This window comes from Brotaphodocola sp., assembly GCF_050873065.1.
Classification (GTDB): domain Bacteria; phylum Bacillota; class Clostridia; order Lachnospirales; family Lachnospiraceae; genus Brotaphodocola.
Map to the genome: position 1 here is coordinate 1 of NZ_JBNMIC010000004.1, position 114,807 is coordinate 114,807.

Consider the following 114,807-nt stretch of genomic DNA (forward strand, 5'->3'; position numbering starts at 1 on the left):
AACGAGTACTGCGGTAAAAGAATATATCAATAATCAAAAAAATAAATGATTTAAAATATTTTAAGATCATTACGCATTCACCCACGTCTGATCCGGTTGGTCAGGCGTGGTACTCTGCGATTTTGATAGAAATTTGTATGAGAGTAAGAATAGTTTGTAGAGTTAAGGCGACGGAGGGCGGGAAAGTGCAGGCAAACCCGTGTGAAGCGTCGGTGTTTAGGTTGCGTATTTTGCAACCTTATGCACCGCTACGCTGAACCCGGAGCGAGAGCGTGTTTGCATGACTTTACCCGCCGGAGGAGCCGGAGTCATTTGAGAAAAATAGAATAGATTTAAATTTATTGAAAATTGGAAAAGGCAGAACAAGAGAATCTGGAGGAGTCATTTAAGAGAATGAGGAGGGATGAGAAATGTCTTACGTAAAAATCGGAGTTGCAGGTCCGGTTGGATCTGGCAAGACAGCATTGATTGAGATACTGACGAGAAAAATGGCGCAGGAATACAGCATCGGTGTCATCACCAATGATATTTATACGAAAGAAGATGCGGAATTTCTCTGCAAGAACAGTATCATGCCAAAAGAGCGCATCATCGGTGTGGAGACCGGTGGCTGTCCACACACCGCAATCCGCGAGGATGCTTCCATGAATCTTGAGGCGGTTGATGAGATGATGAGCCGTTTCCCTGATATTCAGATCATTTTTATCGAGAGCGGCGGAGATAACCTCTCCGCGACATTCAGCCCGGAACTTGCGGATGCAACGATCTTTGTCATTGATGTCGCAGAGGGAGACAAGATTCCGAGAAAAGGAGGTCCGGGAATCACGCGATCCGATCTGCTTGTGATCAATAAGATTGATCTCGCACCGATGGTCGGTGCAAGCCTTGAGGTCATGGAGAGAGATTCGAAAAAGATGAGAGGAGAGAGACCTTTCTTATTTACAAATATCCGCGGAGATCAAGGTGTGGATGAGGTTGTGCGCTGGATCAAGCGAAGTGTACTCTTAGAAGACGCAAAGTAAGAAAAACAGGAAAGCATAAGAAGTAAGCAGAAGAATAGAGCCATAAAAGGAAACGTGCAAACCAGAGAAAGCAAGGAGGCGGCGAAATCTGATGAAAGAAAATCCATTTGGGCGAACTTCCACCCTGCATCTGATGGCATCTGTCTCAGAGCGAGGCGATCAGCCTGATCATGCAGAGACGTATCTGAAAGAAATGCGTTTTACCGCCCCGTACAAAGTGCTCTCGCCATTTAAGCGGGAGGATGGAAGCATTGAGGTGATGATTCTCGCTGTGTCCGCCGGAATCATGGAGGGGGATACTCAGCAGATCGAGCTTGAGACAGAACCGGGCGCAGTGATGGAGTGTACTTCCCAGTCATTTGAGAAAATCCACAAGATGAATGGAGGATACGCAAAACGCGAAACGCAGATCCGGGTTGCGGACGACTCAACGCTGATCTATCGCCCGCTTCCGGTAATTCCGTTTGCACAGTCGGATTTTCGGAGCAGGACAGAAATTGATCTTGAAAGCGCGCAGAGCAGGATGATTTATCAGGAAATTCTCTCTTGCGGGCGAAGTGCAAGTGGAGAGCGCTTTGCCTACCGCAGATACGATGCGAGAATTCTGGTCAGACGGAAAGGAAAACTGGTTTACCGCGAAAACTGCCGGTTTGATCCGAACCGCTATGAGATGGAGGCGGTCGGAATGTTTGAGGGACATTCCCATCTCGCCAACCTGCTTCTGTTTGGCATGAATGAAGCAGTGGATGAGGAGATCAGAACCTGTATCCGGGAAAAAATTGAGAACGACCTGGAGATCTGCGGAGGACTCAGCGTGACTGCGTATGGGGATACGGTGATCCGAATTTTCGGAGACCGCGCCCAGAAACTGCAGGAAGTCTGTGAAAAGATCTGTAAGACAATTCATACAAATTTTATGTGACTTTGTTTGCTGGAGATTTCGGAGAAAACCGTGTGGGAGAATTTCTGATCGAAAATACAAAAAAGAAGATATAGACAGGAAAAAGAGAGAGGTGCCTCTGTGCGCGGAGGTTTTCTCTCTTTTTCTTTTTATATATTTTAGGACAAGCCAGAGACAGATCTGATGACGGGGAACGGTGTATCCGGTGATTTCTTGTAATTATTCAAGCGTCGGCTGCTGTATTTGTATGGGATTGTTGGTTTTTACAATGCGCGGTGTTGAAACAAAAGCAGAATCATGTAAAAATTAAATAGATTGTTTTTAAAATAACAGTTGACTTTTGGAAAAAATGTGATATTCTAAAGATACAAGATGTTGAAACAACAATTAACAACTGTTAAAACAAAAGTGCGGGAGGTTTACAATGATCTATACGGTGACTTTGAATCCGGCTTTGGACAAAACCGTTGAGATTCCTTCTCTGACGGTGGACAGCGTCAATCGAATTACCACGATGCGGACAGATCCGGGCGGAAAGGGAATCAACGTTTCGAAAGTGATCGATAAGCTGGGCGGAAAGAGTATTGCAATCGGAATCCTCGGGGGAGATACCGGTCGCAGCATTCAGACAGCACTCAAGCGCATGGGACTTGACACAGACTTCTGTTTCGTCGAGGGCGAGACGAGAACCAATATGAAGGTGATCGATCCGGTAAATCACACAAATACCGATATCAATGAGCCGGGAGTTACGGTTTCCAAAGAGATTCTGGATGCTCTGCTCGATGATCTTCTGGAAAAGATTTCAGCGGGAGACATTGTTGTGATCTCCGGAAGCATGCCGAAGGGATCTCCGGAAGATACCTACTATGTGTGGACAAAAGCGTGCCGGGAGAAAGGTGCAAAAGTCATTCTCGATGCAGACGGAGCCCTGTTTGCAACAGGAGTTAAGGCTTCTCCGTATCTGGTAAAGCCAAATAACCATGAGCTCTCAAGATTTGCCGGACGTACACTCGAGACGGTGGAGGAGCTTGAGGCGGAAGCGAAGAAGCTGATGCAGGAATACGGAATTGAGAAAGTTGTCGTTTCGATGGGAGGCGACGGAGCTCTGTATGTGACGAAAGAGAAGACGATCTATGCAGAGGGACTTAAAGTTCCGGTCGGAAGTACGGTCGGAGCAGGGGACAGCGTTGTTGCAGCACTTGCATTTGCCGAGGAGAAGGGAAGCAGTCTTGAAGACACGGTTCGTCTCTCGACGGCGACCGGAGGAGCAAATGTGATGTGCAGCGGAACGCAGGCAGCAGAGTATGAAGTGATCGAATCTCTGATTCCGAAGGTAACGTTCCGTACTTTGATCTGAAAATTTCAAGATTAAAAGTTTTGAAGAAATAATAGAGAAACGAAAAAAGAAATCAACACAAACAGAATTGCAGGATTGCAAATCGGGGAAAAGTTCATTAAGATAGAAAGGAGTTTTATTATGAAAGCAAGAGGCGTAAGACTTCACGCAGCAAATGATCTGAGACTGGAGGAATTTGAACTTCCGGAGATCACAGATGACGAGATTCTCGTTAAGGTAGTTTCTGATAGTATCTGTATGTCCACTTACAAGTGCGCAATTCTCGGAACCGGACACAAGCGTGTTCATCCGGACGTTGCAGAGCATCCGGCAATCATGGGACATGAGTTTGCAGGTGATATCGTAAAGGTCGGCAAGAATCATCAGGATACCTTCAAGCCAGGCATGAAATTTACTCTTCAGCCGGCATTAAACTACAAGGGAACGATGTGGAGCCCGGGCTACTCTTACGAGTTCTTCGGCGGAGACACAACTTACTGTGTCATCCCGGCTGAGGTTATGGAGCTTGGCTGTCTGCTCGAGTACAAGGGCCGTGCATATTACGAGGCATCCCTCGCAGAGCCGATGTCCTGCAGCATCGGAGCTTTCCACGCTGCTTACCACACTCAGATGGGTGTCTATGAGCATTTCATGGGAATCAAGGAAGGCGGAAAGCTGGCAATTATGGCAGGTGCAGGCCCGATGGGACTTGGCGCTCTGACCTATGCACTTCACTGCGACCGCCGTCCGTCGATGGTTGTTGTGACCGATCTGAACCAGGAGCGTCTTGACCGTGCAGCAGAGCTGTTCCCGCCGGCAGAAGTTGCAAAGGAGGAAGGAATTGAGCTTCACTTTGTAAATACCGGAAATTACGAGGATCCGGTTGCAGAACTGTTAAAGATTTCCGGTGGTACCGGTTATGATGATGTTCTGTGCTATGCACCGGTTGCATCCGTAGTGACCCAGTCCAGCGCCATTCTCGGACGTGACGGCTGCTTAAACTTCTTTGCAGGCCCGACCGACAAGAACTTCAGCTCCACAATGAACTTCTACGATGTTCATTACAATTCCACTCATGTTATGGGAACAACCGGTGGAAATACCGCAGATATGGTAGAGTCCCTGAAGCTGACCGCAGAGGGACGCATCGATCCGGCTGTTATGGTAACCCATATCGGAGGTCTGGATGCAGCAGCAGATACCACTCTGAATCTTCCTAAGATCCCGGGCGGAAAGAAGCTGATCTACACCCATTTGGAGCTGCCGCTGACTGCACTGACAGATCTGCGCGCAAAGGGAGAGAAAGAGAACGATTCCCGCTTCATCGAGCTTGCAGACATTGTAGATGCACATAAGGGTCTGTGGTGCCCGGAGGCAGAGGAGTATCTGCTGTCTCACTTCACCCAGAATTAATTCGTGTCAGAATCCTGTCTGTGATTCTGACACAGACAGGAGAAATTATATATGGATTCAATGGAAATGCGCAGAGATGCGATTGTTCAACTGATCAATGAAAACGGCACAGTCAGTTTTTCCCAGATAAAAAAAGCATTTCCGCATGTATCCGAGATGACGCTGCGCACGGATCTGAAATTCCTCGATGAGGAACAGAAAATCCTCCGTGTACACGGGGGCGCAAGATCCGTGCAGGTGCTCATCGGAACAGATGATGATCTGAACCGGAAAGCAGTGCGGAATATTCCAGAAAAACAGAAAATAGCAGAGAAGGCGCTTGGCCTGATTCATCCGGACACGACGATTTTTCTCGATTCCGGAAGTACGGCAACGATGTTTGCGGGAAAGTTTCCGGATCAGTCCAGCCTGATTTACACGACAGGTCTCAGCTGTGCGACGGAACTGGCAAAACTTTCCAGTCCGACGGTGATGATTCCAGGGGGGAAACTCAACCGTTACAGCCAGAGTGTGTGTGGAATTTCTGCGATTCGGGAGCTTGAGAGGGTCAATTTTTATCAGGCATTTCTGGGAGTGACGGGCTATCATCCCCAGTCAGGTTTTACCTGTGGCATCAGTGATGAGGCAATCTTGAAGCAGACGGCGATCCGTCAGGCGGATCAGGTCATTGTGATGATGGATTCCTCAAAAATTGATGTGAAAAGCAGTTTCTCTATTTGCGGACTGAAGGAAATCGACATCGTTGTATCGGATGGAAAACTGCCGGATGAATTTCTAGCAGAATGCAGAAAGAACGGCGTTACAGTATTATAGGACAGTTGATCCATTCCCCATTGAGAAAAAATGGAGGAGGGGTTTTCGTGAAAAATAATGTACAGAAATTCGGTAAGTTTCTGTCGGGTATGGTGATGCCGAATATCGGCGCACTGATTGCATTCGGATTTCTTGCAGCTCTGTTTATTGATACGGGCTGGATGCCGAATGAGGGGTTTAACAGCATGGTTGGTCCGATGCTGACCTATCTGATTCCGGTGCTGATTGCATCGACCGGAGGAAGAATGATCGGCGGTGATCGCGGACGTGTTGCGGGGGCAATCGCCGTGATCGGAGCAATCATGAGCAACACAAGTATTACAATGCTGATGGCAGCGATGGTTATGGGACCGTTGGCTGGCTTCTGCGTGAAAAAGTTTGATGAGGCAATGGATGGCCATATGCCGGCAGGATTTGAGATGCTGATCAACAACTTCTCAGTTGGAATCATCGGTATGATCCTTGCAATGCTTGGCTACACAATTATCGGACCGGTGATGAGCGGAATTCTCATGGTTCTTTCTGCCGGTGTCAATGTTCTGGTTCAGAACAGTCTGCTTCCTCTGGTGGCAATCTTTATCGAACCTGCAAAGGTTTTATTCCTGAATAATGCGATCAATCACGGTATCTTTACACCGATTGCAACGGCACAGGCAGCTGAGACCGGGAAATCCATCATGTATATGCTGGAGCCGAATCCGGGTCCGGGTCTTGGAGTTCTTCTCGCTTACCTCTTCTTCTGCAAGGATAAGACGACAAAGGATTCTGTTCCGGGTGCAGTAATCATTCATCTGCTCGGTGGAATTCATGAGATTTACTTCCCGTATATTCTGATGAACCCACTTGTATTAATTGCACCTATTTTAGGCAGTGTGGCAGGAATTTTCTGGTTCAATATGACTGGTTGCGGTCTTGTGGGACCGGCTTCTCCGGGCTCAATCATCGCCTATCTGATGATGACGCCGGGAAGTGATCTGATCAAGGTGATTATCGGAGTCCTGATTTCTACCGGAATTTCGTTTGCAGCTGCAGCGCCGATTGTAAAGCTTGCAGGTGGAAAGAGTCTTGAGGCAGCACAGAGTGAGATGGCATCGATGAAGGCAGAGGCCAAAGGGGAGACGGCAGCTGCAAATTCTGGAATGTCTGACAAGATTGAGAATACAGAGAAAGTCAGAAAAATTATCTTTGCGTGTGATGCCGGAATGGGATCTTCCGCAATGGGAGCGACCAAGTTCCGCAACCGCATCAAGGCAGAGCGCCCGGACATTTCCGTGTCCAACACTTCCGTGGATAATATTCCGGCGGACTGTGATATCGCGGTTGTGCAGACAACACTCGCAGAGCGTGCAAGAAAGTCTGCGCCTCAGGCAAAACTCATCACCATCGGAAATTTCCTTGCAGATCCGGCGCTTGATGAGCTCTATGCACAGCTTACAAAAAAGGCTGAGCCTGTAAAAAATGCAACAGAAAATGAAAATGAGACTGCAAGTGAGACTATAAGTGCATCTGCTCCAGCAGGCAAGACAGCTGAGGATAAGGGCAAGGCTGTGGAGCGTCCGTCAATCATCATTGCAGACGGAATCAAGCTGGGACAGAAACCGGTGACGAAGGAAGAGGCGATCCAGGCGGCAGGAGAACTGCTTGAGAAGCTCGGCTATGTAGATGGAACCTATGTGGAAGCCATGCAGGAGAGAGAACGTCTCGTGTCGACTTACATCGGCATGGGTGTCGCAATCCCTCACGGAACCACACAGGCGAAGGGAACCGTAAAGAAAACGGGTATCGTATTCCTGCAGTATCCGGAGGGCGTTGACTTCGGAGCTGAGAAGGCACAGCTTGTGTTCGGAATTGCCGGAATCGGCGATGAGCATCTGGAGATTCTGAGTAATCTCTGCACCTTGCTTGAGGATCCGGAGCGTCTCGAACAGCTCAAAACGACGAAAGATGTCGACTGGGTTCTCAAACAGCTTGCATAGATCTGTTTGGAAAAATAAAATGAAAATTTGATTGGAAATGAAAAAAATTTTCAGGAGAATTCTGAGGGGATTGAGAAAAAAATATAAATAACAGTGAGAGGGAGACGTGTCCTGAATTTCAGGATAACGTCTCCTTTTTGCATTGTTGAGAAAAAGTCTCACATTGATGAAAATGATTCTCAATATCGATCTTGAAACGGAGAGAGTGCTTTGCTATGATGAAATCTGTGAAAATTGTGTGAACAATTCTCGAATATGTGTGCCGTAATGATAAAAATTTTGGCTTCTTTTTGATACAAAATGACAAGATACAGGTCGGATTCATTCGAGAAAAATCGGGAAAACTGTTCGTTCAAAATATAAAAAGGACTCAGGAGGTTTATTGTGAAGAAAAAGGGTTTTACAGGCATGGCAGCAGCGCTGATGTTTTCTCTGTCAGTGACAAATATCTCTTCTCTGGCAGCAGTGGCAGATAATACAGGAAGATGGGAGAAATCTGCGCAGACCGGCGAGTGGAGCTATCGGCTGGGACAGGGACTTGTACAGAATGAGTGGCTTTTATGCCAGGGCAAATGGTACCGCTTTGATGCGAATGGTAAGATGCTGACTGGCTGGTATCAGGATCAGGAGACGAAAATTTGGTACTATCTTGGCACTGATGGAGCAATGGTAACAGGTTGGGCGGCTGTGAATGGACGTTGGTATTACATGAATGCGAATGGTCAGATGCTGGCAAACCAGACAACCCCGGATGGCTATCAGGTAAACGCAGACGGTGCATGGGTGAATGAGGCAGGAATCCCATACTCTGCACCGATGCAGACCGGAACGACTTCTGGCGGTTCTAGCAGTGGTTCTAAAAGTTCAGGTGGTTCAGGAAGCAGCAGCTCAGGCGGTAGCTCCAGCAGTTCAGGCGGAAGCTCCAATTCCGGAACAACCGGTGACAATACGTCAAATGGCGCAGATAATACCGATGACAATAATAACGGCGGCGACAACGCCGGCGATAACAACAATAATGGCAATGGTTCCAATAATGGATCAAATAATGGTTCTTCCAGCGATAAGGGGGACAAGAAGGATGATGGAACGGTAACTCCGGGTGAACCGGATCAGCCAAGCAATCCGGAACAGCCGGAGGAAACCGCACTTGTTGTGGAGAGCCAGACGAAGCTGATTGATCTTGGATGGAGTCAGTATGTGACCGTTGCATTTGCGAAGGGATATTCTCTGGACAACTGCAAGATTCTTGTGGACGGCGTTGATGTGACGAGTGCATTCAGCAAGGTAGATGATGAGGGAACTTTCGTAAAGTGGGAACTGACGGATCTGTATCCAGGTTCGCTGTCTGTTGTCGCTGAGGATGGCACAACTCAGGTAGTCCGCCTGAGTGATAATCTGGCACCGACGGCACCTCATGTGGAGAATAAAAACACGGCGCCGGCAAGTTTTCTTGCGCACGGTTCTGTATACGTGTGGGACTATCATTTGACTAACTACGATGAGGATGGAAATGTGCGTGTACATCCGACAAAGACCACTTTCTCTCTGGGTCAGAAGTCAAACGCAATTCCGTTCTATTCCCCGGATGCAGAGCTGACGGAAGATGAAAGCAATTTCTATGGTGTAGGCGGACAGGCAGTCATCATGTTCAACTATACCACAGAGGCAGACAAGCAGTGGTTTGATGCGATCAGCGATGTTGATCTTGTCGCAGACAACGGCAACAACAGCACGTTGAATGACAACTTAAATTATGAAAAGAAACTGGCAGATCACAATGGAAATGAGGTTGGTCAGATCGTTGTTCCGCTTGGTCAGTCAAACTTCTATTCCAACGGTCGTTACTATCTGAGAATTCGTTCCGGCGGGAAGAGCACTCTGTTTCCGATCCATGTAGTGAACGGAACGGCTCCGTCGATGAAGCTTGCTGAGGCAGGTTCCATCAAGAGTGGTCAGAACGTACACTTCAAGATGGAGAACATGACTTACGGAGTGACGATGCCGATTTACCGCGTGGAGCTCACGGCTCCGGACGGCACGACGAGAGAGCTCGAGAAGATTACCGACTGGTATCTGATCGGCGACAGCTTTGTTCTCTATAACGATGTGACGGCAGAGAATGGAAGAGACAATATTCCGGATAACGGTCTGTACACGCTGACGATCTATGCAGATGGTTTCAAGAATGTGAGCACAACTTTCCAGGTTGGTAGTATGGAAAGCAGCAGTGCAGATGACGATCTGTATGGAATCGATATGATGTCGAGTGCGACAACCGGTGGTGGCGGAAGCAGCAGCGGCGATGCATCTGACGGCGGAAGCGACACGATGTCCGCAGATCTTCTGTTTGATGCAGACCTGCTTGCAAATGCTTTGCTTCTCGATGAGCTTGGCGTGGACAATGAGTATGCGTCTGCGATTGCGGACCGCTGGCTTAGTGATATGTCTGGATACGATGCCGTTCTTGACAGCAATGGAGAATTTTATAGCTTTATCGATTATCGAAATGCAGTCGAGGAGGCAAAGGTTGCAGGCAGATATCTGACTTTTGCGGATTATGTCAAGAGTGGCAATGCCGTGACAACACCGAATCGCCCGTACGCGGTCAAAGAAGTCATGGAGGATAACCTGCTCGGTGAGATTCAGACGAATGGTTCCTATCTTGGCAAGGAGGCTCCGGTTCTGACTCTGGTGAATGAGAACGGCGAGACTCTGAACGAGGTAAAGGAGAACAGCGAAGTACGTTTTGCATGTGCAGATGAGACTTACATGGAGCTGCTGATGGAGAACGCTAAGATCTTTGTCAATGGCGTGAGCTACCAGGCACTCTCCTCTGAGAAGTATCGCGTGGAGGGCAATCAGCTGATTTTTGATGCATCCGTATTCAACCTTGGAAAGAATACCTTCACTGTAAAGATGGATGGGTACAAGGACAACATCGCAAATGTCAATGTTGCAAAGACGGTTGCAGATGCAACTCTGAGCATTGCAGACGATCTCAAGACCGGAAATGAGGTTGAGGTTACAACCGCAGATGAGAGTGGTGATTTCTTCCGCTACATCAACAAGGTAGAGCTGACAAGACCGGATGGAACTGTGAAAACTGTTCTGCCGGATGGTCAGGAGAGCGTTTACGAGAAAGTTGGATATGAGGTTTCCGGAAATGTCCTGACACTCGGAAAAGATCTGTTTACTGAGGCGGGGGCTTATAGCCTGAAAATCTATGCGGAGTACTACGAGGCGCAGGAGATTTCCTTCAACGTGAAAGAGGATGACAGTGAGATTGGCGGAGAAGACCTCGAGCCGGCAAAGCTTCAGAAGGCAGAGAAAGATTTCTTTGGTGACTATTCCCTGACGTTCGGAATGGGAAATGACGACTGGATGAATGCAATCACGGAGATCAGCGTAAATGGCAAGATTTATGAGAAGGGATTTGTATACAATAATACGAGCTACTCTCTGTCTATAACCGATGGCAGAATTTCTCTTGGCGGTGCAGAATTTACGGAGGATATCAATGAGATAGTGATCTGTGCTGAGGGTTACAAGAACCTGATCCTGAAAGTTCAGAAAGACGGCACGATTGTCGATGAGGACAGCGAAATTGACGAGCTTGCACCGGCAGTTGTAAAGAGCGCAGAGAAAGACTTCTTTGGCGATTACGAGCTGATCTTTGGAATGGGAAATGACGACTGGATGAATGCAATCACGGAAGTTACCGTAAATGGTGAGACCTATGATCTCGGTTATGTATGGAACAATAAGAGCTATTCTCTGGCAGTAACCGATGGAAAAATCAAGCTCGGAAATCAGGGATTCACTGAGGATGTCAATGAGATAGTGATCTGTGCTGAGGGTTACGAGGATCTGACTGTAAGTGTCAATAAGGACGGAAGCCTTGCAGATTCCGATGACAATGGCGATAACGGAGAGATCGGGGACGAGGACGGAAAGCTCGAGCCGGCAGAAGTAAAGAGCGTAGAAAAGAGTTTCTTTGGTGGTGATTACACGTTGAGTTTTGGAATGGGCAATGATGATTGGATGAATGCAATCACCGAGGTTACCGTAAATGGAGATGCCTATGAGCAGGGAATGGTATGGGGAGATAAGCATTACTCCCTGGCACTGACTGATGGAAATGTGAAACTCGGTGGTGAGAGCTTTAACGAGGATGTCAACGAAGTAGTAATCTGTGCTGAGGGTTATAAGGATCTGACACTCTGGATCACGAAGGACGGAAAGCTGACCGAGGAGCCGGCAGATGCAGAGGAGATCAGCACCACGGAAACAACTGTTGCAGATGCAGAGGAGATCACTTCTGAGGACGAGATCATCGCAGATACTTCTAAGAATGAGAATCAGAATGAAAAGACTGAGGATCAGGAGAAGGAAGACAGCACAGATGTAACTGAGGATGCAGATGTGGCAGATGATGAGATTGAAGATACAGACGATGAAATCTTTGATGATGAAACCGTTTCAGATGATCGGGATGATCAGAGCAATCAGGCAGATGACGTAGAGGATACAGATCCAGATCAGGCAAAGGATTCGGAAGAGAGCAACGACGAGGAGAACAATGCAGACAAAGCAGATGCCGTAGAAGTTACCGAAGAGGATACGAAATATGGGAAGGAAGCTGAGACGGAGATTGCCCGGGAATCCAAGGAGACTGAGGAAGTATAAAATTTCAAACGCTAGAAACTTTTAAGTCGGGGTAGTTCACCTTCGGAAATTTCAGAACAGTCGGAAACCAAGGTGCAGAAAAAGAAAAATAGTAATTAGGTTTAAAAGATCGCCAGTTCCGGTAAATGCCGGTGCTGGCGATTTTCTGTTGGTTTTAGCGCTTCTTTGAGAAAAAAGGATAGACAGAATCACTTTAGCATGCTAATATGGTAACGTGAGCGAAAAGAACGGCACCGGATTTCAGATTGTCTGGCATTTCGAGAAAGAGAAAAACGGAGAAAAGCCAAATGATGTGCGATCCGCAGAATGTAGAAATACATTCGGAAAGAGGAGGAAAATTATGAAAAAGAGAATGGTAAGCCTGATGATGGCAGGAGTGATGGCAGCATCTTTAGCTGGATGTGGCGGCTCAAAGGCAGATGCTACGACAGCAGCAGAGACCAAAGCTGAGGAGACGACGGCGGAGAGCAAGGCAGAGGAGACTTCCGCAGAGTCAAAAGCAGAGAGCAGTGAGGCAGCAGGCGATCACGAAGGCAAATTTATCGTAGGATTTGATCAGGATTTTCCGCCGATGGGCTTTGTCGGAGATGACGGACAGTACACCGGATTTGATCTGGATCTTGCAAAAGAAGTGGCATCCCGCCTGAATCTGGAATTTGTTCCGCAGCCGATCGCCTGGGATTCCAAGGATATGGAGCTGAATTCCGGAACGATTGACTGTATCTGGAATGGATTTACGATGAACGGAAGAGAGGACGCTTACACCTGGAGTGAGCCGTATATGAACAACTCTCAGGTTGTTGTTGTGAATGCAGATTCCGGCATTGAGAAGCTGTCCGATCTGGCAGGCAAGATCGTTGAGGTTCAGGCAGATTCCTCCGCAGAGGCAGCACTGAAAGACAACACCGAGCTTTCTTCCACATTCGGAACCCTTCAGACTACCCCGGATTACAATACTGCATTTATGGATCTTGAGATGGGCGCAGTCGATGCGATCGCAATGGATGTCATCGTTGCTGGATACCAGATTGAGCAGAGAGACGACGGAAGCAAGTTCAAGATTCTTGACGAGGATCTGGCATCTGAGGAGTACGGAATCGGCTTTAAGAAGGGCAATGAGGAGCTGAGAGATAAAGTTCAGAGTACTCTTGAGGAGATGGCAAAGGACGGAAAGATGGAGGAGATCTCCAACCAGTGGTTTGGTCGTGACGTTACGACGATCGCAAAATAAAAAAGTGAAAGAGTTTTAAAAGGAAAAGGAGCAGAGAGATAGATATGCAATGGAATACGATGTTTTCGCAGTTAGCCGGAGGAATGCTGGTCAGTACACAGATATTTGTGGTGACACTGGTCTTCTCTCTGCCCCTGGGACTTCTGATTTCGTTTGGCAGAATGTCGAAAAACCGCGTGATTCAGGGAATTGTCAAAGCGTATATTTCCGTGATGCGCGGAACCCCGCTGATGCTTCAGCTGATGGTAGTTTACTTTGGACCGTACTACCTGTTCGGAATTAAGATTGGAAATGGATACCGTCTGTGGGCGGCATTCATCGGATTTATCATCAACTATGCCGCATATTTCGCAGAGATTTATCGAAGCGGAATCCAGTCGATGCCGGCAGGACAGTATGAGGCGGCAAAGATTCTTGGATACAGCAAGAGTCAGACCTTCTTCAAGATCATTCTTCCTCAGGTGATGAAACGGATTCTGCCGTCGATCACGAATGAGGTCATCACTCTGGTCAAGGATACGTCTCTGGCGTTCTCGATCAGTGTACTTGAGATGTTTGCGATCGCAAAGGCGCTTGCATCTTCACAGACAAGCCTGATGCCGTTTGTGGCAGCCGGTGTATTTTACTATGTATTCAACCTGATTGTGGCAGTCGCAATGGAGTATATCGAAAAGCGGCTCTCGTATTATCAGTAGGCGGAGGATATCGGATATTATGAATTTACTGGAAATGAAAAATGTAAAAAAATCCTTTGGCGATCTCGATGTCATCAAAGACATCTCGCTTTCTGTCGGAGAGGGTGAGATTGTCTCTGTGATCGGACCGTCGGGTTCCGGAAAATCCACCCTGCTGAGATGTGCAACCATGCTTGAGACGATGGACTGCGGAGAACTGATCTATCTCGGACAGAAAGCAGCGTGGAATGATGCGAATGGAAATGTGGTATATGCGCCGAAGAAGGAACTGAGAAAAATTCAGGAAAACTACGGTCTGGTATTCCAGAACTTCAATCTTTTCCCGCATTTCTCTGTGCTGAAAAATGTCATGGATGCGCCGATCAGTGTGCAGAAGCGCGACAAGGAGGAAGTCAGAAAGACAGCGATGGAGCTCCTCAAAAAAATGGGGCTTGCGGACAAGGCAGACGCCTATCCGTGCCAGCTTTCGGGCGGACAGTGTCAGCGTGTGGCGATTGCCCGTGCACTTGCGCTGAACCCGAAGATTCTCTTCTTTGATGAGCCGACTTCCGCCCTTGATCCGGAGCTGACCGGAGAGGTGCTCAAAGTTATCAAGTCTCTGGCAGATCTCCACATCGCGATGGTTATTGTCACCCATGAGATGGCATTTGCGAGAGATATTTCTGACCGCGTGATTTTCATGGCGGGAGGTGTGATTGTCGAGGAGGGAAAACCGGAGCAGGTGTTTGCCTCTGACAATGAGAGAACGAGAAGCTTCCTCGGACGATATGGAGAGATGCTCAAGTAGATTTCAAATTATTGAAAAAAATCCTAAAAAAACAAGATGCCGCTGTGCAGGTGGCATCTTGTTTTTGCGTTAAAGTTCTATTATAATAAAGCGTGTATTTCTGGAAAATAAAAAACGATGAGCAGAAGATGAGCAGAATCTGAAAGGGCAGAAGTACGAAAAAGAATATTTGACAAAATATTTGAGGAGGATAAGACAGTGGCAATCAGAATTGGTATTTTTGGATATGGCAACCTTGGAAAAGGCGTTGAGTGCGCAATCAAGCACAACCCGGATCTGGAGTTAAAGGCAGTATTTACGAGACGTAACCCGGAGGGTGTGAAAATCCTCACCGAGGGTGCTAAGGTATGTGCAGCAGAGGATGCTCCGAAGTGGAAGGATGAGATCGATGTCATGATTCTCTGCGGCGGAAGTGCAACCGATCTTCCGGTTCAGACCCCGAAGCTGGCTGAGTACTTCAACGTAGTGGACAGCTTTGATACCCATGCAAGAATTCCGGAGCACTTTGCAGCTGTTGATGAGGCAGCAAAGAAGAGCGGACATGTCGGAATGATTTCCGTAGGCTGGGATCCGGGTATGTTCTCCTTAAATCGTCTGTATGCAAACTGCATCCTTCCGGGTGGACATGACTACACGTTCTGGGGTAAGGGTGTAAGCCAGGGTCACTCTGACGCAATCCGCCGCATTGATGGCGTAAAGGATGCAAGACAGTACACGATCCCGGTTGAGAGCGCACTTGAGGCAGTCCGCAGCGGCAAGAATCCGGAGCTGACAACCAGAGAAAAGCACACCCGTGAGTGCTTCGTTGTCGCAGAAGAGGGCGCAGACTTAAAGAAGATCGAGGAAGAGATCGTAACGATGCCGAACTATTTTGCCGATTACGATACTACCGTTCACTTCATCAGCGAGGAAGAGCTTCAGCGCGACCATGCAGGTATCCCGCACGGCGGTTTTGTAATCCGTACCGGAAGCACTGGCTGGAACGATGAGAACAATCATGTGATCGAGTACAGCTTAAAGCTGGATTCCAATCCGGAGTTCACCTCCTCTGTTCTGGCAGCATATGCCCGCGCAGCATATCGCATGAGCAAAGAAGGTCAGACCGGCTGCAAGACGGTATTTGATGTAGCACCGGCATATCTGAGCGCACAGGATGGCGCAGAGCTGAGAAAGCACATGCTGTAAGGCTTGGCGTTTAAGTCTAAGAATGAAGCGAAAGCTGAGAAACAAATAAGAAGCGAATAAAATGCGAAGACGTGTCTGGGACCGGGGAGTGGTTTCAGGCACGTTTTTATAAGCAAGAAAGAGACAGGGGCGGGAGAAAGAAACATGCTTTATACATATCCTCATTATTACAAAAAATTCCACTGCACGGCATCAGAGTGCGAAGATACCTGCTGTGCCGGATGGGAGATTATGATTGACAAAAAATCTCTGGAGAAATACAAAAAAGCAGAAAAAGCGGAGGGAGCGTTCGGAAACAGGCTCCACAATTCCATCAACTGGAAAGAAGGTTCTTTCAGCCAGTATCATCACCGCTGTGCACTTCTGAATGATGAGAATCTCTGTGATCTCTACACGGAGATGGGACCGGATTCTCTCTGTAAGACATGCCGGACATATCCGCGCCACATCGAGGAGTTTGACGGAGTGAGAGAGTATTCTCTCTGCATGTCCTGCATGGAGGCGGCAAAAATTGTGCTCGGAACGAAGGAGACTGTTCGGTTTCTCTCAAAAGAGGATGAGAGGGAGGAGAATGAGGATGCGTATGAGGACTTTGATTTCTTTCTTTACACAAAGCTGACGGATGCGAGAGAAAGACTTCTGGAAATTCTTCAAGACCGGACGTTGCGCGCTCCTGTGCGGATGAAGCTCGGTCTGGCGCTTGCACATGATCTTCAGCGCCGAATCCGCGACGGAAAACTTTATGAGGTGGATGCAGTTTTAGAGCGCTTTGGAAAGAGCGACCGTGCTGGGATTCTTCAGAAAAGTTTCGAGAAAAAGAGAACTTCGAAAAAGACAGGATTTGAAAAGACAGATGGCGCTTCTCGCTATGAACTGATGCTTGCACTCTACGAGGAACTTGAGAATCTTGAACCGCTGCATCACCACTGGCCGGAGCATCGAACAAAGATGAAAGAGACACTCTATGAGAACGGAAAATCCGCGTATGAGAGACAGAGAAAAGAGTTTCTTGCATCAGCGGCAGGAGAGCGCATGGAACTGTTTCTGGAACAGCTGATGGTCTATTTTGTCTTCACTTATTTCTGCGGGGCGGTCTACAACGAGAATGCCTACGGAAAGTATAAGTTCTCACTTGCATGTACGATGCTTCTTGAGGATATGGCGCAGGCAGTCTGGGCGCAGAGAGAGAAGTACAGAGCGGATCGTTCTTCGGATGCGGCAGAGCCGGAGAAAGCAGAGACTGCCGACAGCGTAGAGAACTGGTTAATTGATCTCGTGCACCGTTTTTGCCGGGAGGTGGAACACTCCGAGGAAAACTTAAATGCACTCGAAGATGTGATGACGAAAAACGCGGAGTTTGGAATTATGTCATGGATGGAAGCGCTTGAGGAGGAGTAAATTTGGCAGGGTGCTCCGACGGCGAGTAAAGTCAGACAAACACGCTCTCGCTCCGGGTTCGGGCGTAGCGGTGCATAAGGCTGTAAAGGACACAGCCTAAACACCGACGCCTCACACGGGTTTGTCTGTACTTTCTCGCCTTTCGTCGCAAGCACCCAAGACAGACTCGACAAACATTGTTGATGCATACCTTGGTGTGTTTTTTTATCTTACATCGCAAGCACTAAAAAGTCCTTTATGCGCGGGAAATTTCTGAATAAAGTATTTCGTGTGATACTGTAACGGAAAATCCGCAAAAACGCTTGCAAATTCAATATTTTCCTGTAAAATAAATATGATACAGAAGAAGGGGGACGGAGAATCCCCCTTTTTTCAGGACAGAAACCAGCGTGCAGAAAAAAGTTCCGTTTGCGGAGAGTGGTTTTGACGTTGCTGTACATGGGTAGACATTTTCTGAACTGAAAATGCCGTATGATACAGTTTGACGAACCGGAAAACGGGTAAACAAAGAAACAGTTCACAGAATTAGAAATTTCAAAAAAGAAAGGTGTTAGAAGATGATAAGTGCAAATGGTGTAACCCTTCGAGTTGGAAAGAAGGCATTGTTTGAGGACGTAAACATTAAATTTACCGAGGGCAACTGCTACGGAATGATCGGAGCAAACGGTGCAGGAAAATCCACATTCCTGAAGATTCTTTCCGGACAGCTTGAGCCGACGAGCGGAGATGTGGTGATCACTCCGGGACAGCGTCTCTCCTTCCTTCAGCAGGACCACTTCAAGTACGATGAGTTTCCGGTGCTTGATACCGTAATCATGGGAAACAAGCGACTCTATGAGGTTATGAAAGAGAAGGATGCCATTTACATGAAGCCGGATTTCACGGATGAGGACGGCATCAAGGCAGCAGAGCTTGAGGGTGAGTTCGCAGAGATGAATGGTTGGGAGGCAGAGTCCGATGCGGCAAACCTCCTGAATGGTCTTGGCGTTGACACGGAGTTCCACTACACGCTGATGAAGGATCTGACCGGTGCGCTCAAGGTCAAGGTTCTGCTTGCGCAGGCACTGTTCGGAAACCCGGACATTCTGCTCCTTGATGAGCCGACGAACCATCTGGATCTCGATGCAATCTCCTGGCTTGAGGAGTTCCTGATCAACTTTGAGAACACGGTTATCGTCGTATCCCATGACCGTTACTTCCTGAACAAGGTCTGCACAAATATTGCAGATATCGACTACGGTAAGATTCAGCTCTACGCAGGTAACTATGATTTCTGGTATGAGTCCAGCCAGTTGATGGTTCGCCAGATGAAAGAGGCAAACCGTAAGAAGGAAGAGAAGATCAAAGAGCTGCAGGAGTTCATTCAGCGATTCTCCGCAAACGCTTCCAAGTCCAAGCAGGCAACTTCAAGAAAGCGTGCTCTTGAGAAGATCCAGCTCGATGAGATCCGTCCGTCCAGCCGTAAGTATCCGTACATTGATTTCCGTCCGGCAAGAGAGATCGGAAATGAGGTTCTGACTGTGACCGATCTGTGCAAGACGATCGACGGCGAGAAGATTCTCGACCATGTTTCCTTTACCCTGAACCGTGAGGACAAGGTTGCTCTCGTTGGACCGAACGAGCGCGCAAAGACTGTTCTGTTCCAGATCCTCGCAGGCGAGATGGAGCCGGATGAGGGTTCCTATAAGTGGGGTCTGACGACAACCCAGTCCTATTTCCCGAAGGACAACACCGCAGAGTTTGACAGCGATGACACGATTGTGGACTGGCTGACCCAGTACTCTCCGGAGAAGGATGTGACCTATGTGCGCGGATTCCTTGGACGTATGCTGTTTGCAGGTGAGGACGGCGTGAAGAAAGTACGTGTACTCTCCGGTGGTGAGAAAGTGCGCTGCATGCTTTCCAAGCTGATGATTTCCGGAGCAAACGTGCTGATGCTCGACGAGCCGACTGACCATCTCGACATGGAGTCGATCACTGCTCTGAATACCGGTCTTGTGAAGTTCCCGGGCGTGCTGATCTTCTCCTCCCGTGACCACCAGATCGTACAGACGACCGCAAACCGTATCATGGAGATCGTAAACGGTCAGCTGATCGATAAGATCACCTCTTACGACGAGTATCTTGAGAGCGATGAGATGGCAAGAAAGCGTACCGTATTTGCAGTGACAGAGAAGGATGACTAAGACAGAAAATGAGTCTGATAACGATTGAACATTTAACAAAATCCTATACGGAGCGCCTGCTTTTTGATGACACTTCTTTCAGTATCGGAGATGGCGAGAAAGTCGGACTGATCGGAATCAATGGAACCGGAAAATCCACGCTCTTAAAGATCGTTGCAGGTCTTGAGGAGCCGGATGACGGAAGCGTGATCCGCAGAAGAAATCTCTACATCCGCTATCTTCCGCAGATTCCGCAGTTTACGCCGGGAGATTCCGTTCTCGACAGCATTGTGAGAGACAACCGCAACGAGCCCCATTTCACCTCGAGGGAGGAGATTGAGGCGAGTGCGAAGACAATCCTCACAAAACTTGGAATCTATGATTTTGATGCGAAGGTGGAGACGCTTTCCGGAGGCCAGAGAAAGAGAGTCGCGCTGACAAGTGTTCTGCTCTCGACCGCGGATCTTCTGATTCTCGATGAGCCGACGAACCATCTCGACAGTGAGATGGCAGACTGGCTGGAGGATTATTTAAAGAAATTCCACGGAGCCCTGCTGATGATCACGCATGACCGGTATTTTCTCGACAGCGTGACGAACCGGATTGTGGAGTTGGACAAGGGAAAACTTTACAGCTATCAGAGCAATTATGAGGGATTTCTGAAGCTGAAGGCGGAACGTCTCGACATGGCTGCGGCCTCTGAGCGCAAGCGCCAGAGCATTCTCCGGACGGAGCTTGCATGGATGCAGCGCGGAGCGCGTGCGCGCTCGACAAAGCAGAAGGCACATATCCAGAGATATGAGGCACTGCGCGATCAGGAAGCGCCGGAGCTTACGGACGGACAGGTTGAGATGGAGTCGATTTCGAGCCGCCTTGGACGGACGACTGTGGAGATCGAGCATTTATCGAAGGCATATGGTGACAAGGTGCTGATGCGCGATTTCACCTACGTCTTTCTGAAAAATGACCGCATCGGAATCATCGGACCGAATGGAAGCGGAAAGTCCACATTGATGAAGATGATTGCGGGCTGGGTAAAACCGGATTCCGGAACGATTGAGATTGGACAGACCGTAAAACTCGGCTATTTCTCTCAGGAGAATGAGGATATGGATGTGAGTCTCAAGGTTATCGACTATATCCGAAATGTCGCCGAGTATGTGCAGACGAAGGACGGAAGTATCAGTGCATCCCAGATGCTTGAGCGTTTCCTCTTCCCGTCGAGTGTCCAGTACACGACGATTTCCCGTCTCTCCGGCGGTGAGCGCAGACGTCTTTATCTGCTTCGGATTCTGATGAGTGCTCCGAATGTCCTGCTTCTCGACGAGCCGACGAATGACCTTGATATCCGCACGCTGATGATTCTCGAGGACTATCTCGACAGTTTTCAGGGAATCGTGATTACGGTATCCCATGACCGGTATTTCCTTGACCGCGTTGTGCGCCGCATTTTTGCGTTTGAGGGCGATGGAAATGTTGTTCAGTACGAGGGCGGATTCACGGATTATCAGGCAGCCTGTCAGCGAAAACTCGCGCAGAGCGAGGGCAGCGGGGTGAGTGGTATTTCCGGAAACCGTGCAGGCAGTCAGAATACTTCGGGGAACCAGAACGCGGATTGCGCCGGGGCGGAGAATGGTGGTGCGGCTGCAAAATCCTCTCAGGACGGGCGTGCGCATCAGAAAAAGCTGAAATTCTCCTACAAGGAACAGAAAGAGTGGGAGACGATTGAGGAGGACATCGCGGGGCTTGAGGAGGCGATCGAGGCGCTTGACGCGCAGATTGCGGGTGCGGCAACGGATTACGGAAAACTCAATCAGCTGATGACCGAAAAGGCACAGAAAGAAGCTGAACTTGAGGAAAAGATGGACCGCTGGGTTTACTTAAATGATCTGGCGGAGCAGATTGAGGCGCAGAAGACCCGATAAAAAATAAAGCATCATTAAGAAAATAAAATATTATCAGGAAAAACTTTCCAGACGACCTGAAAAAACTTTCCGAATTTCGTTCTTGACTTTAACGAATTAAAGTAGTATACTTTTTTCAAACGTCAGGAGCAAAGGGGCTCTGCCAGATGGCAGGGTCCCTTTTTGCCTATTTATAGGTCAAAAGCCGTTTTGAAATATTCCATGAAAAGTGAAAGTCAATACGAGAAAACAAACAATCAATGGAATGATGGATCATTGATGAAGGAGGGTTATGAACATGTCTTATGTAGACGAGATCTATGCGAAAGTGGTGGAGCAGAATCCGGGAGAGAAAGAGTTTCATCAGGCAGTAAAAGAGGTTCTGGATTCCCTGAGACTGGTAGTTGATGCAAATGAGGAGAAATACCGCAAGGCAGCTCTGTTAGAGCGTCTGGTTGAGCCGGAGCGTATTATCTCTTTCCGTGTGCCGTGGGTAGATGATAAGGGACAGGTTCAGGTGAACAAGGGATACCGTGTTCAGTTTAACAGCGCAATCGGACCGTACAAGGGTGGTCTGCGTCTGCACCCGTCTGTAAACCAGGGCATCTTAAAATTCCTGGGATTTGAGCAGACTTTCAAGAACTCTCTGACCGGACTGCCGATCGGTGGCGGTAAGGGTGGTTCCAACTTTGATCCGAAGGGCAAATCTGACAGAGAGGTTATGGCATTCTGCCAGAGCTTCATGACCGAACTTTACAAGTACATCGGCGCAGATCAGGATGTTCCGGCTGGCGATATCGGTGTAGGCGGAAGAGAGATCGGATACCTGTATGGCCAGTACAAGAGACTGACTGGTCTGTATGAGGGTGTTCTGACCGGTAAGGGCTTAACCTACGGCGGTTCCCTTGCAAGAACCCAGGCAACCGGCTATGGTCTGGTTTATATTCTGAATGAGATGCTGAAGGCAAACAACAAAGAGCTGGCTGGCAAGACTGTTGTTATTTCCGGTTCCGGAAACGTAGCAATCTACGCAACCGAGAAGGCACAGCAGCTGGGCGCAAAGGTTGTTGCACTGAGCGATTCCAACGGCTATGTATACGATAAGGATGGCATCAAGCTTGATATCGTTAAGGAGATCAAGGAAGTTCGCCGCGGACGTATCAAAGAGTACGCTGAGGCTGTTCCGACCGCAGTTTACACCGAGGGCAAGGGCATCTGGACAATTCCGTGCGACATCGCTCTTCCGTGTGCAACCCAGAACGAGCTGAATCTGGACGATGCAAAGGCACTGAAGGCAAACGGATGCTTCGCAGTTGCAGAGGGCGCAAACATGCCGTCCACCAGAGAGGCAACCGATTTCTTCTTAGAGAACGGTATGCTGTTTATGCCGGGCAAGGCTGCAAACGCAGGTGGTGTAGCTACTTCCGCTCTGGAGATGACCCAGAACAGCGAGAGACTGTCCTGGACCTTCGAGGAAGTCGATGCAAAGCTGCATGACATCATGGTAAATATCTTCGCAAAGGCTGATGATGCTGCAAAGCGTTACGGTGTTCCGGGCAACTACGTTGCAGGTGCAAACATCGCCGGCTTCGAGAAGGTTGCAGATGCTATGCTGGCACAGGGTATTGTATAAGGCAGGCTCCTGACTTTCGAAAACAGAATTGCGAAAACTCACAAAATCCATAAATCCATAAATTTATAAATCTCGAGAGAGATAAAGCGAAGAGTGCTCTCTAAGACAGATTCGATCTGTCTTGGAGGGCATTTTTGCTGTTTTCTTGCTGCTCTGTGGAGTGAGAAAATTCTGCCAGATTTTTTTGCATGATTTTGCAACGCCGGAAAACTCTTCTCAGAGTGATGGGAAGAATTTTCCGATATATTCTGGAATTGAAAAAGAAAGATGGATAGAGTATAATGCATAGGAACCGGGGAGGTTGGGCTTAAAAAAATGCTTAAAAACGCTTCAACAAAAAGGTTCAAGAACTAGAAAGCAGGACGGACGTGACTGGAAAGATGAAAACGAGTATGGTAGTACGGGCAGAATCGTTTTTTGTTCAGGCAGTTGCGGAAGAATTGCTGAAATAAGGAGAGAGAATGCATAAATTTTTGAGAAGTGTGGGATTCAGCACTTACCGAAAGAAGAGAGAGATAGAGAAGCTTCTTGATAAACTGGCAGAGGGAACCACGCGACAGTGTCTGGAGCTTGATGAGGATGAAAATCTCTGTGAGATTCGTGCGGAGGTTGCTCCGGGCATGGGAATCGTCATGGTCGGAGAGGTTGCTCCGGATGGAACTTTTAAGAGGGAATTTTACTATCCTTATCTGACTGCTTCTGACCCGTCTTCCACAGTAGACTGTTCGATTCAGCGTCACACGGAGAAGGAGACTTATGCGGGACTTCTCGATGAATTCCGCGTGGGAATTTCCCTGATTTTTTATCTGGATAACTGTTTTGAATATCGCTGTCGCCACTTAGGGCGTCTCTCGACAAGGACGGAGGAAGTCAGCCTGACCGGTCTTGCCATAGAGGGAAAAGTTCTTCTTCCACTTCACAAGACGAGAAAACAGATTGAGATGGCGAAAGTTGCGACGAAAGACCGGAATCATCTGCTTGAGGCGGCAAAGAACGGCGATGAGAATGCGATGGAGACACTGACGATCGAGGATATGGATATGTACTCTCAGATTTCCAAGAGAGTGATGAAAGAGGACCTCTACTCGATTGTGGATTCCAGTTTTATGCCGAGCGGAATCGAGTGCGACCAGTATTCGGTGATCGGGGAAATCCGCAAGATTGAGGAGAAGAAAAATCGAGTCACGGAAGAGATCGTTTATGACCTGACGCTCGAGTGCAGTGACATGATTTTCCATGTCGGAATCGCAAAGAAAGATCTGATCGGCGAGCCGAAGATCGGTCGAAGATTCAAGGGACAGATCTGGATGCAGGGAGTCGCAAAGTTTGCGGGAAGCCGGAAAAACAGCGGAGTATAAAATAGCGGAGTATAAAACAGTTCGGCGATCTGTACACACTTGCCTTACGTTACTTCAATCCAAAACGCAGAGTACCACGCCCGGCCAGTCGGACTGGACGTGGTACTTTATGTGTAATAGTGGAAGACTGGAAGAGAGGCGGAGCCGGAATACGTTTGGAAAAGGATGAGTACGGGAAACAGAGATAACGGAAACAGGAAATAATGGGAAGGACACAAAGGAATATGGAAACAGAAACTAAGGGAGAACAACAGAAGAAAGGGCAGCAAAAAGTAGCTGCGGAACAGATGAAAGTGCTTGCTGCGGAAGAAAAGAAGGAGAGCATCTGGATGCGGCTCGACCTCTGGATGCACTGCCTGATGGCACTTGTCGGCGGTTTTCTGGGGGCATATGCGATCTTTAACCGGTTTGATATCTTTGGATCGGCAGTGACAGGAAATCTGATTCATCTGGTGATGGATCTCGAGGACGCAAAGATGTTCAGTGTTCTGATTCGTCTCGGAAGCGTTGCGGTTTTTGCGCTGGCAGTGGCGATTGCGACATTGATCCCGGCAAAAACGAGCTGGAATGTCAGAAAAATTTGTCTGTACATTGAAATTCCGGTTTGCATTCTGCTGGCATTTTTTCCGGCAGATATGAATGGGATGCTCTCACTTTATCCGGTATTTTTTATCACAGCATTTCAGTGGACTTCATTTACCGGAGCCTGCGGATATGTCTGTTCCACGATCTTCTCCACAAATAATCTGAAGCAGACCGTATCTTCGTTCTGTCTTTACTGGAACAGTGGAGATCCGAAATATAAGGAGAAGGGAACGATTTTTGGTCTGACGCTTCTCGCTTTCCACACGGGAATTGCGATTTCCTACGCGGCTTCAAAGTGGATGGGAATGGGACTGAAATCCTCCATTCTCTGTGTAATTCCGCTTGCGATTGTCTATGTGCTTGTGGAAAAGCAGTCCTGAGTGCTGCTCTGCGCTGTGATTCTGATAAATAAATTCAGATAAATACAGTTTGGGATTGTTGAACGGAAACTGTTTTAAGAAAAGTTTATTCGGGACAGAAACGAAAAAATGTTAGATGAAAAACTTATTTGTGACGATTCAATTATTGATTTAATTATTTTGGGAAACGGAGAAGAATTACAATGACAGAACTTGAGACAAAAAACTATATGACGGAGAAGCTGAGAAGTGTGGTGAACATTCCAAGTCCGTCCGGATATACGAGAGAGATTATGGGTTGGCTGAAGGCGGAAGTCGAAAATCTTGGATTTCACGCAGAATACACAAGCAGAGGGGCGTTGATTGTGGATGTCCATGAGGGAGATCCGAAGGACGGTGGAAATCGTCTTCTCGCCGCACACTGTGACACCCTCGGAGCGATGGTAAGAACGATCGTGGATGACGGAACTTTAAAACTCGTTCCGGTCGGCGGATATATGATGGAGAGCATTGAGGGCGAGTACTGCACAGTTCACACGCGCGATGGACGTTCCTACACGGGCACGATCCTGACGACAGAGCCATCAGTCCATGTGTTTCCGGAGTGTCGCGAACAGAAGAGAACGGATGACTGCATGAGAGTCCGTCTTGACGAGGATGTACATACAAAAGAGGAAGTGCGGGAACTCGGAATCGAGAATGGAGATTATATCTCGTTTGATCCGCGTTTTGTCGCCTGTGAGAGCGGATATATCAAGTCCCGTCACCTCGACGACAAGGCGAGTACGGCTGTTCTTCTGACCCTGCTCAAAGAGATCCATGATGGAAAAGTAAATCCGGTTGGAAAGATCCGGATGCTGTTCACAAATTATGAGGAAGTCGGTTTTGGCGCAAGTTATATTCCGGAAGATGTGACCGAGATGCTTGCAGTGGATATGGGAGCGGTCGGAGATGATCTTGAGGGCGATGAGAAGAAGGTCTGCATCGTCGCAAAGGACAGTGCAGGTCCTTATGACTATGACCTGACGACAAAACTGATTGAGATGGCAAAAGAGCTCGGACTTGACTACGCAGTCGACTGCTACCGCAGATACAGCTCCGACGCTTCTGCTGCAATCCGCGGCGGCCACAATGTGCGCCATGCGCTGATTGGTCAGGGCGTTCAGGCATCTCACCACATGGAGCGCACTCATATTCACGGTATGATGCAGACACTCAAACTTGTGGAAGCGTATGTGCAGAGAAATACGCAGGAATCATAGTTGAGTTTTTTGCGAATAAAATGGCGGACAGTACAGGATGCCATTTATAGTCCGGGCGGGAAATCTGATAGAATTCCCGCTTGACGGAACCTGTCTGTTTGCTCTATAATAAAGGGGCTGTTCTCGTAGTTCAACGGATAGAACAGCCGCCTCCTAAGCGGCAGATATGGGTTCGATTCCCGTCGGGAACGTTAGACAGATACAACTGAAAAAAGAAAAAATCAAGAGTTAAGAAAAAGATCTAGGAAGATCCGGCAGTCATTTACATGGCTGTCGGATCTTTGGTTTTATATAAGACATATCATATGATACTCTGCGCGGGAAATCAAGGAATCAAGGAATCAGGAAATCTGAGAATCGGCGGAGCGTGAGGCGGCATTCACAGCCTGTTGAATTTTGAGGATCAGAATCAGCAGGACGCTTCCCATGATCGCGATGATTATAAAGAGCAGAACCATCGAAAGTGTTAAAGGAGCGAGGTGAAGTGTACCTGGAATCACAAACAGTGCGGTGATCACACCGATTGCTGACAGTATGCAGACCGCTCCGCGCAGAGGGGTAAACGGGATACAGCTTTTAAGCACAGCGGCCAGGGAAAAGAAAATCAACAGCAGATACTGTACGGTGTGGAGTTTTTCATCTGAGAAAAAGGTGAAAAACTGCGAGAACAGAATCGTGCTTGTGATGATAAAGGCAAACGGTGCGGCATGGCGGAAGGCTGTGGGAAGAAAATGGCCGGATACCGGACTTGTGTCCGATTCAAAGATCGTTGCAAACGAAGGGAAGGCTTCGATAAATGCATCGACTAGAGTAATCTGAATCGGAATAAATGGGAACGGAATATTGACGGCGAGGCAAAAAACGGACAAGAGCAGGGAATAAATTGTCTTGATGAAAAAGACACCGGCTGTTCGTGTCACATTGTGGATGACTCTGCGTCCTTCTTTTACCACCTGGGGGAGATGGGTAAAGTCTGATTCCATGAGGACAATCTGGGCGAGCTGGCGGCTTGCATCACTTCCCTGAGCGACTGCGATTGAGCAGTCTGCCTGATGAAGGGCGAGCAGGTCATTGACCCCGTCACCGGTCATTGCGACCTTGTGTCCGTCTTCCTGCATTGTGGCGACAAGGCGCTGCTTCTGGCGCGGAGTGACGCGGGCAAAGACAGCGTAATCGTTGCATAATTTGTGGTAATCCGCAGTATTTTCATCGATTGTGGAGAGGTCGATGGCATCCTTCCATCGCTTCAGACCGGCGCGGCGGGCAGTCTGGGAGACTGTCTTGACATGATCGCCGGAAATGATTTTTACATCGACCCCCTGTTTGGCAAAATAGTCAAGAGTCTCTTTTGTGTTTGGGCGAATTGTGTCTGTGAGTGTGAAGAGGTAGAGTGGGGTCAGATGATTAAATGCCGGGAGGGCAGAGTTATCCGACCAGATTTCGGGGCAGAATGCAGCAGCAAGTACTCGTTTTCCTGCTTCAAGGGCGAGTTTCTCAGCGGGAAGAGTTTCTTGCAGCAGGCGCTCAGGTGCGCCGACGAAGACGGTTCCCACGCCCTCAAAAGAGACAGCTCCCCATTTTCTGATGGACGAAAATGGAATTTTCCCCGCAATTTTTCCAGAAAGACTTGGATGGAATTTTGCTTTTAATGCGAGTGCGGTTGCGTTGTTGTCATCGGTTGCGCCGAGATAGGCGTTGATCAGTTTTTCAGAGCGTTCGGATGAAATCTGGTCTGAGGAGAGTGGAAAGATCTCGGAGACGGAGAGATTTCCGCTGGTGATTGTTCCGGTCTTGTCGAGGCAGAGGACATCGACGTGTGCGAGGGTTTCCAGGGCAAAGAGGTTCTGGACGAGGATATGTTTTTTTGCAAGTCGGGATACACCGGTTGCAAGTGAGACAGAGATCAGAAGAACAAGTCCTTTTGGAAGCATTCCGAGGAGACCGGCAGATGAAGAGACGACGGCTGTCTCGATAGAGGCGTGCTGAAGAAAATACGATTCTGCGAGCAGGGCAACACCGATCGGAACGAGAAAACGGCTAGTGAAATGGGTGACTTTCTGCATCGAGCCGAGAAGCTCAGAGCAGGTTTGTTTTTCCTGTTTGACTTCGGCTGCGAGAGAAGAAGAATAGTTTTCTTCGCCTACATGGATGACTTTTGCGAGACATTTTCCGCTGATGACAAAACTTCCGGAGAGAAGTTTGCTTCCTGCCGGATGGATCACGGCATCGCTCTCGCCAGTCAGAAGGCTTTCATTGACTTCGATATTTCTGGACAGGACAATGGCATCGTTGCAGATCTGGCGGCCGCTCTCAAGTATCATCACGTCATCCCGGACAATCTGGTCAGAGGAGATTTCTATCGCCTTTCCGTCGCGGAGAACAGTGGCACGTGGCTGATTGAGAATCGTCAGTTCATCGACCAGTTTTTTTGCTTTCAGCTCCTGGATAATGCCGATGCAGATATTCAGACAGATGATTGCGATGAATGCCATATTGCTGTATGCGTGGACATAGAAGAGCAGACCGGCAATCAAAAAATTGAGCAGGTTAAAGAGTGTGCAGACATTATCTTTGATGATCTGGAGTGTTGTTTTTGTGACAGAGGGCAGAGGGGCTCCGCCCTCTCCGTTTGCGATTTTCTGGGCAACTTCTTCGCTGGTGAGACCCTGTAATTCAGATAATTTGACGGATTCTGCTGATGATGGTGTTCGTGATGTCTCAGTTTCTTTTTGAATACTCATAATCGTTTTGCTTCTCCTTCCGGATTGACCTTGTTTTGCAATTTTTGCAATCTCTCTTTCCTTTTGAATTTCTTTTTATAGTTTTATTTTACCGAAAGAGATTTAACGGAAGGAAAACCATTCTTAAACAAAAGTTAAACCGGATAAAACTCAGACAACGTGGAGACGGTAGCCGATTCCCCACACGGTCTGAAGGAGTTTTGGATCGGAGGGAATCTCCTCAATTTTTTCCCGGAGCCGGTTGATGTGAACAGCGACAGTGATGTTGTCCCCAAGGGATTCGAGCCCCCAGATCAGTTCGTATAAATCCTCTCTGCTGTACACCTGATTTGGGTGGCGCATGAGGAAGAGAAGAAGTTCATATTCTTTGTTTTTGAGATTCAGTTCACTGCCATTTTTTGAGATCAGATGACGGGCAGGATCTGCTGTGAGGGGACCGACGTGAAGAAGCTCGGGAGTATTTGGAGCAGGTTTGAGCCGGTCATACTGTGCGAGGTTTGCGCGAACCCGCGCGACAAGAACACTTGGGGAAAATGGTTTCTCGATATAGTCATCTGCGCCGAAACCGAGACCGCGGATCTTATCGACGTCCTCCGTTCTCGCAGTGACCATCAGAATCGGAATGTCCTTGACAGCGCGGATGGATTTGCAGAGCTGAAACCCATCCATTCCGGGAAGCATGATGTCGAGCAGAATCAGGTCAAATTTCTGGTGGAGCGCAAGGTCAAGACCGGTAGTTCCGTCGCCGGTAATCGTGACGCTGTAACCGCCCAGTTCGAGGTAGTCGCGCTCGATGGATGCGATATCTGTGTCATCCTCAATGATCAGGAGATGTTTTTGATCAGGCATATTTTAGAAATCCTCCGTGTTTTATGATTGGATAATGGGAAAAGTCAGAGTGATGCAGAGGCCTCCATCACTGCTGTTTTGGGCAGAGACATCTCCGCCCATCTGTTCCATTGATTTTTTTACGATCGATAGCCCGAGACCACTTCCGGCAGTGGATCGGGAAGAACTTCCGCGATAAAACGGTTCAAACAGGTTTGAGAGCTGTTGATTCGGAACACCGGGGCCATTGTCTGTGATGGAGATCATCAGCAGTTTTTCGCCCTGATTTTTATTTTCGGTCTGCTTCTGCTCAGTTAAAGTAACGGTGCTCGAGATCATAGTACTCGAAATTACAGTACTTGAAACCACAGCGCGGTCTGCACCATATTTCAGACTGTTGTCAAACACATTTTGAAAAATCCGTTGAAGCAGATCAGTGTCAGCAAGGACAGTGCAGACGACAGGGGGTGGATCGTCCGAAAAAGTGACAGAGAGCGCCTCTGGTTTGCAGGTTGAAATCAGCTCTCGGATCATCTCCGGAAATTGTAATTTTTCGAGATGGACAGGATATTCGTCCGCCCCGAGTTTTGTCAGCTCAAACAGGCGGTGGATCAGCGCTTCGAGTTCTCCCTCGCGTGCATAGATCGTCTCAAGATATTTCTGGCGAGTGGATTCGTCCGTGGCAATTCCATCGAGGAGAGCTTCCGTGTAAGCACGGATGGTTGTCAGCGGGCTTTTCAGATCATGGGACATTCCGGCGATCAGTTCCTGCTTTTTCTGCTCCTGTTTCTGCTGACGGGCGAGAGAATCGCGCAGTCGGGATGACATCTCATTGACGGCGTCGCAGACGGAACGAAATTCATCCTCGTTTGGATAAAAAATTGGAGTCTCAAGATCCCCATTCTGAATTCGTTTTACGCCCTCGAGCAGGGTATCGAGAGGAAGCTGAATATGAGAAAAGAGAGAGCGAGTCAGGTACAGATTGATAAATCCCACAGTGGCAAGAAGTGTGCAGACGACGATGCCCAAATACAGAACAGCGAAGAATTTAAGACCGGAAAACATGTCCTCAATCTGTTCGCCCATTTCGTGAAGATCACGCAGCGTGAGACCGATGCGGGGAAGATAAATTTTTTGAAGAAGCACAAGAGCACTTCCGAAACCGAGAATCAGAAGAATTCCGGCGATGCACACCGGAACGATCAGCATAATCATATTGGAGCGTTTCAAGCGGTCCTGAATCGTCATATAAAATTCCTCCCTGCTTTATTTATTAAGTGGTTGATTTATTTGGTGTTTCATTGTTTCAGTCATTTATTTTATGTTTCATTTTTGTTCTTGCTGGCTATTATTGTATCATATTTGAACCGGGCGAAATTAAACAGTTTTTAAAAAGTAGAACAAGATTTGCATAGACAAAATGAAGGCTGGGATTTATTTTTAATATGACGATTGAGCATGATAAATGGATAAAAAGATTGATAAGGGAGTTTATAAGAAGATTGACAGGGAAAATTTATAGGAAGAGTGAGAGAAGGAGGGATATGGAATGGACCGAAATGTAGAATATATTCTGGAAGTGGCGAGGTGCGGTGGAATCACGCGGGCAGCAGAGAATCTTTTTATCACACCGTCCGCGTTGAGCAAATATGTGCTGGCGCTTGAGGAACAGCTTCAGGTGAAATTATTTCACCGTGTTGGAAAGACATTTGTGCCGACGGAGGCAGGAGAGTGTTACATAAAGAAGGGGTTAGAGATTGAGCGTCTTTATCATGAGTTAGATGAGCAGATGGCAAATATGTCATGCATCAGTCGTGGAGTTTTGCGCCTCGGCGTGCAGGCAAATCTTGCTGAGCGGGTATTGAGATTCGTGCTTCCGAAACTTCAAAAACAGCTTCCGGGAATCCGGATCAGTATGCATGAGACGAGTGCGGATGAGGTGATTTCAATGCTCAAAAAACAGACGCTCGATGTCGGAATTGCGATTGTGGAGCAGAGAGAGCACAGTCTGAATTACCGGAAAATTGACTCTTGTGAGATGGTGATGGCAGTCGGGGTGGATCATCCGATTCGCGAACACGCACAGAAAAAAGAGGGATTTCGCTATCCGTGGATTGATTTAAAATGGTGCAGTACAGAGCCGAATGTGATGATGATGCCGGGATCGTCGTATCGGATGTTTGCGGATAATCTCTATGCATCCTATGGACTGACTCCGAATGTGGTCTACCAGTTTGAGGCGACCAGAACAGGGCTTGTCTGCGTCGCATATAACGGTGCGGTCATGATTACTGCCGATCATATGATTTTCAACAGTTACCAGGAGGAGCGCGTAGTTCCGCTCTCAATCGGGGAGGCTCCGGCGTATCGGGATCTCTGTGTGATTTCCTCAAAATGGACGCAGATGGCAGATGAGACGGAGTGTCTGTACGGGATTATGGAAAACCTTCTTTCAACACGTTAATAAATTTCGACATGTTAATAAATTTGAGAAATGAATGAGAATTGCCATGACGGTTTCGGCGAAATTTTTATCGATGAGATCATGTCGTTTAAGTTGACATCTGTAAAGAATATGGAAATGTACTTCCAGTATTTCACGCGTTAAAATAGTCGGTAGTCCAAGTATCGTTATAAGAATAACGAGAGTATGGATTTGAACATGACAACATATAACAAAAGAGATACGGAGGAAAAATCATGTCACCTTTACAGATTACGCTGATCATTCTGCTCTGCACGATCATCGCGTTTGTTTCTGGAAAAATTCCGTTTTCGATCATCTCGGTCGGAATTATTCTGGCACTGATCTTTACGGGCGTTATGACGCCGGCAGAGGCAATGAGCGGATTTATCAACACGAACGTGGTGATGTTTGTTGCAATGTTTGTGATTGGAGCGGGACTCACAAAGACGAGCCTGCTTGATCGTGCGCAGAGTGTGGTTGTTCGTTATAAAGACAATCTTCCAGTGCTGATTTTCTTTTCTTCACTGGTAGCAGGTTTCCTTGGATGCGTGACCAGCGCAACTGCAACTGCGGCAATCATGATTCCGCTTCTTGTCGGAATCTCCGCAGAGATCGGTGTGAGCCGCAGCAAGTTACTCTACCCGACGATGGCAGTTTCTAATATCGCGACGGCGATGACTTTTCTCGGTCAGGGCGCAAGCAATATGACCTGGAGCGAGATCATGGTCAAGGCGGGAGCAAAGCACCCATTCCAGATTTGGGATTTCACGATTGCCCGTATTCCGGTTCTGATCATAGCAATTTTATATATGGTATTTATCGGATATAAAATGATGCCGGATATTGACAACAGCAAGTTCCACGATACCGTCAGCAGTTCAGAGACCGGTTGTCGCCTGACACCGGCGAAAGAGAAAATTGCGTTTGTGATTATTGGACTCACAATCGCTGGCATGCTGTTTGAAAATGTGATCGGAATTGATATGTATCTGACAGCCTCCGTTGGAGCTGTGCTTCTGGTTCTCACCGGTGTGCTCTCTGAGCAGGAAGCGCTCTTATCGATTCATCAGCCGACCGTATTTCTGTTTGCCGGAGTTCTCGCACTTTCCGATGCGATTCGCTTAACCGGCGCGGGAGATGTCGTTGCGGACTGGATGATTCGTCTCCTCGGAAATACGACAAATCCGTATATCATCATGACGGTCTTTTATGTGATTCCGTTTTTGCTGACTCAGGTAATGTCGAATCTGGCAACGTACACGATTTTCATTCCGCTTGTCGCTTCGGCGTGTGTGAAGATTGGTCTTGATCCGCGGGCAGCCGTGATGGGTGTGCTGATGGCAAGCTGTGTATCGATTATGACTCCGATGGCAGCACCGTGCCAGATCATGATTATGGAACCGGGCGGATACAAACTTAAAGATTACCTGAAATGCGGAACACCGCTCGCAATTATTCTTGCGATTGTGAGCATCTTTATGCTTCCGATGATGTTTCCATTCTAATTATTTTATTGGGTGGTATAATCGATTTAGACAAAAAAGCCGGATAATCAGATCGAAAGATGAAAACGGAAATTTCCTGTCAGGGGAGTTTCCGTTTTTTCTTTTATCCGTTAATTTTGGTAAGAAAATATTGTTGGATTTTGCGGGGGAATATGAGAAAGATTCTCACCCCCGCTTCTTGTCTTTCAAAGGAGTGCGTGATAAAATTAACGACAGTTAGCATAGCCTTACTCATGCGCGGAATGGTACATAAAACTCGCATAAAAATCCCATGGAGATTTCGCAGAGAACCGCAAAAATCCGCATGTGAGTCGTGTATAGGGCTTTGAAAACTGCGTAAAATCTGTTAGTGATAGACAGAAATTTCCCCGCAAGAGGAGCATGGTGCGCTGATGACAGAAGAAAATTGGCGGTCTGCCGTGAGAAAGGATGAGAACATGAACTATTTGGAAATTGAGAAAGTAATCGGAAGAGAAATCATTGATTCCAGAGGAAATCCAACCGTTGAGGCAGAAGTTTATCTGGTGGATGGAACCGTTGGAAGAGGAACCGCTCCGAGCGGTGCGTCAACCGGTGAGTTTGAGGCACTTGAGCTTCGCGATGGCGATAAGAGCCGTTTCGGCGGAAAGGGTGTTTCCAAAGCAGTCAACAACATCAATACGGTAATCAACGAGGCACTTCAGGGTGTCAGCGCATTTGATACTTATGCAGTAGACAAGGCAATGCTGGATGCAGATGGAACGAAGGATAAGTCAAATCTGGGTGCAAATGCGATTCTGGCAGTTTCCATCGCAGCAGCACGCGCAGCAGCAAATGCTCTGGATATCCCACTGTATCGTTTCCTTGGCGGTGTGAACGGAAACCGTCTTCCGCTGCCGATGATGAACATCTTAAACGGTGGTGCACATGCAGCAAATACCGTTGATGTTCAGGAGTTCATGATTATGCCGGCAGGCGCTCCTACATTCAAAGAGGGGCTGCGCTGGTGTACCGAGGTCTTCCATGCTCTTGCAAGCCTGTTAAAGAAGCGTGGTCTGGCTACATCTGTCGGCGATGAGGGTGGTTTTGCTCCGGATCTTGGAAGCGATGAGGAGGCCATTCAGGTAATTCTTGAGGCTGTCAAGGCAGCAGGTTATGAGCCGGGAAAAGATTTTGTTCTGGCAATGGATGCGGCTTCGAGTGAGTGGAAGGGAAGCAAGAAGGGTGAGTACATTCTGCCGAAATGTGGAAAGAAGTTTACTTCTGAGGAGCTTGTAGCACATTGGAAAGGTCTTGTTGAGAAGTACCCGATCTACTCGATCGAGGATGGCCTGGACGAGGAAGACTGGGAAGGCTGGCAGATGATGACGAAGGAGCTTGGTGACAAGGTTCAGCTCGTCGGCGATGATCTGTTCGTAACCAACACCGAGCGTCTTGCAAAAGGAATCAGCCTTGGTTGTGGAAATTCGATCCTGATCAAGTTAAACCAGATCGGAACCGTCTCTGAGACTCTTGAGGCAATCAAGATGGCACACAAGGCAGGTTACACCGCAATCGCTTCTCATCGTTCCGGCGAGACTGAGGATACCACGATTGCAGATCTTGCAGTTGCACTGAATACCTGCCAGATTAAGACCGGTGCACCGAGCAGAAGTGAGCGTGTTGCGAAGTACAACCAGCTTCTCCGCATCGAGGAAGAGCTTGGCACAGCAGCCCAGTTCCCGGGTGTTGGTGCATTCAATATCAAGAGATAAAAAAAGCAAATTAGCGGGAAAATATGAAAAAGGCGTTGCAAGATGGAGCGGAGAGATTTGAATTGATCCGTCTTGCAGCGCCTTTTTGAAATCACTTTTTATTCCCGGATTATTTTTTATTTCCAGTTTTATTTCTGGTTTTATCTCTTGTTTTATCCCCAGACTTCCTCAGCGATCTCTTTGACGAGAGCGAGTTTTGCCCACTGATCCGCGTCAGTCAGCTTGTTTCCGATTTCGCAGGAAGCAAATCCACACTGCGGACTTAAATACAGATGGTCGAGAGGAACGTACTTTGCTGCTTCATGGATTCTGGCAATAACGGCCTGTTTATCCTCCAGTTTCGGGGACTTGGTTGTGATCAGACCGAGAACCACTTTTTTGCCGTCAGCAATATATTTTAACGGTTCAAAATTACCGGAGCGCTCATCATCGAACTCGAGATAAAAAGCATCCACATTCTCGTTTGCGAAGAGGAATGGAGCGACCGGAGCATATCCGCCGGAACTTGCCCAGGTGGAATGGTAATTTCCGCGGCATACATGGGTTGTGATTGTCAAGTCATCCGGTTTGCCCTCAAGTGCTAAATTGTTGATGCGCAGATATTTTTCAGCCTCAGCCTCAAAGGAGGTGTCATCGCCCTGACGTGCGATCCAGTAGAGTTTGTCACAGAACATTCCCCAGGTACAGTCATCAAGCTGAATGTTGCGGCAACCTGCCTTGTAGAGGTCCTGGATAACAGTGCGGTAAGCTGCGGCGATATCCTGAATCAGCTGTTCCTGATCCGGGTAGATCGAATCGGTGATTTTGCCGTTATCCTCTCTGTAAAGCTCTGCAAGGAGCTGTGCCGGAGCCGGAAAAGTCTGTTTTGCAACGGTATTTTCATCCTCAAACTGTTTTACAAATTTAAAGTGTTCTACGAACGGATGGTTTTCACCGGAAATCTTTCCTGTTACACGGACGGAACCGTGGGTGGTCTCCTCACCGTGGAAGAAGTAACCGTGGTCAAGTTCTACCTCCTGAAGTCCCTGAAATCCCCACATAAAATCAAGATGCCAGTAGCTTCTTCGGAACTCACCGTCAGTGATTACCGAATATCCGGCTTTTTTCTGTTTCTCTACAAGTTTGGTGATCTCCTCATCCTCTACCTGTTTTAATTCCTCAGCAGAAATCTTTCCTGCCTTATAGTCCGCGCGGGCTTTTTTGAGATTTTCCGGGCGAAGAAAGCTTCCTACATAGTCATATCGAAACGGTGAGTGTAAATCAGCCATTGTCTTATCCTCCTGTTTATACGGTTATAACTCGATTCGCCAGAATACTTTTTAATAAATGATTGATTGCTGTGTCTCTTTTGCAATCTGCGAGTCGGTTTTGTTTGCTGTTCGCTTAACGTGACTTTATTGTATCGGATGAGGACAAAACTGTAAAATACGAAAGAAATTGCGTTTGATATAGAGTGCGTCTATATCAGAAGTGCAGGATCATTAGGAATACGGGATCGTCAGAAATGCAGGGGCATCAAAAATACAGGATCGCCTGCATTGTTCATAAAATTGCTTTGCCACCGTTTCCAGTATTTTTTGCACAGATTACATGGGAATGTAACGTTTAAGAGCTTCGATGTAAAGCATGCCGAAGCGGCCCGGCTGCATTTTTTTGTGGGTGATGTAGCCGATCTGCATGTAATCATCGACATCGAGCGGGATTGCCACGATGTTTTTTCCGTTGAGTTCCTCGCTGATCACACCACTGCAGATCGTGTATCCGTTCAGTCCGATCAGGAGATTGAAGAGGGTTGCGCGGTCGCGGACAACGACGTCTTTCTTTGACTCCCGCGTGCTTAAAATCTCCTCGGAAAAATAAAAAGAATTGTGTTCGCCCTGCTCGTAAGAAAGGCGTGGATAGGGAGCAAGGTCTTCTAGGGTAACCCGTTCTTTTTTTGAGAGCGGACTGAATGAGCTGACAAAAACGTGAGGGTGGGCGACGAAGAGCGGATGGAATTTCAAATCATGCTCTTTGAGTGTCTTCAAAAGAATCGTCTCATTGAATTTATTCAGATAAAGGATTCCAACCTCACTGCGCAGGCGGGCGACGTCCTCGATGATCTCATAAGTCTGGGTCTCGCGGATTCGGAAATCATACTCTTCTCCGCCGTACTGATGAAGCAGTTCAACGAAGGCCTCAACGGCGAACGAATAGTGCTGGGTGGAGACGCAAAACTGGTGCTTGACAGGTGCAGTTCCGAAGTATCGCTCCTCAATCAGACTTGTCTGTTCAATGACCTGTCGGGCGTATCCGAGAAATTCTTCTCCCTCAGCGGAGACGAGAATTCCCTTATTTGTTCTCTGGAAAATGGTGATGCCGAGTTCATTTTCAAGTTCGTGAATCGCGGAAGTCAGACTCGGCTGGGTGATGAAAAGTTGTTTTGCAGCTTCGCTGATCGTGCCGGCAGCAGCAGCGGTGACGGCATATTTTAACTGAAGAAGTGTCATGAAAAATCTCCCTGTATCTAATTTTTTTATATTTTGCATTCTGTACTCATATGGTATGGCGGAATAAATTATGAAACGTCCATAATAAAAAACTTGATAAAACCTAGTATAATGCAAAATCAGAAAATGAGAAAGTTGAAAAACAGGAAAGTCAGAGAAACAGGAAAGTCGGAAAACCCCAAAATAGAAGGTATGGGAAAACCAGAAAGTACGCCAGAAGATACACCAGAAGATACACCGGAAGATAAGCTAGAATATAAGTCCGAATATAAGTCAGACCATATCAGGAAAATGATTCCTTGAATATCGGAGCATTTTTGGCTATACTGGAGAAGATCGATAAACAGGAAGAAACTGTAAACGAAAGCACAAGAATGCAAAAGTAAAAGAAAGCGAAAGCAAAAGAAAGTAAGAGGAATGACGGACATGGCAGAGACAACAGAGAAATTATTTTATGAAGACAGTCATATGAGTACATTTACCGCTCATGTGGTTTCCTGTGAGTGGGATGAGAAAAAGGAGAGCTATGCGCTTGTTTTGGACCGCACGGCATTCTTTCCGGAAGGTGGCGGACAGTATGCGGATTCCGGAGTGATAAATGGCATGGATGTTGTGGATGTAAAAGAGAAAAACGATGTGGTTTTCCATTACATGAAACAGCCGATCGAGGCAGGCACGGAAGTGAAAGGTGAGATCGATTTTGAGGAGCGTTTTTCCAAGATGCAGCAGCACACGGGAGAGCATATCGTTTCCGGTCTGGTTCACCGCCATTTCGGATATGACAATGTCGGTTTTCATCTCGGAAAAGAACTGGTGACGATGGATTTCAACGGCGTGCTTGACACCGACAATCTGCGCATGGTGGAGCTTGAGGCAAATCAGGCAGTTGCGGAAAATATCGGAATTGTGGTGACTTATCCGACAAAGGAAGAGCTTGCAAAGATGGATTACCGGAGCAAAAAAGAGATTTCGGGTCAGGTGCGCATCGTGACGGTTCCGGGATATGATGTGTGTGCCTGCTGCGCTCCGCATGTATCGAAGACGGGAGAGATCGGTCTGATCAAACTGGTGGATGCGGTAAAATACAAGGGAGGCACAAGAGTCACGATGGTGTGTGGATTCCGCGCGCTTCAGGATTATCAGAAGAAAGAAGACAGCGTGAGGGAGATTTCCAGACTGCTCTCCGCAAAGCCGGATGAGGTTGCAGATGCCGTGCGCCGCCTTCAGGCAGAGTCCCAGAGCTGGAAAGACAAAGTTATGCGGATGCAGAATCGTTACATGGAGCAGAAGCTCGCAGAGATCCCGGAGGGAACGGAAAACTGTATCCTGTTTGAGGAGGAGATGGACAAGAATGCCGCGAGAAAATTTGTCGATGCCGGAATGCGCAAGTGCAGCGGAATCTGCGGACTTTTCCTTGGAACAGAGAAGACGGGATACCAGTATACACTGGGAAGCCAGAGCAGAGATCTCAAAGCACTGTTGAAAGAATTTCACGGTGAATTTCCGGGAAAAGGCGGAGGTAAATCGGAGATGGTTCAGGGAACTGTCCAGGCGGGTGATCAGCTTTCTGAGGAAGCCATCCGGTTATATCTGTGCAAAAAGTAAAATCTGTGATAGAATCTTGATATTATGAGAGAATATATTGTTTTTGATCTGGAATGGAACCAGAGCACGCGCGGAAAGGAAGATGCGGCAGATCAGCTTCCTTTTGAGATTTTTGAGATCGGCGCAGTGAAATTAAATGATAAGTTTGAGATGACGGATCAGTTCTGCCGACTGATTCGTCCGCAGGTTTACACAAAGATGCACTGGATGATCCAGGAAGTGACTCATGTGGAGATGGAAGAGCTACAGGAAAACGGAATGGATTTTGTGGATGCGGCGCGCGAGTTTTTTGCATGGTGCGGACCGGAGGCAGTATTTTGCACATGGGGATCCATGGATTTGACAGAGCTTCAGCGAAATATGGATTTCTATCAGATGGAAAATCCGTTTCCGAAACCGTTGCTCTTTTTTGACGTCCAGAAATTGTACGGACTCGCGTCTGGTGACGGAAAGAGAATTTCACTCGATGCGGCGGTGGAGGAGTCTGAGATCACAAAGGAACGGCCGTTTCACCGTGCAATGGATGATGCGTGGTACACAGCTCAGGTGATGAGAAAGCTTGACTGGGAAAAATGGAATTCGTTCTGTTCTGTGGATTATCACCGGCTTCCGGAAGACCGGGACGAGGAGATCCGCATGACATTTCCGGGATATTTCAAATATGTCTCCCGGGTGTTTTCCTCGAAGGAAGATGCGATGAAGGACAAGACGGTGACAGCGATGAACTGTTATGCCTGCGGGCGTGCACTGCGAAAGAAGATTCGTTGGTTTACTGCAAACCAGAAGACTTACTTTGCACTTGCGCTTTGTCCGGAACACGGATATTTGAAGGGAAAGATCCGGATGAAAAAGGCGGACAAGAAATCTGAGGAGGAGCAGGTCTTTGTGATTAAGACACTGAAACTGACAGATGAGACAGGGGCAGAGCTGATCGGCCAGCGCCGCGATGAGATGAGAAAAAAACGGGCGAAACGCAACCGTGCGAAAAAACAGAAAGAAAAAGAACTGGGACTGCAAACTTCAAAGAGTTCTGCGGCAGCCGGAAATTCCGGCAATGCGGCGGCAGGAGCAGGGATTCATGGTGGAAATCACAATAACAGGAAGCGCAGAGCTTCATCAAAAAAAAGAAAATTTGGATGATAATAGGATGGAATACCCCCATATAGGACAAGAAAATATAAAAGTCCTGTATGGGGGTATTTTTTAAGTCGATGCTAGCGGAGACCTGGCGTGTGATTCTGGTCAGCTATGCTGACATTCTCCAATCAGAGTCACTGCGCATCCGCGCGGAGCATATAACTCAGGAGGGGAGACAATCCCCTTCTGAGTTATATTTTGGACGAAGGTGTGCTGGATGAGGAAGCACTCTTGTGGACAGAGAGAGGCATCATCAGATGGTGGATGATGATATCGTAAGCTTTCTGTCCGTCTCCGGCTTTCAGCGCCTCAAAATAAGCGAGATGCTCGTCGACGGTGCCCTTGATACGGCCCTCGGCGGACAGGGCATCCTGGGAAGTCAACTGAATCAGATAGAGCAGACGCTGGAAAATCTGATTGAATTCATCATTGTGCATATAGTTGACCAGAAGAAGGTGGAACTGATGATCGTAATAAATGAATGTCTTTAAGCTGTTATCTGTCTTGAGAGCCTCATCCATTTCATTCAGGGTTCGTTCCAGATCTGCCAAAAGACGTTTTCCGGCCTCCGTGTGGATCTGGGAGGCAATGACGGTGGTACAGAATCCCTCAATCGCACAGCGGATCTCGATACTGTCTTTCATGTCTTTTTCATTTAACTGCCGGATCATAAATCCCTTGCTTGGAATAATGGAAATATAGCCGTCCTGGCTCAGACATTGAAGCGCTTCTCTCATGGGGGTTCTGGAAATGCCGATTTCGGCAGACAGTTTTGTCTCGGAATAGAGCTGACCGGGCTCTAATTCCCCGTTCAGAATACTGTTTTTGATGGAGTCATAGGCCTGCATCTGCAGGAAACTTTTTGTTTTCATAATGAACAGTTAATCCTTATATATTTTATTCGTCATGTTTGATACTTCTATAAAAATTTTCATACAAGTCTGATTAATTCTGATTAGGTTTGATTAATACTGATTAATTTTGATTTGATTTTATCTCTGTTTTTGACGTTATAATGCTATCTTAAAACAGATGATATAAGGATGTCAAGGGAATTCCCGATTCGGCGTTAATTTTGTGTAAAGAAAAGGTTGCTGTACACGGGCATGTAGAAAGGCAGAGTGTGAATTTTTTCTGAAAACCCCATGTACATGGAAAAAAACAGGCTATTTTAAAAGGTTGTTGTCAAATGTGCACAAAAACATTGTGAAAATTTTGTCTAAAATGCAGCCCGAGACCATCTTGACAGTATACCGATATACCGGTATACTGGTATACAGAACGAACGAGATGAGAAAAAACATCATAAAGCCATCGCGAAGCGTTCTTAACAGATCACAAGAAAAGACATCTTGTAAAGACAGAAAAAACAAGTTATAAATAGTTATGTAGAACAAAATAATCCCAATTAAAGGAGGATAAAAAAATGTGTGTTTACGAAATGGGAAAGCTGAGACTGATTGACTTATCCAAGATCCTGGATCCTGCTACTGAGAGCAGAAGATGCCATCTGTTCCGTTTTAATACGGGTGGTGCTATTCCGGATTTCCACACCAACATGGATCTGATGAGCCATTTAGGAACTCACTGTGAGTGCCCGTATCATCACGATGACAACTGGCCGTCTGTAGCAGATCTTCCGCTGACCACTTTCCTTGGCCGCGCAGTTTATGTAGACTTCAAGGAGACGGTTGCTAAGCGTGGTCACATCACCGCTGCAGATCTGGACCGCGAGGCTAAGAAGGTAAAGGAAGGCGACATCGTAATCATCGATTCTTCCTACAAGCTGTATCCGTTCACCCCGGACACCAACACCGACAAGGATCAGAGACTTCTGGTTGGTGAGGAGAGCGCAAACTGGTTCAAGGAGCACAAAGTAAAGGCTGTTGGATTCGGTGATGGCGTTTCCATCGAGAACTGCAACGAGGATGTAAAGCCGTTCCACGACATTCTGATGGCAGAGAACATCGTATTCCTTGAGGTTTTAAGAAACCTTGAGCAGCTGAAGTCTGATGTGTTCTTCATGAGCTATTCTCCGCTTCCGATCAAGGGTCTGGATTCCAGCCCGGTTCGCGCTTATGCAATCGAGGGACTGGCAGAGTTCTCTGAATAATAAAAGTAAGAAAAGTCATTAAGTTCAGATCAGATCAGATCGAAAGTTAAAATCAAACCCAAACTTACAACAAAAAACAGATCTGCCGCAGAACGGAGTAAAATCCGGGACGCGGCGGGTCACAATTAGACAGGAGACGACGATATGCGAATTGCCGTAATCGGTGCAGGGGCAATGGGCTCTATTTATGGCGGCCATCTTTCCCAGCATAATGAGGTTGTACTTGTTGACACGAATGAGGCGGTAGTGAAAAAAATTACCGACGAAGGACTGTGCATTGATGAGAACGATACCACAAATGTGTATCATCCATCAGCAGTTACAAACACCAAGGAGGAAAAACCGGCAGATCTGGTGATCCTTTTTGTGAAGGCACTGTTTTCGAGAGCTGCTCTTGAGGGTAACCGCGCTCTGATTGGACCACAGACCCGCCTGATGACTCTTCAGAACGGTGCAGGCCATGAGGATCTTCTGAGAGAATTTGTGGCAGAAGACCACATTGTCATCGGAACTACGGAAGATAACGGAGCTGTTCTCGGACTTGGACATGTGCGCCACGGCGGTGCGGGCGTGACAAACGTCGGCATGCTGGTTGAGGATAAGGACGGTTTCCTTCCAAAACTGAAAGAGGCATTTGATGCCTGCGGATTCCAGGTAAAGATCCACGACAACATCCAGCAGTTGATCTGGGACAAGCTCTTCACCAATGTTTCCCTGAGTGCATTGACCGGAATTTTACAGGTAGATATGGGATACATTGCAGAGAATGAGTATGCATGGAATCTTTGCTGTCAGCTGATCCATGAGACAGCAATCACTGCAAAGGCGGCAGGTTTGAATTTTGATGAGGATAAGATGCGTGAGAAAGTCCGCCTTACCTCTGTCAACAGTCCAAACGGATGCACCTCCATCCGCGCAGATCTTCGCGACGGAAGAAAGACAGAAGTTGACACGATCAGCGGTGCGGTTGTGCGCGCAGCAGAGAAGTACGGTGTTGAGGTTCCGGGTCATTCCTTCATCGTCCGTACGGTTCATGCGATGGAAGGCAGAAATAAATAAAAAATAGTATCTGAGACACAAGCAATAAAAGACTAGATATAACAGACTAGAAATAACAGACATCATACATTGACATGAGGCAAAGGGGTAGAGGAAATGATTTTTTCATCGATTAAAAATGGAGATACGTTTGAGAGTTATCCGAAGGCAATCCAGACAGCATTGGATTATTTAAAGAGCCATGATTTTGCTGCAATGGAGCCGGGCGTTTATGAGATCCAGGGCCGTGACATCTATGCACAGGTCTTTGATGCAGTAACCGTTGAGGCGGACAGCAAACATGCAGAGTCCCACGAGAAGTATCTGGATGTTCAGTATCTGGTTTCCGGAAAAGAGCGTCTGGGATTCACAAAGAACACCGGAAATTACAAGGTAAAAGAGCACATCAAAGAGCGTGACCTGATTTTCTATGAGTCTGTGGAAGATGAGGGATATATCGAGTCTCGTCCGGGTTGTTTCTGCGTATTTTTCCCGTCTGACATTCATCGTCCAGAGGTGATTTCCGGGGAGTCCATGAAGCTGCGCAAGGTTGTTGTGAAAGTAAGCGTTTCACTTCTCTAATCATGTGTCTGTGGGAAATCTGGCGTACTTGCGGTGCTTTTGCAGTGCGTCGGATTTTCCAGGAACACATAAGGAAAAACTGGAGGGTTTGTAGAGATGTTTAAGAAAGTATGGATGGCTGTTGGGCTTGCGTGCATGATGGGAATGCTGACTGCATGCAGTGGAAGTTCTGAGCAGAAAACCACAGAGATTCGTGTGGCATTCAACCAGAATGAGAATCATCCCCAGTATCGTGCCATGAAAGAATTCGGTGAAAAATTTGAAGAGGCGACAAACGGACGTTATCACATGACGATCTACCCAAACGGCGTGCTCGGAGAGCAGGGAGCGATGGCAGAGTTCATCCGGACCGGTGCTCTTCAGATGGCAATTGTTCCGTGTAGTGTTCCGGAGGGATACGATGCGGACTTCGCAATCGTAGGTGCGCCGTACATGTACAACAACATCGACCATCTTGAGAAGGCAACTTTGAACGGTGTGTTTGATGATCTGTTTGCATCAACAGAAAAATACAAATTCCGCGTGCTGACCGTGTACACGGCTGGTGAGCGAAATGTTTACGCAAAGAAGCCGATCAATTCCGCAGATGATCTGAAAGGTATGATTATCCGTGTAAATGACAGCCCGACTTATGTCGAGATGGCGAAGCTGATGGGCGGAAACGGAAGCGTTATGGCTCAGTCTGAGGTATACACCGCACTCCAGCAGGGTGTTATCGATGCGGCTGAGAACAGTGAGCTGGTTTACCGTGATTTCAAACATTATGAAGTTGCCCCTTACTATGCATACACCCGTCACATTGTACATCCGGACGTTGTCCTTGCAAGTACCGCTTTTCTGGATTCCATGAGCGAGGAAGACCGTGCGATCTTCGATAAGCTGATCAAGGAGTCCACCGAGGAAGAGTTCTCCACCTTCAAGGCAGACATTGAGGTTGCAAAGAAGGATGCTGAGGCGGCAGGCACTCAGTTCTGCTATCCGGATACCGAGGAGCTTCGCGAGAGATGTATGCCTCTGCTGAACCGCATTGCAAATCAGTCTGAGGTCACCAAGAAGATCTATGACGACGTGGTTGCACTGAGAGAGGAGGCAGAATAATGAAAGCATTGAAAAACGGACTGGATCGTTTTCTTGCGGCAGTCTGCATCATCGATTTCATCGTGATGGTTCTGCTGACAGTTTATCAGGTAGTTGTGCGCTATGTATTTAAGAGCCCGAGCAGTGTCAGTGAGGTTCTGACCCGTTACTGCTTTGTATGGCTGATCCTGCTTTCTGCGACGTATGTGTTTGGACAGCGTGATCATATCTGCATCAGTTTTTTGAAGGACAAGCTTGAAGGCAGTGCAAGAAGAACAATGGACGTAATCATTGAGCTTGTTGTCATTCTCTTCTCTGTTCTGGTTCTCGTGTACGGTGGTATCGTGATCACAACGATGAACATGCTTCAGTATGATTCCATTCTGAAGATCCCGACCGGAACGATTTACAGCATCATCCCGATCAGTGGTGTGCTGATCATCTTTTACAGTCTGTGCAATATTGCAGAGTCTTTAAATAAGAAAGAGGGAGGAAAGTAAGCTATGTCTATTGCAGTTCAGGTTGCTCTTGTAATGGTAGTACTGCTGGTAGTTATGCTGGCAGCAGGTGTACCGATTGGAGTAGGAATCGGTCTTTCTTCCGCAATCTCTATGATTTGCATGTTACCGTCTAACGTAGCATTTGCGACTTCCGCCCAGAGAATTTTTGCGGGATCGAACTCCTTCTCTCTGATTGCAATCCCGTTCTTCATTCTTGCCGGAAACATCATGAACAACGGTGGTATTGCACTTCGTCTTGTAAACTGCGCAAAGGTAATCGGCGGTCGCATGCCGGGATCTCTTGCTCAGTCAAATGTTATCGCAAACATGCTCTTCGGCGCAATCAGTGGTTCCGGTGCAGCAGCTGCTGCCGCAATCGGAAGCACGATGGGACCGCTCGAGGAGAAAGAGGGATATGACAAGAACTATTCCGCAGCAGTCAACGTAGCGTCTGCTCCGGTTGGTATGCTGATTCCTCCGAGCAACACAATGATCGTTTACTCCACAGTAGCAGGAAGCGTTTCGATTTCCGCTCTGTTCATGGCTGGATATGTTCCGGGTCTGATCTGGGGACTTGGAGTAATCATTCTGGCAACCATTACCGCAAAGAAACTTGGCTATCGCGGCGAAGATAAGATCTCTGTCAGCATTGTCCTCAAGACTCTGTGGCAGGCAATCCCGAGCCTTCTGATGATTGTCATCGTAATCGGCGGTATCCTCTGTGGTGTGTTCACCGCAACTGAGGGTTCAGCAGTTGCAGTTGTATATGCAACCGTTCTGTCCCTGATCTATGGTTCGATCAAGCTGAAAGATATCCCCCGCATTGTTCTGGATTCTGCAAAGATCACCGGAACTATCACTTTCATGATCGGCCTTTCCTCCATCATGTCCTGGGCAATGGCATTCACCGGAATCCCGGATATGGTCGCTCAGGCAGTCCTGAGTGTGACGAGCAACAAGATCCTGATTTTCCTGCTGATCAACATCATTCTGCTGTTCGTGGGAACCTTCATGGATCCGACCCCGGCAATCCTGATTTTCACCCCGATCTTCCTGCCGATCTGCACCAGCCTTGGCATGAATGCAGTTCAGTTTGGTATCGTACTTTGCTACAACCTTTCCGTAGGAACGATCACCCCGCCGGTAGGAACAATCCTGTTTACCGGATGTAAGGTTGGCGGCGTTACGATTGAGAGCGTAATCAGTCACCTGCTGCCGTACTTTGCGATGATCATCATCGGACTGCTTCTGGTAACCTACATCCCGTTCCTGTCTCTCGGACTTCCGTCCCTGTTAGGACTGATGTAAAAGTAAAAATATCGATCAGAATACGAAGATAAGAAATAGAAAAACGCTGATGCGTGTGTCATGAATCTGGTGCACATATCGGCGTTTTTTATTGTTGCATAGGAAATTGGGAATGCGCCAAGGCACATTCTTTTTTACATTGAAATTGCGTCCTATGCAACAATAAATGCTCCGCAAGGGTGAGTCTGGCGACGCCTCCTTTTTCGGGAAGAAAATGATCGAAAAGTGAGACAAAATAGCGAAAATATGGAAATTGACCTGAATATAGTTTGAAAAGTACGAATAAAAATGCAAATTACAAGAAAAGGACTTAACAAAGAAATTTATTCATGTTAAAATATCATCATGACCATCATGACATGGAAGGGAGCATGGAGATGAATGAACATGAATACGCTCCCAGACGGACATGGATGACGAGTGCATTGATTGCCGTCAATATTCTCTGTTTTTTGTATCTGGAAATTGCAGGTTCGAGCGAGGATGTGCGTTTTATGCTGGAGCATGGCGCCATGTATACACCGCTTGTCATAGAGAACCATGAGTATTACCGCCTTGTCACGGCGATGTTCATGCATTTTGGCATTGAACATCTCGTAAATAACATGCTGGTGCTGTTCGTTCTCGGCGACAACCTGGAACGGGCACTGGGAAAAATGAAGTACCTGATTTTTTACCTGCTCTGTGGAATCGGATCAAATTTTGCATCCATGATGATTCACATGCACGATGCACAGCAGTATGTCGGAGCCGGGGCATCGGGAGCGATTTTCGGTGTGATCGGCGGTCTTTTATATGTCGTGGCGAGAAATCGCGGACGTCTGGAAAATCTGAGTTCCAGACAGCTTGTTGTGACCGTTCTGTTTTCTCTATATTTTGGATACACCAGCACGGGAGTGGACAATGCTGCCCATGTTTCCGGCCTTATCATTGGGATTCTGCTGGGACTTCTTTTTTATCGAAAACGGAGAATTGGGAAAGAAAAAAACATATATGAATTGTGAAGGAGAGATCAGTCATTATGAAGGATGAAAATTGTATTTTTTGTAAAATTGCGAATGGAGAGATTCCGTCATCGACGGTTTATGAGGATGAGGATTTTCGCGTGATCCTTGATCTGGGACCTGCATCAAAGGGACATTCCCTGATTCTTCCGAAGAATCATTACAAAGATCTGTGTGAGGCAGATCCGGCTGTTGCAGCAAAGATTCTTCCGCTTGCCGGAAAGATCGGAAGCGCGATGAAGGCGGGATTAGGTGCAAGTGGATTCAATGTGGTTCAGAACAATGGAATAAGTGCCGGCCAGACGGTATTCCATCTCCATGTACATGTGATTCCGCGCTATGAGGGCGGACCGGAGATGGTTACATGGAATCCGGGAAAGGCAGATCAGAACGAGCTGGCACAGACAGCAGAGATCCTGAAGAAATCCCTCTAAAATCGATGAATGGTTGAAGAGGAAATCCTGAACGACTTGGGATTTTATTGCTGTTCATGCGCTGCGCAAACAGCAACGGGATTTTTACAGATCAGATTCCGCCACACAGAAGAGAACGGGAGGGATTATCGTGTATTCAGATGAACAACGTTTCCGGTCCATTTACGACAAAAATAAAAAACTGCTCAAATGGATTGCCAAGAAACACAGGATTCCGGAATACGAAATTGACGACATTGTGCAGGAAACATTCTTTGCATATTATGGTCACTACCCGCTCACCTGGGAGGATAAAAAAATCCGCTATTATCTGGCAAAGATCCTTATAAACAAATGCCGGGATTATTTCAGGCATCTTGCCAGACATCCGGTTGAATATATGGATCTGACAGAGCTGAGAAATGTAAGTTCCGGAAGCGGTGTAGGGCGGGATCCTTTGAGTGTTGTGATAGAGCGTCAGGCATGTAAAGATACGGCAGCAGGATTAATCAAGATGAAAAAAGAGTGGTCTTCTGTCATTGTGATGTATACGTTACAGGGAAAAAGTATACGGGAAGTCAGTGAGATCTTAGATATTTCAGAGGCAGCGTGTAGAATGCGATTGATGCGCGGGCGCGACCTGCTCTATGAGATGGTGGAAAGAGAGCGGCCTTTATCGGCAACTCCAAAAAGTCCGAAGCTGGCGAGGAAGAAATCAAAAAATTCTTCCAGCACAAAGTATGCAAACCAGCCTCGGTACATCCCTATTTCCCAATTGTCTGATTCATGAAAAATCAAACTGTGAGATGATTTATTTCTGAGTGTTCTTTTCGGCGTAGGATTCAATCAGTCCAATGATGGTGCTGACTGCGTCGGAATGAGCACTTTTACTCATCGCGTCGATGAATTTCTGACGATCTCTGTAAGTGCGGTCAATCGCATCGAAGAGTGTGTCGTCTGTCACGGTTTCTTCTTCCAGAACAGTTGAGAAGCCCTGCTTTTCAAATGAGCGCGCATTCAGGATCTGATCTCCACGGCTTGCGGCTGCGGAGAGCGGGATCAGGACGTTCGGCTTTCTGAGCGCGAGAATCTCGCAGATGGAGTTGGCCCCGGCACGGGAAACCATCAGGTCAGCGGCTGCGAAGAGATGACGCAGAGGGGCATCCACATACTCGTACTGAACATATCCGCTCTGACCGATCAGGGACTCATCGAGGTGTCCCTTGCCGCAGATATGTATAATCTGGAAGTGCGGGAGCAGACGCGGAAGAAGGCTTCTGACAGCGTTGTTCACAGCGACAGCGCCGAGGCTTCCACCGATGACGAGAATGACCGGCTTGTCGGCAGAGAGACCTGCATACTGAAGACCGGTGAGACGGTCTCCTTCGAGAAGTTCTCTGCGGATCGGGGAACCGGTCAGGACAGCTTTTTCTTTCGGGAGATACTGAAGCGTCTCCGGGAAGTTACAGCATACCTTCGCAGCAGATGGGATGCAGATTTTGTTGGCAAGACCAGGGGTCATATCGGACTCGTGGATAATGGTCGGAATCTTAAAGTGCTTTGCAGCGAGAACGACAGGAACCGCCACGAATCCACCCTTGGAGAAGACAACGTCCGGTTTATATTTTTTCATAAGACCGCGGGCTTCCATGTAGCCTTTGATGACACGGAACGGATCAGAGAAATTTTTCAGGTCAAAATAACGGCGGAGCTTTCCGGAAGAAATTCCATCATAAGGAATTCCGGCTCCCTCGACGAGTTTGCGCTCAATGCCGTTGTAGGTACCGATATAATGAATTTCATACCCGCGCTCTTTGAGGGACGGGAGAAGTGCTAAATTGGGGGTGACATGCCCGGCGGTTCCGCCACCGGTCAGAATGATTTTCTTCATAAAATTGCCTCCAGATGATTTTTGAGGATTGATTTTGCGATTCATTCATGTTCCATGAGTGTGTGTTAATCAGCAAATCCTTATAGTATTATACTAATCATAGGGATTAAAAAGTCAACCCTGAAAAAAGTTGTTATTATTTTGCGTGATCGGCGTATTAATAGTTAGATGACCTTTCGATGGTACATTGTCTCGTCGATCACTTTGCATCACATGGTATCTTTTGGATTTAAGGATTTTTGCAAGGCATAAGGAGTGAAAAAGTGAGCAGGAATGGGCACCGTCAGACAAGAGTGGATTTGAATTCTTTGAAGAATCTCAAAGAGTGGAGCGATCGAAAACTTTGGCAGGAGATCGAAGAAGGAGAAAAAGCCTGTGAATTAATCTCTGAGAGAGAGGTTAAGGAGTCTGAGCGGTCTTCTGTATCAGAAAAATTATCTTCCCATGAACAAGAGCCATTTAGAACGGAAACAGAGACAAAAATGGGTAAAAAATCAGTCAAGACAGGCATGGATGAAGATGAGGACGATGAAGATGATTTTCAGGCTCTGATGAGACGAATTCGGAGCGCAGAAATTCAGCCGATTTCAGAGAAAGAGTTTGATCGAAGACGAGAGACAGTGAGGAAGATAACGGAAGATTCATCGGGAATTCCGAGATATGGTCTTGCAAAAAAAATGAGTGTATTGAGAGACGAGCGTTTCTGTCCAAAAAAGATGTGTCTTTTTACAAAAAGGCGCAGAGGACCCCGAATTCAATCTAAATCAGGAATAGAAATAAAATCAAGAAATTCATTCTTAGAACGTGATGAGATATTGGATTTGGCGGAAGAGGTTATGAGAATCCAAGAGTGGACAGAAGAGTTTCAAAGAACATTTACACAGACAAGAACAGCAGACAATCCGGTCAGCACCAATATGCATCCGGCAGTCACAGCCGGATCGCAGAAACACGAAGCGAGTCCGGCTGTTGTTATATCAGGGGAGGTGAAAGAAAAAACACCATCATTCCATCCCAGAAAACACCCTTTCCGCAAAAAACGCATGAAGATCCTGCTCGTCGCTGTGGCAGCAGGAATCGCAGTACTTGGCGGAACAATGGTGGCATCCGGAAAGCGAGAGTATAATTATGGGATTTATCCGATTGTGGGGAAACAAAATCTTGTAATGAAAAATAACGCGGTTCTGGATACGGCAGACGATCTGGAAACAGCTTACCAGAGAATTGAGGATGAGCTGGGAATGCCAGTGATAGAGTTGGGGTATCTTCCACATGAAATGAAATTCCAAAAGCTTACAATAGAAAGAAATCAAGCGATAATGAAATTTACATATAAAGGAAAACTTATTTATTTTAAACAAGAAAAATTGGAAACGTCAGAACATGAGGTAACACAATCTTTTGTTTCGGATCGAAAAGAATATAAAAAAATTTATAATAGTTGGTTAAAAAAAGAAATTTCTATCGAGAAAAATTTGTTACAAGATGGATTGGTGGAATATAGTTTTTGTATAACGGAAAAAGAAAATACCTATTATCTATCGGGAATAATGCAAGAAAGTGATTTTTTAGAAATAGCGGACGGTGCATTTTGGAGATAAAAAAACTTTTTAGGAGAAAATATGAAAAATAATAAAAAGCGATTTTTTATGTTAGTTTTAACCGTAATATTAGCTATATCGACGCAATTTACTTCCTTGGCATATGCGGGAGAAACTCAAGGCATTGATAAGATTGAAGTCTTAACAAGTACAAGAGGTAGACTGATTTCTTCTGTAAATGTAAGAATATCGGATGAGGGAAAAGGCGTAATAGGTGCATATGCAGAATTGCTTTGTCATGAACCAATGGAGGAATTAAGAATTTGGGTTTATTTAGAGCATCAGACTTCTGCAGGAAGTTGGTCAACGGTTTCCTATAAAAAATTTGAATGGTTAGCGGAAGATTATCCAAATGAAGATTTAAGTATGGCGATAGTTTCCTACAATATTCCAAATATGAAACGTGGTGAAAAATATAGATTAAAGTGTTTATTTGGAGCGGATCATGCTGACTTAGGAAGTGAAAACTGGAGAGCATCAACTTCTGCGCTGTACCTTGAATAATCCATAAAAAGAAATGACAATTTATAATTAAAGCAAATCCCCCGCTGGATCGCATTTGTAATCAAGTGGGGGATTTGTATGTGTGTTCGTATCTATACTAGTTCATACGAACAAAAAATTCTGTTTAGCTTGGTTATACCGAAAAAAAGCAGACTTGAATAATATATAATTATAATATACCGCAGTTTACTGCTGAGCTGCTTTATACTGCTTTAATGCCTGAGCAAGCTGGTCTGGGCAGGATGTCGGGCGCGGACCGCAATGAATGCCCTCGATGCGGCTGATTGCCTCATCAATGTCCATTCCTTCGATCAGACGAGCAACACCCTGTGTATTTCCGGAGCAACCGCCGACGTACTGAACATTAACTACTTTATTATCTTTTACATCAAAATGAATTTCTCTGGAACAAACGCCTCTAGTCTTGTAAACCATCATGTATTTTCCTCCGTGTGTTGATATGAATTTCTTCAAATATTTTCTTAATTGTTTTTCAAAAATATTCGGTTTGCTTTCTTGAAAATTACGCATATTTGAAAGATAATGATAATTTTTCGCAGTGAACTGCTCAAATTTCATTATGTCATCCTTAAAAAAGATTGTCAAGGGAAGAATTCATAGATATAATGAGATGCGTGTAATTTGGTGTTTGCTTTATTTTATAGTTGAAACTACCATAAAGCGCGACAGAAGGCTGAGCGGATTCAGTGCGAACCCGTGTGAAACGCCGGTGTTTAGGCTGCGTATTTTGCAGCCTTATGCACCGCTGCGTTGAGCGCCGGAGTGCAAACGTGTTCGCATGAATTTGATTCAGCCGTTGGAGCGCTAAGGATAAAAACAGAGAAGAAAAGGAAGAAAAGAACTATGCTTGGAATCATTGGTGCAATGGCAGAGGAAGTTGAGCAGTTAAAGCAGGATATGGCATATCCGGAGGTAACAAAGATTGCCGGAATGGAATTTTACAAGGGAAGAATCGGCGGAAAAATGACCGTTGTCGTGAGATCCGGAATCGGCAAAGTAAATGCAGGTGTCTGTGTTCAGATTCTTGTAGATCGCTTTGGCGTTGATGGAATTGTAAATACAGGAATCGCAGGTTCTCTGCACGCAGAAATCAACATCGGCGATATGGTATTATCCACAGATGCCATTCAACACGATGTCGATGCCACAACATTCGGCTATCCGCTGGGAAAGATTCCGCAGATGGACGTACAGGCATTTCCGGCAGATGAAAAACTGCGTGCTCTTGCAAAAGAGTGCAGCAGGAAAGTCAATCCGGAACTTGGCGTATTTGAGGGACGCGTTCTGACTGGCGACCAGTTCATTTCCAGCAAAGAAAAGAAGAAATGGCTGATTGATACATTTGACGGATACTGCACCGAGATGGAAGGCGCTGCGATCGCGCAGGCAGCCTATTTGAACCACGTTCCATTTTTGATTGTGCGCGCAATTTCTGACAAGGCAGATGACAGCGCATCTATGGATTATCCGGAATTTGAGAGACTGGCAGTGCTTCACAGTGTTCGTCTGACCCGCGCTCTGATTCAGGCCTGCTAATACATTGAGACATTGAGAATGCATTTTCAGGCATTTTCCAAGTATGAGAATCTATGAGAATCAGTTTTTAGCGAACTTTGACGAACGATTCTAGGCTCCCTGAACTTTCCAAAACGGACAGGAAACAGTATAATGATCCTGTTCGAACAATTCAGGAAAGAAAGGGGAGCTGTTTTTATGATGCAGTTATTGGAAACAGGAAAGGCATTGTATGTCTTGGCGGGCATTTGTCTGATGGGAATTCTGACCAGAGGACTGACCCGGCGCCTCTACAAAGGATTACTGAAAGAAAGCACCAACCTCACGGTGACGAAGAACCGAACATTGAAAGAACTGAAGACGAGAGCAGAGAATGCATACAGGGTCAATCAGGGAATGAGAGATACCGGAGCCTGGCTGGAGCATCAGCTGAATGAGATGAAAATCATGGGATTCACGCTGAATGGCTGGAGCGGACTTGCCATGCAGTGGACGTGGCTTTGCCTGCTCGCTGGAGGGACTGGTGCATTTCTCGCATACTGGTACCGGCTGGATACTTCCTGCATGGTACTTTACGGGGCAGGCGGAATTCTGATGGCAATGCTGACTCTGGTGTTTGACGGGGTGACAGCCGGAGTGAGGAGAGAACAGCTGATGATGGCACTTCAGGATTATCTGGAAAATGTGATGTATCCGAGAATGGCGCGCAATCAGCCGATCGACAGTGAAAACCTGGCATCCGCAGTCCGCCCATCCGCAGCCTCCAGAGGAATGCGCAGTCTGGGACGTTTATCTCTGCGCTCTGAAATGAGCCGTGAGAACGCCGAATCCGAAAATTCTGAAAATCTGGAAAATCCGGGCGAGAATGAGGGCGAGAGAGCATACAGCGGATTTTCCGGGACGGTGATGCAGGGCGGTGCCAGAAACAGTGGAAACAACGGAAGTAACCGGAGTGGAAATGTTTTTGGAAACGGAAAACGGCAGAGACGTGCAAACCAAAACACATCCACATCTGTATCAGGTGGGAGTGGAGATTCCTCTGTCTCGACCGCACAGAGTGCAGTGTCTTCGATCTCCGGAATTCGGAATGCTTCTGCTCAGGCGGATTTACATACACGTCAGGGGGCTCAGGGAAAAACAGGAGACAGTACTGCCGGAGTTTCGGACACCGAATACCTGAAACGAAGTCTGGAACAGATGGCGGCAAGTCGGGAGAAACATCGGGAAGGAACAGAAAACTGGCTGAAAGATCTGAGTCCGGAGGAGGTAGAGCTGATCGGGGATATTTTGAAGCAGTACTTGATTTAGTAAGTCTAGCTGACCAAACAGAATCAAATGAGGAAAGTATGAGGGAAGTATGAAAAAATGAGAATGGGACTGTCGATTTTGTGAAAAAAATTTCGCGAACCGATAGTCCCATTTTTATTGCTTCATAGGAAATTGCGTTCTATGAAACAGAAATATGCTTCGTGGCATTATTCCTCAATGACATGAATTTCCAGAGAATCAAAGTCGATGGATTCAATAAAACTGTCCTGCGTGAAACGTGTCTTTGCGTGAAGCTTGAAGTCGCTGATGTTGGAATCCAGCCAGATCGGACAGCTTAAATCAAATTGGCGGCAGATGTCTTCCACTGCCTGAAATACCATGGTAGTGCGGGATTGATTGTAATCCCCATTGGCGATGACGGTATCTTTTATCATATGATTATCTTTCCAGATTTTCCCCCACATACGAAACATAAAAATCCTCCTTATTGTGAGCCGTGGTTTTTCTCAGGCAATATTATAGCGGAAGCAGACAGACTTGACAAGGTTTGTATTTTTTGTGAGATTTATCTGGCTTTGCTTCAACTATGCTTCAATTATGATTCAGATATGATTCAGGTATGGTTCCGGTATGATTCAGGATCCAGGATTGCGCACGCAACGCGTGAACGGCAACGTTTAATCGGCTCCGCCCCTTGTGGGATATCGGATTTCGTAGTAAACTAAAAAGAACAGAGAATGATCGAAAAAAGGGAAAATGGTTACCGTTTGCATAAGGTGTGAGTGGTGACAGAGAAATAAAGATTACGGCGAGGAGGAATGGCAGAATGGCACAGACCGGGAAGGAATGCGTGGAATTTCTGGAAAAAGCCAGAAATGCGGTGGAAGAATTGTCCGTCGTGGAAGACAGGGAAAAACAGCTGATTCAGGATGAGGGAAAAAAGAAAAAAATTCTGGAGATGGAGCGAAAACAAGTCGCAGAGCTGGTCACCCAGACGATCAAGAAACGCCGGGACGAGATTGATTCCAGTTACGACGCAGAGATCGGAAAAGCGCAGGAACAGCTGAAAAAAGCCAGATCGAGACGGGAGAAGGCAAAAAACCAGGGTGTGAAAGAGCGAATTGCCGAGGAGACCTTTGAACTGCACGCACATAACAAAGAATTGCGGCTGAGAATGAAGACGATTTTCCGGCAGAATCATGTGCCGGGATTTTGCAGGAGCCGCCTGTACTACTCTCTGTTTTTCCCGCGGTGGATAAAAGAATTTCTGCTTTTGATTCTCTTTGCGCTTGTCCTGTTTGTGGCTCTTCCCTGTGGAATCTATCTCCTGATCCCGAACCACAGGACGATCTATCTCGCAGGAATCTATGCGCTTGATATTCTGATTTTCGGCGGAATCTATGTCGGGTTGAGCAACCAGACAAAGATTCGGTACATGGCACCGCTCAAGGAGGGACGGCAGATTCTCGATGAGATTCATGCGAATGACAGAAAGATCCGACTGATTACCTCCACGATCCGGAAAGACCGGAATGAGTCGTTCTATGATCTGGAAAAATATGACGATGAGATTGCGAGAATTCAGCAGGAACTCAGCGATGTCGCTCTGAAAAAGAAGGATGCGCTGAATACGTTTGAGAATGTCACAAAGACGATTCTTCAGGATGAGATTGAGCACAACCATGAGGCGGATCTGACACGTCTTCAGGATGAATATGAGGAGGTTCGCAGACAGCTCAAGGCGACGTCGACAGAGGTGAAGGAGAGACGTCTGGATCTGACCGATCATTACAGCACCTACCTCGGAAGAGACTTTCTGGATCCGTTTAAGATTCAGGATCTGAAAGGTCTGATTGAGAATGGGGAGGCTTCCAACATCAGCGAGGCGATCGAGGTTTACCGGACGAGAGCGGGCCAGAAGAATGAGCTGGCGGCAACAAAATAGAGGGCAGAAACATTGCAGCGGCCACAGATTACGAGACGAGGTGATCTGTGATCGCTGTTTTTTATATGATAGGAAATTGCGTCCTATCATACAAAAAATGCTCCGCAAGGATGCGCACTTAGGCGAGCTGCGGGCTTCATACATAATTTCCCAATTTTGCGTCTATACTAACAAAAAGCAGCGCAGGCAAAACATGATGGGAACAGAGAGAAATTCACAGAATTCACAGAGAACCTTAGAAATGAGAACAGAAAATCAGATAGAAAAGAAAACGGAAAAAATGCAGGCAGAAAAAAGAACAGCAAAGCACTCCGGCATCTATTATTTTGACTCGAAACAGCGGGGAGATGTCCGCTATTGTGCGGGACTCATGTGTGCGATGATCGGGGAGCTTCTCGGCACGAGAGAGCGGAACGGGGTTGTGTTTTTGTGCATCGGCACGGACCGCTCGACCGGGGACAGTCTCGGCCCTCTGATCGGCTACAAACTGTCGTCGGGAAATGTGCGCAGACTTCAGGTGATCGGGACGCTTGAGCGGCCTGTCCATGCGATGAATCTCGAACAGTATGTCCGCATGATTCACCGGTGTTATCCGCGGAGTGTGATCGTTGCCGTGGATGCCTCTGTCGGGAGCATGGAGCATATCGGCTGTGTGACGCTTGGGCGCGGGGCACTCCGCCCGGGACTTGGTGTCTCAAAAGAGCTGCAGGCCGTGGGAGATATTTTTCTGACCGGGATTGTGGGTGGATATGGGAACCGGGATCCGCTGATGCTCCAGAGTGTCCGGCTCGCGCTTGTCATGCAGATGGCGGATTACATCTGCGAGTCGGCATTTCTTGTCGAACAGTTTCTCGAAAACCGGACCTGGATTTGACAAAATCTTTGACCCTCCCGTGCTATACTCGGCTGTGATCAGGCATCTGGACAGGCTGGCAGGTTCAAAGCGGTTCTGTCCGGATGGCGGAGGGTGTTCGCTTACAGGCATGGCGCCGGAAGGTATTTGGGAACACACTCAGGACAAAGAAATGGCAGGATGGTGAGATTATGGGAGAGTGTTATAATCCGTATCCGAAGCTGCCGAAAAATATCAGGCAGATCGGAGAGCGGGATCCGGTTTTAAAATTGTATGTGGAGGATTACGTAAATACATATTTGAAGCGTCTCTATCCGGCCGGTGGACAGGATCTGCGGGTCGGACTTTTGCTGGGCGAAAACAGGGAGGATGACGGTGTTCCGTACCTGTTTGTGGACGGCGCGCTGGAGATGGAGGGCGCCTGTGTCGGTGGGGAAAAGGTAGAATTTTCGGAGGAACTCTGGAAGAAGGCATACCGGGATATGGAGCAGATGTTCCCAAGACGCATTGTTCTCGGATGGTTTCTCTGCGGTGCCCCGGGGGCAATGCTCAGCCCTCTCAATTACTGGAAACAGCACGGAACGTATTTTTCCGGAAAGAACCAGCTGATGTATGTCAACAGTGGGCTTGAGGGGGAGGAGGCGGTGTACACGGCCTCTGAGGATGGATTTTATAAATTGCGCGGATATAGCATCTACTATGAAAAAAATCAGATGATGCAGGATTATATGGTTTCCAGAAAAGATGCACGGCGGATTGAGAGCCAGACGCGGGACGGGGTGATCCGTGACTTCAGGAAAAAGATGGAGGAGGCCCAGGTGAAAGCGGGAAAACGCAGGAGTCTGACGGGGACACTCGGGACAGCCTGCGGGGTGCTCTCCCTGATCGTGCTTGCAGGCGGTGTCGCGATGGTGAATAATTATCACAAAATGCAGCGCATGGAGGCTGTGATCGCGTCTGTGATTCCGGAGGGAAGTTCGGGGGATCTGACGAGAATCCTGAAAGGTGAAATTGGAAGCGGAAAGACAGCAGGAAATTTGTCCGAGAGAATAGCTGGAGGAACGACGAGCGGAATAACCGGAGAGGCGGACAGGGAGGCAGGCGGTGAAGTGGAGATTGAGCGTGTACCGGGCGAGGTTTATCCGACGCCTGCCCAGATACAGCTCGGGGATGCAAAGGAGAATCAGGAGGGTACGGATCCATCAGAAAGCCCGGACACGTCAGGACATCCGGATCAGCAGACAGAGCAGATCAATAGTAAGATGGCAGCGGTGACAAGTGAAAGTACAGGTACAGACTCACAGACGGAGGCGGGTTCGATTCCCGTTTCCATTCCATCAGATGCGGTCTCCTATGTCGTGCAGACCGGGGAGACACTCTATGGAATCTGCATGGAGAAATACCACAGTCTCGCAAATATGGAGACAATCTGTGCCTGGAATCAGCTGGGGGACGGCAGCCACCTGTCCGCCGGGCAAAAGATTTATCTTCCTCCGCAAATCAATCCGTAAAACATTTTGACCCGTATCTCAAAATGAGATATACTAGAGCATGTTTGAAACACGAGAGAAGTTACTGTTCACGCGTTGCGCAAGCAGTAACCGAGAGAATCCTGTTTGCAAATGCATTTTTACAAAATATTTGGAAAATATTTGGGAGATAAAGAATCATGAGTGATATGAGCTCCATGAGCAGAGAGAGCAGGAAACAGAAACTGCGACAGAGAGTGATCTCAGCGGATGCCCCGATCCCGCCGCAGTTGCGTTCGGAACTGAATGCGGAAGAATCGGAAGAAGCGGTCGCACTGGCACAGAAGAAAGCGCGAAGACGCAAGCTGATCCTTCTTGCAGCTCTGCTGGCAGTGATCGGTGGAGCGGCGGGTGGTCTCTACTATTACCAGAGAAATTATCAGTATGTCGGTTATGAGACGGACTGGCAGACAGATCTGAATGAGGGAAGTCTGGTTGGATACGAGAGTTTTGGGAACAATGTACTCAAGTACACGAAGGACGGAGCGTCCTATATCGACAACCACGGAAAGACGGTCTGGACAGAGAGCTACGAGATGAAGAATCCGATTGTCGCGAGACAGGGAGAGTATGTGGCGATTGCGGACCGGCAGGGAAATAAGATCTGTATTTTCGGTTCGACGGGAAAAGTCGGGGAGGCATCGACGGTGCTTCCGATCAGCAAGGTTACGATTTCGGGAACCGGAATTGTCGCTGCGGTAGTCGAAGATTCCACGGCGAGTTATGTCATGTTTTATGACCGTGACGGAAGCTCGCTTCAGGTCGGAATCAAGACGATCATTTCGGGCGATGGATATGTGCTCGGGGCGGCGCTCTCAAATGACGGCACCCAGCTGATGTGTTCCGTCGTGTACATCCGAAACGGGGAACTGAAAAACCGGGTTGTGTTTTATGATTTTTCCGAGGTCGGAAAAAATGTTCCGGATCGAATTGTCGGAGGATTTGACGATCCGTTTGACGGAACGATTGTCCCGCGTGTGTTCTACATGAATAATTCGTATTCCTGTGCCATTTCGGGAAAAGGGCTGACGTTCTTCTCCACAGAAAACATTGCATCCCCGTCACTTGTGGCTCAGGTTGCAGTGGAATCGGAGATTCAGAGTGTCTGCTACAACAAAGACTATGTGGCGATGGTGCTCAAAAATCCTTCCGGAGAATACACGAACAGTCTTCAGGTCTACAAAAAAGACGGAACTCACGCGTTTACGAAAGATTTTACCTATGAGTATACCCACCTTGATATTGACGATGATTTGATTATTCTGTATAATGAGAATTCATGTGAGATCTTTAATATGGCGGGGGTCCAGAAGCTGTATGCCACATTTGATTTTACAGTTTCAAAGGTAAGAAAGGGTAGATTTCCGAACACTCTTGTAGTGTCGGGACCGCAGCAGATGCGGGAGATCAAGTTAAGGTAACAAAAATACAACCACCCCAAAGGAGGAGATTACCAATGAGTACGATTGATACGTTGTCAGTGAATGCGATCCGTGTGTTATCAGCAGATGCGATCCAGAAAGCCAATTCCGGACACCCGGGACTTCCGCTTGGATGCGCTCCGGCTGCCTATGAGCTGTGGATGAACCACATGAACCACAATCCGGCAGACCCGAAGTGGGCAAACCGCGACCGCTTTATTCTTTCCGGCGGACATGGATCCATGCTGCTGTATTCGCTGCTTCACCTGTTTGGATACGGAAATCTTTCAAAGGAAGATCTGATGAATTTCCGTCAGCTCGGCTCTAAGACCGCCGGTCATCCGGAGTACGGCCACACCGTAGGTGTTGAGGCAACAACAGGCCCGTTGGGCGCAGGCATGGGAATGGCAGTCGGTATGGCGATTGCAGAGGCACATCTTGCAGAGGTATTCAACAAGGAGAATTACCCGGTAGTGGATCATTACACCTTTGTTCTCGGCGGAGACGGATGCATGATGGAGGGAATTTCTTCCGAGGCATTTTCTTTGGCAGGAACCTTAGGACTCGGAAAACTGATCGTACTCTATGACTCCAACCGGATTTCTATCGAGGGAAGCACGGATATTGCATTCACCGAGGATGTACAGGGTCGTATGGAAGCATTTGGATTCCAGACTCTGACTGTGGAAGACGGAAATGATCTGTCTGCAATCGGTGCCGCAATCGAGGAAGCAAAGGCAGATTTAAGCAGACCGTCCTTCATCACGATCAAGACTCAGATCGGATACGGATGCCCGGCAAAGCAGGGCAAGGCAAGCGCACACGGCGAGCCTCTGGGAGTAGAAAATGTGGCAGCTCTGAGAGAGTTCTTAAAATGGCCGTGCGAAGAGCCGTTTGAGGTACCGCAGGAAGTTTACGAGAACTTCAGCAAGGCAGCAGAGGCAAAGGCAGATGTTGAGGCAGCATGGAAAGTCATGTTCGCTGCATACTGCGAGGAGTATCCGGAGATGGAAGAACTCTGGAACAAGTATTTTGACGGAAAGGAAGCTGTCAAGAAGGCGCTCTGGGAGGATGAGAGCTTCTGGGCACAGACCGAGAAGCCGGAGGCAACCAGAAGCCTTTCCGGAAAGGTGATCAACCGCCTGAAAGATCTGATGCCGAACCTGATGGGCGGATCTGCCGATCTGGCACCGTCCAACAAGACTTATATGAACGGCGAGGGAGATTTCTCAAAGGAGAACCGTGCAGGACGCAACATGCATTTCGGTGTCCGTGAGCTTGCAATGACTGCAATCGGAAACGGCATGATGCTTCACGGCGGTCTCCAGTCCTATGTGGCAACCTTCTTCGTATTCAGCGATTACACGAAGCCGATGGCACGTCTGTCCGCTCTGATGAAGACTCCGCTGACCTTTGTGTTCACACATGACAGCATCGGTGTGGGAGAGGATGGTCCGACTCATGAGCCGATCGAGCAGCTTGCGATGTTCCGCGCAATGCCGAACTTCCACGTATTCCGTCCGTGCGATGCAGTTGAGACCGCAGCAGCATGGTACAGTGCAGTGACTTCCGAGAAAACTCCGACCGCACTTGTGCTGACGAGACAGAACCTGACTCCGATGGCAGGAAGCAGCCGTGAGGCACTGAAGGGTGCATACGTGATCGATGACTGTGAGGGAACTCCGGAGCTGATCCTGATTGCTTCCGGTTCTGAGGTTGAGCTGGCTGTGAAGGCAAAAGAAGTTCTGAGCGCAGAGGGCAAGAAAGTCCGCGTCGTATCGATGCCGTGTATGGATCTGTTCGAGGAGCAGAGCGAGGAGTACAAGGAGTCTGTTCTTCCGAAGGCAGTCCGCAAGCGTGTGGCTGTGGAGGCACTCAGCGACTTCGGATGGGGACGCTACGTAGGTCTTGACGGTGCATGTGTGACGATGACCGGATTCGGAGCAAGCGGCCCGGCAAAACAGCTGTTTGAGCACTTCGGCTTCACGGTTGATCACGTTGTGGAGACCGCACACAAGCTCGGCTGATTGCGTCTGACCGGCTACTGATTATTGACACCCTTGACAATTCGATATTTTATGGGAAACCGTCTGGGCAGAAGCGTTCTGTCTCGGGCGGTTTTTCTGAATTCGGGTATGCGATTTTATACTTGCAATCAGAGTGGCTTTCTTTTATAATCAAGCCGAGAAGACTTGTGATGTTTGACACATGGAAATGGTTTACGGAGAACAGAGCCGTTTTGCTGCGAAAAGACGAACAGGAATACGGTTTTGAAATCTGGAAAATGGAGAAGGAGAGGGAGTAAGGACATGGAGAAGAAAAAGTGTATTGGAGTCGATATTGGCGGAACGTCTGTGAAGCTGGGACTGTTTGAGACAGATGGAACTCTGATTTTCAAGTGGGAGGTTCCGACCCGCAAGGAAGAGGGCGGACGCTATATTCTTGAAGATGTGGCAGAATCGATTCGTCATGTCCTGATTGAAAAAGAAATCCATACAGATGAGATCGTTGGTGCCGGGATGGGAGTACCGGGACCGGTTATGCCGGATGGATATGTGGAGGTCTGCGTCAATCTCGGCTGGCACGACTTAAACCCGCAGAAAGTGCTCAGTGACCTTCTCGGCGGAATTCCGGTAAAGAGCGGAAACGATGCAAATGTGGCAGCGCTCGGCGAGATGTGGCAGGGCGGCGGTATGGGTTATACCGATATCGTCATGGTTACGCTCGGAACCGGCGTGGGCGGCGGAGTCATCATCGATGAGAAAATCATTGCAGGCAAACACGGTCTTGCCGGTGAGATCGGTCATATCCACGTTCGCGACGAGGAGACGGAACACTGTAACTGCGGAGGAGTTGGCTGTCTGGAGCAGGTTGCAAGCGCGACGGGAATTGCAAGAGAGGCGCGCAGAAAAATGGCAGCAACCGATACGCCGTCTGCACTGCGCAAGTTTGGCAACGATGTGACTGCGAAAGATGTTTTAGATGAGGCAAAGAACGGCGATGCGCTGGCTCTTGAGATTGTTGAGACGGTTGGACGCTATCTCGGACTTGTGCTCGCACAGCTGGCGATGACGGTGGATCCGCAGATGTTTGTCATCGGCGGAGGTGTGTCCAAGGCAGGTCAGTTCCTGATCGATGTCATTGATAAATATTATCGTCACTTCACACCGATTTCTGAAAATAAGGCAGTTCTTGGCCTTGCAAAACTGGGAAATGATGCCGGAATCTACGGAGCAGCTCGTCTGGTTCTGGATTAAAAAAGCAAAAGATGAGAAAATGAGAGTCCGGCTTGCCGGGCTCTTGTCTTTCAACAAGATTTAAAATTTAAGACGTTGGAAGTCCGGGGTTCAAAACCGTTCTGTGATAGAGATGTCTCAGAAATTATGGTTCAGAAAATGAGGAGACCCCGGCGGATTCTCATCCGACCGGGGCAATTATGAAAAATCTATGTGCAATTTGATGGTTAAATCAAGTTACATCCAATGTTTTCTATGTATTTAGTATATGGAACAATTATGAATAAAATATGAACACAATGTAAACGAATTGTGAAAACACGACAATTTTCAAAGGCGAAAACAAGAAAAATTGTGAAAAATGCAAAACAAGGAGGAGATTATGCTGGACGAAAAGAAGCGGAAGACAATTGTAATTGGACACAAGAATCCGGACACGGACTCAATCTGTTCTGCCATTTGCTATGCAAGGATGAAACAGAAGCTGACCGGTATGGAGTATGAGCCGTGCCGTGCCGGTCATGTGAATGCGGAGACGCAGTTTGTGCTGGACTATTTCGGTGTGGAACCTCCGCGTCTTGTGGAAAATGTAAAGACTCAGGTGAAGGATATTGAGATTCGCAGAACCCAGGGCGTAGACCGGAACATTTCCCTGAAGAAGGCGTGGAATCTGATGCAGGATGAGAATGTTGTCACCCTGCCGGCAATCAGCGAGGGCAGTGTCCTAGAAGGTCTGATCACAGTCGGAGATATCGCGAAATCCTACATGAGCATTTATGACAGCGATGTTCTTTCCAAGGCAAAGACACAGTACAAAAATATTCTCGAGACCCTTGATGGAACGATGGTAGTCGGAGATGAGAATGATTACTTTGATCAGGGAAAGGTTTTAATTGCCGCTGCAAACCCGGATCTGATGGAGAATTACATCAAGCCTCATGACCTTGTCATCCTCGGAAACCGCTACGAGTCCCAGCTGTGTGCGATTGAGATGGAGGCAGCCTGTATCATCGTGTGTGAGGGTGCAGCGGTATCCATGACGATCCGCAAACTCGCTCAGGAACGCGGTTGCGCCGTGATTACGACGTCTTACGATACTTACACGGCGACCCGTCTCGTCAACCAGAGTATGCCGATCAGCTATTTCATGAAGACGGAGAACCTGATCACGTTTGAGGATACCGATTACATCGATGAGATCAAGGAAGTGATGACGAGCAAGCGTCACCGCGATTTCCCGATTCTTGACAAGAACGGAAAATACAAGGGCATGATCTCCCGCAGAAATCTTCTCGGCGCGAGAGGAAAGCGCATCATTCTCGTCGATCACAACGAGCGCGCCCAGGCGGTGGACGGCATCGAGAATGCAGATATTCTTGAGATTATCGATCACCACAAACTCGGAACCGTGGAGACAATCTCACCGGTATTTTTCCGCAACCAGCCGCTTGGATGTACGGCGACGATCATTTACCAGATGTACAATGAGAACAACTTAGAGATCGACCGCGAGACCGCAGGTCTTCTGTGCAGTGCGATCATTTCCGATACACTTCTGTTCCGCTCCCCGACCTGTACGGAGACTGACCGCGTGGCAGGACTTGCGCTTGCGTGTGCGGCAGGAATTGACATTGACAAGTATGCGGCAGATATGTTTGCGGCAGGAAGCAACCTCAAGGGAAAGAGTGAGCAGGAGATTTTCTATCAGGATTTCAAGCGTTTCTCCGCAGGAAAGGTATCCTTCGGTGTCGGCCAGATCAGCTCGCTGAATGCGGATGAGCTTGAGCAGCTCAAAGCGCGTCTTGCCCCGTACATGGTGAAGGTACAGGAGGAACATGGACTTGATATGCTCTTCTTCATGCTGACAAACATTTTGACGCAGTCGACGGAGCTTCTGTGTCAGGGTTCAGGAGCAGAGACGATGATTTTGAAGGCTTTCCATATGGAGCAGCAGCCGGAGCACCTGAATGCAAAAGAATGTGCAGTGACGCTTCCGGGTGTGGTTTCGAGAAAGAAACAGCTGATTCCGGCCATTATGATTGCGTGTGAGGCGTAAACGGTTATACGATTTGCGAGCGTCGGCTTGAATAACAGAGCTAACAGGTATAAAGTATAAAGAAAGATAAAAAGAAAGATAAAGAGAAAGAGAGAAAGATATGGGAAGACAATACTGGCGGGGAGGGAATATGCTTTATCCGGTTCCGGCTGTGATGGTCAGCTGCATGAGACCGGGAGAGCGCCCGAATATTATTACGGTGGCGTGGGCAGGAACCGTGTGTTCCGACCCGGCAATGCTTTCCATCTCTGTGAGAAAGGAGCGCTACTCTCATCGGATTCTTGAGGAGACCGGAGAGTTTGCCGTGAATCTGGTCAACAGGGAGCTGACTTTTGCAGCGGATTACTGTGGGGTGCGCTCCGGACGAGATGTGGACAAGTTTCAGGAGATGAAACTGACGCCGCAGCCGTCAAAATATATCTCGGCTCCCGGAATTGCCGAGAGTCCTCTGATTCTCGAGTGCAGAGTGAAACAGCAGATTCCGCTCGGAACCCACGATATGTTTCTGGCAGAAGTGCTTGGCGTTTCGGTGGACGAGCGCTACATGGATGAGAAAGGAACCTTTCATCTGAATGATTCGAAGCTGACTGCGTATTCTCACGGAACATATTTTGAGCTCGGAGAGGCACTTGGAACCTTTGGATTTTCTGTGCGGAAAAACAAAAACAGCGGCGAGAAAAAAAACAGCAAAGCGAATAAAGAAAAAGCGAAATCGTCTGATAAAGGCAGCAAGGACAGCAAAAGCGGCAGAGACAGCAGAGAACATAGAGACAGCAGAAAGAATTCCGAGAATTCTGTGAAGACTGCGAAAAAGCGTGCAGACAGGAGGAAGCATAAGTGAAAACAAATATTACCTTGATTGGAATGCCGGCGTCGGGAAAGAGTACCGTTGGGGTTCTTCTCGCAAAACGACTCGGTTATTCCTTTGTGGATGCGGATATTGTCATTCAGGAGAAGACAGGAAAACTTCTGAAGGAAATTATTGCGGAACAGGGAACGGACGGATTCCTGAAAGTGGAGGAAGAGGTAAACAGCGAATTGAATGTTGAGCGCTCTGTCATTGCTCCGGGAGGCAGTGTGATTTACGGACCGAAGGCGATGGAACATTTAAAAGAGATCAGTGTGGTTGTTTACCTGAAACTGTCCTATGAGGATGTGAAGATGCGTCTTGGAGATCTGAAAGACCGCGGAGTGGCACTCAAGGATGGGATGACGCTCAAAGATCTCTATGATGAGAGAATTCCGCTTTACGAGAAGTATGCGGATATCACGATTGATGAGACCGGAAAGACCGCAGGTGTGATCGTCGACGAGCTCAGAACCATGATGGAACATTCCGGTAAGTAAGAGAAATTTGCGGGCATCAGCTTGAATGTTGAACTTATCGAACAAGTTATGGGGCGCATTGTGTCTTATCTTTCCCCCACTCTAGGAAATAAACACAGGGTGTGGTATGATAGAGGGGAAATGGCGTAACCCAGAGGAAGGACAGGTTTCTTTGGGGCATTAGGAGGAAGAACAATGCCGGAGTATTTGGATGATGCACAGAAACAGGAGACGAGAGAACTGTGGGAGGGCATCTTTTCGGAGGATTCTCGTTCTTTTGTGGATTATTATTACAGCGAGAAAATGAAGGATAACCGGGTGCTTGCGATCCGGGAGGACGGGGTGATTCAGGCGATGCTTCACCAGAATCCCTATCTGCTTGCGGTCGGAAAATGGCGGTGGAGAGTCGATTATCTTGTGGGTGTGGCGACCAGACCCCAAAAACGTCATCAGGGTTATATGAGACGTCTTCTGACTGCGATGATGGCGGAGATGAGGACGGAGAAGATGCCGTTTTGCTTTCTGATGCCGGCGAGTGAGGCAATTTATCTGCCGTTTGGATTTACCTTTATTTTCCGTCAGCCGAAATGGAAGCTTCGCAGCCCTGACTCTTTTTCGGGGGGACTTGCGCGAAAGCAGGTTCTGAAGAGGGGGGAAGACGGCAGGGATTACAACAGCCCCGGAAGGAGCGGTTATCTGGGTGAGTTAGCGAGATGGATGAACCAGTGGCTGGCTGCCCGCTACCAGGTCTATGCCGTGCGCGACGAGTCATACCTCAAACGTCTTCTGCTTGAACTTGAATCGGAGCAGGGAACCTTTGATGTTCTGATGGATCGGCACGGAATTGCAGGGATGCAGGCGTTCTGGGGTATTGAGGAAGTGGAGCAGAGACTGCTTTATGCCGGAGAACAGTATGCGGAGGAGGAAAAAGACTCTGGGGAACCGGCAATCATGGCGAGGATCATCACCCCGGAAGTTTTTGTGAAAGCGATTCATCTGAGAGGGGAAGTGCGGGAGGATGAGCGGGTGATCCGCCTCTATCTGGAAGATCCGCTGATTCCGGAAAATCATGGACTTTGGATCTGGCACTTAAACCATGAGATGTCGTGGATGGAGCGCGCCGATGTGTGCATAACCGAAGGAATCGATGATTGTGGAAAACCCGGGGAAAAACAGAGTGTGGAAAAGTGTGCGTGGGATCTGCGTGTGGAAATTGCAGAATTTACTGCGTGGCTTTTTGGGTATTCGGTTCCGGCTGCTGTCGGCGAGTGGGACCGGGTGGTTGAGCCGTTAAAAGGTGTTTTTCTTGATGAAGTGGTTTAGTGCTGACGTTTCGTGTCTCGTGCTTGGTGTTTCGTACTTTGTGCTCCGCATTCAGGGGGCGTGCAGCGGGAGACAGAAAGGAGTTTGCTATGGGAGAAAAGAGAGAAGATCTGGCAGAGAAGATTGCGTGCCTGAAGGACTGGATTGACAAGAGCGATAACATTGTGTTTTTTGGCGGTGCCGGTGTCTCGACGGAGAGCGGAATTCCGGATTTCAGAAGTGTCGACGGACTGTACAACCAGCAGTATGATTATCCGCCGGAGACGATCATCAGCCACAGTTTTTATCAGAGAAATCCAAAAGAATTTTTCCGTTTTTACAAGAATAAGATGCTCTTTCCGAATGCAAAGCCGAATGCGGCGCATCTCGCACTTGCGAAGCTGGAGAAGGAGGGCAAGCTGAAGGCAGTCATCACCCAGAATATTGACGGACTCCATCAGGCAGCTGGAAGCAGAGAAGTGCTTGAACTTCACGGCTCCGTTCACCGGAATTTCTGTACAAGATGCGGAAAATTCTATACGCTTGAGCAGATTCTTGCGATGGACGGAGTGCCGCGCTGTGAGTGCGGAGGAATCATCAAGCCGGATGTTGTGCTCTACGAAGAGGGACTCGACCAGCAGACACTTGAAAAAGCAGTTTTCTATATTTCCCAGGCGGATATTCTGATTGTCGGCGGAACTTCTCTGACGGTTTATCCGGCAGCGGGTCTGATCGATTATTACCGTGGGGACAAGCTGGTTCTGATCAACCGGGATGTGACGCCGATGGACAGCCGGGCGGATCTTGTGCTTGGTGGAAAGATCGGAGAGATTTTCTCAGAACTTGAGAAGTAGGGGGTGGCAGCGCCATTTCCTCTGGGGCTGGGCAGTTGACAAACAGAAAAATAACAGGTAAAGAGTAAGTTGACAAATATAAAAGGGGGCTGACGCGATGCAGACATATCAGGCAGACGAGAAGCGTTACGACAATATGGAGTACAAGAGATGTGGAAAGAGTGGAATTCTTCTTCCGCGCCTTTCACTGGGACTGTGGCAGAATTTCGGACTTGAAAAGACGCTTGATGAGCAGAAAGAGATTATCTTCCACGCCTTTGATCTTGGAATCACACATTTCGATCTGGCGAACAATTACGGTCATCCGGCGAGAGGCCTTGCAGAGGAGAACTTCGGAAAGATTCTCCATGGAGATATGGAAGCTTACCGCGAGCAGATGCTGATCTCCACGAAGGCAGGATATGATTTCTGGCCGGGCCCGTATGGAAACTGGGGATCCCGCAAATATCTGATGTCGAGTCTGGATGCGAGCCTGAAGAGAATGAAACTGGATTATGTGGATATTTTCTATCATCACCGCCCGGACCCTGAGACTCCGCTTGAGGAGACGATGGGGGCGCTGTCTGATATGGTGCGGCAGGGAAAGGCACTCTATGTCGGCATTTCCAACTATAATGCCGAGCAGGCACAGGCAGCGATCGATATTCTGAAGGCAAACAAGACACCGTGTCTGATTTGTCAGCCGCGCTACAATATGTTTGAACGCTGGGTGGAGGATGGACTTTTAAAGGTGCTGGACCGCGGAGGTGTTGGCTGTATCGCGTACAGCACACTTGCACAGGGTGCGCTGACGAACAAGTATCTGCACGGAATTCCGGCAGGCTCCCGCGCTTCCCGTGAGGGAACGAGCATTGGCGGAAGATATCTGTCGGAGGAGAAACTGGAGAAGGTCCGCAAGCTCAATGAGATTGCAGAAAACCGCGGACAGAGCCTGGCGCAGATGGCAATCGCCTGGGTGATGCGTCGTCCGGAAGTGACGAGTGTGCTGATCGGAGCGAGCCGTGTCTCTCAGCTTGATGACAATGTGGCAGTTCTCACTCACCGCGATTTCACTCAGGATGAGCTTGATGCGATTGATGCAGTTCTCGCAGGAAAATAAAACTCAGAGTCGATGCCTTACGTCGGCTTGAACAAAACAAATGACAGGACAGACGAAACATGGATCAGAATCAGAAATGGAATTTTGAAGTTGGAGATGTTGTGAAATTAAAGAAACCGCATCCATGCGGAAGTCAGGAATGGGAAATATTGCGGGTTGGCGCAGATTTTCGTCTGAAATGTATGGGATGCGGACATCAGATTATGGTAGAACGTAAACTGGTGGAGAAGAATGCCAGAGCGCTGAAAAAGAAAGAAGAGTAAGCCGTTTTTCGGATCGGCTGGAAACAGAAAAATGGAGCGGGGGCTATTGTCAACCAAAATTATATTTATGGTTGACAATAGCCCCCGCTCTGTTTATAATGGTGTTTATTGCGATATAAGATACAAAAAATCAACTCTTCAGGAGGAGAATGAGAAATGGAAAAGACAATTTCTGGTGAATCAAAGAGAAGAGAAATGTCGACAAAGCAGATTGCGCTGATCGGTGTCATGACGGCGGTGACCTGTGTGGCAGGACCGCTCTCGATTCCGATTCCGTTCAGCCCGGTGCCGATCTCATTTACGAATCTTGTGATCTATCTGGCGCTGTATGTGCTTGGAATGAAGGCGGGAACTTTAAGTTATCTTGTTTACCTGCTTCTTGGATTTGCGGGACTTCCGGTATTTTCGGGATTCAGCGGCGGCGTGGCAAAACTGGCAGGTCCGACAGGCGGATATCTGATCGGCTTTATTTTCCTGGCCCTGATTGCCGGTTTTCTCATGGATCACTCTTCCGGAAACCGTGTGATTGAGGTTGTCGGAATGGTGATTGGACTTGCAGTCTGCTATATCTTCGGAACCGTATGGCTGTCAGCACAGCTTGGACGTACCTTCTTTGAGGGACTTGCCGTCGGTGTCATTCCGTATCTGCCGGGAGATGCAGTAAAGATTATTTTAGCGGTTGCGTTCGGACCGAGACTGCGCAGAGAGATTCGAAGACTGGAGCGCTGAGACTCTCTGGCATTCTCTGGCACCATCTTTTTAGATCTTTTCAGATGAGAGGATTATCTGTCAGAATACATTTGCATTTTGGACATGTATTTCTGACAGAAGTCCTCTTTTTTATATGTGGAAAACCCACGTTTTTTAAAGAAAAAATCGTGAAAAAAGTACTTGCAATTATAAAATCTTTCTGTTAGAATAAATATTCGTGACACAATAAATCCTTGCTCTTGAAAATGAAATTCAAGGGCCAGAGACCACAAGGAGGTAAAGCAATGAACAAATACGAATTAGCAGTTGTTCTGAGCGCAAAACTCGAAGACGAGGAGAGAGCAGCAGCACTGGAGAAGGTACAGGGATACATCACCCGCTTTGGCGGCACTGTAACCGGCGTTGACGACTGGGGCAAGAAGAGACTTGCATACGAGATCCAGAAGTCCAAGGAGGCTTTCTACTACTTCATCAAGTTCGAGTCTGAGAATTCTGACTGCTCTAACGAAGTGGAAGCACACATCCGCATCATGGAGCAGGTTGTAAGATATCTTTGCGTGAAGCAGGACGAGCAGTAAATACAATTTAGAAAGAGTGATGGTATGAATAGAGTAATCCTTATGGGAAGATTGACCAGAGATCCGGAAGTTCGGTACTCACAGGGCGAGCGTTCCATGGCTATCGCAAGATACACTCTGGCAGTAGACCGCAGAGGTCGCAGAGGTCAGGATGGCGATCAGGGACAGACGGCAGACTTTATCAATATCGTAGCATTTGACAGAGCTGGTGAGTTCGCAGAGAAATATTTCCGTCAGGGAATGAGAGTTCTCGTTTCCGGAAGAATTCAGACTGGCAGTTACACCAACAAAGAAGGTCAGCGCGTTTATACCACAGACATCATCGTAGATGATCAGGAATTTGCAGACAGCAAGGGTGCAGGCGCAGGAAACGGCGGTATGGGCGGTGGCTCTTACCAGCCGGCTTCCCGTCCGGCTCCTTCAAGTGCGATCGGTGACGGATTCATGAACATTCCGGATGGTGTGGAAGACGAAGGGTTGCCGTTCAACTAAGCGCAGGTTGGCGTGAGAAATTGAGCGTGCGACGATATTTGAAAGAAGGAGGCAATACCAATGGCATTCAATAAGACTGATAAAGCTGATGGCGCTAAGGTTAGAAGAGGCGGCATTCGCAGAAGAAAGAAAGTTTGCGTATTCTGTGGCGATAAGAACGGCGTAATCGATTACAAGGATACCAACAAGCTGAAGAGATATGTATCTGAGAGAGGTAAAATTCTTCCGAGAAGAATTACCGGAAACTGTGCAAAGCACCAGAGAGCTCTGACCGTTGCTATCAAGAGAGCACGTCACATCGCTCTGATGCCGTACACCATGGAGTAATCTTTATTTTTAATTTATTAAAGTAAAGGTTTTTCTGGAGTAAGGAAAATTTGCGAATCATAGGGATTCCGCGTGAGAAATCATGCGGGGTCCCTTTTTTTTATATGCAAGGATGCGCCGAGGCACATTCTTTTTTATTTATGCGGGTAACTGATCAGTATCCATTTGTATGATATAATTTCACCAAAAAGTTAAAACAAACGAAGTACATATAAAAATTAAGGCAAAAAATTGAGAATGGAGATTCGCAGATAAAAGGGGAATGACAGATGGCATATATAAAATACAATCATGATTGGAAGACGATAAAAGAGCATACGGTATTGAATGAGCATCAAAAGAGCGTGGGTCTTGGAAATGTTCAGGATGCGATTGAAAAATTTATAGGCAAGGATGCATATGCCGGAATCAACAAACTTGATGAGAATAACCATAAAAAAACCCTTCACAGTTCACGGGGAAAGAAACTGCTCGAGTCAGGACGAAATGTTCTGGAGATTGACGTGGCCGGTTCGGGATTTGGACTGTTTCAGGCACAGCATAAGAATGTCGATGGAGAGGGACATGTAATAGAGGATGGAATGATGGTGTCGGAAAAAGCCATTCGGGAGAAAAAATTTAAGAAAGTCGGTATTCTGAATAAAATTAGTCTGCTTCAGAAACTGCCGGGGTTTATGCGCCCGAAGTCGGAGAAATCGATCAACAAATATAATGAGATCATTGCCAAATACAGTGCGGAAGTGCCGCTCGATCAGGTGAGAGCAGCCAGAAAACATCCGGGGAAAAAGCACGCAAAAGCGCCGGTGATTAAAGGTGCAGATACAAAAAAAATCATGATGTTAGATAAGATCCTTATGGAAAAATATGGAAAAAAACTGACTGACAACGGCGCTTGGAGCAAGATACGCGTAAAAAATAAAATACAGAAGACAGAAGATGGCGTCACGATCAGAAAGTTCCGTTGTATGATGCCTGGACCGCTCAAGTTGGGCGGTGTGCGTGATGCGGGCGATTACAGCATTGACAATCTCAGAGAGTATATGCTTACAGTTGGAGAAGTGTATCTTGGAAAAGTAATCAAAGAATGGCAGGCATTTGAGCGGAAGGCGGAAGCGGCCGCTGACAAGAATGATTTCAAGAAGGCAGAAGAGTATCGTGCAATGATAAAACCGGTGACCATCTCCTTAAAGGGTCACAGCCGTGGTGCAGTTGCAGCCTCCCACGGTGCGATGAAGATCAAAAACTGGCTTCATGAAAATTACCCACAGTATGAGAAAAATGTGGATTTTGAGCTGGTTCAGTATGATCCGGTTCCGGGATATTTCTCTGATAAGGGGACAAAACATCGCATCAATATCCGACAGAACAAGACACCGGAAGATGCGAAGGAATTGAAGAAACTGGGAATGATGCCGCTTGGAGATAAGGCTCAGACAACCGTAATTTACTCAATGCATGCGGATCATCCTCTTTTTTTCTCCCCGCAGAATGTAAACGGAGCAAAGCGGGTGATTTTTGTTCCGGAAAAGCACGCAGCAAATTTGGATATGGTAGACAAATCTCAGGGACAGCCTCACAGAAAAGGTTATACAGACGCTTCCACAGGGGAGGTTTACAGAGGTTCCGGATTAAGTGAACTTCCGGAAGGTGTGTACATGGCGGATGAAAAGCTGAGAGTCGTTAAAATGCCGAATCCAGAGGCCGGACACAAGATCCTTAAAGAGGTTACAAAGTCCACTAAGCTTCAGTCCAGCAGACACAGACGTCTTAACGCAGCGATTGATAACTGGTTTGCAGATGCGAAAGAGCGGGAAATTCTGGGAAAGAGCCGGGAAAAACAGGGAAAACGAGAGAAGATCGGTCTGGAAGGGTTAAGAGAATTGTTTGGAGGAATAGAGAGACCGAAGAAGTCTAGGGCACAGCCGAAAGCAAAGAAGGAAGAAGTGAAGCAGCAGAAGCAGATGGGGAAATAAGGAGATATTACAGGCTTTCTCAGGAGGGGAAACAATCCCCTTCTGAGAGATACGCTCCGTGAGGGCGTAGGGCGCCTGGAATAGTTGCCATGCACGGGCCTCAGTGAAATGGAAAGCCCGGCAGACATGAAAACCCCATCAGACAAAGAAAAAGAAAATAAAGACATAAAAAATGAAAAATCTTCTTGATAAATGTCGGAGTCTGTATTAGAATGGGCTTTACAGAGATGATAGCTGTCGAAAGAAAAGACATTTTCGGATGAACTAGCATCAAGAAAGATTTCCTGTACGTCCCTGCTTCTTGCAGGGGACATCATATTCAATGGCGATGAGAGAAACATTCTTATCAGCCGTCTGGTGAATAAATAAACATCTTACATTCGGTGAGAAATCCCTGTTTTTAATTTTTGCTTGTGACTGTGAGTCTTGAATTTATGGCGCAGTTATGAAAATGAAAGGTAATTCTGCAATCAGAGCGATATGATCCTGTCTAAAAATCAGGCAGACATTGAGAAATCAAAATCACGGAATCTTAAAATAATTTTGCCATTGGTACCGCCTTCTTTTTGCGCGCGACAAAAGAAAACAATTTATACATTTGTAGTTCTACAATCAGTTATGCACAGTTATGCGAAAAGGAAGAAAAAGAAAGAAAAGAAAGATATGAGTAGAAACCGTGAGAGCATTTTAAAGTCTGAACCATTCCCGGAAACGGATCGAGAGACGGATATGTCGGAGAGAAGGGCAGAAGGAAGACAGAAAATGTCAAGGAAAGTCTGAAAACAGAAATCATCTCTGACTGTCGGCGGAAGCGATGCGAATCGTCTGGCGGTAGAACGGGCGCAGCTGCCCGGGACAACAGAACAGGCAGGAGAGATTTGTGTCACGGCTTATACCTCCCGGTCGTCTGGACTGTTGTCCAAAACAGGAGGGGGAACATGGGTAATAGAAAATGGAGACTGAATGCACGGCGCAGAAATGCTTTTGTGCAAGGGTTCAAGCGTTATCAGGAGAAGGGAATTTCTGTCCTAATTGACGGAAAGGAGGCGGATGATACACTGTGGAAGAAACTCTTTGAGGTTCGCAGCGACGGCGGATTTTACATGGGAGATTACATTTTTGAGGATGCTCCCGAGACAGAGATTGCCGATCGAAAGAGAGAAATCCAGAAGAGATTCGAGGATGAAGAAGCGGGACAGGCGGAAAGCGTGAGAGAGGGGACGGATCCGTATGGCCATTGTCCGGGAAATGAAGCAGAGAAAGAGTTTCTGGAATCTCAGGATTTTCAAATGCAGTTTCGAACAGGAAAAAAGATTTTAAAACAGATTCGATTTGATCTTGTATATAATAAGTGAGTGTCTGTGACAGAACAAAGCCGTCCTGTCACAGGAAGGGGTGGGGCTTTGAGAGAATTCCAATTCAGCCTGGAAGGAACAGAAGCATGGGGCGGGAATAGTCAGGAAAATGTAAGAGAGGGAACTCCTATTTTATGATATAATGAGCGCAAAAGAAAAACAAGCGACTGCGAAGCAGGCATTTGTTTTTCTTGCGCCATTAATGAGCGTTAACGAGCCGGAACAAGTTTACTTGTTCATCGCGAGTAGCGTCATTAAATTGAAAAAGAGGAGAAACCGGCTGATGAAGCGGAGAAGACGAAAGAAACATTTTATTTCATTTGCGAGACTGGCTGCGGTGGCCTTGATTTTTGCAGCTGCGGCGGGAGGTGCTGTGGCATGGAAATATCTGGGGCCGTCTGGAGAGCGGGCAGATATTCAGGAAGTGTTTGCAGTCAGCCAGGATGAGGTGGCGATCATCTGGAATGGTCAGGTGACAGATGGAATCAAGGGAAAGATGGTGGAAGATGAGGTGTATCTTCCGCAGGATTGGGTGAGCAACAGCATCAACGAGCGGTTCTACTGGGATGAGTCAGATGAGCAGCTGATTTACACCTTTCCGGAATCCATCCTCTATATGGGAGCAGATGAGCGTTCTGACGACGGGAAACCGTTGTTTATAGAAGATCCAAAAGACCACGATCAGGTCTGGATATCGGCAGAGCTTGTTCAGGAATATACAGATATCCGGACGGAGACATTTACCGATGGAGAGGCAAAGAGAATCTTTCTGGACAGCAGCTGGGATGCCGAGGAGAAGGCAGTTCTGAAAAAGAAGACAGCGATTCGTGTCCGGGGAGGAGTCAAGAGCAAGATTGTCACAGACGAGGCGAAGGGAAGCACGGTCACGATTCTCGATGAGATGGAGAACTGGTCGAAAGTCCGGACGGAGGATGGTTATCTCGGATATGTCAAGAACCGTGTACTGAAAGACCGCAGCGAGGAGCAGCCGGTCAGTCATTTTGAGGAGCCGGTTTACACGAATATTTCGATGAATGAGCCGATCTGTCTGGTGTGGCATCAGGTGATGACGAAGGACGCCAATCAGACGCTCGAAAAGCTGATGGCAAATACCAAGGGAGTCAATGTGATTGCCCCGACATGGTTTCTGTTGACGGACAATCAGGGAAATTATGAGTGTCTGGCAGATCGCTCCTACGTACAGAAAGCTCATGCGATGGGAGCTCAGGTGTGGGCAGTTCTCGATAACTTCAATAAAGGCGACAATGTGGATTCGGGAGTGCTTTTTTCGGATACGTCGGCGAGAAAGAAACTGATTGCCGGGCTGATGAGAGATGTGCAGGCGTACGGAATCGACGGAATCAATCTGGACATTGAGGGAATAAAATCTTCTGTGGGACCGCACTATGTGCAGTTCATCCGGGAACTCTCTGTGGACTGTCGAAAAAATGGAATTGTTCTCTCTGTGGATACTTACGTGCCTTCGGCGTACACGGCATTTTATAACCGTGCCGAGCAGGGACGTGTGGCAGATTATGTTGTGATTATGGGATACGATGAGCACTATGCAGGCGGTGAGGCAGGTTCGGTTGCATCTCTTGGATATGAGGAACAGGGAATCGAGGATGCGCTGAGAGAAGTTCCGAAGGAGAAACTGATCAGTGCAATTCCGTTCTACACGCGTGTCTGGCAGGAGGATGCAAATGGGGTGACTTCTCAGGCAATGGGAATCACGAAAGCCAAGCAGTGGGTTCAGGACAATCAGGTTGAGCTGACCTGGGAGGATGCACTTGGACAGTATTACGGCGAAAAGACGGAAAATGGGACGACTTACAGCATCTGGATGGAGGAAGAACGGTCAATCGGCTTAAAGATGGATCTGATCCGGAACAACAACCTTGCGGGTGTCGCATGCTGGAAACTTGGATTTGAGCCGGCGGATATCTGGGATATTGTGAAACTGCCGTAAGGATATAGAAAAAATGTTTTGACGGTAATGGTCTGTGTGTTGTGGATAAAATGCCATAAAAAGAATTGTGGATAAGTCAGACCTGTGCGGGAGGTGGACAAAAGAGAAGCTTTCAGATGGAGAGGCGAACGAAGAAGAGAACGGAAGGCGTGCCGTGAATGGCGGTCGGACGGTAACTGTGGTAAGAAAGAGGGGGATGGAGAGATGAAAAAGCGAAAACTCTGGGAAACAACTTCAATGATTTTGATTACAGCAGGAATTCTTTACGGAGTTTCCGGCTGTGCAAGAGATGCAGGGGGAGATTCGGTATCGGAATCTTCTCGTTCTGCATCTGAGTCGTCTGAGCATTCAGCTCTCGATCCTTCAGAATCTTCCGGAGCACAGCCATCTGGCAGTTCCACGGAATCATCCTCTGGAGGTGAAGGCGGACAGGAAGAAAATCCGTCTGGGGAAAATGAGACAGATCAAGGTCAGACAGAGCAAGATCACAACCGAGATGCAGACCGTGAAAACAGAAAAGAAGAAAAAAAGCGGTTTGAGAGAGACGGAGAGTGGGAGAGCCATCTGATTCAGGGATCGGACATCCACTACTTCGCGCGGGAACTGACAGACAACGGGGAGAGGTTTTTGGAGATGGTGGAATATGGGGACGGAAAGGTCGTCACCTATATCGATGCGATCACGGATGCCTTTCTCGATGAGGTGATGGAGTATTGCCCGGATGCGTTGGTTCTGAGTGGAGATCTGACTTTGGAGGGAGAGAAAAAAAGCCATCAGGAGCTTGCCAAAAAGCTGAGAAAAGTGGAAGATGCCGGAATTCCGGTTCTGGTGATTCCGGGAAACCATGACATTAACAATAAGAAAGCAGCAAAATACAAGGGAGCACAGCGGATGCCGGCTGAGTACACAACGCCGGAGGAGTTTAGGGAGATATACAGCGAATTTGGTTACGATGAGGCGCTGAGTGAGGATCCGACAAGCCTGAGTTATGTCTATGAGCTGGATGATGAGACGAGGATTCTGATGCTCGATACCTGCCAGTATGATCCGGTTGCGAAAGTCGGAGGTGCGATCCTCTCAGACACGTATGACTGGATAGAGGAACAGCTGCGGGCGGCGTGGGAGGACGGTGTGATGGTGATCCCGGTTGCGCATCACAATCTTCTCGATGAGAGTGAGATCTATGTCGATGACTGTACGATCGAGCATGGAGAACAACTTGTGGATTTGCTTGAAGAGTGGGATGCGCCATTTTTCCTCAGTGGACATCTCCATGTCCAGCATTACAAGCGTTCTTCTGATGATAAGGGACTCCCGGAGATGGTCACGAGTTCCCTTGCAACACCGGGATGTAAGTACGGTGTGCTCAGCTATTGCCCGGACGGGGAATTCTACTATCGGACGTGGGCAGTGGATGTGGAGAAGTGGGCGAAAGAACATGGAAGCCAGAAGACGGATCTGCTGAATTTTGATGAGTTTGGGGATCGTTTTTTGAGAAAGGTCTTTTACAATCAGTCGCAGAAAGCGCTTGAGAAGATCCCATCGCTGACGAGTGCCCAGAAAAAGCAGATGTCGGAATATTATGCAGAGCTGAATGATGCCTATTATCAGGGAACTGCCTTCAAAATCCGCGAGCGGGCTTATAAGGATCCGGCATATGAGCTCTGGATGAATGACGGCGCACTCACAGAGCTGTCGGAATATATCGAGTACATTCTGAAAGATGCAAAGACGGATTACAATCAGCTTAGAAGTGACAGATAGGCGGCAGAGTAGACAGCAGAGTAGGCGGCAGAAAAAAGCAGCGTCTTTTCTTTTGATGTGGGAGATATAATAAAAAAGAGAATGCTCTTGGCAGGTATGATGTGAAGAATCGAAGAGCAGAACATCTGATGGCAGCAGTATTTTTGATGGCAGTCTTTCTGATTGCGAGGAGGGCGGGAGAATTTGTACCGGGGAACCATGAAGCGTCGGCGTCGGCTCTCGCAAAAAAGCGACCGGTGGTCTGTGTAGATGTAGGGCATGGAGGAAACGATCCGGGAAAGATTGCCGTGGATGGAACACCGGAGAAAGACATTAATCTGAGCATTGCAAGAAAACTCAAGACATATCTGGAAGCGTCAGATGTGGAAGTGATCTTGACGCGGGAGGACGACAGAGGACTCTACAAGGAGACGGACACGCAGAAGAAAGCTGCCGACATGCACAATCGCTGTGCAAAGATCAATGAAGCGCAGCCGGATCTCATGGTCAGCATTCATCAGAACAGTTACCATCAGGAGGCAGTCTCGGGAGGCCAGGTTTTTTATTTTTCGAACTCGGAAGAGGGAAAACGGCTGGCTGAGACCTTGCAGAGACGTTTCGATTACGTTCTGGGAGATAAGAATACGAGACTGGCAAAGGCAAACGGCAGTTATTATCTGCTCAAAAATGTGAAGTGCGTCTCCGCGATTGTGGAGTGCGGCTTTCTCTCAAACTGGGAAGAGACGAAAAAGCTGAAGACGGAGGAATATCAGGATCGGTTAGCGTGGACGATCCACGTCGGAATCATGGAATACTTAAATGGCAGGCAAAAGTACAGCAATTAAAAATGGTTACTGTTCACGCGCCCTGCAAACAGTAACGGATTTTGCCGATGCTTCGCATTCCAGATCGGCAAAATCTGCTGTCACCACTGTATCATACGGCATTTTCAGTTCAGAAAATGCCTACCCGTGTATAGTAACATTAAAATGTGCATTTTGACAGGTACATAAGACAAAACTCTTTTTGGAACTCCCCAAATCTGTTATAATAAAGATACATTGTATACAAGACAGAAAGCGATGAGGGGAGAAAAAAGGAAGGAGTTTGTGGTATGCAGGATTTACAGACAAGATATCTGGAACGACTGTCAGAACTGTATCCGACGATTGCAGCCGCATCGATGGAAGTGATTAATCTGGAGGCAATTTTAAATCTGCCGAAGGGAACGGAACATTTTTTAACGGATGTGCATGGAGAGTATGAGGCCTTTTCCCACGTGCTCAAGAATGGTTCCGGTGCCGTGCGCCGCAAAGTGAATGAGGTGTTCGGAAATACGCTGAGCGATCAGGATAAGCGCACGCTTGCGACGCTGATCTATTATCCGCGGGAGAAGATGGCGCTGATTCTGGCAAAGACGAAAAATAAAAAGGACTGGTATAAGATCACGCTGTATCGTCTGATCGCAGTCAGCAAGCGTGCCGCCAGCAAATATACCCGTTCCAAGGTCCGCAAAGCGCTTCCGCCTGCATTTGCGTACGTGATCGAGGAGCTGATCACGGAGAAAGATGATGTCAGGGATAAGGAATCCTATTACGATGCGATTGTCCAGACGATCATCCGCCTCGGAAGAGCTGAGGATTTTATTGCGGCTCTGTGTGAGCTGATTCAGAGACTTGTTGTGGATCATCTTCATATTCTCGGAGATATCTACGACAGAGGACCGGGTCCCCATATCATCATGGATGATCTGATGGCATATCATTCCGTGGATGTGCAGTGGGGAAACCATGATGTTCTCTGGATGGGCGCCGCCACCGGACAGAGGGGATGCATCGCGAATGCGATTCGGAACTGTGCCCGTTATGGAAATCTGGATATCCTGGAGGAGGGATACGGAATCAACCTTCTTCCGCTTGCGACATTTGCGATGGAGGCATATGAGAATGATCCGTGTACCTGTTTTGCCCTGAAAGGAGAGCCGCCGGCAAATCAGAATGAGAAAGAGCTGAACATAAAGATGCACAAGGCGATCTCGATCATTCAGTTCAAGGTGGAGGGTCAGATGATTAAGGAACATCCGGAGTTCGGGCTGGAGAAGAGAGCGCTTCTGCACCGCATTGATTACGAGCGCGGTGTGATCACGATGGACGGAAAAGAGTACGAGCTTCTCGACAAAAATTTCCCGACGGTGGACCCAAAGGATCCTTACCGGCTGACGGATGCGGAAGAGCAGGTGATGGAGCGCCTTGAGAATGCATTTCAGAAATGTGAGAAGCTTCAGGAACATATGCGTTTTCTTCTGGCAAAGGGAAGCCTGTACAAAGTATACAACGGCAATCTGCTCTTCCACGGCTGTGTGCCGATGAACAAGGACGGCAGTTTCCGCGAGGTAGAACTTTATGGACATCGCTGCAGCGGAAAATCTCTGTATGAATTCTTTGATGAGTATATCAGAAAGGGATTTGTTGCGGAGGACTTGGTAGAGCGCAAGCGTGGACGTGATCTGATGTGGTATATCTGGCTCCATGAGAATTCCCCGCTGTTCGGAAAGACGAAGATGGCGACGTTTGAGCGGTATTTTCTTGCGGAGAAGGAGACACACAAGGAGAACAAGAATCCGTACTACACCTTGATCGAGCATGAGGAGAGTGCAAACAAGATTCTCGAAGAGTTTGGCCTTTCTCCGGAAGATGGTCACATCATCAACGGTCACGTTCCGGTCAAGACGAAGAATGGAGAGAGTCCGGTCAAGTGTGGAGGAAAAGTTCTTGTCATTGACGGCGGTTTCTCCCGGGCTTATCAGAAAGAGACGGGAATTGCCGGATATACGCTGATCTACAATTCTTATGGATTGATTCTTGCGGCGCACAAACCGTTTGAGTCGACAGAGTCTGCGATCGAGAATGAGATCGATATTCACTCGGACAGCGTGATTATCCAGAGATCGACGGAGAGAGAACTCGTCGGAGACACCGACAGCGGACGGAAACTGAAAGAGGACATTGCGGACCTTGAGTATCTGCTTGAGGCGTACCGGAGCGGCCGCATCATAGAAAAATTTCCGTCTCATAACAAGAGTTGATGGCTGATGATCCTCACCAGGATGAGTGTCCGGCAGATATCCGATCGGCCATGATAAAAAAAGAGATTGACGCGAGAGGAAAAAGTGAGTATACTGACAGCAAATGAATAAACAATAAGTTCTTCGGGGCGGGGTGTGATTCCCCACCGGCGGTGATTCTTCGAGAGGAGAAAAGTCCGCGACCTGCGAAAGCGGCTGATCCGGTGCAATTCCGGAACCGACAGTAAAGTCTGGATGAAAGAAGAGATTATGCGGATAGATGTCAGATCAGAAAAGATGACGAAAGTTCATTTCCCATTGCGACATGAAAAGCAAGCCCCAGATTCCATTTGAATCCGGGGCTTTTTTATTTCATAGGAAATTGCGTCCTGTGAAACAAAAAATTGTTCGACGTCATTTTTGATTTTCTGGAAAGATTCATTTTCATTTGTTTCGCATGATACTCCCTGTGGTGCATGGCGGGATTTCGCGATGAGCCTTGACTGAAAGGAACTTACATCATGGAAAGAGGAGGAAGCAACAATGAAAGAGAAACTGTTTACGACAAAAAATGTGGTGCTGATGGGAATGCTCGGCGCGCTGGCTGGCGTGCTGATGATGTTTGAGGTACCGCTTGTATTTCTGGCACCGAGTTTTTACGGGCTTGATTTCAGTGAAGTTCCGGTGCTTGTCGGAAGCTTTGCACTTGGACCGGTTGCAGGTATCGTGATTGAGGCAGTGAAGATTCTGGTGAAGTTAGTGATCAAGCCGACGAGCACAGGATTTGTCGGAGAGTTTGCAAACTTTGCAGTCGGCTGTGCGCTTGTCGTTCCGGCGGGATTGATTTATCGCATCAACCGCACCAAGAAGGGGGCGACAATCGGAATGGCAGTTGGAACGATTTTGATGGCGGCAGCCGGAGTCGTTCTCAATGCGCTTGTGATGCTTCCGTTTTATTCTCACTTTATGCCGCTTGATACGATCATCTCGATGGGAGCTCAGATTAACCCGGCAGTCAGCAATGTGTGGACATTCGCCCTGTTCTGTGTGGGACCGTTCAATGTGGTGAAGGGAATTGTGGTTTCTCTGATCACCGCTCTCGTGTATAAGAGAGTCAGCGTTGTGATTCACGGTGCAGGAGACCAGATGAGACGGGGAGTCAGAGCGTAGACAAAATCCGTTGCTGTTTGCAGGGCGCGTGAACAGTAACAAAAATTGGAAAGACCGGAAAGAAATGCTTCTTATTTTCTTTCCGGTCTTTTTGTGATATGATACCAGATATAGTCGATCTGAATCAGATTTTTAGATACTTGAAAAAGAAAAGAGGAAACACCAATGGAAACAAAGATGGTGAAAATACAGGATACAGCAGACATCCGGGATGAGGAACTCGCGGAGGCAGCAGAGATTCTGCGAAACGGAGGACTTGTGGCATTTCCGACAGAGACGGTTTACGGACTTGGCGCCAATGCTCTGAATGAGGAGGCGGCAAAGAAAATTTATGCGGCGAAGGGACGTCCGTCGGACAATCCGCTGATTGCCCATATCTCTTGTATGGAAGAGCTTGAACCGCTCGTGAAAGAGATTCCGGAGGCGGGAAGAAAGCTTGCAAAAGCGTATTGGCCGGGACCGCTGACGATGATTTTCCCGAAGAGCAGCATTGTGCCGTATGGAACGACGGGAGGTCTTGAGACCGTGGCAGTGCGGATGCCGAGCGATCCGGTAGCGAACCGTCTGATCCGGCTTGCAAAAGTTCCGGTAGCAGCCCCGAGTGCGAATACATCCGGCCGTCCGAGCCCGACAACCGCCCAGCATGTATGGCAGGATATGAACGGAAGAATTGAGATGATTCTTGACGGAGGCCCGGTTGGAATCGGTGTGGAATCCACGATTGTGGATGTGTCTGGTGAGGTGCCGACACTTCTGCGTCCGGGTGCGGTGACGATGGAAATGCTTGAAAAGACGGTGGGACATGTGGAGATTGATCCTGCGATTCAGGGACCGCCGACAAAGGATTTTCACCCGAAGGCACCGGGAATGAAGTATCGCCATTACGCTCCTCATGCACAGATGACACTTGTGGAGGGCGAGCCGGAGGCAGTTGCGAAAAAGATCAATGAGCTTGTCAGAGAGGGACTTGGGCAGAAGCTTCGGGTCGGTGTGATCTGCACCGACGAGAGCAGAGAGAGCTATCCGGAGGGACTGGTCCGCAGTGTCGGGGAGCGCGCGAAGGAAGAGACGATCGCCCACAACCTGTTTGCTGTTCTGAGAGAGTTTGATGATCTTGAGGTCGATGTCATTTACTCGGAGAGCTTTTCAAAAGATCATCTCGGACAGGCGATTATGAACCGTCTGACAAAGGCGGCAGGATACCATATCCTGAAAGTCTGACGGAGTAAAATCGTTATGATACACAAAATCCGTTGCTGCTTGCAGGGCGTGTGAACGGTAACGAAAAATCTGGCTCTAAAAGCCATGAAGACGATGAAGATGATAAAGTTAAAGATGACGAAAAAAGGAGAATTTTATGTCAGAGACGAAAAAGCGCCGGGACTATATTTCCTGGGATGAGTATTTTATGGGCGTGGCAGACCTTTCCGGACGCCGATCGAAAGATCCGAACACGCAGGTTGGAGCCTGTATTGTCAGTCAGGACAACAAGATTTTATCCATGGGATACAATGGATTTCCAAAAGGCTGTTCCGACGATGAATTTCCGTGGGGCAGAGAACTTGAGACGACCGATCCGTACAGTGCAAAATATCTCTACGTGACACACAGTGAGCTCAATGCAATCCTGAATTACCGGGGCGGAAGTCTCGATGGAAGTAAGCTGTACGTGACACTCTTCCCGTGCAATGAGTGTGCGAAAGCGATCATCCAGGCGGGAATCCGGACGATCATTTACAAGGAAGATAAGTATCCGGATTCTCCATCTGTGCGCGCGTCCAAGAGAATGCTGAATGCGGCAGGCGTTCGCTATTATCAGTATGAGTGCAGTGGAAGAAAGATTGAGATTGATGTCTGAGAAAAATTGGAAATTATTGGATGGCCTGTCGAATGAGGATTTTGTGGCGGTTGATCTCGAGACAACCGGGCTTGATCCAAAGAAAGACCGGATCATGGAAATCGGCGCTGTCCGTGTGGAAGGCGGGCAGGTCACGGGAGAGTACCAGCAGCTTGTAAATCCCGGCTGTCCGATTTCCGGTCTGGTCTCAGGTCTGACCGGAATTACAGATGAGATGGTGAGGATGGCGCCTTCGATCGGGGAGGTTTTGGGAGAATTTCTGAGTTTCTGCAAAACGCTTCCGATCGTGGGACATCAGGTGATGTTTGATTACCGTTTTTTGAAGCGGGCGGCAGTGAATCAGGGGGAATCTTTTGAGCGGAGCGGAATCGACACGCTTGCGCTGTGCCGGGCATTTATGCCGGCCGAGGAGAAGAAAAACCTGGCTGCCGCCTGTGCGTTTTTTGAGATTGAGAGGGATCAGGCACACCGCGCCTGCTCGGATGCATGGGACGCGGCGAGACTGTATACACAACTTGCGAGAAGCTTTGCAAAGGAACGCCCGGAGCTCTTTGTCCCGAAACCGCTTATTTACAAGGTAAAACGGGATCAGCCGGCGTCGGAAAAGCAAAAAGAAGACTTGCGGTATTTTATAAAATATCATAAAATAAGTTTACCTGTGCGCTTTGAGGAATTGAGCCGCAGCGAGGCATCGAGGCTTCAGGACCAGCTGATTTTGCAGTACGGCAGAATTCGTCAGAAAAGCAGGAAAGATTAAAATGTACTGGAAGATAAACGGATCAGGTAACGGTACCAGGATGTATCAGAAAAATTAGAAATGATTTGAAATGATCAGGAAAGAGAGGTTCATGGATTATGGCAAACTCACATAATAATAAAAATACAACAAAAAGAATCGTATCGGGAGTGATTGTAGTCATTCTGATTCTCGCGATGGTGGTTCCGATGGTTGCGGGAACACTTGTCAGCGTGTTCCAGTAAATAAGAGGAGCAGAGAATATATGGGAAAATGGAGATTGCTTGGCGGCATGGCGCTGATTGCAGCCGCAGGAATTGGTTCGGCAATGCCGGCATATGCAGCAGAGAAAACCATACCGGATGGAATTTATGTTGGAGAGTTCAGTCTGGGAGGTCTGACGAAGGAAGAAGCGCAGGAGGAAGTTGCCGCCTACGTGGACGGGCTTTCTGACAGAAAAATTTCCCTCGATGTGGATGGAACCGCTGTGGAGACGACGGCGCGTGATTTGGGATACGCCTGGAGCAATCAGGATGCAGTTGAGGAAGCGGCAAGCCACGCGGTTGAGGGCAATCTGATCCGCCGGTACATGGGAAAAAAGGATCTGGAAAAGACTCCGGTGCACATCGCGATTGAGGCGGCTGTGGATGAGGAGAAGGTAGATGCGTTTATCAAGAAAAAGTGTGCCGGAATTGTGGGCGCACCGGTGGATGCATCGATTGTCAGAGAGAACGGAACGTTTAAGATCACTCCGGGTTCTTCTGGAAAGGTTGTAGACCTCGATGCGACGAGTCAGGCGATCGATGAGGCGCTGACCGGCGGAAACTCCGGGGTCGGTGCTGCGGCAAAGACAGAGGATGTTCCGGCGGAAACAGAATCAGGAGCTGAGGAAACAAAGGCGGCTGCGGATTCTGCGGCCGACGGGATCATTAAAGTTACCGCGGTAGTCAATGAGGAGGAGCCGAGAATCAAGGAGGATGACTTAAAGAGCATCAAGGATGTGCTCGGCACCTGCACGACCGATTTTTCGAGCAGTGGAGCGGCGCGCTCCAAGAACCTTGCAAACGGAGCTGCCAAGATCAACGGAAAAATCCTGATGCCGGGAGATACACTTTCCGGATATGAGTGCATGAGTCCGTTCACGACGGAGAATGGATATTTCACGGCTGCTGCCTATGAGAATGGACAGGTTGTGGACAGCGTCGGCGGAGGTGTCTGCCAGATTGCGACGACACTCTACGATGCCTCCCTGATGGCAGAGCTGACGATCACGCAGAGACAGAACCACTCGATGATCGTCAACTATGTAAAGCCGTCCATGGATGCGGCGATTGCGGGAACGTACAAGGATATCAAGATTACGAATCCGTATGAGACCCCGATCTATGTCGAGGGCGGAACGAGTGGGCGGAAACTCACCTTTACGATTTACGGAAAGGAGACGCGCCCGGCGAACCGAAAGGTTGAGTATATCTCGGAAACGATCAGCACGACGGATCCGGGAGCACCGCAGGAGAAGGTTGACAATACCCTTGCGCCCGGCACGAGGAAGCAGGTTCAGTCCGCACATACCGGTTTGAAGTCCCGCCTCTGGAAAGTCGTGACGGTTGACGGAGTGGAGAAGGAGAGAACGATTCTTCATACGGATACTTACAATGCGTCGAAAGCGATTATCCTGGTAGGCCCGAAGACGAAAGCGGGAGTACCGCAGTCACAGCCGACTGCGCCGGCACAGACAGAGACACCGGCTCCGGAGACATCAGGAAATCATTCACAGAATCATGGCGGAGGAACGAGTGCAGAGACAGCGGCACCGGCACAGACAGAGGCGCAGACGAAGTCCCCGTCGGTGGAGGGTGAAAATGGCGGACCGGGTGTGAGCGCACCGGCACAGACGGAAGCACAGACTGAGAGCCATACGGAGTCCCATACAGAGGCACCGGCTCCGTCACCGGAGACACCGGCAGCGTCCCAGTCTCCGGTTGTGGAAGCGGCACAGTAGGCTGCGTATCAAAGGCAGGAGAGGAGAAATCCGACATGATGCGAAAAATTGAGCGGGAGAATTCCGGTCTTTTAAGACCGGGACAGGATCTGGTTGTGGCAGGCTATGCGGGCGCTGCCGGAAGTGCAGTTCTGGTGAGAAATCAGAATCAGCGTCTCAGAGACTGGTTCTCGGAGGAATGGCTCTATCAGGCGGGGGAGATGCCGGCTGAGTGGAGTGAGATCGACTGGGCGGCGGCGGGAGCCGCTGACTGGGAGATGGCAGGCGAGGGAGGAATCCTGGCGGCGATCTGGCGGCTTTCCGGTGCCTATGAGACCGGAATGGAGTTTTTCCTGAGAAAAATTCCGGTTCGTCAGGATACGATTGAGATCTGTGAGCGCCTGGAATTAAATCCGTACCGGCTTTACAGCCGCGGCTGCTGGCTGCTGGCAGCGGAAAACGGCGGACGGACGGTCGAAAACCTGCGGGAGAAGGGAATCCCGGCGCAGGTGATCGGAAGTGTAAAGAAAGGAATTGCGCGTGAGATGATCGTGGAAAACGGACGCGGTTTTCTGGAGCGTCCTCAGCCGGATGAACTCGAGAAGATCCTTCCCGGGTATTTCGATCATGGAAGCGGCGCAGAAACACAGACACAGCAGTAAAACGTTTAAACGTTTAAATGTTTAGAAACTTGGAAACTTAGAGATTTAGAAACTTAGAAAACTCAGTAGTGGAAAAACAGCAGAAAATCAGGATCCCGGATAAGAAATAAGAAAAAGAAAAATGAAATAAAAAAGAAAAAAGAAGAAGTTCGGGACGGGAGGAAATGTCGTGATGAGAGAAAAGATACTGGCGGTAATTGAGAAGAACAGCAGAATTGATATTCATGATCTTGCCATTCTTTTGGGCGAGAGCGAGGTCGCGGTGGCGAACGAGATCGCGGAGATGGAGAAGGAGCATATCATCTGCGGTTATCACACTCTGATCAACTGGGACAACACCAGCGAAGAGAAGGTCAATGCCCTGATTGAGGTGAAGGTAACTCCTCAGAGAGGAATGGGATTTGACAAGCTGGCGGAGAGAATTTACCAGTACAATGAGGTCAACGCCCTGTATCTGATGGCGGGCGCCTTTGATTTCATGGTCATCATCGAGGGAAAGACCATGCGTCAGGTTGCGCAGTTTGTTTCTGACAAGCTGGCTCCGCTTGACTCTGTGCTCAGCACAGCAACGCACTTTGTTCTGAAAAAATACAAGGATCACGGAACAATACTCTGTGACGAGATCCAGGATGAAAGGATGCTGATTACACCGTGAGAAATCCATTATCTGACAAGATTGAGATGATTCCGTGGTCTGGAATCCGTAAATTTTTTGATATCGTAAATGAAATGAAAGATGCCATCTCTCTGGGCGTGGGCGAGCCGGATTTCGATACGCCGTGGCACATCCGTGAGGAGGGTATTTACTCTTTAGAGAAGGGCAGAACGTTTTACACCTCCAATGCAGGTCTGAAAGAGCTGCGCGAGGAGATTCACAACTATGTGCACAGAAAGTACAATGTCTCCTACGATCCGGATTCCGAGATCATGGTGACCGTCGGCGGAAGTGAGGCGATTGATCTTGCAATGCGCGCCATGTTGAATCCGGGAGATGAGGTGCTGATTCCGCAGCCGAGCTATGTCTCCTATGATCCGTGTGCAATCCTTGCAGACGGAGTTCCGGTGATTATTGAGCTCGAGGAGAAAGACCAGTTCCGTCTGACTCCGGAGAAGCTCCTCGAGAAGATCACCCCGAAGACGAAGATTCTCGTGCTTCCGTTCCCGAACAATCCGACCGGTGCGATTATGACTCGTGAGGATCTCGAGAAGATCGCAGCGATTGTAGAGGAACATGATCTCTTTGTTCTCTCCGATGAGATTTACGGAGAGCTGACTTACGGCGATGAGCCGCATGTCACGATCGCCTCGATTCCGGGGATGAGAGACCGCACAATTCTGATCAACGGTTTCTCCAAGGCTTTTGCGATGACCGGATGGCGTCTCGGATATGCGTGCGGACCGGAGATCATCTTAAAGCAGATGCTCAAGATTCATCAGTATGCGATCATGTGCGCTCCGACGACGAGCCAGTATGCGGCAGTTGATGCGCTCAAAAACAGCGATGAGGATGTAGCGCACATGAAAGAGTCCTACGACCAGCGCAGACGTTACCTGCTTCATGCACTTCGCGAGATGGGAATGGAGTGTTTCGAGCCTCTCGGTGCATTCTATATCTTTCCGAGCATCAAGCGTTTCGGTATGACTTCGGAGGAGTTTGCGCTGAGACTTCTTGAGGAGGAGAAGGTTGCTGTTGTGCCGGGAACAGCGTTTGGTGCATGCGGAGAGGGATTCCTGAGAATTTCCTACGCATATTCCTTGAAGAGCCTGAAGGAAGCGCTCGGAAGAATTGAGCGTTTTGTCAAGCGTCTGGATGAGGAGACTGCTGCAAAGGAAAAAAATGAAGAGAATGCAGGTGAAGCAAAATGATGAATATTGTTTTGTTTGAGCCGGAGATGCCGCTGAACACCGGAAATATCGGGCGTACCTGCGTGGCGACGAACACGAGACTTCATCTGATTGAACCGCTGGGATTCAGGCTCAACGAGAAGGCGATCCGCCGTGCCGGTCTCGATTACTGGGACAAGCTGGATGTGACGGTGTACTGTGATTATCAGGATTTTCTGGATAAGAATCCGGGTGCCAAGATCTATATGGCGACGACAAAGGCAAAACACGTCTACACGGAGGTCGATTACGAGCCGGACTGCTACATCATGTTCGGCAAGGAGAGCGCAGGAATTCCGGAGGAGATTCTCGTGGAGAATGAGGAGACCTGTGTGCGGATTCCGATGTGGGGAGATATCCGCTCCCTGAATCTGTCGAATTCTGTGGCGATTGTGCTGTATGAGGCGCTGAGACAGAATGGATTTGAAAAGATGACGATGGAGGGAAATCTTCACCGCCTTCATTGGAATGAGTAAGTTGGATCGTTTCTTATATTTAAATGTGACAGTATGGTAATGTGATTCAAAGGATTTTAATAGATCTCATATAGATTCGCTCCTACAGGCGGGTCAAGTCATGCAAACACGTTCGCACTCCGGGCTCAATGCAGCGGTGCGTAAGGTCGCAAAGTACGCGACCTAAACACCGGCATTTCGCACGGGTTTGCATGTACTTGCCCGCCTTTCGTCGCTTTTCGGATCGGAGCAGACACTTCCTTTTCTCATAAATGAAGTTCAAACTGACGCGAAAAGAACCGTTTGTTTGTCATTGATAAAATCCAATAACTTTTATGGGGGGAAGAGATTAAAAAAATATATAAAAAAGGATTGACAATGCGGTTAGCGTATGCTAATATAATACTCAGTTAGCAACAACTAACTACATGTGAATATTCTATACATTTCAACATTGCCCCATTCGACCCGTGGAGGCAACGACTCAACTCCTATGAAAAAGCACCCTGTCCCGCAAGCAGGGTGTTTTTTGTATGGAAAAAGGGACTTGACATTTTTTCATCAAGCAGTCAAAATAGAGGGCAATATATATGAAAAAAAAGCAAAGAAAGAGCAAAGGGGAAAGGCTGACATGAGAATTTATCTGGTGAGACACGGTCAGACGGATTGGAATAAGGCGAAAAAGATTCAGGGAAGACATAATATTTCACTGAATGCCTGTGGACGTGAGATGGCAGAGCAGGCAGCAGAAAAGCTTGGTGATGTTGTGTTTGATGCGGCATTTTGTTCTCCGTTAAACCGCGCTCAGGAGACTGCCCGGATCATTCTCGGGGATCAGCAGAACCTTTTGAAGCCGGAGGAGCGTCTCGCGGAGATTGCATTCGGAGTGGAAGAGGGACGGGAGAGACCGAAGATCGAGGCAGATCCGTCAGACCCGGTTTACAACTTTTTCTGTGATCCGGCACATTATCTTCCGCCGGAGGGTGCGGAAACCTTTGAAGCCGTGTATCAGCGGACAGGAGCTTTTATGGAAGACTTGAGAATGCGGGAACACGACTTTGAGACGGTTCTTCTCGTTGCGCACGCCGTTGTGAACCGGACAATCCTGAATCCGATTGCGGGCATTGCGCTCGGTGATTTCTGGAAGATCAAACTTCCGAACTGTGCGATTTCCATTCTCGAGCTGAAAGACGGAGAATACCGGATTATTGATGACGGTTCTGTGAGCGCGTCCTAAAATCCGGTATTGTTTGCGCAACGCGTGAACAGTAACACAGTGGCAGTAATGAGAAAATTGTACGAAAAAATGTACTTGATTTTCCGGAATCCCTATGCTAATATATAGACAGTTAGCAATAGCTAACCACATGTGAATATTCTATACATTTCAACATTGCCCCATCTGACCCGTGGAGGCAACGACTCAACTCCTATGAAAAGGCGCTCTGTCCCGCAAGCAGAGCGCCTTTTTGTGTACAATGAAAAAGCGAATGACAGGGGGTGCTTTTTTGAATGAAAAATAGCAGATTGTGGGTTGGTTTCAGACGTGAGACACCGGCTCGAAGAAATCTCTTCGGATGAAGAGACAGACATTTTCAATGAAGGTCTCCGTGTCGAACAGGTCTGCTTCCTCCAGATAGCATTTGATGATGCTGAAAAACAGATCCCCAAGCATGGAAGAAAAAATCGGGGAGGCAATCTTTGCATGATACCCGTTCTCCTCTGCCGCGCGCAGCTTATCTTTGAGAATATCCTGAAGACCCTTTCTGAGGATCCGGATCAGATCTCCGTCCTTGTTCGCCTGATAGATTTTCTGATATTGAAGTTTGTTTTCACTGATGTGATCGATCAGAATGGTGAGAAAATTTTTCAGCGAGTCAATGTTCTGAAGGCTGATGACTTCCTCGGTGAGACCGACTTCCTCGATCAGGGAGAGAAGACAGTAATGGAGAAGGTCATATTTGTCCTCAAAGTACCGGTAAAACGTGGATCGGGAAATCAGAGAGGTGTTGCAGATTTCCGTCAAAGTGATCTGTTCGAGTGGAAGTACACTCAGTTCTTTCAGAAATGCGCCGCGAAGCAGGGCATAGGTGCGCCGTACAGTGATGTGTTCTTTTGATGGGTTATTTCGGCTCATGATTGATTGCTCCTCCTTCTGAAAATGAGAAAATTCTTAAAAAATCTGTGATTCGTTGCTGTTTGCGCAATGCATGAACAGTAACCAAATTGCTGTAGATGTTTCAAATAAGACAAAGTAACTATATCTGTTTCATTTGAAACGCCCCGCAAAAATGTGATACTTGAGTATTTTACCATAAACGTGGATAATAGTGCAAGAAATAGGTGAGTTTTTGGTTACTGGACACGGGCAGGCATTTTCTGAACGGAAAATGCCGTATGATACCGTGGTGACAGCAGATTTTGCCGATCTGGAATGCGAAGCATCGGCAAAATCCATTGCTGTTTGCGCAGCGCGTAACAGTAACAGGTTTTAAAATTGAGAGCAAAAAAATGCAGGAATGGAGGAAATAAGGATGTCTCAGAAATGCCATAAATCATATTTCTGGATGATTGCAGCTGCAATGTTTCTGGTATTCACCGGGGCACCGGAAAAAATCTGGGCTTCAGAAAGCCTTGAGATACAGGAAACACAGCAGAGCACTAACGGATGGAAGTTCGAGGATGGCGAGTGGTTTTATTATTTGGAGGACGGAACGAAAAACCGTCAGGAATTGACTTTTAACGATGCGGTTTACGAGTTTGAGAAGGATGGAACGCTTGAGAGTGCACACTGGATTCCCAATACGGGAGGCGGTGCCTACCCGGTCGTGTGCTACGATGACGAGGAGCAGGCGCTCTTTGATCAGCTCAACGATGAGAAGAAAGATCTGTTCTTTGAAGAATACCCCGATCGGGAAGAGGAGTATGATGGAGATGATCATGCGATGTATGACCGGTATGCGGCGTTCAAGATGGATATGAACCTGAACCGTGTGGCTTCTCACAGGCTTGAGATGGCAATGACGAACGGATACAGTGTGGACAGCACGATTCCGGGGGAGGGAAGCCTCAAGGATTATCTGGGGCAGGTCGGCTACCGGAAACATGCGACGAGCCTGGAACTTTACATACAGAGACGAGACGACGCAGACGATGCCTTTGACAAGGTGATGGACCGGACGCAGAAAAAATATGATACTTCCGGAAAACGCCTCTATTCTCTGGAGTACTACCGGAGTCTCGGGATGGCGCACGCGGAGAAAGACGGGGCGCACTATTTTATGATTGTCCTGATGCGCTGATCGGTTTTGGGCAAAGAAAATAGGCAGGATACCTGTGAACAGGAATGAAAACAGAAGGAGTAGAAGAGATGGGACAGAAACTGTTTAACCGGATAAAAGGCCTGAGGCACAGAGAAAAGCAGGAGGGCGATAAGGAGCAGGCAGGAGGCTTCTCCACAATGCTGGCGCGCCAGATCATCAAGAAGCGAGGATTCATTGAGAGCCTGTTTGTGATTGCATGTTTGTTTTCTCTCGTTTCCATGCTTTTTGTCGATGTAAACTATGATCTGACAAAGTATGTGCCTAAGAGCGCGGTGTCCGCTCAGGGCCTCGACAAGATGAAAGAGGTCTTCGGATATCCGGGAACGGCGAGAGTGATGATAAAAGATGTTTCCCTATATGAGGCGAAACAATATAAAGAAAAATTTGAGGCTGTCGACGGAGTCGATCAGGTGCTCTGGTGCGACACGACTGTCAATGTGTATGCCGGTGAAGATTTCATCAATATGGATGATATCAAGGATTACTACAAGGACAACTGCGCAGTGATGGATATCACGTTTGATGAGGAATCTGACTCCAACCGGACAAAGAATGCGATCACAGAGCTCAAGGAGATCACCGGAGACAAGGGATGCTTCTCTGGAATGGCAATCCAGAATAAATCGCTGATCGAGACGACTGCGAGCGAGATGCAGACGATCCTTGTTGTCGCGGTCATCATGATTTTTGCAGTTCTCGCCCTCACGACGACTGCATGGTCGGAACCGATTCTTTTCATGCTTGTCATGGGCGTGGCGGTACTGTTGAACAGGGGAACAAATATTTTCATCGGAACTGTCTCGTTCCTCACAAACAACGTGGCGATCATTCTTCAGCTTGCGACTTCGATGGACTACTCGATTTTCCTGCTCGATGCTTTCCTCAGATGGAGAAATACCGGACTTTCCGAGGAAGATGCAATCATCAAGGCAGTTGAGGAGGCGATCAACTCGATCTTTGCGAGCAGCCTGACGACGGTGGTTGGCTTCCTCGCCCTTGTGACGATGAAATTCAACATCGGATTTGATATGGGACTTGTTCTTGCAAAGGGAATTGTGTGCAGTCTGCTCGCCGTAGTCTTCTTCATGCCGGCCATGATTCTGAAGTTTGCGAAGTGGAACGACAAGACAAGACACCGTTCCTTTATGCCGAATTTTGCACCGCTCGGAAAGCTTGTGTACAAAGTTCGCTATGTGATTCTTGCCCTCGTCATTCTCCTGACGCCGCCGGCTTATGTGGCACAGGGAATGAATGACTTCCTGTTCGGAAATGACGCCGTCGGTTCTTCAGAGGGAACAAAAGTTTATGAGGACGATCAGGAGATCGTGGCAAAGTTTGGACGAAGCAATATGCTTCTTGCAATTTATCCGAACACTTCAAATGTGACGGAGAAAGAGCTCACCGATGAACTCGAAGATCTTCCGTATGTAAAGAGTGTGACTTCCATGGCAGGAACACTTCCGGAGGGAGTGCCGGAAGACATTATTCCGTATTCAACTGCAAAGCTTCTCCACCGCGGGGACACAGCGCGAATGCTGATTTACATCCGTACAAAGGGAGAGAGTGAGTCCTCCTTCCAGTACACCGATCAGATCCGGGAGATTGTGAAGAAGTATTACCCGGAGAACTCCTATCTGGTAGGAGAGACGCCTTCCACGCAGGACATCAAGACGACAATCGTTGCCGATAATGCCCGCGTAAATGTGCTGACACTTCTCGGTGTGTTTATCGTCGTCATGTTCAGCTTCAAGTCGGCACTGATCCCGATCATCGTTATGATTCCGATTGAGGTGGCGATTTACTTTAATATGGCGATGCCGTATATCCAGGGCGTTGATATGATTTACATGGGATATATCATCGTCAGCAGCATTCAGCTCGGCGCGACGGTGGACTACTCGATTCTGCTGACGAACAACTATATTGCAAAGCGACAGGAACTTCCAAAGAAAGAGGCGTGCATTGCAGCGATCGCCCAGTCCTGTTCCTCGATCCTGACATCGGGCACGATCATCACGCTTGCCGGTTATATCGTTCATCTGATTTCCACGACAGCGGCGATCGGTGATCTGGGACATCTGATCGGACGAGGAGGACTCTTCAGTCTGGTTCTCGTGCTTTTCCTGCTCCCGGCACTTCTTGTGCTGTGTGACAGAATCATCATCGACAAGGCGTGGACGCATCCGATTAAGACTTACCGTGAAAAGATGCGGGAAAAACGGAAACAGATGCAGAGTCAGGTAAAAGCAAAACTTGCGAAACTTTTTTAGAAAAAGCAGGAATTTTGTGAATGGAATGGAATTTGAAATGCGGAAGCATCGGAGGGAGAATAAGATGAAAAACAGATATAGAAGAATGGGTGCGGCCGTGATGACGGCTGTCACGCTTGCCACGAGTCTGGTTCCGGCAGAACCGGCATTGGCTGCGGCTGCGGCAGCAAGCGTGGATGAGGCGATGTACGTCAACCTTGATTATTACGGTCAGATTGACAAGGTCAATATGGTCAAGAGCATCAGTCCGAACGGAACGACCAGTTTTACAGACTATGGCGATTACACCAATGTAACAAATATGACCGATCACACGGAGCCGGTTCTCGGGGACGGAAGCGTCACCTGGAACTTTGCACCGGATCAGAATGGACGTTTTTACTACAAGGGTTTGATGAAAAATGATCAGGTGACCCTGCCGTGGACGTTTGATGTCTCCTATAAGCTGAACGGGGTGCCGACGGACGCAGATAAACTTGCCGGTGCATCCGGAACGGTGGAGATTCATGTGGATGCGACGGCAAATGAGAATGCGAGAGAATACTATCGCAACAATATGATGCTCGCAGTCGCAGTGCTCGTCGATCTGACGAAATGTTACAGCGTGGAGGCTGACGGGGCCCAGGTTCAGAACGTCGGTAGCCAGACCGGTGTTGTCTTCACCGCTCTTCCGGGAGAGGACGGGGATTACACCGTGCGGATCGGTTCGGACAGCTTTGAGAGCGATGGTGTGATCATGGCGATGATTCCGGGAACAGCAAAAGACCTCGAGCACGTCAAGGATCTGAAAGATGCGAAAGATACCTGGAAAGATGCAGGTGATCAGCTCTACGACAGCATGGAGCAGATGGCGCTCTCTGTTGAGGCGATGCGTGACGGAGTCAATGAACTTCAGAGCGGACTCGGATCGGCAGAGAATGCGAGAGGGGTCTGGAGCGGCTCAAAGGACGGCATTCTCGACGGAAATGATAAGGCACTTGCATCGCTGACGGCCGTGTCAGAGCAGATGCAGGCGATGGTTCCGCACATTGAGTCCGCAAAGGAATCCGCAGAGATCGTTCATGACAGTCTCGGCGATATCGTGAATTCCATGAGGGAGATGCAGGATCCACTGAGAAAACTCAACACGAGTCTGCGTGGAATCAAGAGCAACACGGAAGATCTCGCTTCCGGGATTGCGCCGTTAAATCAGCTGATGCAGACGCTGATTGCGCTTGATGCGACTCTCCAGTCGAGTGAGCAGATCTATGTGACCCAGCTTGCCGCTCTCGGCGTCAGCCTTGAGCAGGTGGAGAATGATTATTACGAGGGGGATGTAGACCTGATTGATGATGTGAATGCGACAGCAGCCCAGACGGCAACCCCGTCCTCCGCGGCAGCAGCGGGAATTCCGGGTGTGACGCTGAACACGCAGCAACTTCTCGTGGCTCTGACCCAGAAAAAAGCTTACCTTGAGAAACTCTCCTCGGCGAGCAGTTCTCTGGCAGGAAAGATGGCCTCCCTTCTCGATGACACTTCCGATGCATCGCGTTCTATGGGAGAGCTGATTGATGAGCTTGATTTCATCATTGAGGACAGCACGGCACTGTATGATTCTCTTGAGACATATTATTCGGATTTCCAGCTTGCGCTTGACGATTCAGAGGAACTGGTGAACCGGACGACAAACGCACTTGACACGAGTGTCAGCACACTGACGCTGATTCAGAATACGATGAGAGCAAGCAGCGATTCCCTCGATGCAGCAGCCCGTGACAGCATCCGCGGAAGTATGGCCGTTCTCGACAAGAGCCTGCGCGTTCTCGACAGCACGACGTCCATGCGTATGGCGGGAAGAACAATGAAAGATACGATGGATCGCGAGTGGGATGATCTCGACGGAGATACGAGATTCCTCTACATGGATCCGTCTGCGGAGAAAGTTTCCTTCACTTCGGACCAGAATGAAGAGCCGGATACCCTTCAGGTCATTCTGAGAACGAAAGAGATCAGTCTGGATGATGACGATGAGGTGCTTGATGCCGAGTCGGAGAAGGCACAGGAGGGACCGTTAAAGAGAATGTGGAACGTTCTCGTAAAGATGGTTCAGGCGATTGTAGAGATCTTTAAGAATCGATAAAGCGATAAAACGGAGAAGCGCAGTAATTTTGATGGGGAGATGTCAGTAGAGCAGACCAAAATCGCGCGCAAAGTCGATGCTTGCGTCGACTTGAAAACAAAGGGACAAAATAAAAGAACAAAAAAAGAAAGACCGGAAAAAACGAGACGGGGAAGGAGAGAGACAACGGTTATGGGAAAGAATCGGATCATCACGATTGGAAGACAGCTTGGAAGCGGCGGAAGCTACATCGCACGGGAAGCGGCAAAGCGACTGGGAATCGAGTGCTATGACAAGCGTCTGATTGAGTTGGCATGCAAGTATGGAAATGTTGATCTTGAGAGGATGAAAGATGCGGAGGAGAAACGTGCCAATCCGTTTCTGTTTTCCGTTCCGCGTGAAGTGCAGAATGACCGTACCGGACATGGCGGATCGATCAATGACATGGTATTCAATCTCCAGTCGGCGGTGATTCGTCAGATTGCGGAGCGCGAGTCCTGCATCATCGTCGGACGGTGTGCAGACTATGTGCTCAGGGAGCAGGATGAGGTGCGCTCCGTGTTCATCTTTTCGGATCTCGGAAGCCGGATCGAGAGAGTCAGTGAGAAGCGCAAGGTGCTTCGCGACCAGGCGCTGAATCTGATCCGAAAGGAAGACAAGACGAGAAGAAATTATTATGAGTGTTATGCCGGAAAGCGCTGGGGGTCGACGGAGAGTTACGATGTATCTTTAAACAGCGGACGTCTTGGCCTGAATGGCTGTGTGGATATGATCTGTGCGCTTTATAATCAGATGGAGATAAAATAAAATGTTAAAAAAAATGAAGATGAAGATGATGGGAGAACAGTCTTCTCATCTCTGCAAAAGAAGTATGCGGGGGGCGGTGGCACTTCTGCTTGCGGCCTGTGTCTCATTTGGAAGCTGTCCGCCGGTGAAAGTCTGGGCGTCTGAGAAGAGCGAGAGCGAGAAGACAAAAATCGGAAAAGTCTGGCTGATTGTGGATGCGGATGTTGGAATCAAGGCGGATGTGAGCGGAGATGTGTATGTGACGCCGGATGGCGGAAATACAGACCGCTATCGCATCGATGATGTCCAGCTTGTCAATGACGGTGGAGAGGATTTTAGCAACACCAACCCGCCGGAATTTGAGATTACCCTTGTCGCGCAGGATGAGGAGGAATACTATTTTGCGAAGACCGGAGATGCAGCAGTCCGCCTTGACCTTGCGGCAGCGGCAAAGTCGAAGTATGACAAGGTGGAGCTGACCAGTGTAAAGCGCCAGAATGACAATTCGGAGCTTGTGATCCGGGGACGCCTGATTTTTGACAAGAAGGCAGACACGAGAAAAGTGACGTCGCCGGCAGTTTCCGGCAGCCAGACTGGTGCAGGGCAGGAGAGCACCAAGCAGTCCGCTTCGGGTACAGACACGGTGAGAGGCTGGGATCCAGCGGTGAAGGGACGTGCAGTCTGGGCTCCGGTTGATGCGGCAAAGTATTATCAGATCTTTCTTGTCAAAGATGGCAGGGAGATCGGAATTATGCGCTCGATCTACCGCACAAGTTATGATTTTTCAGATCTTCTTCCGGGGGCAGGAACCTACCAGTTTAAGGTGCGCTCCGTCCGGGACGGAAACAATGCGAAGAGCGACTGGGTGCTGTCTAATGTGATGACCGTCGGGGAGGATGGAAGTTTTTCTATTCAGGGACAATAAACCATAGGAATCGTATCAGGGGCTGTTTTGGCTGCTGAAGAAGCGACGAAGGCGGGAAAGGCTATGAAAACCCGTTTGAAATGTCGGTGTTTAGACCGCGTATTTTGCGGTCTTATGCACCGCTACATTTCAATTCGGAGCGAGAGCGAGTTTTCATGGCTTTATCCCGCCGGAGGAGCGAGACCGTGGAATGTGATAACAAAATACAAATCAATATTCAGAGTCCGGTATCAGAGAAAGATGCCAGACTCTTTCTTTTTGCCTTAAATCCATGTTATACTTGGTGAGAAGACAATTTATAAAGATGTTTTACAAAACAGAATACAACAGACAGGAAGATGAGGCGGAAAAAATGAAACATTCCCTTTACTACAAATTTATTCTCGGGTACCTGGTCTTTGGATTGCTCGGATTTGTGGCGATTTCCACATTTTCATCGAAGATGATGTACAGTCATCTGGTGGAGGAGCGTTCGGAAGCCATGTACGATGAGGCAGTGACGATTGCGGGCACGTACAGTGACATTTACATACGTGGAAAAAAGCAGGATCTGCAGTCTGTGAGCCAGCAGCTTCAGGCAGTGTCCAAGTTTGTCCAGGCGCAGATCTGGATGGTGAACCGGGAAGGTGTGATCACGGTGGACAGTGAGTCGCCGACGCGTGCCGGAAACACGATCGACGGCTTTGATCCGACAGTCACAGGCAACCGGCCGTACTGCATTGGAGATTATTTCGGGCAGTTTTCCTATCCGGTGCTGACTGTGCGCGCACCGATTACGGGAAATTACAATACATATGGATATGTGCTGATTCATCTGCCGGTGTCCCAGATCTGGGAGGAGAGCAACCGCAGTCTGAATGTGATTTACCTGTCTGCCGCAATGATTTTTCTTCTCTCACTTGTGATCCTGATTGTATTTACAAAGACGGTTTACATTCCGCTCAAAAAGATCACGGAGGGTGCAAATGAGTATGCAGCCGGAAATCTCGACTACCGCATTGATCTGCACTCGCAGGACGAGATGGGATACCTCGCGGGAACGTTGAATTACATGTCCGGAGAACTCAACAAGATGGAAGAGTACCAGAGAACATTCATCGCAAATGTCTCGCACGATTTCCGTTCCCCGCTGACCTCGATCAAAGGCTATCTCGAGGCGATCATCGACGGTACAATCCCGCCGGAATTTTATGAGAAGTATCTGACGCGGGTGATCTCCGAGACGGAGCGACTCACAAAGCTGACGCAGGGAATGCTGACACTGAACTCTCTCGACAGCAAGGGGTATCTCTCCCGGAGCAATTTCGACATCACGCGGGTGATTAAGGATACGGCGGCATCTTTTGAGGGAACCTGTGGCGCAAGGGACATCACCTTCGATCTGACATTTTCCGACACGATCCTGATGGTGTATGCGGATCTTGGGAAGATTCAGCAGGTGCTCTACAACCTGATTGACAATGCAATCAAATTCAGCCACGACAATTCCACAATCTTTGTGCAGGCATATACGAGAAATGAGAAAGTCTTTATCTCGGTGAAAGACACCGGAATCGGAATTCCGCGCGACAGCGTGAAGAAGATCTGGGAGCGCTTTTACAAGACAGATCTCTCGAGAGGAAAAGACAAAAAGGGAACTGGTCTGGGACTGGCGATTGTCAAGGAGATCATTCAGGCACATGGAGAAAATATTGATGTGATCAGCACCGAGGGAGTCGGATCAGAATTTATTTTCTCTCTGCCGCGATCCACAAATCTGTAAAGACAGTGAAACTTGCAGAGAAGAGAGAAAGCGTTTGTCTGGGCTCGACTTGAGTGAGCAGGAAGGAGACTTTGTGGAACAGGTGGGAAGAGGGAAAAAAGTGAAACGAATAAGCGTGATTTGCAGGCTGATGTTTGCCTTGGTCTTTGTTCTGAGTCTGACATGTCCGGTCTTTGCGGCGGAGACGGAGAAGATCACGGAAGTGAATCTGGAGATTGAGGCATATCTGGAGGATTCGGACAGCAGCGGGGATGTGAGCGTGAGCACCGGAGACAGGACTTACCGGATCGGAAATATAGAGGTTCTGAATGAGAATGAGGACTGGAGTGAGATTGCGCCAAAGATTTCTGTGGATCTCAAGGCGAAGAAGGGATATCGCTTTGGAACGGCGGATGAGGAAATGTTTTCTTTTGAGGGAGATGAGGTCACGTTTGTCTCTGCAAAAGTCAAAAACAGCGGTTCTGCCCTGACTTTGGTCTTCACGCTCGGAAGCGATGAGGATGACCTGAGCGTGCAGGGACTTTCATGGAACGAGGAAGACGGATTTGCAGAGTGGGAGGAGAATGAGAACGCAAGAGTCTATCAGGTGAAACTTTACCGCAACGATACCGCAGTCGGTTCCACGCGGACGACAAAGAATACGAGATATGATTTTTCGGAGGCGACTTCTAAGAGCGGCCGTTATCGATTCATGGTTCGCGCTGTCGGAACCGGGTCAGAGCGCGGGGAGTGGGAGACTTCGGAAGTCTGGCAGGTTCTTGAGGATGAGGATCAGGATTTGACGGGAGGCGTGACGGCTTCCACACTTCCATCTGCGACCAGTCTTCTTCCGGGTGCAGCGCGTGCGGGAAAAGACCAGTGGAAGAAAGACGAGAAGGGCTGGTGGTATCAGTATGCAGACGGCAATTATCCGAGCGGACGCTGGGCAAAAATCGGAGGAAAGTGGTATTTCTTTGATGAAGACGGATACATGAAAACCGGGTGGGTCAAGTATAAAGGAACCTGGTACTACTGTGAGGACAGCGGAGCGATGCTCACGGGAACGACGACACCGGATGGATATTCTGTTGGCAGGGACGGAGCGTGGATTTCGCAGTGATTCTGATTGGAAGATATCAGCAGAGCTGACCAGAATCACACGCCAAGCCTTTGCGAGCGCTGCTATAATTGTCAGAATATTTAGTTTAAAATGTTACTGTTGACTAACAACCCCTCGCGTGATTATACTGAAAAAAACGGAGAGATTTCGTAGAGTCGTGTGTTGCATGCATAGGCATGGGAGGGTGGATCATGCAGTCGTTGTGGGAAATGAAAGTTGGAGAATCGGGCACTGTTAAATGGATGATGGGGAATTCAGCCGTGATGGAATTTTTGAGAAAACATGAGATCAAGGAGGGAAATCTGATTCATGTGTTTCAGAAAGGAAAAAGCGGTGTGATTGCTGGAACCGGAGACCGGCGGTTTGCGATTGCCGGAGAAGTAGCGGAGCGGATCAAGATTTGATCCGCTCCATTTTTTTGTATGATAGGAAATTGCGTCCTATCATACAAAAAATGCTCCGCAAGGATGCGCACTCGGCGCAGGGGAAGATGGTTGCCAAAGCAACCGCGCCTCGGCGCGAGAATGTGCCAAGGCACATTCTTTTTTATAGGGTAAAAAAACTCAGACCACTTAATCCGACTTTTATGGTTTCTTTACTTCAAACTTGTATCCGATTCCCCACACGGTCGTCAGGGACCAGTTTGCGTGATCTTTGATTTTTTCACGCAGGCGTTTGATGTGGACATCCACGGTTCTTGTGTCTCCGATGTACTCATATCCCCAGATGTGGTCGAGAAGCTGTTCTCTTGTGAATACCTGATTCGGGGAGGAAGCCAGAAAATACAGAAGTTCCAGCTCCTTCGGCGGCATTTCCACGGAATGTCCGCAGTACGTGACAGAGTAGTTTGTCAGATTCACGATCAGATCCGGGTACTCCACATATTCGCCCTGCTGTTTCGGCTCGGCAACGGCGGGGGACGGAACTGCCTGATAACGGCGCAGAACGGCTTTGACGCGGGCGACGAGTTCCTTGGAGTCAAACGGCTTGATCATGTAGTCGTCAGCTCCGAGTTCAAGTCCGAGCACCTTGTCAAAAATCTCACCCTTTGCCGAGAGCATGATGATCGGGACCTGGGAGGTTGTGCGCAGTTCCCGGCAGACCTGATACCCGTCAATACCCGGGAGCATCAGGTCGAGCAGAATCAGATTCGGCTTGAAGTCAGGGAAGATTCTTAGAGCCGCCTCCCCGTCATTTACAATCTTGGTTTCATAACATTCTTTCATGAGGTAGAGAGAGATCAGTTCCGCAATGTTCTCATCGTCATCTACAATTAAAATTCGCTGTTTTTCAGCCATTATCGGTTCATCCCTTTCTTCGTGTCGTAGTAAAATTTATTTGAAAACAACGATGGTAACTCCGGCATCGCCCTCGCCGAAACCGCCGAGATGAAATTCTTTTACATATTTCAGCTTCTTTAAGTGGCGGTGAATGCCTGCGCGCAGAGCGCCGGTTCCCTTTCCGTGAACGACGCGGACCTGCGGAAGGTGGGCAATGTAGGCGTCATCGAGATATTTGTCGAGCTCCGGGATAGCCTCGTCGACTGTCTTTCCGAGCAGGTTGATTTCCGTGGAGACGGTGGAAGACTTCGACATTTTGATCGAACTGCTTCCGCTGCCCTTTCTGCGTGTGTCAAGTCCCGGTGCGCTGATCGAATTCTCCTGAATCAGCTCAAGGTCATTTAAGTTTACCTTGGAGCGAAGAATTCCCATCTGGACAAAGAGGTTGCCCTGTGCATCCGGAAGGGAGCTGATCGTTCCCTTTAAGTTCATGGAGAGGACGCGCACGCTGTCGCCGAGGCGCAGGGTCTTCGGATTGATGGCCTTGTGCGGTTTGCTTTCCTGTTTTAAGGAGAGCTTGCTGTCGACTTTCTTTAAGTTCTCACGGATCTTGGTTCGCTCTGCCTCGAGGGCGCGGGTGTCGACACCGGAGGAAGCCGCGAGCTTGTTGATGTTCTTGATCGTGCGGTCGGCAGTCTCTTTTGCCTGACGCAGAATGCGCTGTGCTTCCTCGTTTGCGGAGCGGATCATCTTATCCTTGCGCTCATCGAATTTCTCCTCTTTCTGTTCCAGACGAGATTTCAGACTTGCAATCTCAGCTTTGTAGGACTGGATTTCCTCGCGCTCTTTCTCGATCGTCACACGGCTTTCTTCAAGACGGCTGATGACATCCTCAAATGTCTCGTCTTCCGTCTCAATGTGGCTCTTTGCATCCTCGATGATGTAATCCGGCAGGCCGAGGCGGCTTGCGATTGCGAAAGCGTTACTCTTACCCGGGACACCGATCAGGAGACGGTAGGTCGGGCGCAGAGTCTGAACGTCGAACTCACAGCAGGCATTCTCGACGCCAGGGGTGCTGAGGGCGTAGACTTTAAGCTCGCTGTAATGGGTTGTCGCCATGGTGCGGCATTTCATATTGTGGAGGAAATTCAGCACAGCGATCGCGAGGGCGGCACCCTCGGTCGGGTCTGTTCCGGCGCCAAGCTCATCGAAGAGGCAGAGCGAATGGCTGTCTGCCTTCTGAAGAATGTCGACGATGCTCGTCATGTGGGCAGAGAATGTACTCAGGCTCTGCTCAATGCTCTGCTCATCTCCGATATCGGCAAATACCTCATCAAAGACTGCAAGCTCGGAACCGTCAAAGGCCGGAATGTGAAGACCTGCCTGGCCCATCAGCGTGAAGAGTCCGACGGTCTTTAAGGAAACAGTCTTACCGCCGGTGTTCGGACCGGTGACGATCAGAAGGTCAAAGTCCTGACCGAGCCAGATCGTGATCGGAACCGCTTTCTGCGGGTCGAGAAGAGGATGGCGGCCATCCTTGATGTGGATACGTCCCTCTGTATTGAAGATTGGCTCACTGCCCTTGTAGTGGCGGGAGAGGGCGGCTTTTGCAAACACAAAATCAAGGTGGGTCAGGAGCTGCAAGTTGATTGCGAGAATCTCCGTGTAGGGGACGAGGCGCTCACTCAAGGTAGCAAGTACTGCCTCAATCTCTTTCTGCTCCTGAATCTCGAGCGTGCGAAGCTCATTGTTCAGCTGAATCACTGCCATCGGCTCGATAAAGAGGGTGGAACCTGTCGCGGACTGGTCGTGGACCATACCGTTTACCTGTCCTTTGTACTCGGCCTTGACCGGAAGGCAGTAGCGTCCGTCACGCATGGTGATGACGGCATCCTGAAGGTAACTGCGGCAGGAATTCAGCACATTGTTTAACTGGGTGTGAATGCGGTCGTTGATTGTGCTCATCGAGCGGCGGACTTTGTGGAGTCCCGGGCTCGCATCATCGGCAACCTCATCCTCGGAGAGGATACAGCGCTTGATCTCGTTGTTCTCAGGAGTCAGCGGTTCGAGTTCGCGGAACATCTCATCGAGAGAGTCATCCGGAAATTCCTCGGACACATCGTGACGGCCGTAGGCGCGTGCGCGGGCAGCGACAGTCAGAAGGGAACTGATGGAGAGAAGTTCCGGGATACTTAAAGCACTTCCGATCTCGAGACGCTTTAAGGAATCGCGGATGTCGCGGATTCCGCTCAGGGAGAGATTGCCCTTCATGCGGACGCGGGTCAGCGCATCGCTCGTCTCGGCCTGTGCCTGACGGATCTCGTTTAAGTCCGAGGACGGAACGAGGTTTTTGCAGAGCAGCTTTCCGGGAGCAGACGCGGCGTATTCGGTCAGCTGGGAAATGATTTTTTCGTATTCCAGAGTTTTTAATGCTTTTTTATTCATAATTAAATCTTAAAATCCTCATTTCTAAAATTCTAAAACATTTTCTTTTTCGCTCATTATAGCATGAAATTTTTTTTCGTGAAAGACCTCCTGAAATTTGGAAAAATATTTCCGGAAAATTTTTGTATAGTAGAAATATATGTTTGCCTCAAATTCGGAACAGAGGGAGGAGTAAGTGCGTTACTGTGAAGAGCAGTGGATAAGTTTGTAGTTGCAGAATTAAAAGAAGAACCTTATAATTAGGATAGGTTTTTCAGGGAGGATTATGAGGTTAGGAGGTTTACAATGCCTGAAATACAGGGTCCTAAGAAAGGATCCGGCGAAAAAAAGAGCCGGCAGTTTATCAGCGAAAAGATCGTAAAGCAGCCCCTGACAAAGAGGCAGGTTGCTATGCGCGGAGCCTGTGTGGTCTGTGCAGCGCTGATATTTGGTGCGGTGGCGGCATTCAGTTTTGCAGCGGTAAAACCGTTTGCCAGCCGGTTTTTCGGAGAGGAAGAGCCGGCAGAGACACCCGTATTGATACCGAAAGATGAACCGACTGATGTCCCGGCATCTGACGAGACGGTTACTCAGGAGAGCGAACCGATCGAAGAACAGGTGCAGACAGTGATGGAAAATTACCGTTTTACCGTAGATGACTTGAATTCCATGCTCAGCAGCCTGCGCATGCAGGTGCAGAAGGCAGAGAAGGGAATTGTGACCGTCCATTCGGTACAGCAGGGAACAGACTGGTTTGACAATTCCATGGAGACGACTGGCCTGTATGCCGGAGTGATTGTGGCGGACAATGGGCAGGAGATCTTGATTCTGACTCCCGATGCAGCAGTTGAGAATGCCGATTCGATCCGGGTGACCTTTGGAGAAAAACAGGAGACGGACGGTCAGATCAAACAAAAAGATACGGTATCGGGCATGGCAGTTGTCAGCGTCAGCATAGGAGCACTTGACAGCAGTGTCCGGGATTCGCTCGAAGTACTCACGCTTGGAAACTCCTACACGGTTCGTCAGGGGGATCTGATTCTGGCAGTTGGCGGCCCCACCGGAATTGTACATTCTCTCGATTATGGGTATGTGTCTTATGTGCAGAAAAACGCCCAGATGGCAGATCGTGTGTGCCGTGTGCTGTACTCCCGCATTGCGGCAGATGCCCAGAAGGGAACATTTCTGTTGAACACTTCGGGAGAACTGATTGGATGGGCGATGGAACCTCAGGGAAGTGCGGATGCCGGCAGCAGTCAGGCCGTGCAGATCATGGGAATCTCTGATTACAAAGGGATTCTTGAGAAGCTGACAAACGGTGCTTCTGCGCCGTATCTCGGAGTGATTGGCCAGGAAGTGTCGGAGAGCATGACGGCCCAGGGACTTCCTGAGGGAATTTATGTGATGAATGTTGTTGCAGACAGTCCTGCCTATAATGCAGGAATCCAGAGCGGAGATGTGATCGTTGGAATCAACGGTTCATCGATCACTTCCATGAAAGAATATCAGAGTGCGGTGGATGGAATGGAAGTCGGCCAGCAGGTGACGGTCAGCGTGGAGCGCAACGGACGTGACCAGTACGCGCAGTTGGAGTTCCCGGTTACCATTGGTTCCAGATGATTTGCATATATGGAAAATATGGAAACAATGGGAAAATAGAAAGGTAAAAAGAAAGAAGAGGAAACGAAAAAAATGAAGTATATTGGCAACTTGAAGGAAGGAATGCGGATTTCGGAGGTGTATCTGTGCAAGAGCAGACAGATCTCTCTGACGAAGGCAGGAAAAGAATACGGAAGTCTGGTGCTTCAGGATAAGACCGGAACGGTGGATGCCAAGATCTGGGATCTGGGCTCTCCGGGAATCGGAAATTTCGAGGCGATGGATTACGTATCTGTGGACGCAGATGTGACGATGTTCATGGGTTCCTGCCAGCTCAATGTGAAGAGAATCCGCAAGGCAGATGAGGGCGAGTATATTCCGGCAGATTACCTTCCGGTTTCCAAGAAAGATATTGGAAAAATGTATACCGAACTCCTGAACCTGATTGCAGGCATGAAGAATCCATATCTGAAGAAACTGGCAGAGAGCTATTTCGTTGCGGATGCGGATTTTGCGAAAGCCTTCCAGTTCCACAGTGCGGCAAAGAGCGTTCATCATGGTTTTGTGGGCGGTCTTCTCGAGCATACACTCGGCGTCACAAAGATGTGCGATTATTTTTCTCACGCATATCCGACGCTGAACCGCGATCTTCTTCTGACGGCAGCGATGTTCCATGACATTGGAAAAATGAAAGAATTATCGGTATTTCCGGAGAATGATTATACAGATGACGGTCAGCTTCTCGGACATATCATTATCGGAACCATGATGATCCGGGAGAGAATCCAGACAATTCCGGGATTCCCGAAAAAACTGGAGTCTGAGCTGGAGCACTGCATTCTGGCGCATCATGGGGAACTGGAATACGGCTCACCGAAGAAACCGGCACTTCTTGAGGCGCTCGCTCTGAATTTTGCAGATAATGCGGATGCAAAGATGGAGACAATGATTGAGGCGCTTGAGAGTGGCGGTGAGAATCCGGGATGGCTTGGATATAATCGTTTCCTCGAGACAAATATCAGAAAGACCTCTGAGAACTAAAAACAGAGACATATATTTTTGACAGTGTTGACAATGAAAAAAGAACTGGATTATTTTTATATCGGGGACTCTCTTGGCGGAAATCAGGAGTGGTTCTCCGGGTTCATGATGAAAAAAGGCGGATGTGGGGCGGAGACTGCCTGTGATATCAGTGTTTATCTGGCGAAAAGTTTTGGCATGACAAATCTGTATCCGTACAGTCTAAGTCCGGTCAAGAAGGAAGAGTATGTGGATTTTGCAGATAAGATGCGCCCGTACTTGAGCCCACGTCCGATGGGAATCAATCGCCTTGACATCTATATGGATGGAATCGAGAAATATTTTCGCGATGCGGGATCGCCGGATCTTATCACAGAACCGGTCGATGGAAATCTTCCGTGGGAGGAGGCAGCAGAAAAGCTGCGTGCTGAGATTGATGCCGGATATCCGGTTGCCTGTCTGATTCTCAAACATAAAAATCCTAAGATGGAAGATTTTGTATGGCACTGGTTTCTTCTAATCGGTTATGAGACTGGCGAAAATGGCTGTCAGGCGGAAGATGGAGAAGCACACCTGTCCGTGAAGACTGTTACGTACAGTGAGGCACAGTGGCTGGATTTTCAGGAATTGTGGGAGACTGGATACAGGGAAAAAGGCGGTCTTGTGTTGTTAAAGCGAAAGAGCCAGTCATAACTCAGAGTGGATGCGGGTGCCGGCTTGAACTTAGAGCGGATTTGGGGTCGACTTGAATTCTGAACGGTCAGGGACTACGAGGGATTAAGATAGAAAAAGGAAAGGGCTACTGCAGAAAACGGAGAATTCCGTACCCTGCAGCAGCCCTTTTCAAAGGAGGTAGTTGTATGGTGTTTTCTATCTATGGTAAAACGCAACGATGATATTGGATGGTCAAATGACTGTCATCTGGTCATTGTCACGTCATGTTTTTGGACGGCCCCGGTAACGGTTGCGCGCGGTTTGCCACCAGGCCCTTTTATTTAAGTGATATAACGAACCTCTTTAGTTGACTGTTCATTATGGATATCAAATGCTTCGGAAGGTTTTTCTGTCTCCCTCACATCATGGTTATATCTTACTGGAAAAATGTGTCTAAAGTTTGAGCGGTTTCTAAAGGATTTGGGAAGATTAGAAAGAAAGTATAACGAAATTTTGATTTTTTGTTAAGAATTGAGCAAAGGAATAAATGTATGGAATTTAAGAAGAACGAAGTGTTTCAGGTAAGAATCGAGGACATGAGCAGCGAGGGCGAGGGAATCGGAAAGACAGATGGATTTGCGTGGTTTATTAAGGACACGGTGACCGGAGATCTTGTGGAGGCAAGTGTGATGAAGACGAAAAAGTCGTATGGATTTGCGAGACTTGTCCGCGTTATCGAGCCGTCACCGGACCGCACGCAGCCGAAATGTCCGGTTGCCCGTCCGTGCGGAGGTTGTCAGCTTCAGAACATGAGCTATGAGGCACAGCTTCGGTTTAAGGAGAACAAGATCCGCAACAATCTTCAGAGAATCGGCGGACTGACGGAGATTCCGATGGAGCCGATCATCGGAATGGAGGAGCCGTGGCGTTACCGCAACAAGGCACAGTTTCCATTTGGGCGGGATAAAAACGGAAAAATCATTACCGGATTTTATGCAGGCAGAACACACCAGATTATTGAGTGTGAGGACTGTCTGCTTGGCGTAAAAGAAAATGAGAAAATTCTTGAGTGTATCCGCAGCCATATGGAAGAGCACCACATTGCGCCGTATGATGAGAACACACATACAGGGCTTGTCCGCCATGTCCTGATCCGAAAGGGCTTCCGCACTGGAGAACTGATGGTGTGTCTTGTCTTAAATGGAAAAGTGAAAAAACTCACAGCATCAGATGAGCTTGTGGAAAAATTAAAGAAGCTCTATCCGGAGGCAATGACAAGTATTTCCTGTAGTATAAATACAGAAAAAACGAATGTGATTATGGGAAAAGAGATTGTCAATCTCTATAGACCGGGCTTTATCACGGATTATATCGGAAATGTCAAATATCAGATTTCTCCGCTCTCCTTCTATCAGGTCAACCCGGTTCAGACGGAGCGCCTGTACCAGACGGCACTGGAGTATGCAGGCTTAAATGGCGGCGAGGTGGTCTGGGATCTCTACTGCGGAATTGGAACGATCTCTCTGTTCCTCGCGCAGAAGGCGAAGAAGGTCTATGGGGTGGAGATTGTCCCGCAGGCGATCGACGATGCGCGCGAGAACGCGAAGATCAACGGATTTGAGAATGTGGAGTTCTTTGTCGGAAAGGCGGAGGAAGTTTTGCCGCAGCAGTATGAGAAGAATCAGGTATATGCAGATGTGATCGTTGTGGATCCGCCGCGCAAGGGCTGTGATGAAGTCTGCCTTGGCACGATTGTGAAGATGGCACCAAAGCGCGTTGTGTATGTGAGCTGTGATTCTGCGACGCTTGCGCGCGATGTAAAGTATTTAGGAGAGCATGGATATCAGGTGGAGCGCGTGCGCGGCTGCGATATGTTCCCAAATTCCGGTCATGTAGAGACGGTAGCCTTATTAACTAAAAAAGATAGTACCGATAAGGAGAGTAAGAGAGACTTTTGTGTAGAGCTGGAAGTACCAGTTAGTCCAGTTGAAGATCAGGAATAAAAAGCTGGAAAGCCAACCTATACCAATATCAAGAAATATATAATGGAAAAGCATGGTGTGAAAGTCCATACGGCTTCTATAGCTGAAGTAAAACGAGATTGTAATTTAGATATGCGTCCTGATTATAATATTTCCAAGAAAGAAGAACCAGTAATAAGGCATTGTGACCCAGAGAAAAGGGAATATATCATGGAGGCTTTAAGGTACTACAATCTGATATAGTTTAATTGGGATGAGTGTGGATGTCGACAGGTAACGAATATGCTCACAGTTAGCACCTTGCAGAAATGCAGGGTGTTTTTTGTTATAGAAGTAGATGTAAAAGTAAAGTGCATAGAAAATGGTATGACACAGGCACAGCTGGCGGAGAAAGTTGAAACGACAGGTCAGTATGTGAATCGCATCATAAAGAAAAAGGACGGAGTTGTGAATAAGACTTTTGTGCAGATGCTTGAGGCTTTGGGTTATGATATTGAACTGACCTATATAAAAAGGAACGAAGAATAGAGAATTATATCTTAAAATACTATAAATGAGCAAATTTGAAAAATTGCACAAAACTATGCCACGGTCTTTACAAAGGAGTCAAAATCATTGCATTCCCTTGCACATTGATAGAGGACTCGATATTTTTCCATCTGGATTATGTCACTGATCTTGTGATAC

95 protein-coding genes, 1 tRNA gene, 1 pseudogene and 1 riboswitch are annotated in these 114,807 nt (G+C 48.1%); of the genes and pseudogenes, 85 read left to right on the forward strand and 12 right to left on the reverse strand.

All coding sequences use genetic code 11. From position 1 onward, the window contains the following. Window positions 1-410: 410 nt before the first annotated feature. The 19 genes from ureG (at window position 411) to ACR0QE_RS02150 (ending at window position 26,906) form a co-directional block, all read left to right on the forward strand. Window positions 411-1,022 (forward strand): urease accessory protein UreG, encoded by a 612-nt coding sequence (ureG, locus tag ACR0QE_RS02060; protein ID WP_432626729.1) that lies wholly within the window; start codon window positions 411-413, stop codon window positions 1,020-1,022. Window positions 1,023-1,113: 91 nt separating this feature from the next. Next, window positions 1,114-1,944 (forward strand): urease accessory protein UreD, encoded by an 831-nt coding sequence (locus ACR0QE_RS02065; RefSeq protein ID WP_432626730.1) that lies wholly within the window; start codon window positions 1,114-1,116, stop codon window positions 1,942-1,944. 403 nt (window positions 1,945-2,347) lie between these two features. Continuing rightward, window positions 2,348-3,283 carry a 1-phosphofructokinase gene (gene pfkB / locus ACR0QE_RS02070; protein WP_432626731.1) on the forward strand — a complete coding sequence of 312 codons (936 nt, stop codon included), beginning with the start codon at window positions 2,348-2,350 and terminating at the stop codon, window positions 3,281-3,283. A 120-nt stretch (window positions 3,284-3,403) separates the two neighbouring features. After that, the gene (locus ACR0QE_RS02075; protein WP_432626732.1) at window positions 3,404-4,675 is read left to right on the forward strand and encodes a zinc-binding dehydrogenase; all 1,272 of its coding nucleotides are present in this window, start codon (window positions 3,404-3,406) and stop codon (window positions 4,673-4,675) included. Window positions 4,676-4,726: 51 nt separating this feature from the next. Beyond that, a complete protein-coding gene (locus ACR0QE_RS02080; RefSeq protein WP_432626733.1) occupies window positions 4,727-5,488 on the forward strand; it encodes a DeoR/GlpR family DNA-binding transcription regulator in 762 nt (253 codons plus the stop codon). Between the two features lie 47 nt (window positions 5,489-5,535). After that, window positions 5,536-7,464, forward strand: a complete 1,929-nt coding sequence (locus tag ACR0QE_RS02085) for a PTS mannitol transporter subunit IICBA (protein WP_432626734.1) — start codon at window positions 5,536-5,538, stop codon at window positions 7,462-7,464. A 384-nt stretch (window positions 7,465-7,848) separates the two neighbouring features. Continuing rightward, entirely contained in the window at window positions 7,849-12,153 is a 4,305-nt protein-coding gene (locus ACR0QE_RS02090; RefSeq protein ID WP_432626735.1) for a hemoblobin-interacting domain-containing protein, read from the forward strand. A gap of 340 nt (window positions 12,154-12,493) precedes the next feature. Next, complete coding sequence (locus ACR0QE_RS02095) at window positions 12,494-13,384, forward strand: transporter substrate-binding domain-containing protein (protein WP_432626736.1); 891 nt, start codon at window positions 12,494-12,496, stop codon at window positions 13,382-13,384. Window positions 13,385-13,428: 44 nt separating this feature from the next. After that, complete coding sequence (locus ACR0QE_RS02100; RefSeq protein WP_432626737.1) at window positions 13,429-14,079, forward strand: amino acid ABC transporter permease; 651 nt, start codon at window positions 13,429-13,431, stop codon at window positions 14,077-14,079. A 19-nt stretch (window positions 14,080-14,098) separates the two neighbouring features. Beyond that, window positions 14,099-14,866 carry an amino acid ABC transporter ATP-binding protein gene (locus tag ACR0QE_RS02105; RefSeq protein WP_432626738.1) on the forward strand — a complete coding sequence of 256 codons (768 nt, stop codon included), beginning with the start codon at window positions 14,099-14,101 and terminating at the stop codon, window positions 14,864-14,866. Between the two features lie 198 nt (window positions 14,867-15,064). Beyond that, window positions 15,065-16,051, forward strand: a complete 987-nt coding sequence (locus ACR0QE_RS02110; protein WP_432626739.1) for a diaminopimelate dehydrogenase — start codon at window positions 15,065-15,067, stop codon at window positions 16,049-16,051. A 144-nt stretch (window positions 16,052-16,195) separates the two neighbouring features. Next, entirely contained in the window at window positions 16,196-17,449 is a 1,254-nt protein-coding gene (gene fliB, locus ACR0QE_RS02115) for a flagellin lysine-N-methylase (RefSeq protein ID WP_432626740.1), read from the forward strand. A 557-nt stretch (window positions 17,450-18,006) separates the two neighbouring features. Continuing rightward, entirely contained in the window at window positions 18,007-19,635 is a 1,629-nt protein-coding gene (locus tag ACR0QE_RS02120) for an ABC-F family ATP-binding cassette domain-containing protein (RefSeq protein WP_432626741.1), read from the forward strand. A gap of 8 nt (window positions 19,636-19,643) precedes the next feature. After that, window positions 19,644-21,539: an ABC-F family ATP-binding cassette domain-containing protein gene (locus tag ACR0QE_RS02125; RefSeq protein WP_432626742.1), complete on the forward strand. Its 1,896-nt coding sequence runs from the start codon at window positions 19,644-19,646 to the stop codon at window positions 21,537-21,539. A gap of 277 nt (window positions 21,540-21,816) precedes the next feature. After that, window positions 21,817-23,151 carry an NADP-specific glutamate dehydrogenase gene (gene gdhA, locus ACR0QE_RS02130; RefSeq protein ID WP_432626743.1) on the forward strand — a complete coding sequence of 445 codons (1,335 nt, stop codon included), beginning with the start codon at window positions 21,817-21,819 and terminating at the stop codon, window positions 23,149-23,151. A gap of 461 nt (window positions 23,152-23,612) precedes the next feature. After that, window positions 23,613-24,509 carry a DUF3881 family protein gene (locus ACR0QE_RS02135; RefSeq protein WP_432626744.1) on the forward strand — a complete coding sequence of 299 codons (897 nt, stop codon included), beginning with the start codon at window positions 23,613-23,615 and terminating at the stop codon, window positions 24,507-24,509. A gap of 224 nt (window positions 24,510-24,733) precedes the next feature. After that, the gene (locus tag ACR0QE_RS02140) at window positions 24,734-25,474 is read left to right on the forward strand and encodes a YoaK family protein (RefSeq protein WP_432626745.1); all 741 of its coding nucleotides are present in this window, start codon (window positions 24,734-24,736) and stop codon (window positions 25,472-25,474) included. Window positions 25,475-25,656: 182 nt separating this feature from the next. Further along, a complete protein-coding gene (locus tag ACR0QE_RS02145; RefSeq protein WP_432626746.1) occupies window positions 25,657-26,715 on the forward strand; it encodes a M42 family metallopeptidase in 1,059 nt (352 codons plus the stop codon). A gap of 119 nt (window positions 26,716-26,834) precedes the next feature. Continuing rightward, window positions 26,835-26,906: transfer RNA gene (locus ACR0QE_RS02150), tRNA-Arg, on the forward strand. A 150-nt stretch (window positions 26,907-27,056) separates the two neighbouring features. On the opposite strand, the gene ACR0QE_RS02155 is transcribed toward ACR0QE_RS02150, so the two are convergent. From ACR0QE_RS02155 to ACR0QE_RS02165, 3 genes are all read right to left on the reverse strand, one after another. Further along, the gene (locus ACR0QE_RS02155) at window positions 27,057-29,456 is read right to left on the reverse strand and encodes an HAD-IC family P-type ATPase (RefSeq protein ID WP_432626747.1); all 2,400 of its coding nucleotides are present in this window, start codon (window positions 29,454-29,456) and stop codon (window positions 27,057-27,059) included. 150 nt (window positions 29,457-29,606) lie between these two features. Next, entirely contained in the window at window positions 29,607-30,305 is a 699-nt protein-coding gene (locus tag ACR0QE_RS02160) for a response regulator transcription factor (RefSeq protein WP_432626748.1), read from the reverse strand. 21 nt (window positions 30,306-30,326) lie between these two features. Then, complete coding sequence (locus ACR0QE_RS02165; protein WP_432626749.1) at window positions 30,327-31,532, reverse strand: HAMP domain-containing sensor histidine kinase; 1,206 nt, start codon at window positions 31,530-31,532, stop codon at window positions 30,327-30,329. A 301-nt stretch (window positions 31,533-31,833) separates the two neighbouring features. Here ACR0QE_RS02165 and ACR0QE_RS02170 point away from each other — a divergent pair, with 301 nt between their 5' ends. The 3 genes from ACR0QE_RS02170 (at window position 31,834) to eno (ending at window position 35,989) form a co-directional block, all read left to right on the forward strand. Then, a complete protein-coding gene (locus ACR0QE_RS02170; protein ID WP_432626750.1) occupies window positions 31,834-32,748 on the forward strand; it encodes a LysR family transcriptional regulator in 915 nt (304 codons plus the stop codon). Window positions 32,749-32,984: 236 nt separating this feature from the next. Beyond that, window positions 32,985-34,256, forward strand: coding sequence for an SLC13 family permease (locus ACR0QE_RS02175; protein WP_432626751.1), 1,272 nt, complete (start codon window positions 32,985-32,987; stop codon window positions 34,254-34,256). A 437-nt stretch (window positions 34,257-34,693) separates the two neighbouring features. Beyond that, complete coding sequence (gene eno / locus ACR0QE_RS02180) at window positions 34,694-35,989, forward strand: phosphopyruvate hydratase (protein WP_432626818.1); 1,296 nt, start codon at window positions 34,694-34,696, stop codon at window positions 35,987-35,989. A 152-nt stretch (window positions 35,990-36,141) separates the two neighbouring features. Here the strand turns inward: eno and ACR0QE_RS02185 are convergent, their stop codons facing one another. Together ACR0QE_RS02185 and ACR0QE_RS02190 are read right to left on the reverse strand one after the other, a co-directional pair. Then, window positions 36,142-37,257: a 5-methyltetrahydropteroyltriglutamate--homocysteine S-methyltransferase gene (locus ACR0QE_RS02185; protein WP_432626752.1), complete on the reverse strand. Its 1,116-nt coding sequence runs from the start codon at window positions 37,255-37,257 to the stop codon at window positions 36,142-36,144. A 318-nt stretch (window positions 37,258-37,575) separates the two neighbouring features. Further along, entirely contained in the window at window positions 37,576-38,478 is a 903-nt protein-coding gene (locus tag ACR0QE_RS02190) for a LysR family transcriptional regulator (RefSeq protein ID WP_432626753.1), read from the reverse strand. Between the two features lie 390 nt (window positions 38,479-38,868). On the opposite strand from ACR0QE_RS02190, the pseudogene ACR0QE_RS02195 reads away from it, so the two are divergent. From ACR0QE_RS02195 to ACR0QE_RS02205, 3 genes and pseudogenes are all read left to right on the forward strand, one after another. Beyond that, a pseudogene (locus ACR0QE_RS02195) lies at window positions 38,869-39,168 on the forward strand (alanine--tRNA ligase-related protein); the annotation flags it as partial. A gap of 30 nt (window positions 39,169-39,198) precedes the next feature. Continuing rightward, complete coding sequence (locus ACR0QE_RS02200; protein ID WP_432626819.1) at window positions 39,199-40,083, forward strand: DHHA1 domain-containing protein; 885 nt, start codon at window positions 39,199-39,201, stop codon at window positions 40,081-40,083. A 24-nt stretch (window positions 40,084-40,107) separates the two neighbouring features. Then, a complete protein-coding gene (locus ACR0QE_RS02205) occupies window positions 40,108-41,223 on the forward strand; it encodes an exonuclease domain-containing protein (RefSeq protein WP_432626754.1) in 1,116 nt (371 codons plus the stop codon). 188 nt (window positions 41,224-41,411) lie between these two features. Here ACR0QE_RS02205 and ACR0QE_RS02210 read toward each other — a convergent pair whose 3' ends face one another. Next, entirely contained in the window at window positions 41,412-42,092 is a 681-nt protein-coding gene (locus ACR0QE_RS02210) for a GntR family transcriptional regulator (RefSeq protein WP_432626755.1), read from the reverse strand. 554 nt (window positions 42,093-42,646) lie between these two features. On the opposite strand from ACR0QE_RS02210, the gene ACR0QE_RS02215 reads away from it, so the two are divergent. The 9 genes from ACR0QE_RS02215 (at window position 42,647) to ACR0QE_RS02255 (ending at window position 50,045) form a co-directional block, all read left to right on the forward strand. Next, window positions 42,647-43,333, forward strand: coding sequence for a cyclase family protein (locus ACR0QE_RS02215; protein WP_432626756.1), 687 nt, complete (start codon window positions 42,647-42,649; stop codon window positions 43,331-43,333). A 144-nt stretch (window positions 43,334-43,477) separates the two neighbouring features. Further along, complete coding sequence (locus ACR0QE_RS02220; protein ID WP_432626757.1) at window positions 43,478-44,392, forward strand: ketopantoate reductase family protein; 915 nt, start codon at window positions 43,478-43,480, stop codon at window positions 44,390-44,392. Between the two features lie 96 nt (window positions 44,393-44,488). Next, window positions 44,489-44,953, forward strand: a complete 465-nt coding sequence (locus ACR0QE_RS02225; protein ID WP_432626758.1) for a YhcH/YjgK/YiaL family protein — start codon at window positions 44,489-44,491, stop codon at window positions 44,951-44,953. A 96-nt stretch (window positions 44,954-45,049) separates the two neighbouring features. Beyond that, window positions 45,050-46,051 carry a TRAP transporter substrate-binding protein gene (locus ACR0QE_RS02230; RefSeq protein ID WP_432626759.1) on the forward strand — a complete coding sequence of 334 codons (1,002 nt, stop codon included), beginning with the start codon at window positions 45,050-45,052 and terminating at the stop codon, window positions 46,049-46,051. Beyond that, window positions 46,051-46,530: a TRAP transporter small permease gene (locus ACR0QE_RS02235; RefSeq protein ID WP_432626760.1), complete on the forward strand. Its 480-nt coding sequence runs from the start codon at window positions 46,051-46,053 to the stop codon at window positions 46,528-46,530. Before ACR0QE_RS02230 ends, ACR0QE_RS02235 begins: the two co-directional genes overlap by 1 nt. A 3-nt stretch (window positions 46,531-46,533) precedes the next feature. Next, window positions 46,534-47,838, forward strand: a complete 1,305-nt coding sequence (locus ACR0QE_RS02240; protein WP_432626761.1) for a TRAP transporter large permease — start codon at window positions 46,534-46,536, stop codon at window positions 47,836-47,838. 377 nt (window positions 47,839-48,215) lie between these two features. Next, entirely contained in the window at window positions 48,216-48,842 is a 627-nt protein-coding gene (locus ACR0QE_RS02245) for a rhomboid family intramembrane serine protease (RefSeq protein ID WP_432626762.1), read from the forward strand. A gap of 17 nt (window positions 48,843-48,859) precedes the next feature. After that, entirely contained in the window at window positions 48,860-49,276 is a 417-nt protein-coding gene (locus ACR0QE_RS02250) for an HIT family protein (protein WP_432626763.1), read from the forward strand. Window positions 49,277-49,406: 130 nt separating this feature from the next. Further along, on the forward strand, window positions 49,407-50,045 hold the full coding sequence (locus ACR0QE_RS02255; RefSeq protein WP_432626764.1) for an RNA polymerase sigma factor: 639 nt from the start codon (window positions 49,407-49,409) through the stop codon (window positions 50,043-50,045). Between the two features lie 21 nt (window positions 50,046-50,066). Here ACR0QE_RS02255 and ACR0QE_RS02260 read toward each other — a convergent pair whose 3' ends face one another. Beyond that, window positions 50,067-51,146: an undecaprenyldiphospho-muramoylpentapeptide beta-N-acetylglucosaminyltransferase gene (locus ACR0QE_RS02260; protein WP_432626765.1), complete on the reverse strand. Its 1,080-nt coding sequence runs from the start codon at window positions 51,144-51,146 to the stop codon at window positions 50,067-50,069. Window positions 51,147-51,409: 263 nt separating this feature from the next. On the opposite strand from ACR0QE_RS02260, the gene ACR0QE_RS02265 reads away from it, so the two are divergent. Both ACR0QE_RS02265 and ACR0QE_RS02270 read left to right on the forward strand, forming a co-directional pair. Beyond that, window positions 51,410-52,747: a hypothetical protein gene (locus tag ACR0QE_RS02265; RefSeq protein WP_432626766.1), complete on the forward strand. Its 1,338-nt coding sequence runs from the start codon at window positions 51,410-51,412 to the stop codon at window positions 52,745-52,747. Between the two features lie 21 nt (window positions 52,748-52,768). Next, complete coding sequence (locus ACR0QE_RS02270; protein WP_432626767.1) at window positions 52,769-53,251, forward strand: hypothetical protein; 483 nt, start codon at window positions 52,769-52,771, stop codon at window positions 53,249-53,251. 186 nt (window positions 53,252-53,437) lie between these two features. On the opposite strand, the gene ACR0QE_RS02275 is transcribed toward ACR0QE_RS02270, so the two are convergent. Then, on the reverse strand, window positions 53,438-53,686 hold the full coding sequence (locus ACR0QE_RS02275) for a TIGR03905 family TSCPD domain-containing protein (protein ID WP_177976706.1): 249 nt from the start codon (window positions 53,684-53,686) through the stop codon (window positions 53,438-53,440). A 429-nt stretch (window positions 53,687-54,115) separates the two neighbouring features. Between ACR0QE_RS02275 and ACR0QE_RS02280 the strand changes: the two genes are divergently transcribed. Both ACR0QE_RS02280 and ACR0QE_RS02285 read left to right on the forward strand, forming a co-directional pair. After that, a complete protein-coding gene (locus ACR0QE_RS02280; protein WP_432626768.1) occupies window positions 54,116-54,808 on the forward strand; it encodes a 5'-methylthioadenosine/adenosylhomocysteine nucleosidase in 693 nt (230 codons plus the stop codon). A 177-nt stretch (window positions 54,809-54,985) separates the two neighbouring features. Next, complete coding sequence (locus ACR0QE_RS02285; RefSeq protein WP_432626769.1) at window positions 54,986-56,095, forward strand: hypothetical protein; 1,110 nt, start codon at window positions 54,986-54,988, stop codon at window positions 56,093-56,095. A gap of 167 nt (window positions 56,096-56,262) precedes the next feature. On the opposite strand, the gene ACR0QE_RS02290 is transcribed toward ACR0QE_RS02285, so the two are convergent. Continuing rightward, window positions 56,263-56,529, reverse strand: a complete 267-nt coding sequence (locus ACR0QE_RS02290) for a hypothetical protein (RefSeq protein ID WP_432626770.1) — start codon at window positions 56,527-56,529, stop codon at window positions 56,263-56,265. Between the two features lie 353 nt (window positions 56,530-56,882). Here ACR0QE_RS02290 and ACR0QE_RS02295 point away from each other — a divergent pair, with 353 nt between their 5' ends. From ACR0QE_RS02295 to ACR0QE_RS02460, 34 genes are all read left to right on the forward strand, one after another. Continuing rightward, a complete protein-coding gene (locus ACR0QE_RS02295; protein ID WP_432626771.1) occupies window positions 56,883-58,001 on the forward strand; it encodes a hypothetical protein in 1,119 nt (372 codons plus the stop codon). A 280-nt stretch (window positions 58,002-58,281) separates the two neighbouring features. Then, entirely contained in the window at window positions 58,282-58,875 is a 594-nt protein-coding gene (yyaC, locus tag ACR0QE_RS02300; protein WP_432626772.1) for a spore protease YyaC, read from the forward strand. A gap of 170 nt (window positions 58,876-59,045) precedes the next feature. Next, window positions 59,046-60,365, forward strand: a complete 1,320-nt coding sequence (locus ACR0QE_RS02305; RefSeq protein ID WP_432626773.1) for a LysM peptidoglycan-binding domain-containing protein — start codon at window positions 59,046-59,048, stop codon at window positions 60,363-60,365. A gap of 158 nt (window positions 60,366-60,523) precedes the next feature. Continuing rightward, the gene (locus tag ACR0QE_RS02310) at window positions 60,524-61,804 is read left to right on the forward strand and encodes a DUF5711 family protein (protein ID WP_432626774.1); all 1,281 of its coding nucleotides are present in this window, start codon (window positions 60,524-60,526) and stop codon (window positions 61,802-61,804) included. 35 nt (window positions 61,805-61,839) lie between these two features. After that, window positions 61,840-63,831 carry a transketolase gene (gene tkt / locus ACR0QE_RS02315; protein WP_432626775.1) on the forward strand — a complete coding sequence of 664 codons (1,992 nt, stop codon included), beginning with the start codon at window positions 61,840-61,842 and terminating at the stop codon, window positions 63,829-63,831. A gap of 282 nt (window positions 63,832-64,113) precedes the next feature. Continuing rightward, entirely contained in the window at window positions 64,114-65,061 is a 948-nt protein-coding gene (locus ACR0QE_RS02320) for an ROK family glucokinase (RefSeq protein ID WP_432626776.1), read from the forward strand. Window positions 65,062-65,422: 361 nt separating this feature from the next. Further along, a complete protein-coding gene (locus tag ACR0QE_RS02325) occupies window positions 65,423-67,096 on the forward strand; it encodes a putative manganese-dependent inorganic diphosphatase (RefSeq protein ID WP_432626777.1) in 1,674 nt (557 codons plus the stop codon). Between the two features lie 100 nt (window positions 67,097-67,196). Next, entirely contained in the window at window positions 67,197-67,937 is a 741-nt protein-coding gene (locus ACR0QE_RS02330; RefSeq protein ID WP_432626778.1) for a flavin reductase family protein, read from the forward strand. Between the two features lie 23 nt (window positions 67,938-67,960). Further along, window positions 67,961-68,443: a shikimate kinase gene (locus ACR0QE_RS02335; RefSeq protein WP_432626820.1), complete on the forward strand. Its 483-nt coding sequence runs from the start codon at window positions 67,961-67,963 to the stop codon at window positions 68,441-68,443. A gap of 174 nt (window positions 68,444-68,617) precedes the next feature. Further along, the gene (locus ACR0QE_RS02340; RefSeq protein ID WP_432626779.1) at window positions 68,618-69,745 is read left to right on the forward strand and encodes a GNAT family N-acetyltransferase; all 1,128 of its coding nucleotides are present in this window, start codon (window positions 68,618-68,620) and stop codon (window positions 69,743-69,745) included. An 89-nt stretch (window positions 69,746-69,834) separates the two neighbouring features. Then, the gene (locus tag ACR0QE_RS02345) at window positions 69,835-70,578 is read left to right on the forward strand and encodes an NAD-dependent protein deacylase (protein WP_432626780.1); all 744 of its coding nucleotides are present in this window, start codon (window positions 69,835-69,837) and stop codon (window positions 70,576-70,578) included. A gap of 97 nt (window positions 70,579-70,675) precedes the next feature. Next, a complete protein-coding gene (locus tag ACR0QE_RS02350; protein WP_432626781.1) occupies window positions 70,676-71,677 on the forward strand; it encodes an aldo/keto reductase in 1,002 nt (333 codons plus the stop codon). Window positions 71,678-71,736: 59 nt separating this feature from the next. Continuing rightward, complete coding sequence (locus ACR0QE_RS02355; RefSeq protein ID WP_432626782.1) at window positions 71,737-71,940, forward strand: DUF951 domain-containing protein; 204 nt, start codon at window positions 71,737-71,739, stop codon at window positions 71,938-71,940. A 156-nt stretch (window positions 71,941-72,096) separates the two neighbouring features. Then, on the forward strand, window positions 72,097-72,669 hold the full coding sequence (locus tag ACR0QE_RS02360) for a biotin transporter BioY (RefSeq protein WP_432626783.1): 573 nt from the start codon (window positions 72,097-72,099) through the stop codon (window positions 72,667-72,669). Window positions 72,670-72,935: 266 nt separating this feature from the next. Continuing rightward, a complete protein-coding gene (gene rpsF, locus ACR0QE_RS02365; RefSeq protein ID WP_177976688.1) occupies window positions 72,936-73,229 on the forward strand; it encodes a 30S ribosomal protein S6 in 294 nt (97 codons plus the stop codon). 24 nt (window positions 73,230-73,253) lie between these two features. After that, complete coding sequence (locus ACR0QE_RS02370; RefSeq protein WP_432626784.1) at window positions 73,254-73,721, forward strand: single-stranded DNA-binding protein; 468 nt, start codon at window positions 73,254-73,256, stop codon at window positions 73,719-73,721. Between the two features lie 60 nt (window positions 73,722-73,781). Further along, a complete protein-coding gene (gene rpsR / locus ACR0QE_RS02375) occupies window positions 73,782-74,048 on the forward strand; it encodes a 30S ribosomal protein S18 (protein WP_177976686.1) in 267 nt (88 codons plus the stop codon). A gap of 269 nt (window positions 74,049-74,317) precedes the next feature. Beyond that, window positions 74,318-76,021, forward strand: a complete 1,704-nt coding sequence (locus ACR0QE_RS02380) for a hypothetical protein (RefSeq protein ID WP_432626785.1) — start codon at window positions 74,318-74,320, stop codon at window positions 76,019-76,021. A 938-nt stretch (window positions 76,022-76,959) separates the two neighbouring features. Next, entirely contained in the window at window positions 76,960-77,376 is a 417-nt protein-coding gene (locus tag ACR0QE_RS02385; RefSeq protein WP_432626786.1) for a hypothetical protein, read from the forward strand. A 283-nt stretch (window positions 77,377-77,659) separates the two neighbouring features. Continuing rightward, window positions 77,660-79,345, forward strand: a complete 1,686-nt coding sequence (locus ACR0QE_RS02390) for a glycosyl hydrolase family 18 protein (RefSeq protein ID WP_432626787.1) — start codon at window positions 77,660-77,662, stop codon at window positions 79,343-79,345. A 204-nt stretch (window positions 79,346-79,549) separates the two neighbouring features. Next, complete coding sequence (locus tag ACR0QE_RS02395) at window positions 79,550-81,109, forward strand: metallophosphoesterase (protein WP_432626788.1); 1,560 nt, start codon at window positions 79,550-79,552, stop codon at window positions 81,107-81,109. 101 nt (window positions 81,110-81,210) lie between these two features. After that, a complete protein-coding gene (locus ACR0QE_RS02400; RefSeq protein WP_432626789.1) occupies window positions 81,211-81,933 on the forward strand; it encodes an N-acetylmuramoyl-L-alanine amidase in 723 nt (240 codons plus the stop codon). A 269-nt stretch (window positions 81,934-82,202) separates the two neighbouring features. Then, on the forward strand, window positions 82,203-84,173 hold the full coding sequence (locus tag ACR0QE_RS02405; RefSeq protein ID WP_432626790.1) for a fructose-1,6-bisphosphatase: 1,971 nt from the start codon (window positions 82,203-82,205) through the stop codon (window positions 84,171-84,173). 115 nt (window positions 84,174-84,288) lie between these two features. Continuing rightward, window positions 84,289-84,423: riboswitch (FMN riboswitch) on the forward strand. A 272-nt stretch (window positions 84,424-84,695) separates the two neighbouring features. Further along, the gene (locus ACR0QE_RS02410) at window positions 84,696-85,322 is read left to right on the forward strand and encodes an ECF transporter S component (protein WP_432626791.1); all 627 of its coding nucleotides are present in this window, start codon (window positions 84,696-84,698) and stop codon (window positions 85,320-85,322) included. A gap of 165 nt (window positions 85,323-85,487) precedes the next feature. Further along, entirely contained in the window at window positions 85,488-86,543 is a 1,056-nt protein-coding gene (locus ACR0QE_RS02415) for an L-threonylcarbamoyladenylate synthase (protein WP_432626792.1), read from the forward strand. 136 nt (window positions 86,544-86,679) lie between these two features. Next, a complete protein-coding gene (locus ACR0QE_RS02420) occupies window positions 86,680-87,180 on the forward strand; it encodes a deoxycytidylate deaminase (protein ID WP_432626793.1) in 501 nt (166 codons plus the stop codon). Further along, on the forward strand, window positions 87,173-87,937 hold the full coding sequence (locus tag ACR0QE_RS02425; protein WP_432626794.1) for a 3'-5' exonuclease: 765 nt from the start codon (window positions 87,173-87,175) through the stop codon (window positions 87,935-87,937). Before ACR0QE_RS02420 ends, ACR0QE_RS02425 begins: the two co-directional genes overlap by 8 nt. 98 nt (window positions 87,938-88,035) lie before the next feature. After that, window positions 88,036-88,161, forward strand: a complete 126-nt coding sequence (locus ACR0QE_RS02430; protein WP_432626795.1) for a hypothetical protein — start codon at window positions 88,036-88,038, stop codon at window positions 88,159-88,161. 20 nt (window positions 88,162-88,181) lie between these two features. After that, the gene (locus tag ACR0QE_RS02435; protein WP_432626796.1) at window positions 88,182-89,918 is read left to right on the forward strand and encodes a VanW family protein; all 1,737 of its coding nucleotides are present in this window, start codon (window positions 88,182-88,184) and stop codon (window positions 89,916-89,918) included. Window positions 89,919-89,953: 35 nt separating this feature from the next. Further along, entirely contained in the window at window positions 89,954-90,559 is a 606-nt protein-coding gene (locus ACR0QE_RS02440) for an AIR synthase-related protein (protein ID WP_432626797.1), read from the forward strand. A gap of 172 nt (window positions 90,560-90,731) precedes the next feature. Further along, window positions 90,732-91,214 carry an Lrp/AsnC family transcriptional regulator gene (locus tag ACR0QE_RS02445; RefSeq protein WP_432626798.1) on the forward strand — a complete coding sequence of 161 codons (483 nt, stop codon included), beginning with the start codon at window positions 90,732-90,734 and terminating at the stop codon, window positions 91,212-91,214. Beyond that, window positions 91,211-92,425: an aminotransferase class I/II-fold pyridoxal phosphate-dependent enzyme gene (locus ACR0QE_RS02450; protein ID WP_432626799.1), complete on the forward strand. Its 1,215-nt coding sequence runs from the start codon at window positions 91,211-91,213 to the stop codon at window positions 92,423-92,425. The genes ACR0QE_RS02445 and ACR0QE_RS02450 overlap by 4 nt, the downstream gene beginning before the upstream one ends. Then, on the forward strand, window positions 92,422-92,919 hold the full coding sequence (locus ACR0QE_RS02455) for a tRNA (cytidine(34)-2'-O)-methyltransferase (protein ID WP_432626800.1): 498 nt from the start codon (window positions 92,422-92,424) through the stop codon (window positions 92,917-92,919). Before ACR0QE_RS02450 ends, ACR0QE_RS02455 begins: the two co-directional genes overlap by 4 nt. A gap of 610 nt (window positions 92,920-93,529) precedes the next feature. Continuing rightward, window positions 93,530-94,135 carry a histidine phosphatase family protein gene (locus ACR0QE_RS02460; RefSeq protein WP_432626801.1) on the forward strand — a complete coding sequence of 202 codons (606 nt, stop codon included), beginning with the start codon at window positions 93,530-93,532 and terminating at the stop codon, window positions 94,133-94,135. A 303-nt stretch (window positions 94,136-94,438) separates the two neighbouring features. Here ACR0QE_RS02460 and ACR0QE_RS02465 read toward each other — a convergent pair whose 3' ends face one another. Then, window positions 94,439-95,035 carry a hypothetical protein gene (locus tag ACR0QE_RS02465; RefSeq protein WP_432626802.1) on the reverse strand — a complete coding sequence of 199 codons (597 nt, stop codon included), beginning with the start codon at window positions 95,033-95,035 and terminating at the stop codon, window positions 94,439-94,441. 397 nt (window positions 95,036-95,432) lie between these two features. Between ACR0QE_RS02465 and ACR0QE_RS02470 the strand changes: the two genes are divergently transcribed. From ACR0QE_RS02470 to ACR0QE_RS02505, 8 genes are all read left to right on the forward strand, one after another. Continuing rightward, window positions 95,433-96,200, forward strand: a complete 768-nt coding sequence (locus ACR0QE_RS02470; RefSeq protein WP_432626803.1) for a hypothetical protein — start codon at window positions 95,433-95,435, stop codon at window positions 96,198-96,200. Window positions 96,201-96,268: 68 nt separating this feature from the next. Beyond that, window positions 96,269-98,491 carry an efflux RND transporter permease subunit gene (locus tag ACR0QE_RS02475; RefSeq protein WP_432626804.1) on the forward strand — a complete coding sequence of 741 codons (2,223 nt, stop codon included), beginning with the start codon at window positions 96,269-96,271 and terminating at the stop codon, window positions 98,489-98,491. 64 nt (window positions 98,492-98,555) lie between these two features. Continuing rightward, window positions 98,556-100,610, forward strand: coding sequence for a hypothetical protein (locus ACR0QE_RS02480; protein ID WP_432626805.1), 2,055 nt, complete (start codon window positions 98,556-98,558; stop codon window positions 100,608-100,610). Window positions 100,611-100,781: 171 nt separating this feature from the next. Continuing rightward, window positions 100,782-101,396 carry an AAA family ATPase gene (locus ACR0QE_RS02485; RefSeq protein ID WP_432626806.1) on the forward strand — a complete coding sequence of 205 codons (615 nt, stop codon included), beginning with the start codon at window positions 100,782-100,784 and terminating at the stop codon, window positions 101,394-101,396. Between the two features lies 1 nt (window position 101,397). Next, window positions 101,398-102,300 carry a hypothetical protein gene (locus ACR0QE_RS02490; protein ID WP_432626807.1) on the forward strand — a complete coding sequence of 301 codons (903 nt, stop codon included), beginning with the start codon at window positions 101,398-101,400 and terminating at the stop codon, window positions 102,298-102,300. 352 nt (window positions 102,301-102,652) lie between these two features. After that, the gene (locus ACR0QE_RS02495; RefSeq protein WP_432626808.1) at window positions 102,653-104,062 is read left to right on the forward strand and encodes a sensor histidine kinase; all 1,410 of its coding nucleotides are present in this window, start codon (window positions 102,653-102,655) and stop codon (window positions 104,060-104,062) included. A gap of 100 nt (window positions 104,063-104,162) precedes the next feature. Next, window positions 104,163-105,161 (forward strand): hypothetical protein, encoded by a 999-nt coding sequence (locus ACR0QE_RS02500; protein WP_432626809.1) that lies wholly within the window; start codon window positions 104,163-104,165, stop codon window positions 105,159-105,161. 191 nt (window positions 105,162-105,352) lie between these two features. Then, the gene (locus ACR0QE_RS02505) at window positions 105,353-105,565 is read left to right on the forward strand and encodes a FeoA domain-containing protein (protein WP_432626810.1); all 213 of its coding nucleotides are present in this window, start codon (window positions 105,353-105,355) and stop codon (window positions 105,563-105,565) included. 180 nt (window positions 105,566-105,745) lie between these two features. Here the strand turns inward: ACR0QE_RS02505 and ACR0QE_RS02510 are convergent, their stop codons facing one another. Beyond that, the gene (locus ACR0QE_RS02510; protein WP_432626811.1) at window positions 105,746-106,459 is read right to left on the reverse strand and encodes a response regulator; all 714 of its coding nucleotides are present in this window, start codon (window positions 106,457-106,459) and stop codon (window positions 105,746-105,748) included. A 36-nt stretch (window positions 106,460-106,495) separates the two neighbouring features. Beyond that, on the reverse strand, window positions 106,496-108,886 hold the full coding sequence (locus ACR0QE_RS02515) for an endonuclease MutS2 (protein WP_432626812.1): 2,391 nt from the start codon (window positions 108,884-108,886) through the stop codon (window positions 106,496-106,498). A 285-nt stretch (window positions 108,887-109,171) separates the two neighbouring features. Between ACR0QE_RS02515 and ACR0QE_RS02520 the strand changes: the two genes are divergently transcribed. The 5 genes from ACR0QE_RS02520 (at window position 109,172) to ACR0QE_RS02540 (ending at window position 114,648) form a co-directional block, all read left to right on the forward strand. Further along, on the forward strand, window positions 109,172-110,485 hold the full coding sequence (locus ACR0QE_RS02520) for a S1C family serine protease (protein WP_432626813.1): 1,314 nt from the start codon (window positions 109,172-109,174) through the stop codon (window positions 110,483-110,485). 72 nt (window positions 110,486-110,557) lie between these two features. Next, the gene (locus ACR0QE_RS02525; RefSeq protein ID WP_432626814.1) at window positions 110,558-111,505 is read left to right on the forward strand and encodes a 3'-5' exoribonuclease YhaM family protein; all 948 of its coding nucleotides are present in this window, start codon (window positions 110,558-110,560) and stop codon (window positions 111,503-111,505) included. A gap of 33 nt (window positions 111,506-111,538) precedes the next feature. Beyond that, the gene (locus ACR0QE_RS02530; RefSeq protein WP_432626815.1) at window positions 111,539-112,177 is read left to right on the forward strand and encodes a hypothetical protein; all 639 of its coding nucleotides are present in this window, start codon (window positions 111,539-111,541) and stop codon (window positions 112,175-112,177) included. 512 nt (window positions 112,178-112,689) lie between these two features. Beyond that, entirely contained in the window at window positions 112,690-114,141 is a 1,452-nt protein-coding gene (gene rlmD / locus ACR0QE_RS02535) for a 23S rRNA (uracil(1939)-C(5))-methyltransferase RlmD (RefSeq protein WP_432626816.1), read from the forward strand. 261 nt (window positions 114,142-114,402) lie between these two features. Beyond that, on the forward strand, window positions 114,403-114,648 hold the full coding sequence (locus ACR0QE_RS02540; protein ID WP_432626817.1) for a helix-turn-helix domain-containing protein: 246 nt from the start codon (window positions 114,403-114,405) through the stop codon (window positions 114,646-114,648). Window positions 114,649-114,807 lie beyond the last annotated feature (159 nt).

Bases quoted from the DNA above. Each gene is read 5' to 3' on its own strand.
- ACR0QE_RS02465 (WP_432626802.1), bottom strand. From the start codon at position 95,035: ATGAGCCGAAATAACCCATCAAAAGAACACATCACTGTACGGCGCACC.
- eno (WP_432626818.1), top strand. From the start codon at position 34,694: ATGAACTATTTGGAAATTGAGAAAGTAATCGGAAGAGAAATCATTGAT.
- ACR0QE_RS02240 (WP_432626761.1), top strand. From the start codon at position 46,534: ATGTCTATTGCAGTTCAGGTTGCTCTTGTAATGGTAGTACTGCTGGTA.
- ACR0QE_RS02285 (WP_432626769.1), top strand. From the start codon at position 54,986: ATGATGCAGTTATTGGAAACAGGAAAGGCATTGTATGTCTTGGCGGGC.
- ACR0QE_RS02080 (WP_432626733.1), top strand. From the start codon at position 4,727: ATGGATTCAATGGAAATGCGCAGAGATGCGATTGTTCAACTGATCAAT.
- ACR0QE_RS02155 (WP_432626747.1), bottom strand. From the start codon at position 29,456: ATGAGTATTCAAAAAGAAACTGAGACATCACGAACACCATCATCAGCA.
- ACR0QE_RS02065 (WP_432626730.1), top strand. From the start codon at position 1,114: ATGAAAGAAAATCCATTTGGGCGAACTTCCACCCTGCATCTGATGGCA.
- ACR0QE_RS02140 (WP_432626745.1), top strand. From the start codon at position 24,734: ATGGAAACAGAAACTAAGGGAGAACAACAGAAGAAAGGGCAGCAAAAA.
- ACR0QE_RS02290 (WP_432626770.1), bottom strand. From the start codon at position 56,529: ATGTTTCGTATGTGGGGGAAAATCTGGAAAGATAATCATATGATAAAA.
- ACR0QE_RS02250 (WP_432626763.1), top strand. From the start codon at position 48,860: ATGAAGGATGAAAATTGTATTTTTTGTAAAATTGCGAATGGAGAGATT.
- ACR0QE_RS02120 (WP_432626741.1), top strand. From the start codon at position 18,007: ATGATAAGTGCAAATGGTGTAACCCTTCGAGTTGGAAAGAAGGCATTG.
- ACR0QE_RS02340 (WP_432626779.1), top strand. From the start codon at position 68,618: ATGCCGGAGTATTTGGATGATGCACAGAAACAGGAGACGAGAGAACTG.
- ACR0QE_RS02425 (WP_432626794.1), top strand. From the start codon at position 87,173: ATGTCTGAGAAAAATTGGAAATTATTGGATGGCCTGTCGAATGAGGAT.
- ACR0QE_RS02275 (WP_177976706.1), bottom strand. From the start codon at position 53,686: ATGGTTTACAAGACTAGAGGCGTTTGTTCCAGAGAAATTCATTTTGAT.
- ACR0QE_RS02350 (WP_432626781.1), top strand. From the start codon at position 70,676: ATGCAGACATATCAGGCAGACGAGAAGCGTTACGACAATATGGAGTAC.
- ACR0QE_RS02175 (WP_432626751.1), top strand. From the start codon at position 32,985: ATGTCACCTTTACAGATTACGCTGATCATTCTGCTCTGCACGATCATC.
- ACR0QE_RS02170 (WP_432626750.1), top strand. From the start codon at position 31,834: ATGGACCGAAATGTAGAATATATTCTGGAAGTGGCGAGGTGCGGTGGA.
- ACR0QE_RS02475 (WP_432626804.1), top strand. From the start codon at position 96,269: ATGGGACAGAAACTGTTTAACCGGATAAAAGGCCTGAGGCACAGAGAA.
- ACR0QE_RS02460 (WP_432626801.1), top strand. From the start codon at position 93,530: ATGAGAATTTATCTGGTGAGACACGGTCAGACGGATTGGAATAAGGCG.
- ACR0QE_RS02380 (WP_432626785.1), top strand. From the start codon at position 74,318: ATGGCATATATAAAATACAATCATGATTGGAAGACGATAAAAGAGCAT.
- ACR0QE_RS02230 (WP_432626759.1), top strand. From the start codon at position 45,050: ATGTTTAAGAAAGTATGGATGGCTGTTGGGCTTGCGTGCATGATGGGA.
- ACR0QE_RS02125 (WP_432626742.1), top strand. From the start codon at position 19,644: ATGAGTCTGATAACGATTGAACATTTAACAAAATCCTATACGGAGCGC.
- ACR0QE_RS02325 (WP_432626777.1), top strand. From the start codon at position 65,423: ATGCTGGACGAAAAGAAGCGGAAGACAATTGTAATTGGACACAAGAAT.
- ACR0QE_RS02335 (WP_432626820.1), top strand. From the start codon at position 67,961: ATGCCGGCGTCGGGAAAGAGTACCGTTGGGGTTCTTCTCGCAAAACGA.
- ACR0QE_RS02310 (WP_432626774.1), top strand. From the start codon at position 60,524: ATGAGTGATATGAGCTCCATGAGCAGAGAGAGCAGGAAACAGAAACTG.
- ACR0QE_RS02440 (WP_432626797.1), top strand. From the start codon at position 89,954: ATGATGCGAAAAATTGAGCGGGAGAATTCCGGTCTTTTAAGACCGGGA.
- ACR0QE_RS02330 (WP_432626778.1), top strand. From the start codon at position 67,197: ATGGGAAGACAATACTGGCGGGGAGGGAATATGCTTTATCCGGTTCCG.
- ACR0QE_RS02540 (WP_432626817.1), top strand. From the start codon at position 114,403: ATGCTCACAGTTAGCACCTTGCAGAAATGCAGGGTGTTTTTTGTTATA.
- ureG (WP_432626729.1), top strand. From the start codon at position 411: ATGTCTTACGTAAAAATCGGAGTTGCAGGTCCGGTTGGATCTGGCAAG.
- ACR0QE_RS02390 (WP_432626787.1), top strand. From the start codon at position 77,660: ATGAAGCGGAGAAGACGAAAGAAACATTTTATTTCATTTGCGAGACTG.
- ACR0QE_RS02200 (WP_432626819.1), top strand. From the start codon at position 39,199: ATGCAGCAGCACACGGGAGAGCATATCGTTTCCGGTCTGGTTCACCGC.
- ACR0QE_RS02410 (WP_432626791.1), top strand. From the start codon at position 84,696: ATGAAAGAGAAACTGTTTACGACAAAAAATGTGGTGCTGATGGGAATG.
- rlmD (WP_432626816.1), top strand. From the start codon at position 112,690: ATGGAATTTAAGAAGAACGAAGTGTTTCAGGTAAGAATCGAGGACATG.
- ACR0QE_RS02345 (WP_432626780.1), top strand. From the start codon at position 69,835: ATGGGAGAAAAGAGAGAAGATCTGGCAGAGAAGATTGCGTGCCTGAAG.
- ACR0QE_RS02225 (WP_432626758.1), top strand. From the start codon at position 44,489: ATGATTTTTTCATCGATTAAAAATGGAGATACGTTTGAGAGTTATCCG.
- ACR0QE_RS02415 (WP_432626792.1), top strand. From the start codon at position 85,488: ATGGAAACAAAGATGGTGAAAATACAGGATACAGCAGACATCCGGGAT.
- ACR0QE_RS02165 (WP_432626749.1), bottom strand. From the start codon at position 31,532: ATGACGATTCAGGACCGCTTGAAACGCTCCAATATGATTATGCTGATC.
- ACR0QE_RS02260 (WP_432626765.1), bottom strand. From the start codon at position 51,146: ATGAAGAAAATCATTCTGACCGGTGGCGGAACCGCCGGGCATGTCACC.
- ACR0QE_RS02505 (WP_432626810.1), top strand. From the start codon at position 105,353: ATGCAGTCGTTGTGGGAAATGAAAGTTGGAGAATCGGGCACTGTTAAA.
- fliB (WP_432626740.1), top strand. From the start codon at position 16,196: ATGCTTTATACATATCCTCATTATTACAAAAAATTCCACTGCACGGCA.
- ACR0QE_RS02145 (WP_432626746.1), top strand. From the start codon at position 25,657: ATGACAGAACTTGAGACAAAAAACTATATGACGGAGAAGCTGAGAAGT.
- ACR0QE_RS02280 (WP_432626768.1), top strand. From the start codon at position 54,116: ATGCTTGGAATCATTGGTGCAATGGCAGAGGAAGTTGAGCAGTTAAAG.
- ACR0QE_RS02445 (WP_432626798.1), top strand. From the start codon at position 90,732: ATGAGAGAAAAGATACTGGCGGTAATTGAGAAGAACAGCAGAATTGAT.
- ACR0QE_RS02100 (WP_432626737.1), top strand. From the start codon at position 13,429: ATGCAATGGAATACGATGTTTTCGCAGTTAGCCGGAGGAATGCTGGTC.
- ACR0QE_RS02430 (WP_432626795.1), top strand. From the start codon at position 88,036: ATGGCAAACTCACATAATAATAAAAATACAACAAAAAGAATCGTATCG.
- ACR0QE_RS02395 (WP_432626788.1), top strand. From the start codon at position 79,550: ATGAAAAAGCGAAAACTCTGGGAAACAACTTCAATGATTTTGATTACA.
- ACR0QE_RS02185 (WP_432626752.1), bottom strand. From the start codon at position 37,257: ATGGCTGATTTACACTCACCGTTTCGATATGACTATGTAGGAAGCTTT.
- ACR0QE_RS02490 (WP_432626807.1), top strand. From the start codon at position 101,398: ATGTTAAAAAAAATGAAGATGAAGATGATGGGAGAACAGTCTTCTCAT.
- ACR0QE_RS02510 (WP_432626811.1), bottom strand. From the start codon at position 106,459: ATGGCTGAAAAACAGCGAATTTTAATTGTAGATGACGATGAGAACATT.
- gdhA (WP_432626743.1), top strand. From the start codon at position 21,817: ATGTCTTATGTAGACGAGATCTATGCGAAAGTGGTGGAGCAGAATCCG.
- ACR0QE_RS02160 (WP_432626748.1), bottom strand. From the start codon at position 30,305: ATGCCTGATCAAAAACATCTCCTGATCATTGAGGATGACACAGATATC.
- ACR0QE_RS02320 (WP_432626776.1), top strand. From the start codon at position 64,114: ATGGAGAAGAAAAAGTGTATTGGAGTCGATATTGGCGGAACGTCTGTG.
- ACR0QE_RS02305 (WP_432626773.1), top strand. From the start codon at position 59,046: ATGGGAGAGTGTTATAATCCGTATCCGAAGCTGCCGAAAAATATCAGG.
- ACR0QE_RS02485 (WP_432626806.1), top strand. From the start codon at position 100,782: ATGGGAAAGAATCGGATCATCACGATTGGAAGACAGCTTGGAAGCGGC.
- ACR0QE_RS02095 (WP_432626736.1), top strand. From the start codon at position 12,494: ATGAAAAAGAGAATGGTAAGCCTGATGATGGCAGGAGTGATGGCAGCA.
- ACR0QE_RS02405 (WP_432626790.1), top strand. From the start codon at position 82,203: ATGCAGGATTTACAGACAAGATATCTGGAACGACTGTCAGAACTGTAT.
- ACR0QE_RS02295 (WP_432626771.1), top strand. From the start codon at position 56,883: ATGGCACAGACCGGGAAGGAATGCGTGGAATTTCTGGAAAAAGCCAGA.
- ACR0QE_RS02075 (WP_432626732.1), top strand. From the start codon at position 3,404: ATGAAAGCAAGAGGCGTAAGACTTCACGCAGCAAATGATCTGAGACTG.
- rpsF (WP_177976688.1), top strand. From the start codon at position 72,936: ATGAACAAATACGAATTAGCAGTTGTTCTGAGCGCAAAACTCGAAGAC.
- yyaC (WP_432626772.1), top strand. From the start codon at position 58,282: ATGCAGGCAGAAAAAAGAACAGCAAAGCACTCCGGCATCTATTATTTT.
- ACR0QE_RS02190 (WP_432626753.1), bottom strand. From the start codon at position 38,478: ATGACACTTCTTCAGTTAAAATATGCCGTCACCGCTGCTGCTGCCGGC.
- ACR0QE_RS02105 (WP_432626738.1), top strand. From the start codon at position 14,099: ATGAATTTACTGGAAATGAAAAATGTAAAAAAATCCTTTGGCGATCTC.
- ACR0QE_RS02220 (WP_432626757.1), top strand. From the start codon at position 43,478: ATGCGAATTGCCGTAATCGGTGCAGGGGCAATGGGCTCTATTTATGGC.
- ACR0QE_RS02435 (WP_432626796.1), top strand. From the start codon at position 88,182: ATGGGAAAATGGAGATTGCTTGGCGGCATGGCGCTGATTGCAGCCGCA.
- ACR0QE_RS02360 (WP_432626783.1), top strand. From the start codon at position 72,097: ATGGAAAAGACAATTTCTGGTGAATCAAAGAGAAGAGAAATGTCGACA.
- ACR0QE_RS02370 (WP_432626784.1), top strand. From the start codon at position 73,254: ATGAATAGAGTAATCCTTATGGGAAGATTGACCAGAGATCCGGAAGTT.
- ACR0QE_RS02210 (WP_432626755.1), bottom strand. From the start codon at position 42,092: ATGAAAACAAAAAGTTTCCTGCAGATGCAGGCCTATGACTCCATCAAA.
- ACR0QE_RS02135 (WP_432626744.1), top strand. From the start codon at position 23,613: ATGCATAAATTTTTGAGAAGTGTGGGATTCAGCACTTACCGAAAGAAG.
- ACR0QE_RS02245 (WP_432626762.1), top strand. From the start codon at position 48,216: ATGAATGAACATGAATACGCTCCCAGACGGACATGGATGACGAGTGCA.
- ACR0QE_RS02215 (WP_432626756.1), top strand. From the start codon at position 42,647: ATGTGTGTTTACGAAATGGGAAAGCTGAGACTGATTGACTTATCCAAG.
- ACR0QE_RS02530 (WP_432626815.1), top strand. From the start codon at position 111,539: ATGAAAAAAGAACTGGATTATTTTTATATCGGGGACTCTCTTGGCGGA.
- ACR0QE_RS02455 (WP_432626800.1), top strand. From the start codon at position 92,422: ATGATGAATATTGTTTTGTTTGAGCCGGAGATGCCGCTGAACACCGGA.
- ACR0QE_RS02480 (WP_432626805.1), top strand. From the start codon at position 98,556: ATGAAAAACAGATATAGAAGAATGGGTGCGGCCGTGATGACGGCTGTC.
- ACR0QE_RS02470 (WP_432626803.1), top strand. From the start codon at position 95,433: ATGTCTCAGAAATGCCATAAATCATATTTCTGGATGATTGCAGCTGCA.
- ACR0QE_RS02515 (WP_432626812.1), bottom strand. From the start codon at position 108,886: ATGAATAAAAAAGCATTAAAAACTCTGGAATACGAAAAAATCATTTCC.
- tkt (WP_432626775.1), top strand. From the start codon at position 61,840: ATGAGTACGATTGATACGTTGTCAGTGAATGCGATCCGTGTGTTATCA.
- rpsR (WP_177976686.1), top strand. From the start codon at position 73,782: ATGGCATTCAATAAGACTGATAAAGCTGATGGCGCTAAGGTTAGAAGA.
- ACR0QE_RS02520 (WP_432626813.1), top strand. From the start codon at position 109,172: ATGCCTGAAATACAGGGTCCTAAGAAAGGATCCGGCGAAAAAAAGAGC.
- ACR0QE_RS02235 (WP_432626760.1), top strand. From the start codon at position 46,051: ATGAAAGCATTGAAAAACGGACTGGATCGTTTTCTTGCGGCAGTCTGC.
- pfkB (WP_432626731.1), top strand. From the start codon at position 2,348: ATGATCTATACGGTGACTTTGAATCCGGCTTTGGACAAAACCGTTGAG.
- ACR0QE_RS02205 (WP_432626754.1), top strand. From the start codon at position 40,108: ATGAGAGAATATATTGTTTTTGATCTGGAATGGAACCAGAGCACGCGC.
- ACR0QE_RS02270 (WP_432626767.1), top strand. From the start codon at position 52,769: ATGAAAAATAATAAAAAGCGATTTTTTATGTTAGTTTTAACCGTAATA.
- ACR0QE_RS02355 (WP_432626782.1), top strand. From the start codon at position 71,737: ATGGATCAGAATCAGAAATGGAATTTTGAAGTTGGAGATGTTGTGAAA.
- ACR0QE_RS02495 (WP_432626808.1), top strand. From the start codon at position 102,653: ATGAAACATTCCCTTTACTACAAATTTATTCTCGGGTACCTGGTCTTT.
- ACR0QE_RS02525 (WP_432626814.1), top strand. From the start codon at position 110,558: ATGAAGTATATTGGCAACTTGAAGGAAGGAATGCGGATTTCGGAGGTG.
- ACR0QE_RS02385 (WP_432626786.1), top strand. From the start codon at position 76,960: ATGGGTAATAGAAAATGGAGACTGAATGCACGGCGCAGAAATGCTTTT.
- ACR0QE_RS02420 (WP_432626793.1), top strand. From the start codon at position 86,680: ATGTCAGAGACGAAAAAGCGCCGGGACTATATTTCCTGGGATGAGTAT.